Origin of the sequence: Blautia caccae, assembly GCF_040095955.1 — a bacterium.
Taxonomy (GTDB): domain Bacteria; phylum Bacillota; class Clostridia; order Lachnospirales; family Lachnospiraceae; genus Blautia; species Blautia celeris.
Genome location: NZ_JBBMFP010000012.1, coordinates 1 through 115,343, shown reverse-complemented (window position 1 = coordinate 115,343; position 115,343 = coordinate 1). Strand labels below are relative to the sequence as shown.

General features: G+C 48.2%; 94 protein-coding genes and 1 riboswitch (1 of these 95 running past the window's edge). Of the genes, 78 read left to right on the top strand and 16 right to left on the bottom strand.

What is annotated here, in order from left to right; all coding sequences use genetic code 11:
* Nucleotides 1–1,191: the 5' portion of a 6-phosphofructokinase gene (locus WMO65_RS14585; protein WP_181014444.1), read on the bottom strand. It extends 36 nt beyond the left edge of the window; the window shows 1,191 of its 1,227 coding nt (coding positions 1–1,191); it begins with the start codon at nt 1,189–1,191; its stop codon lies beyond the left edge, outside the window.
* Nucleotides 1,192–1,811: 620 nt separating this feature from the next.
* Here WMO65_RS14585 and WMO65_RS14580 point away from each other — a divergent pair.
* From WMO65_RS14580 to nspC, 5 genes are all read left to right on the top strand, one after another.
* Nucleotides 1,812–3,272 carry an aminotransferase class I/II-fold pyridoxal phosphate-dependent enzyme gene (locus WMO65_RS14580; RefSeq protein WP_033142770.1) on the top strand — a complete coding sequence of 487 codons (1,461 nt, stop codon included), beginning with the start codon at nt 1,812–1,814 and terminating at the stop codon, nt 3,270–3,272.
* Nucleotides 3,272–4,123 (top strand): polyamine aminopropyltransferase, encoded by an 852-nt coding sequence (gene speE, locus WMO65_RS14575; RefSeq protein WP_118743534.1) that lies wholly within the window; start codon nt 3,272–3,274, stop codon nt 4,121–4,123. Before WMO65_RS14580 ends, speE begins: the two co-directional genes overlap by 1 nt.
* Nucleotides 4,113–4,964, top strand: coding sequence for an agmatinase (speB, locus tag WMO65_RS14570; protein ID WP_148393471.1), 852 nt, complete (start codon nt 4,113–4,115; stop codon nt 4,962–4,964). Before speE ends, speB begins: the two co-directional genes overlap by 11 nt.
* A gap of 66 nt (nt 4,965–5,030) precedes the next feature.
* Complete coding sequence (locus WMO65_RS14565; protein WP_033142772.1) at nt 5,031–6,233, top strand: saccharopine dehydrogenase family protein; 1,203 nt, start codon at nt 5,031–5,033, stop codon at nt 6,231–6,233.
* A gap of 4 nt (nt 6,234–6,237) precedes the next feature.
* Nucleotides 6,238–7,362 (top strand): carboxynorspermidine decarboxylase, encoded by a 1,125-nt coding sequence (gene nspC, locus WMO65_RS14560; protein ID WP_033142773.1) that lies wholly within the window; start codon nt 6,238–6,240, stop codon nt 7,360–7,362.
* Between the two features lie 83 nt (nt 7,363–7,445).
* On the opposite strand, the gene WMO65_RS14555 is transcribed toward nspC, so the two are convergent.
* Nucleotides 7,446–8,357 carry an ArsR/SmtB family transcription factor gene (locus tag WMO65_RS14555; RefSeq protein WP_033142774.1) on the bottom strand — a complete coding sequence of 304 codons (912 nt, stop codon included), beginning with the start codon at nt 8,355–8,357 and terminating at the stop codon, nt 7,446–7,448.
* A gap of 266 nt (nt 8,358–8,623) precedes the next feature.
* Here WMO65_RS14555 and WMO65_RS14550 point away from each other — a divergent pair, with 266 nt between their 5' ends.
* The 12 genes from WMO65_RS14550 to WMO65_RS14495 all read left to right on the top strand — a co-directional run bounded on the left by WMO65_RS14550 (nt 8,624) and on the right by WMO65_RS14495 (nt 23,572).
* Nucleotides 8,624–10,099, top strand: coding sequence for an alpha-N-arabinofuranosidase (locus tag WMO65_RS14550; protein WP_148393470.1), 1,476 nt, complete (start codon nt 8,624–8,626; stop codon nt 10,097–10,099).
* A 265-nt stretch (nt 10,100–10,364) separates the two neighbouring features.
* A complete protein-coding gene (locus WMO65_RS14545; protein ID WP_207708214.1) occupies nt 10,365–11,501 on the top strand; it encodes an ABC transporter substrate-binding protein in 1,137 nt (378 codons plus the stop codon).
* Nucleotides 11,502–11,582: 81 nt separating this feature from the next.
* A complete protein-coding gene (locus WMO65_RS14540) occupies nt 11,583–12,476 on the top strand; it encodes a carbohydrate ABC transporter permease (protein ID WP_148393469.1) in 894 nt (297 codons plus the stop codon).
* Nucleotides 12,477–13,307: a carbohydrate ABC transporter permease gene (locus WMO65_RS14535; protein ID WP_033142778.1), complete on the top strand. Its 831-nt coding sequence runs from the start codon at nt 12,477–12,479 to the stop codon at nt 13,305–13,307. It abuts the gene before it with no gap.
* A gap of 158 nt (nt 13,308–13,465) precedes the next feature.
* Nucleotides 13,466–14,335, top strand: a complete 870-nt coding sequence (gene fba, locus WMO65_RS14530; RefSeq protein ID WP_033142779.1) for a class II fructose-1,6-bisphosphate aldolase — start codon at nt 13,466–13,468, stop codon at nt 14,333–14,335.
* Between the two features lie 140 nt (nt 14,336–14,475).
* Complete coding sequence (locus tag WMO65_RS14525; protein WP_033142780.1) at nt 14,476–15,864, top strand: alanine/glycine:cation symporter family protein; 1,389 nt, start codon at nt 14,476–14,478, stop codon at nt 15,862–15,864.
* 99 nt (nt 15,865–15,963) lie between these two features.
* On the top strand, nt 15,964–16,884 hold the full coding sequence (locus WMO65_RS14520; RefSeq protein WP_148393468.1) for an ArsR/SmtB family transcription factor: 921 nt from the start codon (nt 15,964–15,966) through the stop codon (nt 16,882–16,884).
* Nucleotides 16,885–17,135: 251 nt separating this feature from the next.
* Nucleotides 17,136–18,002 carry an Rpn family recombination-promoting nuclease/putative transposase gene (locus WMO65_RS14515; protein WP_148393467.1) on the top strand — a complete coding sequence of 289 codons (867 nt, stop codon included), beginning with the start codon at nt 17,136–17,138 and terminating at the stop codon, nt 18,000–18,002.
* 782 nt (nt 18,003–18,784) lie between these two features.
* The gene (locus tag WMO65_RS14510) at nt 18,785–19,912 is read left to right on the top strand and encodes an extracellular solute-binding protein (protein WP_349064338.1); all 1,128 of its coding nucleotides are present in this window, start codon (nt 18,785–18,787) and stop codon (nt 19,910–19,912) included.
* Nucleotides 19,913–20,005: 93 nt separating this feature from the next.
* Nucleotides 20,006–20,905 carry a carbohydrate ABC transporter permease gene (locus WMO65_RS14505; RefSeq protein ID WP_033139775.1) on the top strand — a complete coding sequence of 300 codons (900 nt, stop codon included), beginning with the start codon at nt 20,006–20,008 and terminating at the stop codon, nt 20,903–20,905.
* A complete protein-coding gene (locus tag WMO65_RS14500) occupies nt 20,895–21,728 on the top strand; it encodes a carbohydrate ABC transporter permease (protein WP_033139774.1) in 834 nt (277 codons plus the stop codon). The genes WMO65_RS14505 and WMO65_RS14500 overlap by 11 nt, the downstream gene beginning before the upstream one ends.
* 44 nt (nt 21,729–21,772) lie before the next feature.
* Nucleotides 21,773–23,572, top strand: coding sequence for a glycoside hydrolase family 2 protein (locus tag WMO65_RS14495; RefSeq protein ID WP_033139773.1), 1,800 nt, complete (start codon nt 21,773–21,775; stop codon nt 23,570–23,572).
* Nucleotides 23,573–23,619: 47 nt separating this feature from the next.
* On the opposite strand, the gene WMO65_RS14490 is transcribed toward WMO65_RS14495, so the two are convergent.
* Complete coding sequence (locus WMO65_RS14490; protein ID WP_033139772.1) at nt 23,620–25,260, bottom strand: potassium/proton antiporter; 1,641 nt, start codon at nt 25,258–25,260, stop codon at nt 23,620–23,622.
* 195 nt (nt 25,261–25,455) lie between these two features.
* Between WMO65_RS14490 and udp the strand changes: the two genes are divergently transcribed.
* The 6 genes from udp (at nt 25,456) to WMO65_RS14460 (ending at nt 30,931) form a co-directional block, all read left to right on the top strand.
* A complete protein-coding gene (gene udp, locus WMO65_RS14485) occupies nt 25,456–26,232 on the top strand; it encodes a uridine phosphorylase (RefSeq protein WP_033139771.1) in 777 nt (258 codons plus the stop codon).
* A gap of 41 nt (nt 26,233–26,273) precedes the next feature.
* Nucleotides 26,274–27,482, top strand: coding sequence for a phosphopentomutase (locus WMO65_RS14480; RefSeq protein ID WP_148393465.1), 1,209 nt, complete (start codon nt 26,274–26,276; stop codon nt 27,480–27,482).
* Nucleotides 27,479–28,429 (top strand): adenosine deaminase, encoded by a 951-nt coding sequence (gene add, locus WMO65_RS14475; RefSeq protein ID WP_081960133.1) that lies wholly within the window; start codon nt 27,479–27,481, stop codon nt 28,427–28,429. The genes WMO65_RS14480 and add overlap by 4 nt, the downstream gene beginning before the upstream one ends.
* Before the next feature lie 124 nt (nt 28,430–28,553).
* A complete protein-coding gene (locus tag WMO65_RS14470; RefSeq protein WP_103731284.1) occupies nt 28,554–29,135 on the top strand; it encodes a TetR/AcrR family transcriptional regulator in 582 nt (193 codons plus the stop codon).
* Nucleotides 29,132–30,544: an MATE family efflux transporter gene (locus WMO65_RS14465; protein ID WP_148393464.1), complete on the top strand. Its 1,413-nt coding sequence runs from the start codon at nt 29,132–29,134 to the stop codon at nt 30,542–30,544. The genes WMO65_RS14470 and WMO65_RS14465 overlap by 4 nt, the downstream gene beginning before the upstream one ends.
* A gap of 57 nt (nt 30,545–30,601) precedes the next feature.
* A complete protein-coding gene (locus WMO65_RS14460; protein WP_033139766.1) occupies nt 30,602–30,931 on the top strand; it encodes a hypothetical protein in 330 nt (109 codons plus the stop codon).
* Nucleotides 30,932–31,003: 72 nt separating this feature from the next.
* On the opposite strand, the gene WMO65_RS14455 is transcribed toward WMO65_RS14460, so the two are convergent.
* Entirely contained in the window at nt 31,004–32,383 is a 1,380-nt protein-coding gene (locus tag WMO65_RS14455) for a TrpB-like pyridoxal phosphate-dependent enzyme (protein ID WP_148393463.1), read from the bottom strand.
* 520 nt (nt 32,384–32,903) lie between these two features.
* Between WMO65_RS14455 and truA the strand changes: the two genes are divergently transcribed.
* The 14 genes from truA to WMO65_RS14385 all read left to right on the top strand — a co-directional run bounded on the left by truA (nt 32,904) and on the right by WMO65_RS14385 (nt 53,268).
* Nucleotides 32,904–33,638: a tRNA pseudouridine(38-40) synthase TruA gene (gene truA / locus WMO65_RS14450; protein WP_033139764.1), complete on the top strand. Its 735-nt coding sequence runs from the start codon at nt 32,904–32,906 to the stop codon at nt 33,636–33,638.
* Nucleotides 33,639–33,794: 156 nt separating this feature from the next.
* Nucleotides 33,795–35,873 carry a PTS sugar transporter subunit IIC/EAL domain-containing protein gene (locus WMO65_RS14445; protein WP_148393462.1) on the top strand — a complete coding sequence of 693 codons (2,079 nt, stop codon included), beginning with the start codon at nt 33,795–33,797 and terminating at the stop codon, nt 35,871–35,873.
* An 8-nt stretch (nt 35,874–35,881) separates the two neighbouring features.
* Nucleotides 35,882–36,334 (top strand): PaaI family thioesterase, encoded by a 453-nt coding sequence (locus tag WMO65_RS14440; protein ID WP_033139762.1) that lies wholly within the window; start codon nt 35,882–35,884, stop codon nt 36,332–36,334.
* Nucleotides 36,335–36,549: 215 nt separating this feature from the next.
* A complete protein-coding gene (gene ssnA / locus WMO65_RS14435; protein ID WP_033139761.1) occupies nt 36,550–37,884 on the top strand; it encodes a putative aminohydrolase SsnA in 1,335 nt (444 codons plus the stop codon).
* A gap of 23 nt (nt 37,885–37,907) precedes the next feature.
* Entirely contained in the window at nt 37,908–40,901 is a 2,994-nt protein-coding gene (gene ygfK, locus WMO65_RS14430) for a putative selenate reductase subunit YgfK (RefSeq protein WP_148393461.1), read from the top strand.
* Between the two features lie 214 nt (nt 40,902–41,115).
* Complete coding sequence (locus WMO65_RS14425) at nt 41,116–42,789, top strand: glutamine--tRNA ligase/YqeY domain fusion protein (RefSeq protein WP_033139759.1); 1,674 nt, start codon at nt 41,116–41,118, stop codon at nt 42,787–42,789.
* Nucleotides 42,790–42,838: 49 nt separating this feature from the next.
* A complete protein-coding gene (pdxR, locus tag WMO65_RS14420; RefSeq protein ID WP_033139758.1) occupies nt 42,839–44,323 on the top strand; it encodes a MocR-like pyridoxine biosynthesis transcription factor PdxR in 1,485 nt (494 codons plus the stop codon).
* Between the two features lie 218 nt (nt 44,324–44,541).
* Complete coding sequence (locus WMO65_RS14415; protein ID WP_103732304.1) at nt 44,542–45,939, top strand: GntR family transcriptional regulator; 1,398 nt, start codon at nt 44,542–44,544, stop codon at nt 45,937–45,939.
* 4 nt (nt 45,940–45,943) lie between these two features.
* Nucleotides 45,944–48,862 (top strand): hybrid sensor histidine kinase/response regulator, encoded by a 2,919-nt coding sequence (locus WMO65_RS14410; protein WP_148393460.1) that lies wholly within the window; start codon nt 45,944–45,946, stop codon nt 48,860–48,862.
* The gene (locus WMO65_RS14405; protein WP_225305340.1) at nt 48,846–50,150 is read left to right on the top strand and encodes an ABC transporter substrate-binding protein; all 1,305 of its coding nucleotides are present in this window, start codon (nt 48,846–48,848) and stop codon (nt 50,148–50,150) included. The genes WMO65_RS14410 and WMO65_RS14405 overlap by 17 nt, the downstream gene beginning before the upstream one ends.
* Before the next feature lie 38 nt (nt 50,151–50,188).
* A riboswitch (TPP riboswitch) is annotated at nt 50,189–50,301 on the top strand.
* A gap of 122 nt (nt 50,302–50,423) precedes the next feature.
* The gene (locus tag WMO65_RS14400; protein WP_148393459.1) at nt 50,424–50,720 is read left to right on the top strand and encodes a thiamine-binding protein; all 297 of its coding nucleotides are present in this window, start codon (nt 50,424–50,426) and stop codon (nt 50,718–50,720) included.
* On the top strand, nt 50,689–51,453 hold the full coding sequence (locus WMO65_RS14395) for an ABC transporter permease (protein ID WP_054352884.1): 765 nt from the start codon (nt 50,689–50,691) through the stop codon (nt 51,451–51,453). Before WMO65_RS14400 ends, WMO65_RS14395 begins: the two co-directional genes overlap by 32 nt.
* Nucleotides 51,454–51,478: 25 nt before the next feature.
* The gene (locus WMO65_RS14390; RefSeq protein ID WP_148393458.1) at nt 51,479–52,492 is read left to right on the top strand and encodes an ABC transporter substrate-binding protein; all 1,014 of its coding nucleotides are present in this window, start codon (nt 51,479–51,481) and stop codon (nt 52,490–52,492) included.
* Nucleotides 52,493–52,515: 23 nt separating this feature from the next.
* On the top strand, nt 52,516–53,268 hold the full coding sequence (locus WMO65_RS14385) for an ABC transporter ATP-binding protein (protein ID WP_103732301.1): 753 nt from the start codon (nt 52,516–52,518) through the stop codon (nt 53,266–53,268).
* Nucleotides 53,269–53,324: 56 nt separating this feature from the next.
* Here WMO65_RS14385 and WMO65_RS14380 read toward each other — a convergent pair whose 3' ends face one another.
* Together WMO65_RS14380 and WMO65_RS14375 are read right to left on the bottom strand one after the other, a co-directional pair.
* The gene (locus WMO65_RS14380) at nt 53,325–53,846 is read right to left on the bottom strand and encodes a hypothetical protein (protein ID WP_033139751.1); all 522 of its coding nucleotides are present in this window, start codon (nt 53,844–53,846) and stop codon (nt 53,325–53,327) included.
* A gap of 117 nt (nt 53,847–53,963) precedes the next feature.
* A complete protein-coding gene (locus WMO65_RS14375) occupies nt 53,964–54,767 on the bottom strand; it encodes a Cof-type HAD-IIB family hydrolase (RefSeq protein WP_187370672.1) in 804 nt (267 codons plus the stop codon).
* Nucleotides 54,768–55,017: 250 nt separating this feature from the next.
* On the opposite strand from WMO65_RS14375, the gene WMO65_RS14370 reads away from it, so the two are divergent.
* The 11 genes from WMO65_RS14370 to WMO65_RS14320 all read left to right on the top strand — a co-directional run bounded on the left by WMO65_RS14370 (nt 55,018) and on the right by WMO65_RS14320 (nt 65,319).
* Nucleotides 55,018–55,611 (top strand): Maf family protein, encoded by a 594-nt coding sequence (locus tag WMO65_RS14370; protein WP_033139749.1) that lies wholly within the window; start codon nt 55,018–55,020, stop codon nt 55,609–55,611.
* Nucleotides 55,608–56,291, top strand: a complete 684-nt coding sequence (locus WMO65_RS14365) for an HAD family hydrolase (protein ID WP_033139748.1) — start codon at nt 55,608–55,610, stop codon at nt 56,289–56,291. Before WMO65_RS14370 ends, WMO65_RS14365 begins: the two co-directional genes overlap by 4 nt.
* Complete coding sequence (locus tag WMO65_RS14360) at nt 56,269–57,057, top strand: HAD family hydrolase (protein ID WP_148393456.1); 789 nt, start codon at nt 56,269–56,271, stop codon at nt 57,055–57,057. Before WMO65_RS14365 ends, WMO65_RS14360 begins: the two co-directional genes overlap by 23 nt.
* Complete coding sequence (locus WMO65_RS14355) at nt 57,054–57,317, top strand: hypothetical protein (RefSeq protein WP_033139746.1); 264 nt, start codon at nt 57,054–57,056, stop codon at nt 57,315–57,317. Before WMO65_RS14360 ends, WMO65_RS14355 begins: the two co-directional genes overlap by 4 nt.
* Before the next feature lie 919 nt (nt 57,318–58,236).
* Entirely contained in the window at nt 58,237–59,604 is a 1,368-nt protein-coding gene (locus WMO65_RS14350; RefSeq protein WP_148393455.1) for an aldehyde dehydrogenase, read from the top strand.
* A gap of 53 nt (nt 59,605–59,657) precedes the next feature.
* The gene (locus WMO65_RS14345; protein ID WP_103733168.1) at nt 59,658–60,308 is read left to right on the top strand and encodes a class I SAM-dependent methyltransferase; all 651 of its coding nucleotides are present in this window, start codon (nt 59,658–59,660) and stop codon (nt 60,306–60,308) included.
* A 190-nt stretch (nt 60,309–60,498) separates the two neighbouring features.
* Complete coding sequence (gene htpG, locus WMO65_RS14340; RefSeq protein WP_148393454.1) at nt 60,499–62,580, top strand: molecular chaperone HtpG; 2,082 nt, start codon at nt 60,499–60,501, stop codon at nt 62,578–62,580.
* Between the two features lie 314 nt (nt 62,581–62,894).
* Nucleotides 62,895–63,212, top strand: coding sequence for a DUF6442 family protein (locus tag WMO65_RS14335; RefSeq protein WP_148393453.1), 318 nt, complete (start codon nt 62,895–62,897; stop codon nt 63,210–63,212).
* A 15-nt stretch (nt 63,213–63,227) separates the two neighbouring features.
* Nucleotides 63,228–63,434: a helix-turn-helix transcriptional regulator gene (locus WMO65_RS14330; protein ID WP_054353358.1), complete on the top strand. Its 207-nt coding sequence runs from the start codon at nt 63,228–63,230 to the stop codon at nt 63,432–63,434.
* Nucleotides 63,435–63,449: 15 nt separating this feature from the next.
* Complete coding sequence (locus WMO65_RS14325; RefSeq protein WP_103731680.1) at nt 63,450–64,130, top strand: response regulator transcription factor; 681 nt, start codon at nt 63,450–63,452, stop codon at nt 64,128–64,130.
* Complete coding sequence (locus WMO65_RS14320) at nt 64,123–65,319, top strand: sensor histidine kinase (protein WP_187370671.1); 1,197 nt, start codon at nt 64,123–64,125, stop codon at nt 65,317–65,319. Before WMO65_RS14325 ends, WMO65_RS14320 begins: the two co-directional genes overlap by 8 nt.
* On the opposite strand, the gene WMO65_RS14315 is transcribed toward WMO65_RS14320, so the two are convergent.
* Genes WMO65_RS14315 through WMO65_RS14295 form a run of 5 tightly spaced genes read right to left on the bottom strand, consistent with a single transcriptional unit; the run spans nt 65,316 to nt 71,041 of the window.
* Nucleotides 65,316–67,985, bottom strand: coding sequence for an ABC transporter permease (locus WMO65_RS14315; RefSeq protein ID WP_148393452.1), 2,670 nt, complete (start codon nt 67,983–67,985; stop codon nt 65,316–65,318). The genes WMO65_RS14320 and WMO65_RS14315 overlap by 4 nt on opposite strands.
* Nucleotides 67,982–68,665: an ABC transporter ATP-binding protein gene (locus WMO65_RS14310; protein ID WP_033139736.1), complete on the bottom strand. Its 684-nt coding sequence runs from the start codon at nt 68,663–68,665 to the stop codon at nt 67,982–67,984. The genes WMO65_RS14315 and WMO65_RS14310 overlap by 4 nt, the downstream gene beginning before the upstream one ends.
* A 49-nt stretch (nt 68,666–68,714) precedes the next feature.
* A complete protein-coding gene (gene nudC, locus WMO65_RS14305) occupies nt 68,715–69,566 on the bottom strand; it encodes an NAD(+) diphosphatase (protein ID WP_033139735.1) in 852 nt (283 codons plus the stop codon).
* Nucleotides 69,563–70,498, bottom strand: coding sequence for an acyltransferase domain-containing protein (locus WMO65_RS14300; RefSeq protein ID WP_033139734.1), 936 nt, complete (start codon nt 70,496–70,498; stop codon nt 69,563–69,565). Before WMO65_RS14300 ends, nudC begins: the two co-directional genes overlap by 4 nt.
* A gap of 39 nt (nt 70,499–70,537) precedes the next feature.
* Nucleotides 70,538–71,041: a DUF5721 family protein gene (locus WMO65_RS14295; RefSeq protein WP_148393451.1), complete on the bottom strand. Its 504-nt coding sequence runs from the start codon at nt 71,039–71,041 to the stop codon at nt 70,538–70,540.
* A 155-nt stretch (nt 71,042–71,196) separates the two neighbouring features.
* Here WMO65_RS14295 and WMO65_RS14290 point away from each other — a divergent pair, with 155 nt between their 5' ends.
* The 6 genes from WMO65_RS14290 to WMO65_RS14265 all read left to right on the top strand — a co-directional run bounded on the left by WMO65_RS14290 (nt 71,197) and on the right by WMO65_RS14265 (nt 77,665).
* Nucleotides 71,197–72,036, top strand: a complete 840-nt coding sequence (locus WMO65_RS14290) for a DegV family protein (RefSeq protein ID WP_033139732.1) — start codon at nt 71,197–71,199, stop codon at nt 72,034–72,036.
* Nucleotides 72,037–72,252: 216 nt separating this feature from the next.
* Entirely contained in the window at nt 72,253–73,647 is a 1,395-nt protein-coding gene (locus tag WMO65_RS14285) for an MATE family efflux transporter (RefSeq protein ID WP_148393490.1), read from the top strand.
* Nucleotides 73,648–73,707: 60 nt separating this feature from the next.
* Nucleotides 73,708–73,995, top strand: coding sequence for a GNAT family N-acetyltransferase (locus tag WMO65_RS14280; protein ID WP_033139731.1), 288 nt, complete (start codon nt 73,708–73,710; stop codon nt 73,993–73,995).
* Between the two features lie 27 nt (nt 73,996–74,022).
* Complete coding sequence (locus WMO65_RS14275) at nt 74,023–76,494, top strand: beta-mannosidase (RefSeq protein WP_148393450.1); 2,472 nt, start codon at nt 74,023–74,025, stop codon at nt 76,492–76,494.
* Between the two features lie 14 nt (nt 76,495–76,508).
* Nucleotides 76,509–77,018: an NUDIX hydrolase gene (locus WMO65_RS14270; protein WP_033139729.1), complete on the top strand. Its 510-nt coding sequence runs from the start codon at nt 76,509–76,511 to the stop codon at nt 77,016–77,018.
* A gap of 23 nt (nt 77,019–77,041) precedes the next feature.
* Nucleotides 77,042–77,665: a YdcF family protein gene (locus WMO65_RS14265; protein ID WP_054353371.1), complete on the top strand. Its 624-nt coding sequence runs from the start codon at nt 77,042–77,044 to the stop codon at nt 77,663–77,665.
* A gap of 65 nt (nt 77,666–77,730) precedes the next feature.
* Here the strand turns inward: WMO65_RS14265 and WMO65_RS14260 are convergent, their stop codons facing one another.
* Both WMO65_RS14260 and WMO65_RS14255 read right to left on the bottom strand, forming a co-directional pair.
* Nucleotides 77,731–78,453 (bottom strand): YesL family protein, encoded by a 723-nt coding sequence (locus WMO65_RS14260; protein ID WP_033139727.1) that lies wholly within the window; start codon nt 78,451–78,453, stop codon nt 77,731–77,733.
* A 67-nt stretch (nt 78,454–78,520) separates the two neighbouring features.
* Complete coding sequence (locus tag WMO65_RS14255; protein ID WP_033139726.1) at nt 78,521–79,801, bottom strand: HlyC/CorC family transporter; 1,281 nt, start codon at nt 79,799–79,801, stop codon at nt 78,521–78,523.
* A gap of 278 nt (nt 79,802–80,079) precedes the next feature.
* Here WMO65_RS14255 and WMO65_RS14250 point away from each other — a divergent pair, with 278 nt between their 5' ends.
* The 14 genes from WMO65_RS14250 to WMO65_RS14185 all read left to right on the top strand — a co-directional run bounded on the left by WMO65_RS14250 (nt 80,080) and on the right by WMO65_RS14185 (nt 97,875).
* Nucleotides 80,080–82,041 (top strand): hypothetical protein, encoded by a 1,962-nt coding sequence (locus WMO65_RS14250; protein WP_148393449.1) that lies wholly within the window; start codon nt 80,080–80,082, stop codon nt 82,039–82,041.
* Nucleotides 82,042–82,099: 58 nt separating this feature from the next.
* A complete protein-coding gene (locus WMO65_RS14245; RefSeq protein ID WP_033139724.1) occupies nt 82,100–82,474 on the top strand; it encodes a TIGR04086 family membrane protein in 375 nt (124 codons plus the stop codon).
* A 138-nt stretch (nt 82,475–82,612) separates the two neighbouring features.
* Complete coding sequence (gene scfA / locus WMO65_RS14240; protein WP_015541285.1) at nt 82,613–82,753, top strand: six-cysteine ranthipeptide SCIFF; 141 nt, start codon at nt 82,613–82,615, stop codon at nt 82,751–82,753.
* Between the two features lie 131 nt (nt 82,754–82,884).
* Nucleotides 82,885–84,243: a thioether cross-link-forming SCIFF peptide maturase gene (scfB, locus tag WMO65_RS14235; RefSeq protein ID WP_033139723.1), complete on the top strand. Its 1,359-nt coding sequence runs from the start codon at nt 82,885–82,887 to the stop codon at nt 84,241–84,243.
* 49 nt (nt 84,244–84,292) lie between these two features.
* Nucleotides 84,293–86,527, top strand: a complete 2,235-nt coding sequence (locus WMO65_RS14230; protein WP_033139722.1) for a protein translocase subunit SecDF — start codon at nt 84,293–84,295, stop codon at nt 86,525–86,527.
* A 70-nt stretch (nt 86,528–86,597) separates the two neighbouring features.
* Nucleotides 86,598–88,313: a single-stranded-DNA-specific exonuclease RecJ gene (recJ, locus tag WMO65_RS14225; protein WP_033139721.1), complete on the top strand. Its 1,716-nt coding sequence runs from the start codon at nt 86,598–86,600 to the stop codon at nt 88,311–88,313.
* A 101-nt stretch (nt 88,314–88,414) separates the two neighbouring features.
* Nucleotides 88,415–88,939, top strand: coding sequence for an adenine phosphoribosyltransferase (locus WMO65_RS14220; RefSeq protein WP_033139720.1), 525 nt, complete (start codon nt 88,415–88,417; stop codon nt 88,937–88,939).
* 17 nt (nt 88,940–88,956) lie between these two features.
* Nucleotides 88,957–91,266 carry a RelA/SpoT family protein gene (locus WMO65_RS14215; protein WP_148393448.1) on the top strand — a complete coding sequence of 770 codons (2,310 nt, stop codon included), beginning with the start codon at nt 88,957–88,959 and terminating at the stop codon, nt 91,264–91,266.
* Between the two features lie 11 nt (nt 91,267–91,277).
* Nucleotides 91,278–91,910: an MBL fold metallo-hydrolase gene (locus WMO65_RS14210; RefSeq protein ID WP_148393447.1), complete on the top strand. Its 633-nt coding sequence runs from the start codon at nt 91,278–91,280 to the stop codon at nt 91,908–91,910.
* A 43-nt stretch (nt 91,911–91,953) separates the two neighbouring features.
* Nucleotides 91,954–93,468, top strand: coding sequence for a coproporphyrinogen dehydrogenase HemZ (hemZ, locus tag WMO65_RS14205; protein ID WP_148393489.1), 1,515 nt, complete (start codon nt 91,954–91,956; stop codon nt 93,466–93,468).
* A complete protein-coding gene (locus WMO65_RS14200) occupies nt 93,440–93,982 on the top strand; it encodes an HD-GYP domain-containing protein (protein ID WP_033139717.1) in 543 nt (180 codons plus the stop codon). Before hemZ ends, WMO65_RS14200 begins: the two co-directional genes overlap by 29 nt.
* A gap of 17 nt (nt 93,983–93,999) precedes the next feature.
* Nucleotides 94,000–95,250, top strand: a complete 1,251-nt coding sequence (gene hisS / locus WMO65_RS14195) for a histidine--tRNA ligase (protein WP_033139716.1) — start codon at nt 94,000–94,002, stop codon at nt 95,248–95,250.
* Nucleotides 95,251–95,314: 64 nt separating this feature from the next.
* A complete protein-coding gene (gene aspS / locus WMO65_RS14190; RefSeq protein WP_148393446.1) occupies nt 95,315–97,111 on the top strand; it encodes an aspartate--tRNA ligase in 1,797 nt (598 codons plus the stop codon).
* Nucleotides 97,111–97,875, top strand: coding sequence for a sulfite exporter TauE/SafE family protein (locus WMO65_RS14185; RefSeq protein ID WP_148393445.1), 765 nt, complete (start codon nt 97,111–97,113; stop codon nt 97,873–97,875). Before aspS ends, WMO65_RS14185 begins: the two co-directional genes overlap by 1 nt.
* A gap of 72 nt (nt 97,876–97,947) precedes the next feature.
* On the opposite strand, the gene WMO65_RS14180 is transcribed toward WMO65_RS14185, so the two are convergent.
* Both WMO65_RS14180 and WMO65_RS14175 read right to left on the bottom strand, forming a co-directional pair.
* On the bottom strand, nt 97,948–99,054 hold the full coding sequence (locus WMO65_RS14180; protein ID WP_148393444.1) for a hypothetical protein: 1,107 nt from the start codon (nt 99,052–99,054) through the stop codon (nt 97,948–97,950).
* Between the two features lie 92 nt (nt 99,055–99,146).
* Nucleotides 99,147–101,048 (bottom strand): PfkB family carbohydrate kinase, encoded by a 1,902-nt coding sequence (locus WMO65_RS14175; RefSeq protein WP_148393443.1) that lies wholly within the window; start codon nt 101,046–101,048, stop codon nt 99,147–99,149.
* A gap of 235 nt (nt 101,049–101,283) precedes the next feature.
* On the opposite strand from WMO65_RS14175, the gene rbsK reads away from it, so the two are divergent.
* The 7 genes from rbsK to WMO65_RS14140 all read left to right on the top strand — a co-directional run bounded on the left by rbsK (nt 101,284) and on the right by WMO65_RS14140 (nt 109,744).
* Nucleotides 101,284–102,222, top strand: a complete 939-nt coding sequence (gene rbsK, locus WMO65_RS14170) for a ribokinase (RefSeq protein WP_033139712.1) — start codon at nt 101,284–101,286, stop codon at nt 102,220–102,222.
* 58 nt (nt 102,223–102,280) lie between these two features.
* Nucleotides 102,281–103,669 (top strand): ABC transporter substrate-binding protein, encoded by a 1,389-nt coding sequence (locus WMO65_RS14165; RefSeq protein WP_033139711.1) that lies wholly within the window; start codon nt 102,281–102,283, stop codon nt 103,667–103,669.
* A gap of 114 nt (nt 103,670–103,783) precedes the next feature.
* Nucleotides 103,784–104,698: a carbohydrate ABC transporter permease gene (locus WMO65_RS14160; RefSeq protein ID WP_052098979.1), complete on the top strand. Its 915-nt coding sequence runs from the start codon at nt 103,784–103,786 to the stop codon at nt 104,696–104,698.
* A complete protein-coding gene (locus tag WMO65_RS14155) occupies nt 104,691–105,539 on the top strand; it encodes a carbohydrate ABC transporter permease (RefSeq protein WP_052098977.1) in 849 nt (282 codons plus the stop codon). The genes WMO65_RS14160 and WMO65_RS14155 overlap by 8 nt, the downstream gene beginning before the upstream one ends.
* Before the next feature lie 31 nt (nt 105,540–105,570).
* Entirely contained in the window at nt 105,571–107,709 is a 2,139-nt protein-coding gene (locus WMO65_RS14150; RefSeq protein WP_148393442.1) for an ADP-ribosylglycohydrolase family protein, read from the top strand.
* A gap of 93 nt (nt 107,710–107,802) precedes the next feature.
* Nucleotides 107,803–108,726 (top strand): carbohydrate kinase family protein, encoded by a 924-nt coding sequence (locus WMO65_RS14145; protein WP_148393441.1) that lies wholly within the window; start codon nt 107,803–107,805, stop codon nt 108,724–108,726.
* Between the two features lie 10 nt (nt 108,727–108,736).
* A complete protein-coding gene (locus WMO65_RS14140; protein WP_103732868.1) occupies nt 108,737–109,744 on the top strand; it encodes an ADP-ribosylglycohydrolase family protein in 1,008 nt (335 codons plus the stop codon).
* 63 nt (nt 109,745–109,807) lie between these two features.
* On the opposite strand, the gene WMO65_RS14135 is transcribed toward WMO65_RS14140, so the two are convergent.
* Nucleotides 109,808–110,140 carry a sporulation initiation factor Spo0A C-terminal domain-containing protein gene (locus WMO65_RS14135; RefSeq protein ID WP_033139708.1) on the bottom strand — a complete coding sequence of 111 codons (333 nt, stop codon included), beginning with the start codon at nt 110,138–110,140 and terminating at the stop codon, nt 109,808–109,810.
* Nucleotides 110,141–110,456: 316 nt separating this feature from the next.
* Here WMO65_RS14135 and WMO65_RS14130 point away from each other — a divergent pair, with 316 nt between their 5' ends.
* The 3 genes from WMO65_RS14130 to WMO65_RS14120 are packed head-to-tail and all read left to right on the top strand — an operon-like array spanning nt 110,457 to nt 115,233.
* The gene (locus WMO65_RS14130) at nt 110,457–111,869 is read left to right on the top strand and encodes an efflux RND transporter periplasmic adaptor subunit (protein WP_148393440.1); all 1,413 of its coding nucleotides are present in this window, start codon (nt 110,457–110,459) and stop codon (nt 111,867–111,869) included.
* Between the two features lie 14 nt (nt 111,870–111,883).
* Nucleotides 111,884–113,962, top strand: coding sequence for an efflux RND transporter periplasmic adaptor subunit (locus tag WMO65_RS14125; protein WP_243128850.1), 2,079 nt, complete (start codon nt 111,884–111,886; stop codon nt 113,960–113,962).
* A gap of 17 nt (nt 113,963–113,979) precedes the next feature.
* Nucleotides 113,980–115,233 (top strand): ABC transporter permease, encoded by a 1,254-nt coding sequence (locus tag WMO65_RS14120; RefSeq protein WP_033139706.1) that lies wholly within the window; start codon nt 113,980–113,982, stop codon nt 115,231–115,233.
* The last annotated feature ends 110 nt before the right edge of the window (nt 115,234–115,343 follow it).

The following is a 115,343-nucleotide window of genomic DNA, read 5'->3' as shown; positions in this document are numbered from 1 at the left end:
ACCTGTGGGTACCTCAACCGTTCCCTGAATGAGGGGAAGGGCATAAATGATGAAATCATCGCTTACGTCTGAACCATCCCCGGTGATCCATGCAAGGGGAACGGTTTTTTCCTTGTTGCAGATTTCATTTACATCCTCAAGTCCCAAGGTGATAGCGTAAGGCAGGTTGCATGTCCTTTTGTATGCCACCATTTTCCCTGTATATCCTTTGAGTGCAGCGCGGACGCCGAATTCACCGGCCATGACGGCTTCTTTTTGGTCTGCCTGGGACATCATGGAGGAGGAACAGCGCTGGCTTACATTCAGCTCTACGGAGCGAGCCTTGACACCCAGGCGGTTTCTCACCAGGTTCTCCAGGTATTTGCCGCATCCGGCCAGCATTTTATGGCCAAAGGTGTCGGTGCCTACATGGTTGTCGTATTCACAGATAAAGGTTCCCTTGTCATCATGGATGCCCTCAGAAACGCATACAATGACATTGGGCGTCTTTTCAAAGCATTCTTCCACTTTTTTGAGGAAGGCTTCCTGGTCAAAGGCTGTCTCCGGCAGGTAGATGAGCAGTGGATTGTCCCCTTTATATTTTCTTGCCAGGGCGGAAGCGGCTGTGAGCCAGCCGGCGTGGCGTCCCATGATCTCTATGATGGTCACTGATTTTTTCTCATAAACATTGGCGTCAATGACGATTTCCCGCACAGTGGAGGCCACATATCTGGCAGCGCTTCCAAACCCGGGGGTGTGGTCTGTGAGGACCAGGTCATTGTCCACAGTCTTCGGCTCTCCGATAAAACGGATCTCGCTGCCTGCGGAGGCGGCATAGCGGGAGAGCTTGCTCACAGTATCCATGGAGTCATTGCCTCCGATGTAGAAGACATAGCCTATCTGCAGCTCCTCAAACTTGGCAAACAGCTCAGGATAGACCGGGTCGGACAAATCTTCCGGCAGTTTATAACGGCAGGATCCCAGGTAAGCACCGGGGGTGGTTTTCAGCCCTTCCAATGTGCCGCCGGGAAGTGCGTCCTCAAAGTCCAGGATATGGCCCTCCAAAAACCCCTCAATTCCGTTTACCATTCCATAGACACGTCCGATAAATTCTTTCTGGCGAAGTCCCTCCGATACCACACCGTACAGGCTGCTGTTAATGGCAGCAGTAGGGCCGCCGGACTGGCCGACGATCATATTTTTCATTTCCATAATTCTGTATTCTCTGTATAACTGCAGTATTTGTCACTGTCCAGCAGGTCTGAACAGTCATCAATATTCCGGCAATTATACCCTCCTTTCCTTACGAATCAGAAATTTTGCTACAAATATATCATACCACAGATATCCGGGGGTGAAAACAGAAATTTGCAGGCGTTGTCTAAATTTTTTCTTGCTATTTTGATAAAGCTGTGGTAAAGTATGGCATGTATGGAAGACAGATAAAGGTGAAGATTTCCATGCAAATATTTCCGGCAATTTAATTGCCTTATTGATTGAGTTAGAAGCTCAAATTTTATAAGTTGGTTACTTTATAACTAGTGCGTATACAAAACGTCAAACTTGTGAAACGGTCAATAAGAGTATTAAAAGTATAAATATTTGCTATATAGACTCTAAACCATATCTGTTTTTGTGAAAAAGAATAACAGCCATGTTCACCCGGGTAGGGGCTTATTTGAGACCCGGTGCAGACGGGGGGACGGTGGAGTTCTATAATAATGATGAACAGAAGCAAGCAAAGGACAATGTATACGGTCCTGCTTGCTTTTTTTGTGTATATACATACAGCACACCCGTGTGCAGGCAGGAATCGGAAAAGGAGGTCGAACATGTCAGAATTAAAGCAGGAACGGGCGCCTATTTATGAGGCGTTGGAACGTTTCAGAAAAATGCGGGTCGTGCCCTTTGATGTTCCGGGACATAAGCACGGAAAAGGAAACCCGGAACTTGTGGAGCTTCTGGGAGAAAAATGTGTGGGGATTGATGTTAATTCCATGAAGCCTCTTGATAATCTCTGCCATCCGGTCTCTGTGATCCGTGAGGCGGAGGAGCTGGCGGCGGAGGCTTTCGGCGCGGCCCACGCGTTTCTCATGGTGGGAGGTACCACATCCTCTGTGCAGAGCATGGTTCTGTCCTGCTGCAAGCGGGGAGATAAGATCATCATGCCCAGAAATGTACACAGAAGCGCCATCAATGCCCTGGTCCTCTGCGGCGCGCAGCCGATATACGTGAATCCCGATGTGGACTGCAGGCTGGGAATCTCTCTGGGGATGCGCCTGGAGCAGGTGGAGGCGGCGATTCGGAACAATCCGGATGCAGTGGCAGTGTTTGTAAATAACCCCACGTATTACGGTGTCTGTTCCGACCTGCGTTCCATCGTAAAGCTGGCACATGAGCACGGTATGCTTGTGCTGGCAGATGAAGCCCACGGGACACACTTTTACTTCGGGGAGGGGCTTCCCGTGTCCGCCATGGCTGCCGGGGCTGATATTGCAGCAGTGAGTATGCACAAGTCAGGGGGGAGCCTGACGCAGAGCTCTTTTCTTTTGACAGGGCCGGGAGTCAGTGTGGGGCATGTACGGCAGATCATCAATCTGACCCAGACCACAAGCGGCTCCTACCTGCTGCTCTCAAGCCTGGACATTTCCAGGAGAAATCTGGCTCTTCGCGGGCGCCGGGAGTTTGAAAAGGTTATCGGTCTGGCGGAATACGCCCGGGAGGAGATCAACAATATCGGCGGCTATTATGCTTTTTCCGAAGAACTGGTAAACGGAAACAGTATCTTTGCCTTTGACCGCACCAAGCTCTCTGTGCATACGCTGGAGATTGGGCTGGCCGGGATTGAGGTCTATGACATTCTGCGGGATGAATATGACATCCAGATCGAGTTTGGCGACATCGGCAATATTCTGGCTTACCTGTCTATCGGGGACCGCAGACAGGAGGTGGAACGTTTGGTGAGCGCACTTGCAGAGGTAAAGCGGCGGTATAAAAAGGACCGCGCAGGCATGCTGACCCAGGAGTATATAGACCCAAAAGTAGTGGCAACACCCCAGGAGGCCTTCTATGCGCCGAAAGAATCCCTGCCTTTGGAAGAGACGGCCGGAAGGATATGCAGTGAGTTTGTCATGTGTTACCCGCCGGGAATCCCGATCCTGGCCCCCGGGGAAGAGATCACAGAGGATATTTTAGACTATATCGTCTATGCAAAGGAAAAAGGTTGTTCCATGACAGGGCCTGAGGATGCGGGCATCCGGCGTCTCAATGTGCTGAAAGGAGGGGCTGTATGATGGAAATGTGGTTTTCGGATGTACATACACCCAATGTAAAATTATCCATCCGGGTGGATGAACAGCTCTTTTCCGCCAACAGTGAGCTTCAGCGTCTGGACGTGTTAAGCTCCAGGGAATTCGGGAAGATACTGGTGGTGGACGGGGATCTGGCTCTGACGGAAAAGGATGAATTCATATACCATGAAATGATAAGTCATGTACCCATGGCGGTCCATCCCGATGTGAAGCAGATCCTTGTCATCGGCGGCGGTGACGGCGGCGTTGTCCGGGAGCTGGTCAAATATGAGGATGTAGAGCAGATTGACGTGGTGGAGGCAGACCCGCTTCTGGTGGAAGTCTGCAGAAGGTATTTTCCGCAGATGGCCTGCAGTTTAAATGACAGGAGAGTGAATATCTATCATGAGGACGGACTGAAATTCATCCGCAGCCGTTCAGATGCCTATGATCTGATCATTATTGACTCCCCCAATCCTTTCGGGGCGGCAGAGGGGCTGTTCACAAAAGAGTTTTACGGGAACTGTTTTAACGCACTTCATGAGGATGGGATCATGATCAACCAGCACGAGAGCCCCTTTTACGATGAGGAGGCTTTCTGGTGTCTCAGAATGCACAAGCGGATCGTGGAGTCCTTTCCGGTGAGCAGGGTTTACCAGGCCCATATTCCCTCCTACCCCTCGGGACACTGGCTGTTTGGTTTTGCTTCAAAGAAATATCATCCGGTGGACGACCTGGATGGGGTCAGATGGAAACTTCTGGGGATACACACCAGATATTATCTGCCCAGGCTTCATGCGGGAGTTTTTGCCCTGCCGGCTTATGTGGAGGAGATGCTGAAAGATGTTGAGTAAAAATATTGTGAATTTTATCGGATGCGGCGGGGAATATGAGGAGTCGCGTATTGTCATATTCGGAGCGCCTTTTGACTCCACCACATCCTTCAGGCCGGGAACCCGGTTTGGAAGCCAGGCCATCCGGAATGAATCCTATGGCCTTGAGACATACAGTCCTTATCAGAAAAAAGACCTGACAGATTTTAAAATATTTGACAGCGGGGATCTGGAGCTTCCCATCGGGGATACCGCCCGGGTGCTTTACCAGATTGAGGACCGGGCAGGGGAGATTTTGAGAGACGGCAAGCTGCCCTTTATGATCGGCGGGGAACATTTGGTGACCCTGGGAAGTGTGCGGGCAGCAGCAAAGAAGTATCCTGACCTCTGTATCGTGCATTTTGACGCTCATGCGGATCTGCGGCAGGATTATCTGGGGGTAGAGCTCTCCCATGCCTGTGTGCTGAGGCGCTGCTGGGAATTGGTGGGGGATGACCGCATTTTTCAGTTCGGCATTCGTTCCGGTGACCGGGAAGAATTTCTGTGGGCAGAAAAAGGGCATGTAAACATGCATCCCTTTGATCTGAAGGGAATCTCCCGGGCAGTTGACAGAATTTCGGGAAAGCCGGTGTATTTTACGCTGGACCTGGATGTGCTGGACCCCTCCGTATTTCCGGGAACGGGTACTCCGGAGGCAGGAGGCGTAACCTTTTTGGAACTTCTGCAGGCAGTGCTTTTGGTGTGCGGAAAATGCCGGGTTATAGCATGTGACGTGAATGAGCTGTGTCCGCCTTTTGACCAGAGCGGTGTATCCACAGCTACGGCAGGAAAAATCGTGAGAGAGATGCTGCTTGCTCTGTAAATGCGCAGACATGATTGAACAGCTATCTCACGTTTACAAAAAAATAAATGACAGGAGGAAAAGAATATGGGAAAAGTAATGGTGATCGGCTGCGGCGGTGTGGCAGGCGTTGCGATCCGTAAATGCTGTGCGAACAGCCGGGTATTCGACGAGGTCTGTATTGCAAGCAGGACGCTGTCAAAATGCGATGCCCTGAAGGCGGAACTGGAGGGAAAGACAAAGACTAGGATCACAACCGCGCAGGTGGATGCAGGCAATGTGGCGGAGCTGACAGCTCTGATCGAGAGGGAAAAACCGCAGGTGGTTTTGAATCTGGCGCTTCCCTATCAGGACCTGACGATCATGGAGGCCTGTCTGGCCACCGGGACTCACTATGTGGATACTGCCAATTATGAACCGGAAGATACGGCGAAATTTGAATACAAATGGCAGTGGGCCTACCGGGAAAAGTTTGAGAAGGCCGGCATCACCGCACTGCTGGGGAGCGGATTTGACCCGGGTGTCACGGGAGTATTCTCCGCTTATGCGCTGAAACATTATTTTGATGAGATCAACTATATTGATATTCTGGACTGTAACGGCGGGGACCATGGGTATCCTTTTGCCACCAATTTCAATCCGGAGATCAACATCCGCGAGGTTTCCGCCAAAGGCTCCTATTGGGAGGACGGGCACTGGGTGGAGACAGAACCCATGGAGATCAAGCGGGTATATAATTTCGCGGAAGTGGGGGAAAAGGATATGTATCTGCTCCACCATGAGGAACTGGAATCTCTTGCGCTGAATATTCCGGGGATCAAAAGGATACGTTTCTTCATGACTTTCGGGGAGAGTTATCTTACACATCTGAAATGTCTGGAAAATGTGGGAATGACATCCATTGAACCCATACTGTATGAGGGAAAGGAAATCGTGCCGCTGCAGTTTTTAAAAGCTGTGCTTCCTGACCCGGCGGCCCTGGGGCCCAGGACAAAGGGCAAGACTAATATCGGCTGTATATTTACAGGCAAAAAGAATGGGAAGGAACAGCATCTGTATATTTATAATGTGTGTGACCATCAGGAGTGTTATAAGGAGACCGGTTCCCAGGCAGTGTCCTACACCACCGGAGTGCCGGCCATGATCGGTGCCATGATGCTTATGACCGGTACCTGGAACAAGCCAGGTGTGCACAATATCGAGGAGTTTGATCCGGACCCGTTTATGGAGGCACTGAAGGAGTGGGGGCTGCCGTATCAGATAAATGAGACCCCCTGCCTGGTGGAGTAGGCCTATGAGACGGGAGGAACTGCCCACGCCGTGCTATTTGGTCTCCTTACCGGATCTGGAGAAAAACCTGCGCCTTTTAAAAGGAATCATGGACCGGACCGGGTGCAGGATACTGCTGGCACAGAAGGCGTTTTCCATGTACAGCCTCTATCCGCTGATCGGCAGTTATTTGAGCGGTACGGCTGCCAGCGGACTTTTCGAGGCAAGACTGGGGGCGAAGGAGATGGGAAAGGAAAACCACATCTATTCCCCAGCCTATAAGGAGGAGGAGTTTGAGGAGATCCTTTCTTACTGCGGGCATATTGTATTCAATTCTTTTGCGCAGATAGAAAAATACGGGAAACGGGTGCTGGACGCGGGAAAAAGTATGGGGATACGGATCAATCCCCAGTGTTCCACGCAGGAGGGACATGCCGTCTATGACCCCTGTGCACCCGGTTCCCGACTGGGTGTGACGAGGGAACGGTTTCGGCCGGAGCTTCTGGAAGGTGTGGAGGGAATACATTTTCACACACTCTGCGAGCAGGACGCAGATGACTTGAAAACAACACTGGATGCTGTGGAGGAGAAGTTCGGTGAGTATCTGTACCGGATGAAATGGGTAAATTTCGGCGGCGGACACCATATTACCAGACCGGGTTACAACATCGGGCTTTTGGAGGAATGTATCCGGCACATTCGGGAAAAATACCGGGTCACCGTCTATCTGGAACCCGGTGAGGCGGTGGCATTAAACGCGGGGGTGCTTCTTACAAAGGTGCTGGATACCTTTTCCCAGGACGGCGGCATCGCCATTTTAGATGCCTCTGCTGCCTGCCATATGCCCGATGTACTGGAGATGCCCTACAGACCGCCTCTGGCCGGAAGCAGGGAGGCGGGGGAATACCCATACACGTATCGTCTGGCCGGGCCGACGTGTCTGGCCGGCGATGTGATAGGAACCTATTCCTTTGACCATCCCCTGTCAGTGGGGGAACGCCTGGAATTCGGCGATATGGCCATATATACCATGGTGAAGAATAATACCTTTAACGGTATGTGTCTGCCCGCAATTGCTGTGGAGCGGGAACATGGGGAGTGCGAGGTGGTGAAGGCGTTTGGGTATGAGGATTTTAAGATGCGGTTGTAAATAATAGAGTAAATTATGATATAAAAGCCCTTTGCTGTGTGCTGAGAATGCATATGGCAAAGGGCTTTTTTGTTGTCAGGTTGTCATTCATATAAAAGCTTTGCTTTGATGGATTGATTGTGATTTCCAAAACCTGCACCGAAAATAGTAAATCCTCCGGGATTTCGGGTATCCTCCGGATTAGAAAAACGCAGGGTGATGGGATGGCTGTAATCAATATGCAGGTCATCAATGGTGGTATCTGAGATTTTAGTGCTTCCATCGATGAAGGTTCCGTTTTTATTGACAATGAGCATTTTGAGCAGCCCGTATTGATTGTTGCCGTCCGGATACCAGGAGGGATTAAAACGGCCGCGTTTTGAGCCATAATCTCCAGGACTTACCCAGTAACCAAGTGGGACATCATTGACTGAAAAATAAATATCTGAGGGATAGACATCCTGAAAGCCCGGTGCCTCAGACGAAATTTCAAAAGACAGCTGCAGTTCAACCAGACGTTCCCCCGCTTTTAAATCATTGGGAATATTGTATTCGATATATCCTGAGGAGAACCATAAAACAGAAGCCTCAAATCTCTGAGCAAAATAAAAATATCTGGGATCATCAAATTCACCAATCAGGCCGTTTACAGTGGCCAGACCGCAAGTTGGCTTTACCTGACAGGCAGTATAATGACCAATACGGATGTCCTGATGATAACAGTTCTCCTGGGTGATGGATGGCTGCAATTCAACGATCAGATTATTATGTTTGGGTTTACATATTTTCATGGAACCTCTTGTACCGGATACAGAATGGATTTCAATTAAATCCGCTTCCAGCAATTTGTTGATATGGGTTGAGATTGCACTGTTGGTAAGACTAAGCATCTGAGCAATTTCATTCAGATTTTTTCCTTCGTTTTCTGAAATGATATTCAGGATTTTCAGCCTGACTTCTGATGACAATGCTTTAAAGACAGGCAGAGCCTGTTCTGGGTTTTTAAAATACAGCATAAGGATTTCCTTTCATAGATACGCTTTCTATTACCAGATTATAACATTTAAAAAAAAACATGGCAACGTACAAAAAGACTAAATATTTGTTTGAAAATATACTTAATAATAAGAAATATATTTAATATAAATGTTAAATACATTAAAAAATGTTGAATAATGACTAATAAAAGCGTTGACATGTCGATAAAATAGTGATACTATACAATTAATCAATCAAAACATTAAATATTAAATTAAAAAGTTAAATTAAGGGAGGAAAGTCCATGAGCAGACTGGTCATCAATGGTTATCATCGGAAAAACCGCATTAATAAAAATATATACGGGCATTTTACAGAACATCTGGGGCGCTGCATTTATGAAGGGATTTATGTCGGTGAGAACTCCGGTATACCAAATGAAAAAGGAATGAGAAAAGACGTAGTGTCAGCTCTCAGAGAAATACGCGTTCCTGTTTTGCGCTGGCCGGGAGGGAATTTTGCAGACGAATATCACTGGATGGACGGAATTGGCACACGCAGTGAAAGGCGTAAGACCATAAATACACATTGGGGAGGTGATGTGGAAGATAATAGTTTTGGAACACACGAGTTTTTTGAGCTCTGCAGACAGATTGGCTGTGAACCCTATATAAACGTGAATTTGGGAAGCGGAAGAGTGGAAGAGATGCAGAAATGGATTGAATATATGACATTTGCAGGAGATTCTTCCCTTACTCGTCTCAGAAAAAAAAATGGGCAGGAGAAGCCCTGGAAACTGAAATACCTGGGAATAGGAAATGAAAACTGGCTTTGCGGAGGAAACATGACTGCAGGTTATTATGCGGATGTTTATAATCAGTTTCAAACTTACGTCAGAAGCTATGGTGAGGAATCTGTTTACAAAATTGCCTGCGGACCGCTGGATGATGATTACGAATGGACAGATGTCCTGATGAAAAAGGCAGCGAATAATCTGGATGCGATTTCTCTGCATTACTATACATATCCGGGTGTAAACATAGAAGGACAGAAGGGAGAGTCCATAAAATTCGGAGAGAGTGAATGGTATCACACAATTTCACAGTCTTTGAAAATGGAAAATCTGATTCGTATACATACAGGAATTATGCGCAGGTATGACCCGAAGGGAAGAGTCGATTTCATCATAGACGAGTGGGGAAACTGGTATAATCCGGAACCCGGCACGAATCCGGGACATCTGTTTCAGCAGAATACAGTCCGTGATGCGGTGACTGCAGCTGCGAACCTTAATATTTTTAATCAATACAGTGACAGAATCTCCATGGCTAATATAGCACAAGCTGTTAATGTTCTGCAGTCTGTTCTTATCACGGAGAAAGATAAAGTTGTTAAAACACCTACTTATTATGTATATGATATGTTCAAATATCATCAAAACGCTATACTTTTGGATAGCTATCTGGAAACAGAGGAGATTGGTCCGGAAGCTGACAGAATAGTGAATATGAATCATTCCGTATCTATCGGGGATGATGGGAAGTTAAATATTACAATTGTGAATTTTTCTGCAGATACTTCTTATGATATAGAATGTGAAATTTTAGGTGGTAAGGCAGACGAGGCAGAAGCGTTTATTCTTCACGGGGCGATGAATGCGCACAATACTGTGCAGGCGTCTGACTGTGTGAAAAAAGTACAATTTTATGACTATAAAATGACGGAACGGGGAATAGATTTCGAAATTCCACCGAGAAGTGTTTTATTGATAAGGCTGTAGAAGGAGGGCAGCGGGAAGAAAACAGTAAATTCTAAGTATACGCTAAAGGAGGTATTTATTTATGAAGAGAAAAACAATTGCTTATGCCATTGGGGTAGTTTTGGCGTTTGGTCTGCTTGCAGGATGTGGGAATAACAGCAGCCAGAGTACAGAAAATGAATAAAAGAGTGACACAAATACAGAGGAGGAGACTGCAGGAAATAAAGCCGCGACAGATTTTGAAATATGGCTGACCACGGAACTTCACTGTGATTTTTACGATGAAATGCAGGCACTCTGGAATGAAGAAAATCCGGATAAACAGATAAAACTGACATATTCTGTACTGCCGTATGAGGATATGCACAATAAACTTCTCATTGCCCTGCAGGCAGGGACAGGCGCTCCTGATATGGCTGATATCGAACTCGGAAAATTTGCCAATTTTCTAAAGGGTGAACCGCAGCTGGTATCTTTAAATGATGCCATTGCACAGTATAAAGATAATGTGGTGCAGTCCAGGCTTGATATTTATACCAAAGATGACAACTGTTACGGTTTGGATTTTCATGTAGGTGCATCTATGACATACTACAATGCGGAAATTCTTGAGGAAGCCGGTGTGGATTATACACAGATTAAGACATGGGATGATTTCCATGAAGCCGGCAGGACAGTGCTTGAAAAAACAGGGAAACCTATGTGCACAGTAGATACCGGAAATGATCCGTTTTTTCTCATGCCTTTTCTTGCTCAGCAGGGCGGCGGGCTTTTAAAAGAAGACGGTACCAATAATGTAAATTCTCCTGAGATGATAAAGACACTTACGTTCCTTCAGGAAATGCTGGATGACGGAACTGCTGTTGTCTCTCCGGGCGGCAGCCATCAATGTGAGGAGTATTGGGGCTTTATGAATGAGGGGGGCTCAGCTTCGGCTATGATGCCTATGTGGTATATGGGGCGTTTTACAGATTATATGCCTGATTTGAGCGGGAAAATTATAATCGCGCCTAATCCAGTATGGGAAGAGGGACAGGACCGGTCGGTTGGCCTTGGCGGTACCGGAACAGCAGTCACTGTACAATGTGAAAATCAGGAGCTCGCAGCAGAATTTCTTGCCTTTGCAAAACTTTCTGAGGAAGGAGCTGTAAGAGAATATACAATTTTAGGATTTGATCCCATGCGCAGTGATGTCTGGGATATGGATGAAGTGAAAAAAGCTGATACAAAATACACAAAGTATTTTAAGAATAATCCTTTTGAAGCATTACTGGAAGTAAAAGACGAAATTCCGGCCATAACAGTAGGGGAGAACTTCCCTGATGTAGTGAGTGCCATGAATACAAAAGTGATGTACAGGGCATTTGAAGAGAAAGAGGATCCGGCAGTTGTCTGCAGTGAAGAGGCTGCTTCATTAAAGTAAAAGGTTAACCGGAATAAACGGAATATATTCTGTCAAGGGTATATTCCGTGCCGGATTTCTGATAAAGGAAAAGGGGTTAATATGGTGAAAAGAATCAAACAGTTTGGTTATTCAAAAAAAGCAGCGCCATACTTGTTTATTCTGCCTTTTATGTTGTCTTTTCTGATATTTTTTCTGTACCCTGTTATTTCCATTGTACAGATGAGTTTCCAGTCGGTACTGCCTGGAATGGTGGAATATATCGGTATGGAGAATTATAGAAATCTGTTAAACCCAACATTTTTTAAGGCAGTAAAAAACAGTCTGGCGTATACACTGATTACACTTGCAATTTTAATACCTGTGCCAATGATTTTGGCTTGTATGATCAACAGCAGAAAAATGGTGGGAAAGACATTTTTTAAGTCTGCATTATTTGTGCCCACATTGACATCTGTTGTAGTGGCGGGCATTATTTTTCGGCTTCTGTTTGCCGAATCTGACGGCGCGCTGATGAATCAGATTATTGGTGTCTTCGGGAAAAGTCCGGTAAAATGGTTAAGAAATGGTACCACTGGTTTTATGGTTCTGATCTTTCTGGCATTCTGGAGATGGGTAGGGATAAATCTGCTGTATTTTCTTTCCGGTCTTCAGAGCATTCCAGAAGAAATTTATGAGTCTGCAGATCTGGATGGTGTAAATACATGGCAGAAGTTTAGATATATCACGGTGCCTATGTTGAGGCCAATAACAACGTATGTCCTGACCATTTCTATCTACGGCGGTCTTGCTATGTTCACAGAGAGTTATATGCTGTGGGCAGGGAACAGTTCACCGAATGATATGGGACTTACAATTGTGGGATATCTGTACAGAGCAGGATGGGAACAGAATAATATGGGATTCGGATCTTCCATTGGTGTATTTCTGCTGATCGTGACTTTGGCATTTAATGCAGTGCAGATGTATATTTCAAATAAAAAGGAGAGGGCATAAATGACTAAAAAGAAGATAAACGCAGGTATTATGCTGATTTTTTTGATTCTTTCCGTGATTGTGTTATTTCCCATACTTTGCCTGGTAATTGGAGCACTAAAGCCTTCATCAGAGATTATACGTTCCGGGTTGAATGCCAGGATAGATTTGGATATTATGGGCTTTTTTAATTTTAAGAGCCTGTTTACATCCGGAACAGAGTACTTTATCTGGTTTAAAAATAGTTTTCTGCTGACAATTGTGCAGACACTGTTGTCCTTATTTGTAAGTGCATCTGTGGCCTATGGATTTGCTATGTATGAATTTAAAATGAAAAAATTGTGGTTTTCCTGTATGCTTTTGATAATGATGATACCAATGGAGATTATTATGCTGCCTCTTTATAAAGAGATGATTACTTTTCAGCTCATTGATAGATTTACCGGTGTTCTTCTTCCTTTTATTGCAGCACCTATCCCCATTTTCTTTTTTTACCAGTTCTTAAAAGGTATATCAACAGCCTTTTTGGATGCGGCTCGGGTAGATGGCTGTACAGAGATTGGTATTTTTGTAAAGATCATTCTTCCGCTGATGGCTCCGGCATTTGCTTCCATGGGAATATACCAGGGTATGATCAGCTGGAATAATTTTCTGTGGCCTTTGATCGTATTGAAGAGTAACAGCAAAATGACTCTGCCTATCGGACTTTCAACATTGATGACTCCTTATGGAAATAATTATGATATTCTGCTTGCAGGGTCAGTTATGGCAATCATTCCCGTGTTGATACTTTTCCTGGCTTTTCAGAAATATTTTATAGCGGGTATGACTGCCGGAGGCGTTAAGGGATAACAGCAGGTGCTCAGTATTGGTAAATTTGCGTAAGAAAAGCTTGCCAGAAGGGGGAAATGTGTTATAATAATAACAAATCGTTCTTTCCTTATGAACAGGCCATTCGTCTGAGCAGGGATGGGAAAAGCGAGAATTTTCAATTAGTGGAGGTTATATTTATGTTAGTATCAGCAGCTGAAATGCTTAAAAAAGCAAAAGCAGGACACTATGCAGTAGGACAGTTCAATATCAATAACCTGGAGTGGACAAAAGCAGCTCTGTTAACAGCAGAAGAGTGCAAATCCCCGATCATCCTGGGTGTATCCGAGGGAGCCGGAAAATACATGACCGGTTTCAAGACCGTTGCGGAAATGACAAAGGCTATGATTGAAGAGCTGAACATCACTGTTCCGGTGGCTCTGCATTTGGATCACGGTACTTATGAAGGATGCTACAAATGTATCAAAGCCGGATTCTCATCCATCATGTTTGATGGTTCTCATTACCCCATCGAAGAGAACGTTGAGAAGACAAAAGAGTTAGCAGGTGTCTGCAAAGGCCTCGGCTTATCTCTGGAAGCTGAAGTTGGTTCCATCGGCGGCGAGGAAGACGGCGTTGTGGGAATGGGCGAGTGCGCAGACCCGAAGGAATGCAAGATGATCGCTGATCTGGGTGTGGACATGCTGGCAGCAGGTATTGGAAATATCCATGGAAAATACCCGGAAAACTGGGCTGGCCTTCGTTTTGACGTTCTGGATGACATCCAGAAACTGACAGGCGAGATGCCGTTAGTTCTGCACGGCGGTACAGGTATCCCGGCTGATATGATCAAAAAAGCCATCGACCTTGGCGTATCCAAGATCAACGTAAACACAGAGTGCCAGCTTACTTTCGCTGCTGCTACACGTGAGTACATCGAAGCAGGAAAAGATAACCAGGGCAAAGGCTATGACCCGCGTAAATTATTAAAACCGGGCTTTGACGCTATCTGTGCTACTATCAAAGAGAAAATGGAACTGTTTGGTTCTGTAGGAAAAGCTTTCGAGTAATTCCGCTGTAAAACATATGTATTTAAGGCTGTTTCGGGATGACCGGAGCAGCCTTTTTCTCTTCCCGCTCTTTCCGGCTGTTCATAGTTCGGACAGCACTCTCATATACTGCTATGAATATCTTTTTGGGCAGGTCCTGCATGTCAAACTTTCTGCACACGCTTCACGAATTTGTCTGGAGTCCGGGGATGCTGTTTTTCTTTCTGGCAACAGGCATACGATTTACCATAAAATCAAGATTTTTCCAGATCACCCATGCAAAGGAATGGTTTAGCACCACACTGGGTTCCCTGCTGAAAAAAGAAGAGGTGAGAAAAACAAAAGAGGAGCATTCCATCTCCCAGTTCCAGTCTTTCTGCACTGCGCTGGCGGCAACTTTGGGAACCGGAAATATCACAGGGGTGGCAACTGCGCTCATGGCCGGCGGACCCGGCGCTATATTTTGGATGTGGGTTTCCGCATTCTTTGGAATGATGACCAATTACGCGGAGAACTATCTGGGAATCCGTTACCGCTACAGGGATGAAAACGGCGGCTGGGTGGGGGGAGCCATGGTTTATATGGACAAAGGGCTTCACTGTAGATGGATGGCCGTTATTTTTTCACTCTGCTGCCTGGGCGCTTCTTTTGGCATGGGAAACATGGTACAGGGGAATTCCATGGCAAAAGGCCTGGAGGAGGCCTTTCATATACCGGCCTTTTTCACAGGTGTTGTGACTATGCTGGCAACCGCTTATGTGCTGAACGGAGGATTGAAGCGCGTGGCAGCACTCACAGAGAAACTGGTCCCGGTTATGGCGGCTGCTTACCTTTTGGGGGCGCTGGTGGTTTTGTGGGCCCATAAGGAGATGATACCGGATGCATTCGGTATCATATTCCGGGAGGCGTTCCGTGTGAAGGCAGCAGTGGGCGGTGCAGCGGGATACGGAATCAGCAGGGCGCTGCAGATGGGCGTTGCCCGCGGTATCTTTTCCAATGAGGCAGGTCTTGGTTCCTCGGTGATCGCCCATGCGCAGTCCGATGTCAAAGACCCGGAAACCCAGGGAATGTGGGGAATCGCAGAAATTTTCATAGACACGATTTTAGTCTGCACGGTCACAGCCCTTGTTATTTTGGTCAGCGGCGTCTATCAGCCGGAAATCTGTCTGCAGAACCTGGCCGCAGGCATTGAGAATATTGACGGCACCACACTTACGGGAATGGCATTTTCCACGGCCATACCTTTCGGAAAACAGTTTCTGGCCGCTGCCACCGTACTGTTTGCCTTTGCCACCATTGTGGGATGGTCCTGCTTCGGAGAACGGACCGCTGCTTATCTCTGTAAGGAAAAGGGCGCCGCAGCGTACCGGTTCTGTTATATTCTGCTGACCCTGCCGGGCTGCATGCTTTCCCCGGGTGTTATATGGGAACTGTCCGATACATTGAACGGTATGATGGCAATTCCGAATCTGCTGGCGCTGTTCTTTTTGGGACGGGAAGTGAAATACATAGCCGATAAAAAGAAAAAAGGTAAGAGAATACAGCCATAAACTTTCTTGCTGCTGCCAGGAGAAGATGATATACTAAAAACAAAATCTATGGAGATACCGCATATGGCTGTATCAGAAAAAGAAACGGGTTGGTGAATTATGGCAAAAATAAGAGAGCTGGATATGGAGAATGTGGAGACGCTCTGTGACGTGGGAAAGGCTTTATCTTCCCCTGTGCGTGTGGAAATCCTGAAGCTTCTCTATTCTGACAATATGATCATAGGAGAGATCGCAAAGGCGCTGGACATTCCCCAGTCCAGTGCTGCCTTTCATCTGAAGCTTTTAGAGAAGGCGGATTTGATCCGTATGGAGGAACAGCCGGGCAGCAGGGGAACCATGAAGGTGTGCAGCAGAAAATTTGATTTTGTAAATATGTGTCTGCTCAGGCGGAACCTGGACGTCAATGAGATCGTCAGTGTGGAAATGCCCATCGGCAGTTATACGGGCTGCAAGGTCCATCCCACCTGCGGCCTGTACTCCCCGGAAGGCGTCATCGGTATGGAGGATACTGAGTACAGCTTTTATGATCCGGAGAAAATAAGAGCCGGACTTTTCTGGACATCTGCCGGCTATGTGGAATACAAATTCGCAAACGCAGTGCCAAAGAACCGTTATGCCAAGAGCCTGAGCCTGTCCATGGAAATCTGTTCCGAGGCTCCGGGATACAGGGAGGACTGGAAATCAGATATCACGGTATGGATAAACGGTGTGGACTGCGGAACTTGGACATGCCCAGGCGATTTCGGAAGCAGAAGAGGCAGACTGAATCCCGCCGTATGGCCGGACGGCTCTACCCAGTACGGAATGCTCATGACCTGGGAGATACTTGGAGACGGCTGTTTTATCAATGGAAGCAAGGCAGCGGAAGCCACACTGGAGGACCTCTTCCTCATGGAGAAGCCATACATTGATGTACGGATAGGAAATAAGGAGGACGCCAGGTATATAGGCGGATTTAATCTGTTTGGAAAGTCTTTTGGAAACTATGAGCAGGATATTGTAATGAGTGTGGAGTATTAAATCAAATCTGTTGTACAGGCTGTCGGTGCCATATGGAGCAGAATCTTCCCGATCTGTGCAGCGCCAAGCGTATTGGCCGGCACGGAGGAAACAGTACCTCCTGCCTTATGGGCGTCAGGCTTGCCTGCTTACTGTTTGGGAAGAGCAGTGACTCAAAAGGAAAATCCGAATATATAAAATTAAATATGGCAATTGCAAACCTGATGTGATATAATCAGAACAGAATTCCTCTGCTTATGCGGAGGTTGTTTATGAATCAAAACAGAAAACTGGCACAACTGATGTTCAAAGACAATTTTATGTTTGGTGCAGTTATGGTAAATGAAGAAATCTGCCGTGATTTTCTGGAGATGGCTGTGGGTTTTCCTATTGAAAAGGTAGAAATTAGCAGAGAGAAAAGCATGATTTATCATCCGGAATACCGGGGGATACGACTTGACATCATAGCCAAAGATGAGAACCGAACACATTACAATGTAGAAATGCAGGTGGCAAAAAAGTCTTTTTTGGAGAAAAGGGCCAGATACTATCACAGCCAGATGGACATGGAGCTGCTGCTTACAGGGGAGGATTATGAACGGCTTCCCGCAGCTTATGTGATCTTTATCTGTGATTTTGACCCCTTTGGCCTGAAGAAATACCGCTATACGCTTCAGAATGTCTGTGCAGAGACAAAGAGAACTGTTTCGGACGGGAGAGTTACCATATTTTTAAGCACCTGTGGGGAAAATGAGAAAGAAGTACCTGAAAATCTAGTTAAGTTTCTGAAATTTGTTAAGGCTGATCTGCCTGAGAGCACTCAGGATTACCGGGATGATTTTATAAAAAAGATCCAGGAGTCTATGATAAAAATCAAGAGCAGCCGGGAAATGGAGGAGAAATTCATGCTGCTGGAAGAGTTATTGAGAGATGAGCGCGCGGAAGGAAAAGCGGAAGGCAAAACGGAAGGCAAGTCTGAGTCAGTCCTGTTCTTACTGCAGGATCTGGGGTCTGTTTCCGATGAACTCAGAGATAAAATCCTGGGGGAGAGGAATCGGGACGTCCTTTTAAAGTATTTGAAGCTGGCGGCACATGTCGGCTCCGTTGCCGAATTTATGGATAAAATGGATAAAATTTGATCCGCTGCTTCTGAGACCTGATAACATAACCGAAATTCTGAGAGCGGATGCTGCTTAATCTGACAGCGGCATCCCTGTCTTACAAATCTATACCAGATCTGGTATATGAAAAATCCTATTGTAAATTATATTTTTAAATTATAAGCAGAGGAATTCTGTCTTTGGACCTTTTGGCTTACTGCGGGAGCCTGCAGTTTTGACATCACATGCCAAATAATTATGAGAACAAGAAGCACACCCACTCAGTTATGACAGAAATACTGAAAACAAACAGTAAAAAGATACTTAATAAAACAGTAATACTGCTGTATATAAATAGAAATGCTGTTATAAATGGTCAAAAACACAAAAATTAGCAAAATAAAACTTGACATACTGACGGAATGACGGTATTATAGATACATAAAGAACAATAAAACTGTTTTAAATGAGGCTTTTACAAAGAAATAACCAACAGTAATATTGTTTTTATGACCGGTCACAAAAGGATAAGAAACCAAATTTCAAGGAGGAAGAGAAAGTATGAAACGTAAAGCAATCGCATCGATCCTGGCACTTACATTAACTGCAGCAGCAGTCCTTTCCGGCTGTGGAAGCGAAAATTCAGAAAAAAGCGAGGGGGGGGGGTAAAATCCTCTCAGGAAGAAGGAACCGAAGAGCAGGGTGAAGAGGCCTCAGCGGATGTAAACGACGATGGAACAGTCAACAATCCGGAAGCAGTTGCTGTAGACAAAAATAAATTGGTATTCTGGTCTCTGTTCAGCGGCGGCGACGGGGAATTCATGGATAAGATGATAAGCGAATACAATGAGGGTGGCCCGGAAAAGCAGGTACAGTCCATTATGCTGGTATGGGCAGATTACTATACAAAGCTGCAGACAGCAGTGGCAGCAGGCAAAGGCCCTGATATTGGTGTTTCCCATGCATCATCCCTTCCGGAACTGGTAGAACAGGGTGTGGTTGCCCCTCTGGACGATTATCTGGATGAACTGGGCGTGGACCTGAGCACCATGTATTCCGAGACATCCCTGGAATCTGTAACCTTTGACGGCTCTATTTACGCGGTTCCGCTGGATACCCATGCAGAGATCATGTATTTCAACAAAGATATCCTGGACCAGGCAGGCGTCGCGCTGAATGACGAGGGCCAGCTTGCTATTGCCAGTGAAGACGATTTCTACGCAGTTTGTGATAAGATCAAAGCGGTTATCCCGGAGGGAGGCTCAGTTATCTCTCTGACAAATAATGGTGATGACCCATATCGTGTATGGTGGGCGACTTACTTCCAGATGGGAGGAACCCCTCTTGTGAATGAAGACGGCAGTGAAGTCACCATGGATAAAGACATTGCGGTAAAGGCGGCGGAATTTGTAAAGAGCCTCTATGACAAGGGCTATGTGGCAGAAGGAATTGATGACCACCAGCAGTTTTTCCAGAGCGGAAAAGCCGGCATCTATATTGGTGGTACATGGGGAACCGGAGCCCTGGAGAAAACAGAAAACCTGAATTTCGGTGCCATGCCTTATCCGCAGATGTTTGACAAGAATGCATGCTGGGCAGACTCCCATACACTGATTCTTCCGACTAAGAAAGACAGAAGCGAGGAGGACAGCAAGGCAGCAGTGGAATTTATGGTAAGTGCTTCCGAAAAAGGCGGCCTTACATGGGCAGGCTCAGGTCAGATCCCTGCCAGCAATGCAGTCAGGGAAAGCCAGGAATATCTGGATATGCCCTACAGAAGCAGCTACATGGAAGCTCTGGAGACAGCAGTTCTTCCCTCAAAGGTTTCTACATTTAATGCTATGAAGTCAGGTATGATTGACAGTCTGAATACTCTGTGGTCAGGTGATACTGACGCAGAAGAGGCAGTCGGTATGCTTTACGACGAACTTGATACGAATCTTCCGTAAATAAGCAGGGCAGAGAAGGGGGAGCATAAGGCTCTCCTTTCCCTTGCAGACAGCAAAACTATCGTGAGCGGGAAGCTGTAAGGAGGAAATCAAGTGAGTAAAAAAAGAAAGCGAAAAAACCTGCTGGCAGGACTGGGATTCATACTGCCCTTTTTTATCCTGTATACAGTATTTACCATTTGGCCGGTGATCCAGGGTGTCTATGTCAGCCTTCATAAATGGTCTCTGATGGGAAAAGTAAAGTTCGTGGGACTTGACAATTACATAAAATTCCTGGGGGATAAAAAGTTTCTGGACGCCCTATGGCACACTACGTATTTCGTACTGATCACCACACCCCTTCTGGTGATTATGGCACTGATTCTAGCCTTGTTTGCCAACCGGCCGAACAAATTAAAGAAGGGCCTGCGTATCTGTTATTATCTTCCCAGTGTACTGTCTGTGTCTGTTGCGGCATTTATAGCAAAATATATGTTCACGCCGTACCGGGGATTTATCAACGGATTTCTGCATTTTATTAAGGTCCTTCCCCCGGACAGGGAGCTGCAGTGGCTCAACGAGAGCGGTCTTGCCTGGTCAGCCATCACAGCCATGACGATCTGGTGGACGGTTGGATTTTCCATGCTTCTGTATCTGTCTGCGCTTCAGGATATATCGCCCCAGATATATGAGGCCGCATCCATAGACGGCGCAACCAAGAGACAGCAGCTTTTCTCCATCGTACTGCCGCTTTTGAAGCCGACTACTTATCTGGTGGTTCTTCTGCAGGTCATTGCTTGTTTCAAAGTATTTGGACAGATTTATATGATCACAGTAGGCGGGCCGGCAGGATCTACAAGGCCGCTGATCCAGTACGTATATGAGACAGCCTTCAAGAAAAACAACATGGGGTATGCGGCAGCCATGTCCTATGTACTGTTTCTGATACTTGTAGTATTGACTATTGTGCAGAAGACGATTGAGAGAAAGGGGGCAGAGGCTGATGAATTCTAAGGCAAAGAAAAAACCGGGCAGTATTGTATTATCCATCATATCCGTGATCCTGGCGGCGATCTTTATGACGCCGATTCTGTGGTCTCTGGCAGTTTCCTTCCAGAAAGAGGGAAAGCAGATCAATAGTATACTGGACTGGTTCACACCACCGTATACATTCCAGAATTACCCGGATCTTATTCTGGGTTCGGATGTTACAAAATGGCTGTTCAACAGTGTATTTATCGCTGTGTTGACTACAGTTCTGACCGTGATCCTTTCTGCCATGGCTGCGTATGCTCTGGCAAAGATCAAATTTAAGGGGAGCAATGCGCTATATTTCTATTTTCTTCTGGGATTGATGGTGCCGGGGGAAGCAACCATTGTACCTCTTTTTATCACGGCAAACGGCCTGAATCTCATTGATTCCTACGCAGGCCTTGTATTGCCCACAATTGCGGGTTCCATGAATCTGATCATAATGGTGACCTTTTTTAAAGGACTGCCAAACGAGCTTCTGGAGGCAGTGCAGATTGACGGGGGAGGAGAGCTGACCGCATTCTTCAAAGTGGTGCTGCCCTTGTCAAAGGCGGTTATCTCAACTGTCTGTATTTTCGCCTTTATCGGAAGCTGGAACAATTATCTCTGGCCCCTGCTCTGTTCCATGAGCAGCAGCAAGTTCACCCTTCCCATAGGTATTCCGACCTTTGCGGGAACTTATACGGTGGACTATGTAAAACCAATGACAGCAAATATGATAGCAGCGGTGCCTGTTATTCTTATTTATATCCTGTTTGAGCGTCAGATCGTGGAAGGCATCACCATGTCCGGCGTCAAGGGATGACAGGAAAAGTAATTGACATTTACCTATAAGGAGGACAAACAGAAATGAAATGCTACAAAAAAGACTATCCGAGACCCCAGTTTGTGCGTGACAACTGGATGAATTTAAACGGGACATGGGATTTTGGATTCGATGACGAAAACCGCGGAGAAAAAGAGGCATGGTATGAGAAGTTTAAAGGAGAGAGACAGATTCAGGTTCCCTTTACCTACGAGACCAACTTGAGCGGTATCGGCGAGGAGGAGATCCATGAAAATGTCTGGTACAGACGCAGCTTTGCGGTAAATGGCGAAATGCTTTGCGGCAAAAGGCTTCTCCTGCATTTTGAAGGCAGTGATTTCCTGACAAAAGTGTGGGTAAACGGCAGTTTTGCGGGCAGTCACAGAGGCGGATATTCCCGCTTTTCCTTTGACGTGACAGACCTTGTGCGTGACGGGGAAAATGAGCTTGTAGTGAAGGTGGAGGATTCCACTGACATCCGCCAGCCAAGAGGAAAACAGCGCTGGATTAAAGAAAATTTTGCCTGCTGGTATGTGCAGACAACAGGCATCTGGAAAACCGTATGGATGGAATACGTGCCGGAGATCAGACTGGACCACGTAAAGATAACACCTGTACTCACAGACAATGCGGTGGAGCTGGAGTATGAAATAGCCGCCGCCGCGGAATGCTTCGGCGATGAGCTTTCGGTGGAAGCGGTGGTCAGTTTTGACGGAATGTTTGTGGCAAAAGGAACGGTTTTCATGGCTGCTTCCCACGCAAAAACCGTGCTGGAAGTCTCCGGTTCAGGGGAGAATGCCTTTGTCTGGGGCGTAAGAACCTGGTCACCGGAGGAGCCTGATCTGTATGACATTACTTTCCGCGTTCGGTACAAAGGAGAGGTTTGTGATGAGGTGGGTTCTTATTTCGGCATGCGGGAAATCCGCATTGATGGACCAAACATTCTGCTGAACGGCAAACCACTGTATCAGAGACTCATTCTTGACCAGGGATACTGGAAGGATTCCCATCTGACCCCGCCAAGTGAGGAGGCGCTGATCGAAGATATCGACAAGATCCACGCGCTTGGTTACAACGGCCTGCGCAAACATCAGAAGATCGAGGATGAGCGTTTCCTGTACTGGTGTGATGTTAAAGGCATGTTGGTGTGGAGTGAGGCTGCCGCTGCCTATGGATTTTCAGATTATGCCGTGGAGCTGTTCACAAAGGAATGGATCGACATTGTGCGTCAGAATTACAACCATCCGTCTATTATCACCTGGACTCCGTTTAACGAATCCTGGGGAATCCAGAGGGTGGAAGTGGATAGAAAACAACAGCATTTTACAGAGGCAGTTTACCATCTCACAAAGAGCATGGACGGATACCGCCCGGTGGTAGTCAATGACGGTTGGGAGCATACAGTTTCCGATATCATTACGCTTCATGATTATGAAGAATGCGGCGATATTTTCTATGACCGGTATGCGGGACATAAAGAAGAGATTCTGAGTACAGAGATGTATCACAGCAGCAGCAAATCCGCAATGGCAAACGGATACGAATACAAAGGCCAGCCGGTCCTGATCAGTGAATACGGCGGAATTGCCTTCAACAATGACGACAGCGGCTGGGGATACGGCAATAAAGTGAACAGCAGGGAGGAGTTCATCCGGCGTTTTGATGAGATCACGACTGCTGTGAAGAAGGTACCTTATATCTGCGGCTTCTGCTACACACAGGTGACAGATGTACAGCAGGAGATCAACGGTCTTATGGATATGGAAAGAAACTTCAAGATAGAACCGGAAATTATCAGGGAAATCAATGAAAGACATGTAGGATACTGGAGATCTTATATGTAAAAAAGAGCAGCTCTGCAGAAAATAAAACCGCGGAGCTGCTTTTTGCCTTATCCGGCAGGTAATTCTTTTACGGGCAGATTTTTCCGGTATTCCGGTACGGAATAGATCACAAGCAGGTCATTTTCCATAATGACTGTGTCCCCGTTGGGAACAACCGTTTCCTCCCCGCGCAGAATCATAATGACCAGTTCGCCGGGATAGGGAGAGAAGTCGGAAATCTTAATACCGATCCAGGGACTTTTTGCGGTTATCCGCATTTCCGTCAGCTCCAGATCTTCTTGTTCCTGATATCCGCGGGCGCTTAATACAGCCGTATCCCCGGGGAGAAAAATGGTTTCTCCGCTTGGGATCACGGTCTTGTCCCCCCGCAGAAGCATGAGAAAAAGAGTGTCCGGGGGAAGGGGAATGTCCTTCACAGCCGTATGGCTCCAGGAGTGCGTCTCTGTTATGCGGATGCGGATAAACTGCAGGTCAACTTCCTCAGAGTAATCACTGAAGGTCTTCATGACATCCGCCTCTGTGTCACTCATATTCAGTTTCTTCGCTGCCTGGGAGAGAAAACTTCCCTGGAATAAGATGGAGAGCAGTACAATACAAAATACAATATGATAGACATCAAAGCCGGTATAAGCCTCATCCACAGTGGCCATAATGGCAAAAACAATGGACGCTGCACCTCTGAGCCCTGCAAAGGAGACAAGGGCCTGCTGATTGAGACGGCATTTGAATGGCGTCAGTATGGCCAGGACCGCCAGAGGCCGTGCCGCCAGGGTCAAAAACAGGGCGATTGCCAGTGCCGGAAGGAAAATATGGGGAAGCTTTGAGGGCGTTGCCAGCAGACCAAGGAGAAAGAAGATGAGCATCTGCATAAGTCCTGTGATACCGTCGAAAAAGTTTACCAGTGATTTTTTATTCCTGATCTTGGTATTGCCGAGAATGATTCCTACCATATAGGCACTTAAGTATCCGTTGCCGCCCGCCATGGAAGGCAGTGCATAGGAGAGCAGCGCTGCCGCGATGACAAAAGCCATATCAAATCCCGCAATATCAAAACGGATATGCCGCAGGATAAAACGGGCGGCAAAAGCAATGAGGCATCCAAAGAGAATACCGAAGAAGAGCTGCGCAAATATCATATAAAAGACAGAGCCTGCGCTTGCCGTGCCGCTCATGGCAGAGAGAACCACTGCTGTCAGCATATAGGAACAGGGGTCATTGCTGCCGCTTTCCAGCTCCAGCATGGAGGCTGTGCCGTATTTGAGGCCCATATTTTTAGAACGGAGTATGGAGAAGACAGAGGCCGCGTCCGTGGAGCTGATGACAGAGCCTATGAGCATGCTGTCCAGAAAGCTGAATTTCAGGACAAAATAACAGAAGAAACCTGTGAGGGCGGCGGTGATCACAACTCCCAGAGTGGAGAGGAACACAGATTTGACGGCAACAGGTCTGGCCTCATTCCAGTTGGTGCCGAAACCGCCGTAGAACATAATGAAGATCAGTGCTGTGGAGCAGATATTTTCCGCCAGCGGATAATTGTCGAAAGAGATTTTTACGATACCGTCTGTTCCGAAAGCCATACCGAGAAGGATAAAGGCCAGCAGCATGGGTACACCGATCTTATCGGAAATCCGGTGCAGTACAATACAGAGCAGAATTACAGATGAAATTAATAATAAGTTCCATGTCATTTTTTTACCTCCTGGTGAGTGTCCGCAGTGGAAGCAGAGTTTTCAGAGTGGGCAGGCGTCAGGGAAGTGAAACCTGAGGTTATTTTAACATGAAAACAGGTTTTTGTAAAAAAGAGACACATGACCTTTTTTATTTCCTGTGATTTGTTATAATAAATCTATGAACCACGTAAATTACAGGAAAGGGATGAATATATGATAAATTATTCAGAGGTAGAGGGAAAACAATATCACACACAGGTTGGCAGAGGGGATGTGGGGCGTTATGTCATCATGCCGGGTGACCCAAAGCGCTGTGAAAAGATCGCGAAATATTTTGACCATCCCAGGCTGATCGCGGACAGCAGGGAGTATGTGACCTACACGGGTACCCTGGAGGGGGAGATGGTCAGTGTGACATCCACCGGCATCGGCGGCCCTTCTGCGTCCATCGCCATGGAGGAACTGGTCATGTCAGGCGCTGATACATTTATCCGGATAGGAACCTGCGGAGGCATGGATCTGGATGTAAAAAGCGGCGATATCGTCATTGCCAACGGAGCCATCCGCATGGAGGGGACCAGCAAGGAATACGCGCCCATTGAGTTCCCGGCAGTACCGGATTTTGGTGTGACCAATGCCCTTGTAAATGCAGCAGAAACGCTGAAGAAGCCTTACCATGTGGGAGTGGTGCAGTGTAAGGATTCCTTTTTCGGACAGCATTCCCCGGAGACGAAACCGGTGGGCTATGAACTGCTGAACAAATGGGATGCATGGTTGAAACTGGGCTGTAAAGCATCGGAGATGGAATCCGCAGCTATTTTCATTGTAGCCAGTTATCTGAAAGTCCGGGCAGGCAGCGTTTTTCTGGTGGTGGCTAACCAGGAGCGGGCGAAAAAGGATCTGCCGAATCCTGTCGTACACGATACGGAGGGCGCCATACAGGTGGCAGTGGAAGCAGTCCGGGAACTGATCCGAAAGGAAAAAAAGTGATCCGGAGCGGAAAATATGGCATAACAGAAAAGAGGTAGCAGATGGAATGTAAAGAAAGATTCAGAAGAGTGTTTGTGATCGTTATAGATTCCCTGGGGGTGGGCGGTGCCGTGGATGCGGAGCAGTTTGGTGATGCAGGGGCAGATACTCTTGGGCACATTGCCTCGCATGTGAAGGGATTTTCTATTCACAATATGCAGAAGCTGGGAATTGCCAATCTTCACCCGCTGGAGGGAATAGAACCTGTAAAACATCCTCTGGCATATTACACAAAACTCAATGAGACCAGCAGGGGAAAGGACACCATGACAGGCCACTGGGAGATGATGGGCCTGAAGACAGAAAAGCCTTTTATCACGTTCACTGAGACAGGATTTCCACCTGAACTGATCGCGGAGCTGGAAAGACGAACCGGGCATAAGGTGATCGGCAATAAGAGCGCCAGCGGCACAGAGATTTTGGATGAACTTGGTGAGGAGGAAATTGCCACCGGACATATGATCGTCTACACCTCCGCGGATTCTGTACTGCAGATTTGCGGCAATGAGGAGACTTTCGGCCTGGAGGAGCTGTACCGGTGCTGTGAGATCGCAAGGGAGCTTACCATGAAAGATGAGTGGAAGGTGGGAAGAGTCATTGCGAGACCTTATGTGGGCAGAAAGAAGGGAGAGTTCAGACGGACCAGCAACCGCCATGACTACGCGGTCAAACCCTTTGGGAAAACCGTGCTGAATGCCCTGAAGGATGCGGGGCTGGATGTGATCTCCATTGGCAAGATCAATGATATCTTCGCCGGAGAAGGAATCACAAAAGCGCTGAAATCAAAGAGCTCTGTCCACGGCATGGAACAGACCATCCGGGAGGCAGAGGAGGATGATTTTCACGGGCTGTGTTTTGTGAATCTGGTAGATTTTGATGCCCTTTGGGGGCACAGAAGGGATCCGGAAGGATATGCCGGGGAGCTGGAACGTTTTGATGAAAAGCTGGGAGTTTTTCTGGACGCCATGAGGGAAGACGATATGCTCATCATCACGGCGGACCATGGAAATGACCCTACTTACCAGGGGACAGACCACACAAGAGAGCAGGTGCCGTTTTTGTTGTATTCGCCGTCCATACAGGAAGGAAAAGCGCTGCCCCAGGCGGATTCCTTTGCGGCAGTCGGCGCCTGTGTGGCGGAGAATTTCGGTATACCCATGCCAGAAGGAACGATTCGGATATCCCGGAATTATATGGAGGAATGCAGATGAATGCCATTGAGGAACTGAAAAAATATGACCTGCACTGCCACCTGGACGGCTCCCTATCGGAGGCAGTCATAAGAAAACTGGCATCCGGTGCCGGGGTGGACATTCCTGCAGGGGAAAAGCTTATGGATCTTCTTCAGGTACAGCCGGACTGCAAAAGCCTGAAAGAATATCTGGAAAAGTTCGACCTGCCCCTGTCCTGTCTGGCGGACCGGGATAGTTTCCGCATGGCTGTGTCCCAGCTTTTAGGAGATGGGGCAAAGGAGAATGTGGTATACATGGAGATTCGTTTTGCGCCGCTTCTGTCCGTGCGGGAGGGACTTACATGCAGGGAGATCATTGAAGGAGCTCTGGATGGTCTGCGGGAAGGCCGGGAAAAGTATGGTGTAGGCGGAAATCTGATCCTCTGCGGTATGCGTCATATGCCGGCGGAAAAAAACGTGGAGCTGGTAGAAACAGCCAGAGAGTATCTGGGCCGGGGCGTGGCTGCCGTTGATCTGGCCGGAGATGAAGCTGCATTTCCGGTAAAGACCCAGGCGGAAATGTTCCGGAAAGCAAAGAGACTGGGTATGCCCTTTACGATCCATGCAGGCGAGTGCGGCAGCGCGCAGAGCGTGTGGGACGCCATTGAACTGGGAGCTGACAGGATAGGCCATGGAATCGCGGTCAGGAAGGATAAGAATCTGAAGGCACTGTGTGCACAGCGGAGGATTCCTCTTGAAATGTGTCCCACCAGCAATCTGCAGACAAAAGCTGTGGACAGCCTGAAGGATTACCCGATCCTGGAGTTTATGGAAGCCGGGATTCCCGTTACGGTGAACACGGATAACAGGACCGTGAGCGGCACGACGATAACGAAGGAGCTGGAACTTTTAAAAGAGTATTTTCATATTACCTACAGCGATATGGAACAATTGATGAAAAATGCGGCAGAGGCAGCCTTTGACTAAGTATATTTGACAAAACTAACACCGTTCGTATATAATATAGATTATACGAACGGTGTTAGTTTTTTGCCGCAATGGAAAATACCGCACGCGGCATATCAATTTTGTCCGGAAAAAGGAGACCGTCATGGGAAGAAGAGGATTGAATGCGGAAGTGATCATGGAGGCAGCCATAGAACTGGTGGAAGAGAAGGGATACCGGAATTTTTCCATGCGTGAGCTGGCAGCTCGTCTGGGCGTGCAGCCGGCCTCTCTCTATAATCATGTAAATGGCATTGAGGAGGTCAACACGGCAGTTGGCATGCACGGTATAACAGAATTGGAAAAAGCCCTGAAACAGGCATATACATATTCTGATTTTACAGAGGCGCTGGGTATCATGGCGGATGCTTACCGTAAATTCGCCATGGAAAGCCCGGAACTCTACCAGGCCATCATAGAGATGCGCACCTCCGAAAATGAGGAGCTGAAACATGCCATCCAGCGGATCATCCATCCTTTCCTGGTGCTCATCGGCAGGGAGGTAAAAGACCACGAAAAGACAGTGAACCTTCAGCGGACCATACGGAGTGCCCTTCACGGCTTTGTCTCTTTGGAACAGGAAGGGTATCTTACCTATGAAAATCCGGACAGCAGTACCAGTTTTCGGTATATGGTGGAAAGTCTGGCGGTACTTGTAATGAGAGAGGGGGAGAAAGAAAGATTATGACAGCATCGGAAATCACAGCGGAGGAGCGGGAACGAAAACAATATGAGAAGATGACGCAGACGCCGGTATCCAACCTGATCGTGCGTCTGGGCATTCCTACTATTATAAGTATGCTGATCACCAATATCTATAACACTGCAGACACATATTTTGTCAGCCGTTTAGGAACCAGCGCCAGCGGGGCGGTGGGAGTCGTGTTCAGCCTGATGGCCATTCTGCAGGCTTTTGGGTTTATGTTCGGACACGGGGCAGGCAGTATCATATCCAGAAAGCTTGGAAAAAGAGACCGGGAGAGCGCAAGCAGATTTGCATCCACCAGCTTTTTTCTGTCTATTCTGACGGGAACACTGATCGGCGCGGTGGGGATTACGTTTTTAACTCCGTTTATGCGGGCACTGGGAAGTACCCCGACAATCCTGCCGTTTGCCAAACAGTATGGACTTTTTATTCTGCTGGCAGGTCCTTTTATGACGGGGAGCTGTGTGCTGAACAATATTCTGCGATACGAGGGCATGGCTGCTTATGCCATGATAGGACTGACAACAGGCGGCATTCTGAATATGATAGGTGACCCGATCCTTATGTTCGGCCTGAATATGGGGGTATTGGGCGCCGGGCTTGCCACAGCCCTATCCCAGATGATCAGCTTTTTTATCCTTCTCTATATGTTTGTGGCGAAGAAGACCCAGAGCAGATTGTCCATACGGCTTATGACAAGAGATATCCGCGAGGTGGGGCTGATCGTTGCGACAGGATTTCCAAGTCTGATCCGGCAGGGGCTGGGCAGTGTGTCCACCATGCTCCTCAATCATCAGGCAGCAGTGTATGGAGACGCGGCAGTGGCGGCTATGAGTATTGTGAACAGGATCTGCATGCTGGTATTCTCAGTAGGGCTGGGTCTGGGTCAGGGATTTCAGCCGGTGGCGGCATTTAATTACGGCGCCGGGAAATATTCCCGTGTAAAGAAGGGGTTCTGGTTTACGGCAGGCTCAGGGGAGGTCATGCTTGGAAGCTTTGCGATTATCTGCCTTTTCGTATCCTCCGGCATCATCGGGGTGTTCCGGGATGACCCGCAGGTAATCGCCATCGGTGTCTTTGCCCTTCGATGTCAGTGCATTGCTTTCTTCTTCCAGCCTCTTTCTGTCTGTACCAACATGATGCTGCAGAGTGTGGGCGAGAGCAAAAAAGCATCCCTTCTCTCTGCGCTCAGGAGCGGGATCTGCTTTATTCCCCTCATTCTCATATTGCCGGCAGTGATGGGGCTGAGAGGAGTCCAGATCGCGCAGGCAGTGGCGGATGTCCTGACCTTTGCTATCTCTCTTCCTCTGGTAGCGTCATTTCTGAAAAAACTGCCTGTGGATGAAGGTATGCCTGCTGTGCGGTTGGAAGAGTCAGATGTGAGTGCCTGATAGGCACAGCGTATGGAAGATGATATCTATGACATGTATATGTAGAAAAGGGGTTTCATGATATTCACGTATATAAAGTATTATTTATTAGGAATACTGGTATTATTAATTTTAGAGTATATTTTCCACAGATTATTTATTACAATCCATCCGACTTATGTTTCGGGCAAAAAAGTTGAAAGACCGCCTGAATTTTGGGGCCCTTTTACCACAGGGGAATTTGCTGCATGGCTATTCCGCAGCATAGGGACTCCTACATGGATTCTTCTTGACAATATAATATTCCCCAATGAAATTTCAACTTTACATATGAATATTGTCATTGGCGGATGTATTATTCTGTTTATTGTAATACCGACAATTCTTATCATAAAGATTGATGGCTGACAGGAATACGTCCATAGTAAAAGCCCGCTTTTTCAGACTGAAAATCTGAAAAACGGGCTTTTGTATTTGCTCTTATTCCTGGATTCCAGGTATTTTAGGCAGTCTTGCAAAGCTCTTTTCCAGCTCCGCATCCGTGGGAATATAATCTTTCATTGTTCCGTCCATATAGGACTGATACGCATACATATCGAAATATCCGGTTCCTGTCAGGCCGAAGAGAATCGTTTTGGCTTCCCCGGATTCTTTGCATTTCAGAGCCTCCTGTACGGCACCGTAGATGGCATGTGCGGACTCAGGTGCAGGCAGGATGGTCTCCTGTTTCGCAAACATGGTGGCTGCCTCAAATACTTTTGTCTGTTCTACGGAAATGGCCTCCACATAGCCGTCATGATACAGCTTGGAGAGGATAGGGGACATGCCGTGGTAACGCAGACCGCCTGCATGGTTTGCGGATGGGATGAAGTCACAGCCCAGAGTGTACATTCTGGCAAGCGGCGTCACCTTTCCGGTATCACAGAAATCGTAGGCGTATTTTCCGCGGGTAAGGGACGGACAGGAAGCCGGTTCCACTGCCACGATGCGCGGGTCTGCCTTTCCTGTGAGTTTATCCTGCATAAAGGGTGAGATCAGGCCGCCCAGATTGGAGCCGCCGCCTGCGCATCCCACCACAACATCCGGGTACTCATCCAGCAGTTCCATGGCTGTCTTGGATTCCAGGCCGATGATGGACTGGTGGAGCAGCACCTGGTTCAGCACAGAACCCAGCACGTATTTATAGCCGTCCGTGGAAACCGCTTTTTCCACAGCTTCGGAGATGGCACAGCCCAGGCTGCCTGAAGTGCCGGGATTTTCAGCCAGGATTTTACGGCCGATCTCTGTGGTCTCGCTGGGGCTTGGAACAATCTCCGCGTCAAAGGTGTGGATCACGGACTTGCGGAATGGTTTCTGCTCGTAGGAGCATTTTACCATATAGACGATCAGAGGCAGATGGTAGAAGGAGCACGCTTCTGCCAGGGCGGTTCCCCACTGACCGGCGCCTGTCTCTGTTGTCAGGCCCTTTAATCCCTGTTCTTTTGCGTAATATGCCTGAGCTACAGCGGAGTTTAACTTGTGGCTTCCGGAGGTGTTATTGCCCTCGAATTTATAATAAATCTTAGCTGGTGTGTCCAGATATTTCTCCAGGTTGTAGGCTCGGATGAGAGGGGAGGGGCGGTACATTTTATAAAAGTCCTGGACCTCTTCCGGGATGTCAATGTAACGTGTCGTATTGTCCAGTTCCTGATGTGCCAGTTTTTCACAGAATACGGGATAGAGTTCCTCCTCGGTGATCGGTCTGCCTGTGCCCGGGTTTAAAAGAGGGTCGGGAAGGTCCTTCATGTCTGCCCTCAGGTTATACCACTGCTTAGGCATCTGCTCCTCGGTTAAATATACTCTGTGCGGAATTTTTTTCATAATTGTTTTCTCCTTTCTTATGGCGCGAATCCCGGAGATGAAGTTTGGGGTACAGCGGCAATAAAAAAAGCCCCTGTCTCTGCAATTTCTGCAGGGACAGAAGCTTGTTATACAGTCTTCTGCGGTACCACCCGGCTTGATGAATCAATCATCCACTCTGTTCATGTACTTTCATACACGGTTCCTTGATAACGGGTGAACATCCCGTCGGGCATTACTCAGAAAATTCCTTTCTTCCCGACCTCATAAGTCCATTCAACATCCGTTTTATTATCTTAATCCCACCACTTTAAGACTCTCTGCCGGCAGCATGACCTGCCGTTATCAATAAAACCTGGATATCTACTACTCTTATTCTACGGTTTCGCTGTTACATGATTTATTTTATGTTTATCACTATAGTTGGTGAAAGCGGATTTGTCAATAGGCAAAATCGAAAAATATCTCTTTTCGCCGGATGGGATGTCTGATAGAATAGACAGATACGAAAGGAAACTTTATTCGGAAAGAGGGATGGAAAATGAATTACAGACTGGATATACAGTATGACGGAACGCGCTATGAGGGCTGGCAGAGGCAGAAGACAACGGGCAATACCATTCAGGGGAAAATCGAAGAAGTCCTGTCCAGGATGCTGGATGCACCTGTTCAGATCGACGGCGCGGGAAGAACAGATGCAGGCGTACACGCAAAAGGCCAGGTGGCTAATGTGCATATGGATACAGAGAAAAACTGTGAGGAGATCTGCGCATACCTGAACCGCTATCTTCCGGAGGATATTGAAATTTATAAAGTCACCCAGGTGCAGGAGCGCTTCCACAGCCGCCTTCTGGCAAAGAAAAAAGTCTATCAGTACAGAATAGCAACAGGCCATCACAAAAATGTATTTGAGAGAAAATACCAGTGCCCCCTGCATGAGGAATTTGATGTGGATGCCATAAAAGCAGCGGCAGAGCTGCTGACAGGCACCCATGATTTTAAAAGCTTCTGCTCCAATAAGAAAATGAAAAAGTCCACAGTACGGACTATATACAGTATACGAGTGGAATCTTTGCCGAATGAACTGAGGATCACATACACCGGAGACGGATTTCTCTACAACATGGTGCGGATCCTTACAGGTACCCTGATCGAGGCAGGAAGAGGAACCAGAAAGCCGGAGGAAATGAAAGGGATTTTGTCAGCCTGTGACAGAGGTGCGGCCGGATTTACAGCGCCCGCCCAGGGGCTGACGCTTCTTGAGGTAGAGTATTGATGGTCACAAGGCGGCTGCCGGTATATTTTGGAAGAGGGAAAGTAAGGAAAACAAAGAGATTTTAGATTGCAAAAGACGAGTAAGGCATGTAAAATAAAATGTATGGCAATATTGTTTCGTCCCCGGTTTTATACGGGGTAACAGAGGGGGCCGGTTATGTATGGAAAAGTATTGAGGATAATCTACAGAATAGAGAATAACAGCATCATCTCCTCCGTCCGGAAGGGGTTTACGCTTCTGATCCCCGCCCTGCTGGTGGGGGCTTTTGCCCTGCTTTTCAGAAGTTTTCCGGTGCCTGTGTTTCAGACGTTTATTGAGAAATGGGCAGGGGGTGTCCTGCATCAGATACTGAGTTTTCTCTTTGATGCCACCGTTGGTTTTATGTCCATTTACCTTGTGATGAGTATCAGTTATTATTATGCAGCGACCATGAAAGACAGGGACCAGTTCCTTCAGGTCATGGCAATGGTGGTCTCTGCCATCTGCTTTGCCGTGTCCTTTGGCGCTGCCAGCGGCTCCATGGAATTAAGCGATCTGGGGCCGGTTGGAGTTTTTACGGCCATGTTTGCCGCCATTGCGGCGACCAGGATCTTTTATTTTTTCTGTGAAAAGCTGTCCCCGGCATTCCGGTTTCGTTCTGCCGGGTCAGATGTGGATTACCGCAATTCCCTTTCCGCTATTTATCCGCTTTTGTTCTGCACACTCCTTTTTGTGGCGCTGAATCTGCTGATCAAAACAGTGTTTAAGGCGGATAATCTGAATGACCTGATCACAAATTTTATTGTAAATCTGTTTCACAATGTAAATGACGGTCTGGGGGCGGGTGTACTTTATGTGCTGGTGCTGGACCTGCTGTGGGCCTTTGGGATTCACGGTGGCAATGCCCTGGAACAGGTATCCCAGACATATCTGGTGCCAAATGATACGGTCTCAGGAGCTGTCATATCAAAATCTTTTTTGGACAATTTCGCGCTGATGGGCGGATGTGGTACTTCCATCTGCCTTGTGATAGCGCTGCTGTTGTTTGCCGGAAGCAGGGATAACCGGCAGCTTGCCCGTTCCGCAGCCCCGGCAGTCTTTTTTAACATCAATGAAATTCTCGTGTACGGACTCCCGATCGTATTGAATCCGATCATGGTCATTCCGTTTATATTGACACCCCTGTGTTCCCTGCTGATCGCTTACGGGGCTGCAGTGAGCGGTTTCCTGCCTCTTTTGGGAGAGACTGTGACCTGGACCACACCGGTATTCTTCAGCGGATATCTGTCCTCCGGTTCCTGGCGGGGTGCGGCGGTGCAGGCGGTGATCGTGTTTGTCGGAACAGCCATCTATACGCCTTTTGTAAAAGTCTCCGAACAGGTGCGGAAGCTTCAGGCAGAAATGCTGCAGCAAGAGTTAACGGAGTATCTGAAGGAGCATCAGGAAGCCGGTGCGGCTGTAAGCCTTCTGGAACGCCGGGACAGTATGGGAATCCTGGCAAGAAATATGGCATCCCAGCTCCGCATTGATGTGGAGGAGAAGAATCTGACCATGGGATACCAGCCCCAGTATGACTGCCGAAACAGGATGGCAGGGGCAGAAGCGCTTCTGCGCTGGCGCTATATGGATGAGGCGGTTTACCCTCCTCTGGCTGTGGCGCTTGCACAGGAGGACGGTTTTTTTGACCGGCTGACGGAGTGTGTCATAGAGACTTCCATGAAGGCGTGCAGCAGACTTCTGAATCTTGGCGAACCTGTCACCATTTCAGCCAATATAACGGCAGAACAGCTTAACTCACCGCGGTTTGTGGAGAAGGTCATACGAATGGCAGAGACATACGGCGTGGCGGGACATTACTGTCTGGAGATCACAGAGGAATCTGCTGTGGACAAAATGGAGGAGATTCCCTATCACATCAGCAGGCTGAAGGCAGCAGGTATCCTGGCTGCTGTGGATGACTTCAGCATGGGCCGGACCAGCCTGAAATACCTGCAGCACAACAGTTTTTATGCCATCAAGCTGGACGGCGGTCTGGTCAGAGGCATAGTGGAGAACAAAAGAAATCAGGAAATCGTATCTTCCATCATCTCTCTCGGCAGGAACCTGGATTTTGTGGTGATGGCCGAATATGTGGAGACAGAGGAGATCCGCAGCCTTTTGGAAAGCATGGGGTGCTGTCTGTACCAGGGATATCTGTACAGCCCGGCAGTTCCTCTTGTCAGGCTGGAAGAACTGCTGCTGGAAAAGAAAGGATAAACAGTAATATGACAACAGAAGAAAAGCAGAAGAAAATGGAGACAGAAATTCAGCACGATATAGAAAAAATGTACCCAAAGAATCCGGAACATCTATACTGCCGGATGGGTCTGGAGTTTCATTCCTGCAGTGCGGCCGAGCGTTCCCTGACTCTGCGCTATCCGGTGCAGGAATGGGAGCTGAACCACATGTCCACCATGCACGGAGGGCTCATAGCTGCGGCTGTGGATACCACCAGCGGTGCGCTTACACGTAATTTGACCGGATGTGCAGTGACACCCACCATCAATCTGAATATCAATTATCTGCTTCCCGGAACCAGGGAAGACGCACTTCTGGTGACGGCAAAAGCAGACAGGATCGGAAAACATCTGGCCAATATACATACAGAATGCCGCTCTGAGAAGACAGGAAAACTTCTGGCATCAGCCATGGTAAATTTTATGCTCCAGAGAGACTGATAAAAAGCCATCACGGATATCCGTAAGAGGAGATTCGGGGTGGCTTTTTTGCGGAAAAAATAAGGATTTACAAAGAAATACAAAAAAATTTGTGATACCTCAAAAATTTTTAGAAAAACACTTGCTATTACTTCACGGTGATGATAAACTAGAGTTAATGAATATGGGAAATGCAGAATACTTATCAAGTATGGAATGCGCAAGGAGGTAAAACTATGTTAATGATTGGGAACGGAAGACTTGTGACAAGAGATGACCAGGCGCCTTTTTTTGAACACGGGGCAGTAGTTCTGGACGGCAATGTGGTGAAAAAGGCAGGGGAAGAAGCTGAGCTTAAAAAGGAATTTCCCGATGCTGAATATGTGGATGCAAAGGGCGGTGTGATCATGCCGGCATTTATCAATGCCCATGAGCATATTTACAGCGCGTTTGCCAGGGGCCTGTCCATTGACGGTTATGATCCCCACGGTTTTCTGGATATCCTGGACGGCATGTGGTGGACCATTGACCGCCATCTGACCTTGGAGGGGACAAAATACAGTGCTTATGCCACATATCTGGACAGTATTAAAAATGGTGTGACCACCGTATTTGACCATCATGCCAGTTTCTGTCGGATACCTGACAGTCTGTTTACCATCAGTGAGGCGGCAAAAGACCTGGGAATCCGCACCTGCCTCTGCTATGAGATCTCAGACAGGGACGGGATGGAAAAGGCCCGTGAATCCGTACTGGAAAATGAGAGGTTTGCACGCTATGCTCTGGCAGATGACAGCGATATGATCGCAGGCATGATGGGTATGCACGCATCCTTCACCATCTCCAATGAGACTATGGAGATGGCAGCAGCTCATAAGCCGGACGGGGTCGGTTATCACATCCATGTGGCAGAGGGAATCGAGGACCTGCATCACTGCCTGAAACACTACGGAAAGAGAATCGTGGACCGTCTGATGGACTGCGGCATTCTGGGAGAGAAGACACTTCTCGGGCACTGCATTTATATCAATGAGCATGAGATGGATCTCTTAAAAGAGACGGACACCATGGTCGTACATAACCCGGAATCCAACATGGGAAATGCCTGCGGATGCCCGCCAACCATGAAGATCGTGGAGAAGGGAATCCTGACCGGCCTTGGCACAGACGGCTATACCCATGATATGCTGGAGTCCTATAAGGTGGCAAATGTCCTTCACAAACATCACCTCTGCGACCCCAACGCAGCATGGGGAGAGGTTCCCAAAATGCTCTTTGAAGGCAATGCGCAAATCGCGGGACGCTATTTTAAGAAAGACCTGGGCGTGCTGAAAGAGGGCGCAGCAGCAGATGTGATCGTTATGGATTACGATCCGCTCACCCCTATGCACGCAGGAAATATCAACAGCCATGTACTGTTCGGCATGAGCGGAAGACAGGTAAATACCACAGTCTGCAACGGAAAGATCCTTATGAAAGACAGGGAAGTCTTAGTGGCGGATGAAGCGGAAGTAATGGCAAAATGCAGGGAAGAAGCGAAGAAATTAGCAGATTCTATTAATGGAAGATAAGGGATTTATGGGAGGTTTTTATTATGGGCGATAAGATGACATGTATGCCGTTTTCCCAGATCATGGATTGGGTTCTGGAAGAGAAAAAGGCGGGTAAAACAGTATTCGGAACACATAAAAAGTACGTGGCAGGAGAGGAAAAAGCGGAGATTTTCGGCAGGAATCTGGAGACTCCCATCGGTCCGGCAGCCGGCCCCCACACGCAGCTTGCGCAGAATATCATTGCAGCGTATTATACGGGAAGCCGTTTCTTTGAGCTGAAGACTGTGCAGATCATGGACGGGGCAGAGCTTTCCGCCTGTGTGAACAAACCCTGTATTCTGGCTGAGGATGAAGGCTATAACTGCGAATGGTCCACAGAGCTCACCGTACCGGATGCCATGAGCGAGTATATTAAGGCCTGGTTTGCCCTGCATGTAATGGCAAAAGAGTTCGGCCTGGGTGCCCAGGACGGGTTCCAGTTCAACATCAGTGTGGGCTATGACCTGGCAGGCATCAAATCCGAAAAGATCAACCATTTCATTGATACCATGATGCATGCAGGACAGGATGCCACATTTGCGGAGTGCAGGAACTGGCTGCTGGAAAACATAGAAAAATTTGAACATTACACGAAAGAGGACGTGGAGTCCATACCGGAGGATATCTGCAATTCCGCCACCATTTCCACCCTTCACGGATGTCCGCCTCATGAGATCGAGAGCATAGCCAACTATCTGCTCACGGAAAAACATATCAATACCTTTGTAAAATGTAATCCAACCCTTCTGGGATACGAATTTGCCAGAAAGACTATGGATGAGATGGGATATGACTATATGATGTTCGGGGACTTCCACTTTAAGGATGACCTGCAGTACGCGGATGCTGTGCCCATGTTCACAAGGCTTATGAAGCTGTCCGAAGATCTGGGACTGTCCTTTGGCGTGAAGATAACCAACACCTTCCCGGTGGATGTGACAAGAGAGGAGCTGCCAAGCGAGGAGATGTATATGTCCGGCAAGGCACTGTTCCCCCTGTCTATTTCCCTGGCTGCAAAGCTTGCGAAGGAATTTGACGGACGTCTGCGGATCGCTTATTCCGGCGGCGCGGATTACTACAATATATCCAGAATCGTAGGAGCCGGCATCTGGCCTGTGACAGTGGCTACCACCCTCTTAAAACCGGGCGGATACAACCGCAGTGCGCAGATGGCAAAACTGCTGGCAGAAGAAGGCCTGAAGCCGTTTGCGGGAATTGATGTGGAGGCAGTCACAAAGCTTGCCGAGGATGCAAAACGTGATGTGCACCATGTAAAACCCATTAAGCCCCTTCCAAACCGCAAGGTAAAAGACAGTGTTCCCCTTATGGACTGCTTTATGGCACCCTGCGAGGCGGGATGTCCCATCCATCAGGATGTGAGCAATTATATGGAACTGGCTTCTGCAGGTAAGTATGAGGAGGCTCTGGAGGTGATCCTCGACAAGAATCCGCTTCCTTTCATCACAGGAACTATCTGTGCCCACAACTGCATGAGCAAATGTACCAGGAACTTCTATGAGGATCCGGTTCATATCAGAAATGTGAAGTTGGAGGCAGCCGAAAAAGCATACGATGCAGTGATGGAGAAGCTGGCTGTGCCCGGGAAGACAGACGGCAGAAAAGCGGCAGTCATCGGCGGCGGCCCCTCCGGTATGGCGGCAGCGTATTTCCTGGCAAGAGGCGGCGCGGATGTGACCATATTTGAAAAAGAAAAGGCTCTGGGCGGCGTGGTTGCACACGTGATTCCTGATTTCAGGATTACAAAAGAGGCCATAGAAAAAGACGCTGCCATCATCCGCAAAATGGGTGTAAAGGTGGAGTTTGGAAAAGAGATAACTTCTGTCAAAGAGTTGAAAGACCAGGGCTTTGACGCTGTATTTTTCGCGGCAGGAGCAGGAAAACCCGGACTATTAGAACTGGAGAACAAAACACCGTTGGATGCCGCTGAATTCCTGAAAGAATTCAAGGCAAAAGACGGCAATGTGGACCTTGGAAAGCATGTGGTGGTCATCGGCGGAGGCAACACAGCCATGGACACAGCCAGAGCCGCAAAGCGCACCAAAGGCGTGGAGCATGTATATCTGGTATACAGAAGAACAAGACGCTATATGCCTGCAGACGCGGAGGAACTGACACTTGTGCAGGAGGAAGGCATTGAATTTCGTGAACTGCTGTCCCCTGTATCCGTGGAGGATGGAAAACTGCTGTGCAGGAAGATGAAGCTTGGCGCTATGGACGCTTCCGGAAGGGCCTCTGTGGAGGAGACCGGTGAGACGGAAACAGTACCTGCGGATACCGTCATAGCAGCCGTAGGAGAGCGTGTGGACACGGAGCTCTATCAGGCAAACGGACTTCCTCTTGACAACAGGGGAAAGGTTGTGGCTGACAGCAGGACACTGGAAGCCTCAAGCGGTGTCTACGTGATCGGCGACGGACTTGGCGGTCCTGCAACCGTAGTGGAGGGAATCCGGGATGCCCAGAAGGCAGCAGCGGCATTTCTTCAAAAAGCAGTTGTCTCTGAGCTTAAAAAGGACGGCTGTGAGGAATCCTGTTACAGCAAAAAGGGTATACTGGACAGTGAGAGGGAACCGGCAGAAGAAAGCGGCAGATGCCTGAACTGCGCGGCAGTCTGCGAAAACTGTACAGATGTATGTCCAAACAGGGCCAATGTGGCGGTGAAAGTGCCGGGAATGGCTATGCGCCAGATCGTCCATGTGGATTACATGTGTAACGAGTGCGGCAACTGTAAGACATTCTGTCCGTACGCAAGCGCTCCGTATAAGGATAAATTTACCCTGTTTGCCAATGAAGCGGATATGCAAGACAGTGAGAATAATGGTTTTACAGTTCTGGACAGGGAAGAGAAACGTGTAAAAGTACGCCTCTTCGGCGGACCGGTGGAAATCCTTCTGGATGATGAGAATCCCGCGGTTCCGGCTGGGCTTAGAAAAATCATGGATGCAGTCATAACCGATTACGGGTACATGATTCCGTAATACGGAAAATAAAGGTCCGGTTTCAGGCCGGTGCTGCGGTTTAGGCCGGGCACCGGCCTGAAAACACCTTGCGGGACAGTGACGTGTGAACAGTATCCCAACACTTGCCTTTCTAAATTTTTTAATAGAAAGCCTTTGAAAAATGCCATTTTTATGGTAGTATATTTCTTAGACAAAAAATTACCATAAATGATAGATGATGGAGGAACTGTAAGTGGAAAAGGAAACAGCAAAAGAAACCGTTTCTAAAAACTTTATTGAACAGATTATTGACAAGGATCTGGAGGAAGGAAAATACGAGGAGATCTGTACCCGTTTCCCGCCGGAACCCAACGGTTATCTGCATATCGGCCATGCAAAATCAATCCTGCTCAACTATGGCCTGGCACAGAAATACCATGGAAAGTTCAACATGCGTTTTGACGATACCAACCCCACAAAAGAAAAGGTGGAGTTTGTGGAATCCATCAAGGCGGATATCAAATGGCTGGGCGCAGACTGGGAGGACCGTCTGTATTTTGCCTCCGATTATTTTGAACAGATGTATGAGGCAGCGGTAAAGCTGATCAAAAAAGGAAAAGCGTTTGTCTGTGATCTGACTGCAGAGCAGATCCGTGAATACCGCGGAACCCTCACAGAGCCGGGAAAGGAAAGCCCATACAGAGACAGAAGTGTGGAGGAGAACCTGGACCTGTTTGAGCGCATGAAAAACGGGGAGTTTGAGGACGGAAGCAAAGTGCTCCGGGCTAAGATTGATATGGCTTCCCCGAACATCAATATGAGAGACCCGGTCATCTACCGTGTGGCCCACATGACACATCACAATACAGGCGACAAATGGTGCATTTATCCCATGTATGACTTTGCTCATCCCATTGAGGATGCCATTGAGGGCGTGACACATTCCATCTGTACCCTGGAATTTGAGGACCACCGCCCCCTGTATGACTGGGTGGTAAGGGAGCTTGAATATCCCCATCCGCCGAAACAGATTGAATTTGCAAAGCTGTACCTGACCAATGTGGTGACAGGCAAGCGTTATATTAAAAAACTGGTTGAGGACGGCATTGTGGACGGATGGGATGACCCCCGTCTGGTGTCCATTGCGGCGTTGAGAAGACGCGGATTTACCCCGGAATCCATCAAAATGTTTGTGGATCTCTGCGGAGTGTCAAAGGCAAACAGCTCTGTAGATTACGCGATGCTGGAGTACTGCATCCGCGAGGATTTGAAGATGAAAAAGCCCCGTATGATGGCAGTGTTGGACCCGCTGAAGCTGGTCATTGACAATTATCCGGAAGACCAGATCGAGTATCTGGATGTTGCCAACAACATGGAAAATCCTGAGCTTGGCAGCAGAAAAGTGCCTTTCGGAAGAGAACTGTATATTGAGCGTGAGGACTTCATGGAAGTGCCGCCGAAGAAATACAAACGTCTCTATCCGGACAATGAAGTGCGCCTGATGAACGCTTATTTTGTAAAATGCACCGGTTTTGAAAAAGACGAGAACGGCAATATCACAGTGGTACACTGTACCTATGACCCTGAGTCTAAGGGCGGAAATTCCCCGGACGGAAGAAAAGTTAAGGGAACCATTCACTGGGTAGCGCAGAAAACTGCAGTGAATGTGGAGTGCCGTCTCTATGAGAACATTGTGGATGAGGAGAAAGGTGTGTACAACAAAGAGGACGGAAGCCTGAATCTGAACCCCAATTCCCTGGTTGTGCTGAAAGACTGCTATGTGGAACCGGCACTTGCCCAGGCGGAGGCATATGACAGCTTCCAGTTTGTGAGAAACGGTTTCTTCTGCGCAGACTGCCACGATTCCAAACCGGGAGAACCGGTATTTAACAGGATCGTGTCTTTGAAGAGCTCCTTTAAATTATAGAAATTATGTCCGTCATATTTTCTATGGGCCATGAGTGTGAGAGAAAAGAATGAACGATTTGATCATTTCACTGGATACAAAGGCTGATGCGCCTTTGTACGAACAGATATGTGAATATTTTAAACAGGAAATCCAGGAAGGACGGCTGGCCGCAGGTGTGCGGCTGCCGTCCTCCCGTGCACTTGCGGGAAATTTGGCAGTGAGTAGGAGTACAGTGGATCTGGCCTATGATCAGCTTGTGTCGGAAGGATATATTGAAGCGGTTCCGTGCAAGGGGTATTATGTATGCGACATTGAAGGGCTTTATTACGGCACTGGCAGAAGACAGGAGCAGACGGACGCGGGAAGCGGTGCATCACAGGAAGGTGCGTTAGAAGGCAGACTGCACGAAACGAAAAGGCAGGCGGACCGGGAATCTTTCAAAGACAGGGATGGGTTTGTATATGATTTTGCTCTGAACGGAATCGCCCCCGGCAGCTTTCCTCACAATGCCTGGCGCAGATTGTCACGGCAGGTACTGACAGATGCGCAGGATTCACTCTTTGCGCTGGGCGATCCCTGCGGGGAACTGTCCCTTCGGGAAGCCATCGCAGAGTATCTTTACCGGGCGAGAGGTGTCCACTGCGAACCGGAGCAGATCCTTGTGGGGGCGGGGAACGATTATCTGCTGATGCTTCTGTGCACGATCCTTGGACGTGACAGAAGGATCGCCATGGAAAATCCTACATACAGAAGTGCCTGGCATGATTTTGGGCATATGGGATTTGAACGGTGTGTCGTAAATCAGGATGAACAGGGAATTGATGTGAAAGATCTGGAGCAAACCGGGGCGGACATGGTATATGTCATGCCCTCCCATCAGTTCCCCATGGGCACGGTCATGCCCCTGAAACGCCGCCTCTCTCTGCTCAAATGGGCAGGGAGGGGGGAGCGCTATATCATAGAGGATGACTATGACAGTGAGTTCCGTTATAAGGGAAAACCCATACCTGCTTTACAGGGATTTGACAAGGAGGAGCGTGTCATTTATCTTGGAACCTTCTCAAAATCCATAGCTCCCTCCATCCGAATCAGTTATATGGTACTTCCAAAAAAGCTTATGAGGCGGTATCTGAGCGGAGAAAATCCTTTCTCTGTCACCGTATCCAGGGCGGACCAGAAAATACTGGAGCGTTTTCTCAGAGAAGGCCATTATGAGCGGCATTTGAACAGAATGCGCAGCCTTTACAAAGGAAAACATGACCTGCTTCTGCGCTGGCTGAAGGACAGCATGGGAAATGTGTGCACGTATTTCGGCGAACACGCTGGCGTACATCTTCTGGTACAGTTAAAAAACGGCTTGTCTGAACAGGAGGCCGTGGAAAAAGCGGCCCGTTTGGGTGTCAGGGTCTACGGCCTGTCTGAATTTCTGGTCAGCGGGCAGACGCCGCCCATGCAGTCCACTGTCCTTCTGGGGTATGCCACCATGCCGGAGGAAGACCTGGAGGAGGGGATAAAAAGGCTTACAGCCGCCTGGAGCGGCACGGAAATTTGAATAGGGCAGTCATTCGGCGGGCAGCAGCCGGATGGCTGCCCTATTTTTGCCGGTGAACTTAACAGATAAATAATTCGTATATCTGTGTCCATGCAGATACATAAAGCTTCTTGTCTGACATTGCATAATAATGTCAGTTATGGTAAGATTATGATATTGACCAACATGAACAGGGTTGTTTTCGCCGAATCTGAGATGATTTCTTTTAGGAGAAAAATATGAAAAAAGACAAAGGGCTTTACGAGTTGATTTATGAGTATTATGAATCCCGTATTCTGTTCGGATATTATAAATACGGAGATTCCCTATCATCGGTTTCCGTGATTTGTTCTACATTTCAGGTGGGGCGGAATACAGTCCGGGCGGCGCTTGCCAAGCTGGAGGAAAAAGGTTATATCGTAACCGAGGAGCGCAGGGCCGCAGAGGTGGTATACAGAGGAACGAGTGAGGAGTTTGAAAAAAATGCCGCGGATTATTTTGTGCCCCGCAGGGATGGAATCCGGGATATTGCCCGGGCGGGAAAGATTTTATTTCTGCCTCTTTGGGAGGCCGGTCTGCGCAGACTGGACAGGAAAGCGGCAGAGGAGGAAAACAGCAGACATAACGCTGTCGTGTCCGGCGCCATACCCATACCGGTAAAGCTCTGTATTGATACCCTTCGTGTTTTTGACAATGCCCTCATGCTGAATCTTTACTGGCAGTGTCTGCGCTATGTGAATTTTCTTTACCCGCAGAACCGGTCAAATCCCAGAAACTGTGCGGAGGAAATATTAGCGGAACAAACAGCAGGCAGTCAGGATTCCCAATCCGGGTACCGGTATGTCAATGCTGAAGAAGAAGTACTGGATTTTATTGAACGTGCGCGTGAAAAGTATCATCTGGAAAATATCGGTCAGATTCCGTTTCATTGGGATATCTACCGCCAGCGCCCTCAGGTGAGGTATACGCTGGCTTCTGTTATTATCCGTGAGATTTTTTCCGGGCGTTATTCCATGGGCAGTTATCTGCCTTCACAGCCTAAGATGGCAGAACTGTATCATGTGTCACTGAGCACAGTGCGCCGCACATTGGTTTTGCTGGAATCCCTGGGAGTGACAAAGTCACATATGGGGATCGGCACAGAGGTATGCCTTGGAAATACGGATTTTAACTGGAATGCAGCGGAGATCCGGGAAAGTCTGCGTCTGCATGGCGAGAGCCTTCAGATCCTGGCCCTGACGGTCAGGGGTATCTTGCTGTTTACCCTGGAGTCATCGCCGCAGCAAAGAGGTGAAGAATTTCTGCGGGAACTGGGTAAGGTCAGGGGGACAAAGAGCAGCATTCTCTGTATGGATGTGTTACTGAGCTTTATCATCCGGGAGTGCCCGTCACCCATGATCCGGGAATGCTGCAGAAAATTAAGGGAACTGATCACATGGGGATATATTCTGTCTGCAGTGATGATGAAATCAGGTCAGCTTCCCCCAAGTCCTGAGGCAGTGCTGGAACTGTCGGAAAAATATCTGCGCGCCGGCCGTCTGTATGACTTTGCAGATGCATGGCAGATTTTTATAGAAAGCAGAATGGAATTTTTCAACGCACATTTTGGAATTCCGGCCTGCCATAATTTGAGGTGAGGGTATGAAGAAATATAAGAAACGGTCTGTTGCGATCCTGATCAGTGTCATCCTTCTGCTTGCGTTTACTGTTGTCTTTATGCTCTCCTTTCTGGACCGTATCAATGCCAAGATGAACCAGGGATCCAATGAGACGCTGATGAATTCCACACGTATGATCCAAAGCAGTATCAACAGTGAATTGGACAATGATGAGCAGCAGGTCATATCCAATGCCAATCTGTTTGCTTTAAGCGGTGGGGATGCGGCGTCTTTTGAGACACTTGCCAACTACGCGGAGTCTTCGGATTTCTACCGGTTTTATTATGTGGGGCTGGATGGAACCGGTATTGACAGCAGCGCGGAACCGGTGGATACTGCGTCTTTTCCCTTTGAGGAAACAGCGCTGTCCCGGGGAAAATCCGGGTATTCGGATGCCTACGTGGGGAGCAGCGGACGGCCTCAGATCACCTTCCAGGCCCCTGTCTGTGCGGGTGGCAGACAGGTGGGAGCTCTTTACGCTGACAAGACACTTTCCAAATACAATGACCCTGCCCTTTTTACTTTCAGCGGGGGATCCGGGTACGCTTATGTGGTGGATGGCGACAGCGGTTCCTGGGTGATTGAAAGCACAGGTTCAAAGACAGATGACATCTACGGTTTTCTGGCGCAGCACAACAACGGGGAAAAGATGCTGAGTACCCTGCAGGACCTTATGAGGAAGAAAGAGGCGGGAACCATCAGCCTGGAATTTCAGGGGGAGAGCGGCATTTTATGCTTTCTGCCCATGAGGGATTCTTATAACTGGTATCTCATTTCCATCCTGCCCAAACGCGTTCTGCAGCAAGAGTCATCTGAGATCATCAAGATGGTGGCCGTCACATTTACAGAGCTGGCAGTGGCGCTGATCCTGATCACAGGACTGCTGCTCAGCCGCGAATCCATGAAGGGGCGTGAACAGGGAAGGATTTACCGGGAACGGCTTTTCCAGAACATTTCTTCCAACATAGATTTTGCTTTCCTTGTCTACAACCCTGCGGACAGAAGCGTGGAAATGGTTTCCGACAATGTCAGGATGCTGTTTGATGTGGAACCGGGGCAGGTCATGTCCAGGCCGGAAATCCTCTTTGACCACTGTGGGATGCCGGGGGATGACAGGGACCGCATTTCCTTCTTTAACGGCAGTCTGGTGAAGAAGATGCGAAAGGAGTATAAGACAGGCACAGACAATGAACTGCAGCGCTGGACAGAGGTGCATCTTCTTCCCGCGGATAACGGGCAGTACCTGGCTGTCCTGCATGATACCACAGGCGAGCACCATATGCGGGATGACCTTGCGGATGCCCTGCGGCAGGCACAGGAGAACAACCGGGCCAGAAACGCCTTTTTTTCCTCCATGTCACATGATATCCGTACGCCAATGAACGGCATCATCGGCATGACAGCCATTGCGCGGGCCAATCTGAATAACCCGGATAAGGTTAAGGACAGCCTGGAAAAAATATCCACGGCATCTGATCATCTGCTTGCCCTCATCAATGAGGTGCTGGATATGTCGCGTATCGAGAGCGGTAAATTCAGCCTGAAAAAGGAGCCTGTGAACCTGCCGGAGCTGATCTCCAATGTTCTGCTCCTCATTAAGCCGGAAATGACAAAAAAAGGCCACACCATGCATGTAAAATCGTCTGTCCTGGACTATGATACCGTGATCGGGGATGCTTTGCATATTCAGAAGATCCTTCTGAACCTCTTATCAAACGCTGTGAAATACACGCCGCAGGGCGGAGAGATCACGATCCGGCTCCAGGAAAAAAAGCGGGATGACCGGATGATCGATATTGTATTCCAGGTGGAAGACAACGGCATCGGAATGGAACCTGACTTTGTAAAACGTATCTTCAATCCTTTTGAGCGGGCAGAGGATAACCGTCTGAGCAAGGTGACAGGCACCGGCCTGGGAATGGCCATCACAAAAAACATTGTGGATGTGATGAGCGGTACGATCCATGTGGAAAGTACGCTCGGTGCAGGGTCAAAGTTTACGGTGGTTCTGCCCATGGTGCTTATGGAACCTGACAAACAGGAGACCGGCGTGCTGGCGGGACATACAGTGCTTGTGGTGGATGACAGCCCGGATACCTGCGAGGGCATTCAGCTCATGCTTGAGGAAGCCGGGGTGCATGTGGATTGGGCACTGAGCGGCGGGGAGGCTGTAAAAGCCGCCAACAGGGCCCGCCGGATGGGCCGGGATTACTTTGCGGTGATTTTGGACTGGAAGATGCCGGAGATGGACGGGGTGGAGACTGCCCGCCGTATCCGGGCGGATCTCGGCAGTGATATCCCGATCATTCTGTTGTCTGCCTACAATTGGGAGGAAGTGGAGCAGGAAGCCCTGGAAGCGGGAATCAATGGATTTTTGACAAAGCCTGTTTTCCGCTCTGAACTGGTGCAGAAGCTGCGTTATTATATCATGGGGTCTTCCGCAAAAGTACAGGAGATCATGGACAGTGAAACCCGCGGACGGTTTGAAGGCCTGCATGTTCTGATGGCTGAGGATAATGAACTGAACCGGGAAATTGTGGAGGAACTGCTGCGGGACAGCGGTATTTTGGTGGACAGCGTGGAGGACGGTCTGCAGGCTGTCAGGAAAGTGGAGCAGACCGGGCCGGGATATTATGATATGATCTTTATGGATATCCATATGCCTGTGATGGACGGCTTTACAGCCACGGGAGAGATCCGGGCGCTCCAGAAGAACAGTGCGGAACATATTCCCATTATAGCCATGACTGCCGATGCCTTTGAGGAGGATGTTTTAAAATGTAAAAATGCCGGAATGGATGCCCATATATCCAAACCGATCGATATAGCAAGGCTTTTTGAAGTCATCCGGATATATGCGGATAAGGAAAGCGGGGATGGAAAAAATGAAGAGAAGATATAGAAGGTTAACGGCAGCGGCACTTGCATGTATGCTTTTATGCAGCGGCTGTTCCGGAGAGAAGGAAGAGCCGGAAGTATACATTGATAAAAATGAGCCGGATGTTGTGATCACCCTCTTTACCCAGGGGGAAAACATATCAGAGATTATAAATAAGTGCTGTTCTGATGTGATCAATCCAAAAACAAAGGGCAATATTATCCTGTACAGTGATTTCGCGGATTTCTATGCAGAGGAAGGGCTTTCTTACCGGGAACTTCTGCTGAAGCGCATGGAAAGCGGACAGGCGGATGACCTGTATATCATACCGGCGGAGGATGTGCTGGAGTTTGACCAGAAAGGTTTTATCTATGATTTATCCGGTCTTGACTGTATCAGCAGCCTTTCTGAGGATGCCCTCCGGCAGAGTACATATAAGGGGAAGGTGTTTTCTGTCCCTCTGTCCTATACCGGTTTTGGCCTGATCTGGAATGTGGATATGCTCCATCAGTATCAGCTGGAGATTCCGGAGACACTGGACGAGTTCTGGAACGTCTGTGATGTATTAAAGCAGAACGGCATCCTTCCCTACGGGGCCAATAAGGATTTTGGACTGAGTGTTCCTGCCATGTGTGCGGGACTGGGGCCGCTGTATCAGAATCCTGAGAGTGAGGCGCTTACTGCCGCTCTTGCAAAGGGGGAAACGCCTGTCAGTACCTATATGCGGGACGGCTTTGCTTTTCTGCAGACCATGATCGACAGGGAATATCTGGATGTGGAACGCTCCTTGGAGACACTGCCGGGCAGTGACGAGGAGGCCGCCTTTTTCGCTGAGGGAAAATGCGCGTTTATCAGTTCTCTCTGCCGCGCGGCAGCGTTTGCCAGGGACTACCCGTTTGCAGCCGAGATGACCGCGCTGCCGGTGCTGAAGGAAGGTCCCGTCTGTGTTGTGGGTGCGGACCAGAGGCTGGCTGTCAATCCCAATACAGAGCATCTTGGCGAGGCGCTTGCCATCCTGGAAAACCTGTGTACCACAGATACGCTCAATGCATTTGCAGGGGAGCTGGGGAAGGTATCCTCAGCACGCGGAAATGAGGCCACCACGCTGCCCCAGGCTGAGAAGTTTGTATCCTGTCTGGCATCCGGAGGCCAGATTCCCAATCAGGATTTCACGCTCCCGTTTAATACCTGGAATACCATCAAGGAACTCTGCGTAGAGCTCTGTGAGGGGGCGGACGTAGAGACCGTGTGCAGGGAGTATGATGAGAGACAGAAAGAGGAAATTGCGCTGTACGGCGATAAAGATATATGAGATTGACTTGACAATCAATTTACAATGAAGTAAACTTGAGAAGACAACAGGGGAGCTGGAGAGAAGTCCGGCTGAGAGTAAAACCGTAATCGTTTTTCACCCTTAACCTGATCCGGGTAATGCCGGCGTAGGGAGCATAAGAGAGGCACCATAGACCGGTGCGCATTTGTTCTGAAAAACAGCTCCTGTTCGGGTAAAACCTGTCGGGGGCTTTTTCTTTTGCACAGATTCCCCGGCAGAAAACGATGATAAATTTCTAAGGAGGAAAAGAAAATGAACGCAAGCGTAGCAATCCAGACACTGCCGGAGACAGCAAATGACGAGGAACTGATCCGTATAGTCGATGAGGTCATTGACTATATTAAGAGTACGGGGCTGAACTATTATGTAGGGCCTTTTGAGACAGCCATTGAGGGTGACTATGATGAACTTATGGATATTGTAAAAGAATGCCAGCACATCGCTGTCCGTGCAGGCGCACCTTCTGTTGCGGCCTATATTAAAGTGTCCTATAAGCCAGAAGGAGATGTGCTGACCATTGAGAAAAAAGTTACAAAGCACCACCAGTAAGCTATGGGCATCTGCAGCCCTGGCCGCCATTCTGGTCATCTGGCAGGCTGTCTCCATGGCAGGCCTGGTCCCGGGGTATATGCTGCCCTCGCCGGTACAGGTGGTGAGGGCGTTTATCAGTGAATTTCCCCTGCTCATGGAGAATTCTAGGGTGACGCTTTTGGAGGCGGCTGCAGGGCTTTTCTGCGGTGTGGTTTTCGGGTTTGTCATGGCAGTTCTTATGGACCGCTTTGACAAGCTTTACAAGGCGTTTTATCCGCTGATCGTTATTACACAGACCGTGCCTACCGTAGCCATCGCGCCTCTTTTGGTGCTGTGGTTCGGATATGAGATGCTGCCAAAGGTCATTCTGATCGTGATCGTGACCTTTTTCCCTATCACCATTGGGCTTTTGGAAGGATTCCGCTCCGCAGACAAGGATATGATGAACCTTTTACGAAGCATGGGGGCCGGCAGGCTTCAGATCTTCCGATATATCAAGATGCCGGGGGCCATGGGCCGGTTTTATGCAAGCCTGCGCATATCTGCCTCCTACTCCGTGGTGGGAGCGGTTATCTCTGAGTGGCTGGGCGGTTTTTCCGGCCTCGGTGTGTATATGACACGTGTGAAAAAGGCGTTTGCCTTTGACAAAATGTTTGCAGTTATTTTTCTCATATCCATTATCAGCCTTCTTCTCATGAAGCTGGTGGATATTCTGCAGAAAAAAAGCATGCCCTGGGAACGGGCAAAATAAGACAGAACAGAGAGGACAATGGAGGATGAAAAAGAAGATTCTGGCGGCTGTCCTGACAGCCTGTATGCTCACATCTGTGGCGGCGTGCGGCAGCAGCAGTGACGGCGGGAAGAAGGACAGCGGGTCCGAAGATTTGGAGAAGATCACTTTCGTGCTGGACTGGACCCCCAATACAAACCATACAGGTCTTTACGTGGCGAAAGAGAAGGGATATTTTGAGAAGGAGGGACTGGATGTAGAGATTGTACAGCCACCGGAGGACGGCGCGGACGCTCTTGTGGCATCGGGAAAAGCCCAGTTTGGTGTCTCTTTCCAGGACAGCATGGCACCGGGTGTGGCAGGTGACAACGCACTGCCAAATACAGCGGTAGCAGCCCTGATCCAGCACAATACATCCGGCATTATCTCCAGAAAAGGGGAGGGGATGGAGCGCCCCAAAGGTCTGGAAGGAAAGAAATACGCCACCTGGGATGCCCCCATTGAGAAAGCCATGATGCAGAATGTGGTGGAAAAAGACGGCGGGGATTTCTCTAAAGTGGAACTGATCCCAAGTACGGTCACAGACGAGGTCTCCGCGCTGAAATCAAAATCCGTGGATGCCATCTGGATTTTCTATGCGTGGGCAGGAGTTGCCACAGAGGTAGCAGATCTGGAGACGGATTACTTTGCCTTTAAGGATATCAATCCTGTATTTGATTACTATACACCGGTTGTGATAGCAAACAATGATTTTCTGGAAGAGAAGCCAGATACGGCAAAGGCTTTTCTCCAGGCTTTGAAGCAGGGTTATGAGGATGCCATTGCAGACCCGGACGAAGCAGCATCTATTCTTCTGGAAGCTTCCCCGGAGCTGGATGAGGAACTGGTAAAAGCCAGTCAGGAGTATTTAAAGGACCAGTATAAAGCGGATGTAAAGCAGTGGGGATATATTGACCCTGCCAGATGGAATGCCTTTTACGGCTGGCTGAATGAAAACGGTTTGTCAGAGGCAGAGCTTCCGGAAAATGCCGGATTTTCCAATGACTATCTGCCGGAATAAAGGCAGTTTTCGGAGGAGGAGATATGGCGGAATTAAAGGTTTCAAATGTGAGCAAATCCTTTGACGGAGTGAAGATCCTGGAGGATATCAGCATAGAACTCCATGACCAGGAGCTGGTCAGCCTTTTAGGTGTCAGCGGCGGCGGCAAGACAACACTTTTCAATGTGATATCCGGTCTGGAAAAGCCGGAGACCGGGCATGTATATCTGGATGGCCGGGAGATCACGGGTTGTCCCGGAAATGTCAGCTATATGCTGCAGAAGGACATGCTTCTCCCGTACCGCACCATAGAGGACAATGTGGCTCTTCCCCTTCTCATAAAAGGGGAGAAGAAAAAGGCTGCTAGGGAAAAAGTACAGCCTTATTTTCAGGAATTCGGACTGGAAGGGACCCAGAAAAAGTATCCGGCCCAGCTCTCAGGGGGGATGCGCCAGAGGGCTGCCCTTTTAAGGACGTACCTGTTTTCACGGAAACTGGCCCTTTTGGATGAGCCCTTTTCAGCTCTTGATACATTGACCAAGAGTGCCATGCACAGGTGGTATCTGCAGGTGATGGAGCAGATCCATCTGTCCACGATCTTTATCACCCATGACATGGATGAGGCTATTTTATTGTCGGACAGGATTTATCTGCTCACAGGAAGACCGGGACGGATCACAGAGGAGATATGCATACAGGAACCGCGCCCAAGGCGCAGTGATTTCAATCTGACAGATGAATTTCTGAGTTATAAAAGGCAGATACTGGAGAAGCTGAATGGCAGCCAGGAGTCATAAAGGATATAAAAAAAGACCCGGGATACGGCTTGTACAGCCGCCCCGGGTTCTGTATATTATTCTGTTTTGTCTGAAGATTCAGCGGTGGTGTTCTCCATGGCTTTTTTTGCGTTTTCCATTCTTGCCTTCAGGTCCTCAGATACCTGTTCCACACTTTTTTCCACGGCTTCCTTCACGTTTTCGGCTGTTTCCGCAGCGCATTCCTTGGCAGTTCCGGCAGCGTCTTCTAAATCTTCCTTAACATCCTTGGCCGCCTCTTTGACATCCTCTTTGATATCATCCAGATCCATGTCGTCATCCTCGAAGATGTCCTCATCATCCAGATCATCCAGAATATCATCTGTGTGTTCTTTTACTTTATTTACCGTTTCCTCAACCGTTTTTTCCACTTTTTCTTTGAGCTTGCTCGCCACATTTTTGGCAGATGCAGCCGTTTCTTTTACATTGTCCTGAAAGTCGGCGAAATCTTCTTCCAGATCAGGATCTTCTTCTTTTTGTTTTTTCAAATAATAAAAAGCTGCACCGGCAGCCGCACCGATTACACTGAACCCCAATAATTTTTTTCCAAAGCTACCCATATTAATCCCTTTCCTTTCAAATGACTATTTTTAGTATTACCATTATAATACTTTTTAACAGAATATTGGAAGACCTAATTCATAAATTTTACATGAAATTTGCTAAAAAGTGTTGTTTTACATGAATTTTTCAATGATTTCCGCCACACCGCCCTGGTTGTTGTCACGCCGGGTAATATAATCCGCGTGTTTTTTTGCCTCCGGGGTGCCGTTTTTCATGCACACGGCAAAGCCTGCGGCATCCAGCATGGACAGGTCGTTTTCCGCGTCCCCTGCGCCTATGGTCTGCTCTATGGGCACATGCAGATACCGGCAGAGCCAGCGGATGGCAGCGCCTTTTGAAACACCCTCCATCACATGTTCCAGATAATATTCACTGGAGAAAAAGATGGAAACCTTTCCTTTGGCCCACGGAAGCATAGCGTCACGGTATGCCTCATGCTTTTTTCTGTCGTCCAGACAGGAGGTCAGCACCTTCACAGGCTCCTCCTTCAGATGCTCCAGAAGGTCCGGGTCCACCCGTACCTCCATCTGGGAAGACCAGTGGTACTGAGCCGCTTCCGGCCGGTCCTCAGGGGTGACCACATAATCTCCCTCATAGGTCTGGCAGTAGAGGTCAAAGCGGGCGGCCTGGTCAAAAATGTATTTTACATAGGACAGAGGCATGGTGTTCTGATAGAGAATCTCCCCGCTGCAGCAGTCGTAAATCATGCCTCCGTTGTAGAGAATGGCATAGCATCCTTCCCGGTTCAGTCCAAGTCTGTCCACAAACTTTTTGGCGGAAAAATAGGAGCGGCCCGTGCAGAGCACCACAGCATTTCCGTTCTGAAGAGTACGCTTTACAGCAATGGAATTTTCTTCTGGAATCTGTTTTTCGTCGTTGAGCAGTGTGCCGTCCAGATCAGTAAAAAGTATTTTCATAGAGCACTCCTTTATTCTTTGTTGAGGGGTTACCTGGTGTTTATTATATCCCATATTTTCTGTTTTTCCAAGGGAACATAAGTTCCTGCGCGGGACGGGAAATATCCGGCTGAATATTCCAACGGGATTCTGGTAAAATAATATCAGATTTTGTAAAACACAGATGAAAAATTTGGCAAAAAATTATATTGCATGGAAGAGTGAGAGACGCTATACTTAAAAAAGCATGAATAGGAGGCAGGGAGCATAAATGAGAAAAATAATATTAGCCAGTGCTTCTCCCAGACGCAGGGAACTGCTGGAGCAGATTGGGGCTGTCTTTGAAGTCTGCCCGAGCAATGCGGAGGAAATTATGACGTCCAGTGTTCCCCGGGAAGTAGTACAGGAACTGTCCCGCTGTAAGGGAAGTGAAGTTTTTGAGAGGACATCCGGGGATGTGCTGGTGATCGGAGCAGACACTGTGGTGGCATTTCAGGATTCCATTCTGGGAAAACCGGCGGACGCAGCCATGGCCCGGGATATGCTTTTACGTCTCCAGGGCAATACCCATCAGGTATACACAGGCGTGACCCTTCTGTTACGGCAGGGCGGCACGGTAACGCAGAAGAGCTTTTATGAGAAGACAGAGGTTGTCTTTTATCCCATGACCGGGGAGGAGATTGACGCCTATGTGAGGACCGGGGAGCCTATGGACAAGGCGGGCGCCTATGGGATTCAGGGAAAATCCGCAGTCTTTGTGGAGAAGATAGATGGTGATTACAGCAATGTGGTCGGACTTCCCCTGGCAAGGCTCTATCAGGAATTAAAACAGATGGGAATAGACATAAAGGAGTGGCATTCATGATTCGGGCATGTATATTTGATTTGGACGGAACGATCGCGGACACAGTGGAATCCATCGGTGTTGTGGGAAACAGGCTTCTTCGCCATTATGGGCTTCCCGAACAGCCGATTCAGGAGTATAATTATTATGCAGGGGACGGAGCCGATGAACTGGTAAAACGGATCTTAAAAGCCTCCAAAGGCACTGACAAGGTGGATTATGAGGAGGCGAGAGTGCTTTACAGGAAATGGTTCGAGGAGGACCCCTTTTACCATGTAAAGCCCTTTGAGGGTATTCCGGAACTGCTTCGGGGACTGAAGGAGGAGGGAATACGGATCGCTGTATTTTCCAATAAGCCTCATCACGCAGCAGTGGATGTTGTGAAGAAGATTTTCGGAGAGGGCCTGTTCGATGAAGTGCAGGGCCAGACCGCCCAAGTGCCGAGAAAGCCTTCGCCTGTGGGGGCGCTGGCCATTGCAGACAGGCTTGGCGTCACTCCGGAGGAATGTCTGTATCTGGGGGATACCAACACGGATATGGATACCGGAAAGGCAGCGGGTATGTTTACCGTAGGCGTTACATGGGGATTTCGCCCGAGAAGAGAGCTTGAGGAGCATGAGGCGAAAAAAATAGTGGACAGACCGGACGAGGTACTGGCATTTGCAAAGGAGAGAAACCATGCTGAAACTCATTGCCAGTGATTTGGACGGGACGCTTCTGCAGGGAACAAGGGAAATCTCCCGGGAAGCGGTTGCAATGATCAAAAAATTATCCGAAATGGGCATTTTATTTGCGGCAGCCAGCGGCAGGCAGTACCCCAATCTGCGAAGACTGTTTGAACCTGTGAAGGATGATATTGCATATATTTGTGAAAATGGCGCACTTGTGGTCTATCAGGGCAGAGTCCTACATAAAGATGTGTTTGACAGGACATTAGGAGATGAGATACTGGAAAGCATACTGGAGAAGGAAAGCGCGGAGGCACTGGTCTCCGGTGAGAGTACATGCTACATCCAGCCAAAGAAGCCCTCTTTTTATGACCATATCGCCAATTTTGTAAAAAATGATGTGACTCTGATGGATGATATTTTTCGTATAGAGGAGCCATACCTGAAGATATCGGTGTATGAGGAGGCGGGCGTGGAGAATATCTACCCCTACTGGAAAGAAAAATTCGGGGAGCGGGCCACAGTTGTCACCTCCGGATTCGCCTGGCTGGATATGATGCCGAAAGGCGCGGATAAAGGAAACGCCATGCAGATTCTGCAGCAGAGCCTGCAGATAAAGCCGGAGGAGTGCGCAGCCTTTGGCGACAACTATAACGACCTGGAGATGCTGTCAAAGGTAAAGTACAGTTATGCAGCAGGCGACGCGAAGGATGCAGTGAAAAAGGCGTGTAGAGCAGAAACAAAACGGGTGGAAACCGTTTTAAATAAAATAATTATTAAAGGAGGATATGCAGAATGAACGAATTCAGCGATGAATGCTTACTCACATTTTTACAGAATCAGGGGCAGCTTTTTGCCGAGCCGGTGGCGGAGACTGTGGAGGAGGCGGAAGCCTTCCTGGAGGACTGCATGGCAGTTGTAGTGGACTCTATTGAGGAAGTCCGGGATTATTTTGAGGAAAACGGGATGGATGTGGATGGAATGTCACTGGACGAGATTGAGGAGGCAAGTGAGGTTTTTGTGCTTCCGAACGGTCAGTATTTGATCGTGGAAGGCTGATAGAATCGGGGCAGAAAATTGAGGACTGCGTGCCGGCGAAAGTGATTAAATGAATGCCGGCTGAAGTGGCATAGAAATGTAATGCAGATGGGTGTGGCCGAAAAAAGGTATGATGGGATATTGTGCCTTTTTTCGGCCTCTTCTGCTGCAAAAGAAAAAATCCTATTCAACTGGCTGGTAAAATATAAGAAAGACCACCTTCTTTTCCTACACGATTTTTCCGTGCCATTTGAGAAAGTGCAAAAAATCCAGAAAGTCCCGACATTTCCAGTGAGTCTGGCTTGGCCTATGAAAGATTATCTGCTATTCCGTTCCAATATCTTAGAATTATAGGTATTTCTGGAGATTCTGATCAGATTCTTTTCCTGCTTTACCTACTATACAACTCTAACCTTTTAGAATTATAGGTATTTCTTAAGTTTCTGACCAATTTTTCTTCCTGCTTTACCTATATTTCAATCCAAGATTTTAAAATTATAGGTATTTCTTAAGTTCCTGACCAATTTTTCTTCCTGCTTTACCTATATTTCAATCCGAGATTTTAAAATTATTGGTATTTCTTAAGTTCCTGACCAATTTTTCTTCCTGCTTTACCTATATTTCAATCCGAGATTTTAAAATTATAGGTATTTCTTAAGTTTCTGACCAATTTTTCTCCCTGCTTTACCTATATTTCAATCCAAGATTTTAAAATTATAGGTATCTCTTAAGTTCCTGGCTAAATTTTCTTTCTGCTTTACCTATTATTTCAATTTAACATCTTAAATTATAGGCATTCCTTAATGTTCCGTAACAGTAAAGACAAGCCGAACCGTTGCTTTTGCTGCTATGAAACCGAAAGGCTGTAACGCCGGCATACCTTGTTCTTTTCGAAAAAATGTATTACAATAAGGAAAAAGTGCAGAAAAGAGGAATGAATATGGAAATAGATAAACTGGTGCAGTGTCAGAGAAAATTTTTCGATAAGGGATGTACCCTGACTTTGGCTTTCAGAATCCGGGCACTTGAACGGCTGGAGAAGAGTATAAAGAAGCATGAAGGGGAAATCCGGCATGCGCTGTATCAGGATCTGCATAAGTCTTCTTTTGAGTCTTATATGACAGAGGTGGGGATGGTTTTAAGTGAGCTGTCTTTTGTGAAGCGACACCTGAAATCGTGGATGAAGGATAAGACTGTCCACACACCACTGGCACAGTTTCCGGCAAGGAGTTTTGTGACGCATGAGCCTTATGGTGTGGTACTGGTCATGGCACCGTGGAATTATCCTTTTATGCTCTGTCTGGATCCTCTGATCGGGGCCATTGCTGCCGGGAACTGCTGCATTTTGAAACCTTCTGCTTACTCGGGGCATGTATCGGCTGTGATCGCGAAGATGATCCGCCAGGCATTTCCGCCGGAGTTTGTGTGTGTGGTGGAAGGCGGACGGGCGGAGAACCAGGAGCTTTTGGAGCAGCGGTTTGATTATATTTTTTTCACCGGAGGCGTGACAGTGGGCAGGCTGGTGATGGAAAAGGCGGCCCGTTATCTGACACCGGTGACCTTGGAACTGGGCGGCAAAAGCCCCTGTATTGTGGACAGGACAGCTAATCTGAAGATGGCGGCGAAAAGACTGGTTTTCGGTAAATATTTGAACAGCGGACAGACCTGTGTGGCACCGGATTATCTGCTCGTGCAGGAAGGGGCCAAAGAAGAATTTCTGGTATATGTCAGACATTATATCAGGGAGATGTTCGGTGAGGCGCCTTTGAAAAACCCGGATTATCCCCGTATGATTAATGAGAAACATTACCATAGGGTCATGGGGCTTCTGAGAGATGAAAAGGCTGAGATCGGCGGTTATGGGGATGAAAAACGACTGCAGATCGCGCCTACGGTACTGACAGGCATCACGGAAAAATCGCCGGTCATGCAGGAAGAGATCTTCGGTCCTGTGCTTCCTGTACTGACGTTTAAAGAGATACAGGAAGCGCTTCAGTTTGTAAAAGAGAGGGAAAAGCCATTGGCCCTCTACCTTTTTACCAGAGATAAGAAGACCGAACGGAAGGTTCTTGGGAATCTCTCCTTTGGCGGAGGCTGTATCAATGATACCATCATTCATCTGGCTACTCCGCATATGGGCTTCGGCGGTGTGGGCGGCAGCGGCATGGGAAGCTATCACGGAAGAGAAAGCTTTGATACTTTCAGCCATAAAAAAAGCGTGGTGAAGAAGTCAGACCGTATCGATCTGCCCATCCGTTATCAGCCTTACACGGAGGGGAAAGAGTGGCTGCTCCGCAGATTTTTATAAGGTTTCATACAGCGGCAGCAGTCCGCAGTAATTTCAGAAAGGGGAAACATAAGATGTCAAAAAGACCATCAGACAATGAATATTTCTGGAACAGGAGGTCCAGAGTTTACGATGACCAGGTATGGAAGGTCTATAAAAAAGCATATAAAAAGACAGTGAAACGTACACTGCCGTATCTGAATGAGGAGGCAAAGGTCCTGGATTTCGGATGCGGCACGGGCAACACCACCATTCCCATCTCGCAGAAGGTGAAGGAGATCGTGGCGATTGATACCTCAGAGGAGATGATGGAAAAAGCAGTGCAGAAGGCAGCACAGGAAGAGTGCCGGAACATTACCTTTTGTCATACGGACCTGATGAATTTCAGCGGTGAACCGGAAAGCTTTGATGTGGTCACCGCGTTCAATGTGCTGTTATACCTCTCAGACAGGGATGAAGTCCTGGAAAAAATATGGTCTCTTCTCAAGCCGGGCGGCGTGTTTATCTCTGCCACAGACTGCCTGGGCAGGAATTTTTCAAAGGATTCCGTGAAAAAATTTTTGAAAAGCAAGCTGCATCTGATGCCCTATGTGGCTTTTGACACACCGATCGGTCTTATGAGAAAAATACAGAAAAAGGGATTCCTTGTGCTGGAAATCGTAAACCTGCACAGAAATCCGCCGAATATATTTATTGTGGCACAGAAAATAGATAACAGGGATTAAAGAATCTGAATTTATAATTTGTTTATAATCTTAATAAAAATTTGTTAGCACTCAATTAGATTGAGTGCTAATTTTCTCTTGACTTTTCTTCCCCCTGGTATTAATATTATTTTTAGCAGCAGAAAACCGGAGTAAGGTTTTTTGCAATAAAAAATAAAATCACACAGAAAAGGCAAAGGAGATGCATATCATGGCTAACAAGCGTGGTACCTTATCAATTAATAGCGACAATATTTTTCCGATTATCAAGAAATGGTTGTATTCTGACCATGACATTTTTTTCCGTGAGATGATTTCCAACGGATGTGATGCCATCACCAAACTGAAAAAACTAGAGGTTATGGGTGAGTATACATTCCCGGAAGGACATAAGAACAAGATTGAAGTGATCGTGAATCCGGAAGAGAAGACACTGAAGTTCATTGATACCGGTCTTGGTATGACTGCTGACGAGGTGGAAGAATACATCACTCAGATCGCATTTTCCGGTGCAACAGAGTTCCTGGAGAAATATAAGGACAAGACAAACGAAGACCAGATCATCGGACATTTCGGTCTGGGATTCTACTCCGCTTTCATGGTAGCGGACGAGGTTCATATCGATACACTTTCCTACAAGGAAGATGCCGTACCGGTACACTGGGAATGTGACGGCGGCACGGAATATGAGATCGGTGAGGGAAACCGTACCAAAGTCGGTACAGAGATCACCCTGTTCCTCAATGAGGACGCTCTGGAGTTTGCCAATGAATACCGTGCAAGGGAAATCATTGAAAAATACTGTTCCTTCATGCCTGTTGAAATTTTCCTGTCAAAAGCCAACGCAGAGCAGGAATATGAGACCATCGACGAGGCTGATTTGAGAGATGACGATGTGGTGGTAGAGCACATCCACGAGGAAGCCAAGACAGAGGAGAAGGAAAACGAGAACGGCGAGAAACAGATCGTTGAGATATCTCCTGCCCGGGATAAAGTTAAGATCAATAAGCGCCCGGTATCTCTCAGTGATACCCATCCGCTTTGGACAAAACATCCCAATGAGTGCACCGATGAGGAGTATAAGGACTTCTACAGGAAAGTATTCATGGATTACAAGGAGCCGCTGTTCTGGATCCACCTGAATATGGATTACCCCTTCAATCTGAAAGGTATCCTGTACTTCCCGAAGATCAATATGGAGTACGAATCCATTGAGGGAACCATCAAACTGTACAACAACCAGGTATTCATTGCGGATAATATCAAAGAAGTCATTCCTGAGTTTCTGATGCTGTTAAAGGGTGTCATCGACTGCCCGGATCTGCCTCTGAACGTATCCAGAAGTGCGCTGCAGAATGACGGATTTGTAAAGAAAATCTCTGATTATATCAGCAAAAAAGTGGCTGACAAACTGTCCGGCATGTGCAAGACAGACAGAGAAAACTATGAGAAATACTGGGATGATATCAGCCCCTTCATCAAATTCGGCTGTTTAAAAGACACCAAGTTCTCTGAAAGAATGATGGACTACATCCTGTACAAGAATATTGACGGCAAATATCTGACTCTGGAAGACTGCATCAAAGAGAATGAAAAACCGGAAGATGCAAAAGAGGCAGAAGAGACCACGGTTGAGGAGACAAAAGAAGAAGGCGCTGAGGGAGACAAGAAAGACGAAGAGGAAAAAGAGCCTGAGAAGACCAATGTTTACTATGTGACCGACGAGGTACAGCAGAGCCAGTATATTAATATGTTCAGGGAACAGGGTCAGGATGCTGTTATCATGAAGCACAATATTGACTCTCCGTTTATCTCCCATGTAGAGCAGCTTAAGGAGAATGTAAGATTCCTGCGCATTGATGCGGATATAAATGAATCCGTAAAAGAGGAGGACGCGGCAGCACTTGAGGAGGAGACAAAGACACTCTCCGAGCTGTTCAAGAAAGTGCTGAATAAAGAGAACCTGACAGTCAAGGTGGAGAAACTGAAAAATGAGAACGTTTCTTCCATGATGACCGTTTCAGAGGAAAGCCGCCGTATGCAGGAAATGATGAAGATGTATAATATGTACGGCATGGACCCGTCCATGTTCGGCGGACAGGAGACACTGATACTGAATGCCAACAACAAGCTGGTACAGTATGTTCTGGAGAACGGGGACACAGACAATACAAAAGTCATCTGCGAGCAGCTCTATGACCTGGCTGTGCTGAGCCACAGACAGCTCACTCCGGAGGAGATGACAAAATTTGTGGCACGCAGCAATGAGATCATGATGATGCTTGCCAAATAAAAGAATCGCAGCAATTTAACAGACAGTGCAGACGGAAGAGAGAGTATTCTTTTCCGTCTGTATTTTTTTGCACTGGAAAAGGGCCGCAAACGGCCGTGCTTCGGCGCGAGAGTCCGGCAAGCCAGACTCTTTGTTCCATTGGAAGAGGGCCGCAGATGACTGCACTTTTATGCGGGAATCAGAAACTCTCGGCAGGCAGCCTCGCGATACCTGAAAGGATGCAAAGAAAACTTGGCAAAAAGTATTGACAAGAAAACTTGGCATGATATACTGAGAGTGACAAGAAAACTTGGCAGAGAGAGGAAGGTATCCTTATGGAGAAAGAAGAAGTTCTGGAGAGAGTACAGAAGAGCAGAAAAGGGTCTATGGATGAGTGGGAGCTGCAGGTCTCCCAGAAAGGGTTTACTTTGGCACTCATGGTCATTCTTCTGGTATCACTGGCGCTGATGATCACAAAGATCGTGGCAGGACAGCCATGGAGTGACGTGTACTGCATCTTTTTTGCGGGTATGGGGATCTCCCGTCTGTATAATGGGGTGAAGCTGCATAAAAAAGGAGAGTTGTTTTTAGGTATTCTTTCCCTGCTCACCGGGGCGGCACTGTTTATCGGCTATATCAGTGAAATTATATAGAAAACAGGTGTGCGGATGGAAGAGAATCTGATTTTAAGAAACCGTTTAAAGGAAGCCAGGACAGAGAAAAAGCTGTCCCAGAACCAACTGGCAGAGATGGTGGGGGTATCCAGAAACACCATCAGCTCCATTGAGACGGGACAGTTTAACCCAACAGCAAAGCTAGCGCTGATATTATGTATTGCACTTGATAAGAAATTCGAGGATTTGTTTTATTTTTGATAAAGGAGAAAAACCATGCCCCATATATTACTGCTTGAGGATGATGAGACCATTGCCTTCGGAATCCGGTGCGCAATGGAGAAGGAGGGAAGCACCACGGTCTGGTGCAGGACATTAAAGGAGGCAGAAGCCTGTCTGGACGGAAGAGTGGAGTTAGTGCTTCTGGACCTGAACCTGCCGGATGGCAGCGGATTTGCTTTCTGCAGTCAGGTTAAGGCCTTTGATGAAACTCTTCCTGTGATCTTCCTGACTGTGCGCGATGACGAGAAGGATATTGTGAAAGGGCTGGATATGGGAGCGGATGACTATATTGTGAAGCCGTTTCTGCTGTCTGTTCTCTTATCCAGAGTTCGGGCTGTCTTAAGAAGGAGCACCAGGGCAGCGGAGAAGGGAAAACTTACCTGTGGTGATATTTCCATGGATACGGAGAAGATGAAAGCTTATCTGGGGACAGAGGAAGTGGTTCTCACAGCCGGTGAGCTGCGCCTGCTGCGTGTGCTTATGGAAAATAAAAACCAGGCGATCACCAGGAACCGTCTGCTGGAACTTCTGTGGGATGCGGATGGAAATTTTGTCAATGACAATACCCTTACGGTCACCATGAAACGCCTTCGGGAGAAAATGAATAACCCAAAACAGATTCAGACCCTTCGGGGGATTGGCTATCGGATGGAGGAGACAGGGGAGAATGGATAGAAGAGAAAAAAAGAGAACCGTACCGGCAGTGCTGGCCGCGGCAGTCTGCCTGGGACTGCTTCTTGGAACGGTCTTCGCGGCGGTTTCCTCCGGTATGCAGAGAAAGACTGTGGAACAGATCATGTCCTGCACTATAAAGGAGGAGCCGGAGCTTGCCGGCAAAGTGACGGCTATATTAAAGGAAAGCAGTACCGCCTCCGTATCCCGGGAGGGCAGGGAGTGGCTGGACAGATACGGATACACGGCTGCTTATTACAGAAGAGGTCTGCTTCCGGTGTATCTGGGGATTTCCTGTCTGTGCTTTCTGGGAATCTTCGCAGTCTGGTTATGCTGGTATAAAAGGTCGGAGAAGGGGAAAGGGCAGCGTATTGAGGAGCTCACCGCATATCTGGAGGATGTAAACCAGGGCCGTGAGACCGTGTTGTCCCGCAGGGAAGATGAATTTTCCATACTGGAGGATGAGATATATAAGACTGTCCGGGAACTTCGCAGGACTAAGGAAGAGGCCTGTCAGGAGCGGCAGAACCTGGCGGATAATCTGGCGGATATTGCCCACCAGTTAAAGATACCTATTACCTCCATGTCCCTGATGGTACAGCTTCTGCAGCAGGAAGGGGAGATACAGGGGACAAAGGTGTATCTGGACCGGCTGGAGGATCAGATTTTTCGGATGGAGTATCTGGTTGCCAGCCTTCTCACCCTGTCCAGACTGGATGCGGGAACACTGGAACTGGAGCAGGAAAACCTGGATGCTGCGTCCGTCATCATTGAAGCCTGTGAGCCGCTGGAGCCGAAGATCAGAGCGCGGGAACAGACGCTCAGCATTCCACAGCAGATACAGGCCTGTTTTAAGGGGGACAGACACTGGACAGCCGAAGCTCTGTCCAATCTGATTAAGAACTGCAGTGAGCACGCAAGAGAGGGCGGGAGCATCACAATAAAATACCACCAGAACCCCCTCTATACAGAGATTCTGGTGGCAGATAACGGCCCGGGATTTGATGAGGAGGATATCCCCCATCTTTTCCAGCGGTTCTACCGGGGGAAAAACGCCGGCAGGGACAGCATCGGCATTGGCCTTGCGCTGTCAAAATCCCTGATCGAGCGCCAGAACGGGACTTTGCGGGCGGACAACGGGCAGGACGGAGGCGCCTGCTTTACTGTGCGGTTCTATACAGATTCCCGTTAGAACGTCTCATCCTTCAGCGCGTCGATGATATTTTCCTTCAGTAATTTTCTGCTGCCCAGAGCGTATGTGCCCAGCATGACAGCCAGCAGCAGGACCGTGTAAGCAAGAATCTTTAAAAACGGCGCGTGCGCCAGATAGATGCTGACAGGAAGCCCGGATACGTTCAGGAAGAAGGCTACAAAGAGCACCTGCACGGGAAGGCTTACAAGAATCGGTGTCAGACCGAAAAGCAAAGCCTCCAGTGACAGGATACGGGACAGGGCCCGCGGGGAAAGCCCTACGGAGCGCAGGGTGGAAAGCTCCCTTCTGCGGCTTTTTAAGGTCCCGGATACCGTTGCCCACACATTGGACAGGCCAATGACAGCCATCAGGCCGGAAATGAAGAAGATAACAGCACTGTACATCTTATTGGCATCCCGGTCAAGCTTCTCTTCCTCCAGAATGTCGGAGATATAATAGTCACCGGAACCATAATACTTGTCACTGAACTCTTCCATATTCTTACGGATTCCCTCAATATGTTTTTTGCTGTCAGCGTAGAAAAGGCCAATGGCGTGATAGGAACCAAGCCGCCGTTTTTCCCTGCAGTTTTCAGCCAGGGCATCCATGGAGCTCATGGGCACAAACTGGATCAGGGTATATCCCGGAAATTCTACGCCGGGAAGGGGCGTTTTGTCTGTAATATGTCCGGCTTTTATACGGAAAGTGGATTCGCCCTCCTCCTCATCCAGGATCTTATCGGATAAGGTCAGGGTATCTCCTTCCTGAAGTTTCAGAAAATCTATGTCCTCTGTGTGGGAGGGCTTTCCGTTTATCTTGTCAGCAGTCCGGTTGTACACAATAGCACGTGGGTCCGCAGTGTCAAGATAAGGTGCCGAGTCAATGCCAAGCAGAGAGCAGTATGCACGGAAAGACGCATCATCCAGTCCCATAATGTAACTTTGGATCCGGTACTGCCCGTCTCTTTTGATGGGATAATATTTTCCTGCATCTGTTACAGCTTCCATGCCTCCTGCGCGCTTTAGTTCCTCGGACTCCATGTCTGCGGTCATCCACAGGGCGGATTTTAAGGAAGAATAAAAGACAGCGTCCTTTACATGGGGAAGCTTTTTTAAGTCATAGAGTATCTCCTGTTCCGGAGCCTGCCCGTTATCCAGGTAATATTCAATATGGGCTTTTGAAGCCTCATCCTTTTGGACGGCTGCGTCCGTTTGGGCGCTCCTTAAGGCATTCAGATGCCAGAAGCAGGCCAGCAGAAGGAAAGACAGAGTCAGGGAAATCGTGGCTGTCCGGTAGGATCTCTTCCGGGCGGAAAGCGCACTGGATGCCATCTCCCCCTCAATACCGAAGAACCGGGACAGAAGATGCCTGGAACGTGTCTTTTTTATATTTCCCATACCACCCTGCCGTATAGCTTCTATAGGCGTGAGGCGTGCGATCCGTTTGGCGGGTATTCCGGCTGAAAACCAGACCGTCAGGAAGGTGAGGAGCACAGCGGGCAGTATGCTCAAAAGCCCGTAGGAGAAAATTACCTTCATCCCCTCCTGGCGTGCGGAGTTGTTAATGGAGTTAATATACCGGATCAGCCGGCTGTCCAGAAACCATCCGGTAGCAAGGCCGGCCGGCAGAGGCAGAAGCATGAGGAGCAGGCCCTCCCAGATGACCGACCGCCGAATCTGACGGGGCGAGGCGCCGATGCTTGCCAGAACTCCCAACTGGGTGATCCGGGAATTGGCGGACAGGGAAAAGGCGTTGTGTATGATGAGGATAAAAAGGCCCACAACCAGTGCTGCCAGAAACAGATACATCAGGGGATAGGCCAGCATCTGCATGGCACTGTCAAAACTAAGCTGTCCTTTGGGAAACACAAAGTGCTGTGACAGATAGTCGGCATTGTATTTCAGGTTATAATTTCCGTATTCATCTGTTTCCCATCCGATCAGTTCCGCTATCTTGGGAAGGTCCCTGTAGGTGTCGTGTATGGAATGAAAGCGCAGATAGACTGTGACGGACTCCTCCGGTTTTATCTCTTCCTCCTCCATATAACCCATAGCATAATACATAGGGACCGTGGACGCTGTTGTGACATCCAGTATGCCCACGATCGTAAAGGTGCGTTCCCCTTTTTGGAAAAAACTCTCCCCGCTGCGAAGCGGCTCTGTGGCTTCCAGAACCGTACCGTCCTTTACCCGATTCCCGATGGGAAGCGTTATTCTATCCCCGACTTTGAGCTGGGGATTGTTCTCAAAATACTGTTTTGAGATGACAATCTCATCGGACGCTCTGGGAATGCGGCCTTCGGTCAGCTCATTTTTATCAGACATATGCTCCCAGTATGGGGCATTGGCACAGCGGAAGGACAGATATTCTCTTCTGGGGTCCTCGATCTTCGCCGTGATAAATTCGCCTTTTATCAACAGGGATTCCACCGTGGAGTAATCCCTGATCAGAGGCAGATCCCGGCCGAAGGTCTCCCCGAACAGTTCCCCGTGCCAGTCACCGGATTTGTACACGGTGAGGGTGATGGTGTCCTTCCACATGGTCTCCAAAAAGCCGCAGAGGGAGGCCAGGAAGGTGCTGGTCAGATAAAGGGCAATCATAATGGCACAGCTTGTGCGCTTGTTCTGACGGATAAAATCCAGGGTATATTCTCTCAGAATCTTCATGATGGGTTCACCTGGTCTTTGATTACCCTGCCGTCCTCCATGGTCAGGATTCGGTCAGCCTCCAGTGCCAGCTTTTCATCGTGTGTGATCAGAAGAACGGTCTGTCCGAACCTGCGGTGTGACAGCTTCAGAAGATCCATGGTCTCCCGGGAATTTTTCCGGTCTAAGTTGCCGGTGGGTTCATCTGCCAGCAAAATGGCAGGGCGGCAGATCAGGCTTCTGGCAATGGCAGCCCGCTGCTGCTGTCCCCCGGAGAGTTCCCCGGGAAGGTGTTCCAGCCGGTCGGTAAGACCCAGAGTCGTGACGATCTGGTCAAATCTTTCCCGGTCAGGCCTGCGTCCGTCCAGAAGAACAGGCAGAAGTATATTTTTCCGGATGGTGAGAGTGGGAATCAGATTATAAAACTGATAGATCAGACCGACTTTCCGGCGCCTGAAGGCGGCGAGTGCCTCCTCATTCAGGGTGGAAATGTCTGTGTCCTCAATACGGATCTCGCCTTTTGTAGGGCGGTCCACGCCTCCCAGAAGATGCAGAAGCGTGGATTTTCCGGAACCGGAAGCGCCTACAATGGCTACGAATTCTCCGCTTTCCACGGAGAGAGTGACATGATCCAGGGCAGTGACCGCGTTTGGCCCTGCGCCGTAAATTTTCGTAAGATTTTTACAAGACAGTATTTCCATAGTTGTGTATCCTCCTTATGGAAACACAGTATAGCAGGGGAAAATGACATTACAGTGACAATTTGTCATCAAGTCCGTTTTTAAACAGCGTCATCATCTCCCTGGTGAGACTGATTTCATATGCGTCATCAGGTATCTGGGAACGCTCGTGCCATTCTGCCAGGGCCAGCTCCTCCTCGTCCAGCCGGATGGTGTCGTCACCGTCTAGATCACAGAAGAAGCCGAAGAGCAGAGTATCACTGAAAGACCATGGCTGGCTTTTGTAAAAGCGGATATTTTTGACCTTTAAGCCTACCTCCTCCATGACTTCTCGTCTCACCGTGTCTTCTATAGGCTCTCCGATCTCTGCAAATCCGGCAATAAGGGCATAGTTGGTAAATTCACGTCCCGCGTATTTGGAGAGCAGCAGCTTATCCCCGTTTCTCACGGCAACAATGACCGCGGGGGAGAGCTTTGGATACTCCATAGTTTGGCAGTGGGGGCAGTACATCATACGTTCTTTTTTATCCGGCTTCATCTTACGGCCGCAGGATCCGCAGAAGCGGCGCCCTTTATACCATTTGTAGAGCTGGTGTCCGGTAATACCTGCAAAGATAAGATGACGGGGGCTTAAGGTGCGCAGGCTGTCGGTCTTTTCAAAGGCATAGTCCGGCATCTCCTCAAAGGGGAGCCGGGATATAAGGTAATATGCAGTCTCATCTATGGTGAAAAGATATGTCCACATGTCTCTGACAGCCGGATATACGGCTTCCGCCTCTGCATAAGTGGGGAATGTGATTTCTCCGTCTGTGACATTCATGAATATCCGATCTTTATCGTAACAGAGCAGCACACTGTCCTTTTGAGGATGGTGGGGCAGATATTCGTTGTGGTAAATATGCGGTGCAATATCCTGTATCATAATTCTTCTCCTGTCACTCTTTTATCATATATAAAAACGCCGAATCCCATTCCGGCCATGTGTCCTTCCATTAACCAGGAGCGGTAAGCTCTCTGGAGTCCTGTGTTACCAGGAAGCTTGTCAGCCGGTTTTTCGTAGTCCTCATAAAAGATTCTCCACAGATCCCCGTTGTTATACTCCTCTCTGAAAATGTCATAATCCTGCATAAATCCCAGAATATTGGAAGTCTTCGGAAGGAACAGCCTGTGTTCCGGAAAGAGCATCCAGGATTCGCACAGGAACACAATGGGCCTGTCCTTGAAGGAATCACGGAAGAAGTCTGCGGCCATGGCGTAGGACTTCATGTATTCTTCCCTTTTTAAGGGGCCGCAGGACGGGATGTGCACGTTGATGACAAGGTCACCGGGATGCAGGGATACGCCGTCTTTTTCGTAGGTTTCCCGAAAGGGCACCAGCTCATACTGGAAACGCCCAAGCGCAAAACGTCTGACCTCAAACCACCAGATCTGCCACTGCGCTACGCTGGTGCCCCATATGCCGAACATTTTTCTGCATTCCAGAAGCTTCCAGTGCAGGTCCATCATGGAGGCACGGAAGATTTCCGGCGCAATGCCGCGTTCTTCGTAGATTTTCCTGGTTTTGCGTGACAGGATAATATAGAAGAGCATGTGGAGGGTATATGTGTGGATGCCGCAGCGCGGGGAGACATCCTTTAATTCCTCCAGGATTTTTTCGTAGTCCATATGGATGTTTTCACTGTATGTCCGGTCAGCAGCAGTGAGTATATGGAGAACTTCTCTATTTTTAAAGACCTGCTCCAGAGACTGCGCAAGAGAGGCGGCAGCTTCCCGGGGGTAATCCATCTCGCGGGCAAACAGGGACAGATTTTCCATCCATTCCTGTTTGAAGTCATTTTTTTCATAATTTTGCATACTTTTCCTTCTTTCACATAAACTATTATCAATATAAAATCAGACAAGCAGCACAGGAATCTGCTGCTGCCTGAAAAATTTGGTCACCATTTCATCCCACACCCGGTCCAGGGACTTGTCCATGGTAAAGGTTCTCAGGGATGTACCTGTTGTGCAGGTCACATGACTGCCGTCGTACTGCAGGTTCAGATACAGGCCGAAGACATCTGCCGGTGTCTGGGAAAGTCCGCTTCCCACAAGCAGTTTTTCCACATTCTGCCGGGAGAGCTGAAATACAATTTTAAAGTGCAGCGGGGTATGTTTTCCTTTCATGATGGAGAAGCAGAAGGGTTTTATTTCCTTCCACGTTGAGAAGGTGCGCTCTGTCCGGGCGAGCATTTCCGCCTGTTCTGAATCAAAGAACTCCTTGTGGAGGGAACCGTCAATATGGTAAGTGACAAAGGTGGTCACATTGGCCTCACACAGCCAGAAGGCATCGAAGTCGGTTCCGATAAGCAGACGGGACATAAAGTCTTTTACATCCTGTACCTGTAAAGCTATCATGATATTATTTCCTCTTCCTGTCATTAGTCTAATGAATAGTATATACGAAAAACGGGAAAAATCAAAGTACTTTCATGAAAAAAGCCCTTTTCAACAGCATGGTTTTGTGTTATCATAAAACATAGTATTAAAAACTACATATAAGAGGTTGCAAGATGAGATATAAAATAGTAATAGACAGCTGCGGAGAATTAATAGAACGTTGGAAAGAAGACCCGGCCATTGAACGGGCATCCCTGACCCTTACTGTCGACGAAGAAGATATTGTGGATGATGAGAGCTTTGATCAGGCATATTTCTTAAAAAGAGTGGCAGAATCACCGAACTGTCCCAAATCCTCATGTCCCTCCCCGGAGAGATATATGGAAGCCTATGACTGTGAGGCAGACCATGTGTATGCAGTGACGCTTTCCTCAGAACTGAGCGGCTCCTATAACAGTGCCGTACTCGGCAGAAATCTGCTTTTGGAGAGCAGTCCTGAGAAAAAAATCCATGTATTCAATTCCCGCTCAGCTTCTGTGGGCGAGACCCTGATCGCTCTGAAGATTGAAGAGTGTGAGAGTAAAAATATGGAATTTGAGGATATTGTCCGGGAGGTAGAGGCTTATATTGAGAGCCAGAACACCTATTTTGTGCTGGAGAGCCTTGAAACTCTGCGAAAGAACGGACGATTAAGTAATCTGAAGGCATTTGTGGCCACGGCCCTGAAGATCAAGCCTGTCATGGGAGCGACCCCGGAGGGCACAATCATACAGCTTGACCAGGCAAGAGGCATCAACAAGGCCCTTATGAAAATGGTGGATTATATTGTGGAACGCTCAGAGAACAGTGCGGACAGAATACTGGGCATCTCACACTGCAACTGCCGGGAGCGGGCGGAGATCGTGAAGGACGCCATTGTAAAACGGATTCCGGTAAAGGATGTAGTTCTTTTAGATACCGCAGGCGTCAGCAGTATGTATGCCAATGACGGCGGAATCATTGTGGTGATTTAACCCCAAGGGGATAGGCGGAAACGGAAGGAGATGAGCCGTTTCCGCCTTTCTATTTGCTCTTTTTGCCGCAGCACCTGCGGACAGCGGAAAAAAACACCCGGTCAAAGAAAAATACATTTTGACCGGGCTGTCTTTTTATAGTAGGATAAGTATATATCGTATTCAGCGGAGCTGAATATGTATGAGAAAAATGTGACAGAAGAAGGTAAACGTATTATGGGAGGACAACTGAAGAAATTATTCGCCCCTGTGGATATGACAGAGGGCAGACCGTGGGAGAAGATCGTGGCTTTTACTGTGCCGCTTGTCATCGGCAATATCGCGCAGCAGCTCTACAACACGGTGGACAGTATTATTGTGGGACGGTATGTGGGAGACAATGCCCTGGCAGCGGTGGGCAGTGCCGGACCGATCTTAAACCTGCTGCTTGTTTTATTTATCGGTATTTCCGTGGGAAGCAGTGTTATGGTTTCCCAGTATTTCGGGGCAAAGGAGAGGGAGGAACTCTCCGGCACCATAGGAAGCTGTATCACCCTGACCGCCATTTCCTCAGTCATTATCATGGCGCTGGCACCCTTTGTGATCATGCCTATGCTGGAGCTTCTGCATACGCCGGATACGATTATTGACTGGTGTAATTCCTATCTGAGAATTTTGTTTATCGGCATTGCAGGTGTGGCTTACTACAATATTCTGAGCGGAATCCTCAGGGGTCTGGGAGATTCCGTATCGGCCCTTATATATCTGCTTGTGGCGACGGTGCTGAATATTATCCTGGATCTGTGGTTTGTAGCCGGCCTGGGCCTGGGCGTGCCGGGGGTTGCCCTTGCCACAGCCATTGCGCAGGCAGTATCGGCAGTCCTCTGCATGTGGAAACTGACCCGCATGAAGGATGTCTTTGATTTCAGACTCCACTATCTGAAGATGAAAAAGAACCATGCCGTGAATATTATCCGTCTGGGACTTCCCTCCGGGCTTACCCAGGCTATTTTTTCCATGGCCATGGTCATTGTGCAGTCCCTTACCAACAGCTTCGGGGAAATGCTCATAGCAGCCAATGTGATCGTTATGCGTGTGGACGGCTTTGCCATGATGCCGAACTTTTCCTTCGGCACCACCATGACCACTTATGCGGGTCAGAATGTGGGGGCAAACAGCTACGACCGGGTGGAACAGGGAGCCAGACAGGGCACCATGATCGCGGCAGGCACATCCGCTGTGATCACGGTCCTCATCCTGCTGTTCGGCAGGAATCTGATGGGTATCTTTACCGGCACCTCTGAGCTTGTGGATCTGAGTATGCGCATGATGTGCATACTGGCAGTGGGATACATAGCCATGGCTGTGACCCAGAGTCTTTCCGGAGTCATGAGGGGAGCAGGTGATACCATGACGCCTATGTGGATCTCCATCATTACCACAGTCCTGATTCGTGTGCCTCTGGCTTACGGGATATCCTGGGCCACCAGAACACCGGAACTTCCAAACGGCCGCAGTGAGTGTATCTTTATCTCTCTCTTGGTATCCTGGGTACTGGGTGCCATTGTCACCTGGTTTTTCTACAGGAGAGGAAAGTGGAAAACAAAAGCGCTTGCAGCAGCAGAAAAGTAGGAATATAAAAGCCGGTTATGCCGGCTTTTATGAAATAAAAAAGTGAAGAGGAGAATGATTATGGAATTTACGAAGGAAAAATCAAAAATCGCCTATTACAATGAAGAGGGGAAAATGCTGGCAGAAGTCACATTTCCCGCTGTAAACAAAAACACGGTGAATATCAACCATACCTTTGTAGATGAATCTCTGCGCGGACAGGGGATTGCGGGAAAGCTTATGCAGGCAGCGGCACAGTATCTGGATGAGAGCGGAAAAAAAGTGCTTCCCACATGTTCTTATGCTGTGGGCTGGTTTGCAAAACATCCGGAATATAGTCATCTTCTGCTTGACGGCAGTGAAGAATAAGAAGTCTGAAAAGGGGAAAGCAGCAAAATGATAAAACAGAATCTTCATGAAAACTGGGAAATGCATACCGCGGGGTGGGACGACTGGCAGCCGGCACAGGTACCCGGAACCGTATACACGGATCTTTTGAGAAACGGCAATATGGAGGATCCATTTTGGAAGGACAATGAGAATAAAGCTCTGGCACTGATGGAAAACGACTATGAATATGAGACCATATTCGCCTGTGGGACGGACCTTCTCTCCTGTGACAGCGTTTTGCTGCGCTTTGAGGGGCTGGATACCATTGCGGACATCTATGTGAATCATGAATATATAGGCAGAACAGACAATATGCACCGGACCTGGGAATTTTCCGTGCGGCATCTTCTCCATGAAAAGGGAAACTCCCTGCGGATACTTTTCCACTCACCGCTTGCGTACATCAGGGAAAAATTCGCGGAGGCGCCCACAAGAGGGTCTGAGGACGCCATGGACGGTTTTGTGCACATTCGGAAAGCGCACTGTATGTTCGGCTGGGACTGGGGTGCTCACCTGCCGGATGCAGGTATCTTCCGCCCGGTATCCCTTCTGGGGATACAGAAAGCCTGCCTTGACAGTGTGTATCTGCGCCAGGAGCACCGGGCAGGATATGTCAGACTGAAGCCTCAGGTGCACGTGAGGATCGTGAAAGACCGGGTGGCAGGAGACCCCATGGAACTCCACGGACAGGATTCCTGCTGTTCCTACCGAATCACCATAGAGGACCCCGATAAGTCAAAACGTGTCTTTGAGGGCTCCCCGGAGGAGATCGTTATTGAAGATCCCAGACTCTGGTGGCCCAACGGCCTTGGGGAACAGCCCTTGTATACCGTCAAGACAGAGCTTATTTGCGGGGATACGGCAGTGGATGAAAAGATACAGCGCATCGGTCTTCGCACCATGACCATGCATGTGGAGAAGGACGCATATGGGGAGAGCTTTGCCCATGAGGTTAACGGGGTACAGGTATTTGCCATGGGCGCTGACTATATCCCCGAGGACCACCTGCTGGGCAGGACTACCCCGGCAAAGACCAGAAAACTGCTTAAGGACTGCAGGGCAGCCAATTTCAACGCCGTTCGTGTGTGGGGCGGCGGGTATTATCCCGAGGACTGGTTCTACGATATCTGCGATGAACTGGGTCTTATGGTATGGCAGGACTTTATGTTCGCCTGTGCGGTCTATGATCTGACGCCTGCCTTTGAGGAGAATATGAGAAAAGAGCTGGCTGACAACATAAAACGTATCCGCCATCACGCTTCCTTAGGTCTGTGGTGCGGCAACAATGAGATGGAGATGTTTGTAAAGGAGGGCAACTGGGTATCAAAGCACTCTGAGGTGAGGGATTATCTGCTTATGTATGAGAGAGTGATCCCGGAGGTGCTGAAGGAGTATGACCCTGTGACCTTTTACTGGCCGGCAAGCCCTTCCTCAGGCGGTTCCTTTGACGAACCGAATGACCCGAACAGAGGTGATGTGCATTACTGGGATGTGTGGCACGGAAACAAGCCTTTCTCGGATTACAGAAATTATTTCTTCCGCTATGCGTCAGAATTCGGATTCCAGTCTTTCCCCTGTCTGAGCACGGTCAAGACATTTACTGATGATCCGGATGACTTTAATATTTTTTCCTATGTGATGGAAAAGCACCAGAGAAATGCAGGTGCCAACGGAAAGATCATGAATTACATGCAGCAGACATTCCGCTATCCCTCCTCTTTTGAAATCGTGCTCTATGCTTCACAGCTTCTCCAGGCGGAGGCCATCCGCTACGGCGTGGAACATTTCAGGAGAAACAGGGGAAGATGCATGGGAGCCATCTACTGGCAGCTAAATGACTGCTGGCCTGTGGCTTCCTGGTCCTCCATTGACTACACCGGACGGTGGAAGGCGCTGCATTATTATGCAAAACGTTTCTTCGCCCCCATTATGGTGTCCTGTCAGGAGGAGGGCTGGCTGACACAGAAGCCGGATATGAACCGGGAGCATTTTGAGTTTGAAAAGTCCATCCGTCTGAATGTGACCAATGAGACCAGAAAAGAACAGCAGGTCCTGGTCAGATGGGCGGTGCGGAACCAGAAGGCAGAGATTTTTTCCTCCCATGAGGAACTTGTCTGCGTTCCGGCTATGTCCAGTGTCTGGCTGGATAAAGTGGAATTCCCGCATATCCAGATTTTTGACAGGTATGTAAGTTATGAGATTCTGCAGAACGGTGAAATTCTGTCCGAGGGGACCGTCATCTTCTCCCTTCCCAAGTATTTTGCCTATGCAGACCCCGGGCTTTCCTGCAGAGTGGAAGGGGATGAGATCGTCGTTCGGGCACAGGCTTATGCAAAGAGCGTGGAGATACAAAATAAAGCGGAAGACCTGCTTCTGTCAGATAATTACTTTGACATGAACGCAGGGGAGAAGCGTGTCAGGATCCTGAGCGGAGAACCAAAAGGCCTGCGCTTGAGAAGTGTATATGATATTCGGTAAATGGAGGACAAAGGATGGAGCTCTGGGATATATGCGACAGCAAAGGGATTCCTACAGGGAGAGTCATGGAAAAGGGAAAAGACCTGGGTGATGGTGAATATCACGTGGCGGTGGAGGCCTGGATCATGAACACAAAGGGAGAATTTCTGATCCAGAAGAGAAGCAGCAGATGTGTCCACTATCCCAATGTCTGGTCCCTGACTGCCGGCAGGATACAGGCCGGCGAGGACGCCAAAGAAGGGTGTATCAGAGAAGTGCAGGAGGAGATAGGGCTTGCCCTGGAGAGGGAAGAACTGATCCATCTGGCACATATTAACCGGGAAGACGGAAGTCATATGATCTGGGAGGTTTTCCTTGTCCGCCGGGATATCCCTGTCTCAAAGCTTACCCTGGACCCGGAGGAAGTGGCAGAAGTCAGGTGGGTGACCGGGGAGGAGCTGGAGCGCATGATACGGACAGAGGAGATTTTTACCTACCCGGAGATTCTGGACTTCCTTCACCTGATCACCGAAAAGTACCTGTAAGAAACGAAGAGAGGACAGGAATCATGTGGAACAAAAGATTTTTAGACCAGATGACAGAATTTATTTTTGTGGAGCAGGAGCCAAAGCCGGCGGATATTATCTTTGTCCCCGGCAGCGGATTTCCCCAGATCGCGGAGAAGGCGGCCAGTCTCTACAGAGAAGGATTTTCTGAGCTTGTGCTGCCGTCTGGAAAATACAGTATACTGCGCGGCAGATTCGGAGGTGTTCAGGCAAAGGAAGAGGAATACAGGGGAACGTACAGGACAGAGTGGGAATTTTTAAAGGCTGTCCTTGTAAAGCATGGTGTGAAGGAATGCCACATATGGAGGGAGGAAAAGGCCACCTACACATATGAGAACGCCATCCGTTCCAGGGAGGTGACAGACGCGGCAGGACTGCAGGTGAAGCGGGGAATCATCTGCTGTAAACCGGCACATGCCAGGCGGGCGCTTCTGTATTACCAGCTTCTGTATCCGGAAGCGGAACTTCTGGTCTGCCCTGCAGATGATTGTGAGATCACCAGGGACAATTGGTATCTGAGTGAAAAAGGCTGTGATACCGTTCTCGGTGAGATCGCCCGCTGCGGGGAGCAGTTCCATGAGATCATGAAAGATATGAGAGAAAACCAAAAGAAGCCGGACGCGTAATGCGTAACGGCTTCTTTTGGTTTAAAACGTGCCGGAAAGTTCATTCCGGCACGCTTTGGAGGATTTTATTTCTTTTCTTCTATCTCTTCTATAACATCCTGTTTGTCAGGAGTTATTTCTTCCGGTACGGTATAATCGTCAGGATTTCCCTGCTCTTCCTCCTCCTGAGGCTCATACTTTGCAAAGACCTTGCGGAATATGTAGGAGTTGCAGAAGGCGATAAAGGAAAGTCCGATCAGGAACCAGAACAGGCTTCCGTAAACCAGTGTGGTGGAGTTGAACATGGTGATGAACACGATTCCCACCGGAATACAGACAACCAGAACCGTATGGGGCAGGTTCAGAATACTGATCAGCAGCGCGTTCTTGAGCGTGTTTTTTACGTTGTTCTCAAATCTTGCCACATAGGGGAAAACGTAGGTCATCAGCAGCAGGTAGAAAGTTATCACAACGCCTACCAGGATGCGGAATATGTTCTTCATATTGTCGGGCAGAAACTGTGTTGCCTTGTAATCTGCGAAGATCAGCAGGCCCAGTACCGCCAGTAGCAGCCAGATAATCGTGGATATTTTGAAGTTCTCCTTGAAAGCCTTTAAGAAGCCTTTGAAGATATAAGATTCTTCCCCCCTTACCATTTTCAGGGTAACAGAGTACAGCGCAGTGACAGATGCTCCTATGGTTACAATAGGAATGCAGCATATCAGGCACATAAAATTTAAGATCATCAGGTCACATACGCGGGACAGAAACCGCATAACCGGGCTGTCCATGTTAAAAAAACCGCTCATAATTCTTTGTTGTCCTTTCCATTTGTTGTTCTTATGGCAGATGTCCGGGATTTCCTCCCGCTGCCGGTCATTCTTCTTCGGGCTGTTCCTGTATCTCAGGCAGGAAAATGTGTACAGCCTCGATTCTGTTTTTTTCTACCTTGTCCACAACCAGGCGCACATGGTCCGGGGTTGTGATACTTTCCCCGGGCTCCGGGAAGCGGTCAAGCTGTTCGATGATATACCCGCCGATGGAATCATAGTCCTCAGATTCGATCTGCACGGGAAGCACTTCATTTAAATCATCCAGTCTCGCGGCCCCAAGTGCCACGTATTCCCTTCCGGGAATGATCTCCGTTAAGTCATCCTCCTCGGTGTCATCGTATTCATCGTGGATATCCCCCACAATCTCCTCCAACAGGTCCTCCAGGGTGATGATTCCGGCAGTGGCGCCGTACTCGTCCAGAACGACAGCGAAAGAAACGCTCTCTTCCTTCATTTCCACCAGCAGTTCAGAGGTCTTCTTGTACTCAAAAGTAAAGTAAGGCTCCCGCATGATCTCTTTTAAAGAGAAATTATCCCTGGACCCCATAAGCAGCAGGTCTTTGACATTGACGATGCCTACCACATTGTCGGTGGTATCTTCGTAGACCGGGAACCGTGTATGCTTTTCCTCCCGGAACATGGAGATCAGGTCATCATAGGAACTTCCGATATCCGCGAAAGCCACATCAATGCGGGGAACCATAACATCCTTGGCCTGGGAATCCCCAAAGTCGAACACATTATATATCATCTGGCGTTCCTCGCTCTCAATGACGCCCTCCTCGTGGCTGACATTGACGATGGTACGCAGCTCGTGCTCTGTGATCCGGTTGCCCTTTCCGCTTTGGTCCACGCGCAGCAGAGACAGCACGCCGTCGGAAAGCTTATTTACAATATAGATGACCGGTGTGAGAAGCACCATCAGTCCGTGGATGGGGCCGGCGTAGGAAAGTGCAAGCCGTTCCGCGTTGAGGGTTGCCATGGTCTTCGGCGTGATCTCACCGAAGATTAGGATCAGCAGTGTCAGTACACCGGTGCATATACCCACTGCGGCATTGCCGAACATGCGGATAGCCATGGATGTGGCAAGGGAAGAAGCCCCAATATTGACCAGGTTGTTGCCGATCAGAATCGTGCTGAGCATCTTTCCGGAATTGCCTGTTACCTTCAGAAGGGTTTTGGCCTTCTTATTTCCCTGTTCGGCCAGGGTCTGGATACGAATTTTGTTTGCGGTTGTCATAGAAGTTTCTGCGGATGAAAAGAATGCCGAGAGGCATATAAGTACAATCAAGACGAGAAACTGTATGGCGTCACTGGAATCCAATTAAATTTCAACTCCTTTGTAATATAAAATTATATTAAGAAATGATACATGATTTTGGGAAGGATTGCAAGTATCGCAGAAAAAATAAAAAAATTGAATTTTAGGGGTGTCGAAACAAACAGAAATATGCTATAATGTCTCCGATAGAGGCATGATGAATATGCCTAAAGAAAGAGTACCGAAATTGTCTAATTTGCACAATGTGCAGAAATACAATTTTTACATATAAAAGATACATAGCAGACCACGACGAGATAGATTTTAAAAAGGGGCAGATTATGAAGAAAAATTACAGCGGAAATAACAGCAGATCATATAAGAACAGAATCCTGAAGACAACTCTCGGCATTACACTGGCAGCCATGCTGGTGGTACAGGGAGCGGGCACCGGCATGCACATGGGATTATCCCAGGTGGCAGCAGCGGAGCAGACGGACAATGCGGCAAAGCTAAAAACTGTCTATGTAAGCGGCAGCGGTAAGAAGAGCGGGGACGGCACCTCCAAGGATACGGCGGTTTCCAGCTTTGAGAAAGCCAAATCCCTGGCAGCCGACAGCGCGACCATCCTGGTATGCGGAACCATCACCATTTCCGGTGAGACAAAGCTCACCATGCCCTCCGGGATCACAGTCAAGCGTGCGGACGGTTTCAGCGGACCGATCATAAAGGTGGAGGGAAGCGGTAAGCTTACCTTGTCTTACGGTTGGCTGAGCGCCTCCGATGTGGATACCAAGAGCGCCAATCTGGGCGCCGATGCCTTTGTAGTGGGTGAAAAGGCAAAAGAGGAGAACAAAGAAAATCAGGAACAAAAAAAAGAGGATAACACCTCAGAGGATAACAGCGCAGATAAAGATGCGGTAAAAGAGGATACAAAAGAAGAGTCTAAAGAAGAGGCAAAAGAGGAACAAAAGGAAGAACCCAAGGAGGAGGCACCGGTTAAAAAGCAGGAAGCACCTGCGGTGACGGTACCGGACAGCATGACCATGAAGGAGCCGGCCACACTGGAGTCCATGTTCATGGGAGACGGTTTCAACGGTGACGGTACCTTCCGTTTCGCGGAGCCTGAGAAAGTGCCGGATACCTATGAGAGCACCCATCAGATCATCTTTACGCCCAATGACACGGAGACATATGACTATTCCGGAGTCCCGGGCTGGAGCGCGGAGGGGCAGCAGGTGGTTCGAAGTGTGACCGTATATGTGGAGTCTCTGAAAGCGCCGGAGCCTTCTGCGGAAGAAAAAGAGGAGCCGAAGAAGGAAGAGGCCGAAACAGAGGAACCCAAGCAGGATACGGACAGCGGCAAGACTGACCAGGCTGAGAAGCCTGCAGATGACAAGGATACGGATGCCGATAAGAAAGACACAGACAAGACGGAAAAGCCCGTAGAAGATAAAAAGGATGCAAAGGACAAGAAAGAGGACGCATCCAAGAAGGAAGAGACCAAAAAAGAAGAGTCAGCCAAAAAGGATGACGCATCCAAAAAAGAAGAATCCTCCAAAAAGGAAAACACAGATAAAAAAGAGAATATATCATCGAAAAAGGAGTCTTCCGAAAAGGCAGAAAAAGAACCGGTGGGCAGCCTTTGGGACAAGGCCACAGATGTGAAAGTATCCGGTGATTTTATTCCCTCTTATGTAGAAGTCAGGGTATCCCTGAATACAGATGTGGACAGTCTGCCGGCAGCGGATATTGAGCAGATTCTCCAGGCATATGAGATTGAACTCTGGGATCTGAAAGCAGATAAAGAGTACAAGATTCCGGATGGCAAAAAGGTGACGGTATCCATTCCGGTGCCAAAGGACGCAGATCTCTACAAAAAGCTGGTGATCGGACATTATATGGAAGAGACCGGCAGTTATGAATATTTCACACTGGGAAGCAATATGAATGTTTCGGGCGGATACCTGGTATTTGAAACCGGCTCCCTGAGTCCTTTCAATGTAGGCGGCAGCCAGCTTGTGGGAATCGGCACACAGAGCCCCAACCATAAGCCTACAGTACCGTCAGCCGGCACAACAGGGAACGGCGGCAGTTCTTCCATCAACAAGAACGGCGGAAACAATGGTTCCTCCACAGTGAAAAAGCCAACCAACACCTCCATTAAGAAAAACAACGGAGCAGTGGTGGTAAACCCCAGAACAGGCGATGAGTCACCGATTCTTACCTATGTGCTGGTGGCAGCTGCGGCAGTCATTGTTGTGGTGGTCCTTTTAGTCCTGGGTAAAAGAAAAAAGAAATGATTACATAGTAATACATCAGAATGCCCTCCCATATATATACATATGGGAGGGTTTCTTTATGGAGCAGACAGTTGCAAAACAATCAAAACCTCTACTGATGATGAAGGCGCTGCTGGCAGCTTACCTGGCAACCGGCCTTATGCTGCTTCTTCTGGCGCTTCTTCTGTACAAGATGGGACTGGGAGAAAACCAGGTGAACCTGGGTATCCTGATTATTTACATAGTGTCCTGTTTTCTGGGAGGCTTCTATCTTGGAAAAAAGGTAGGAAACCAGAGATACCTGTGGGGAATGGCGCTGGGGATTGGCTATGCAGTGCTTCTGACCGCAGTCACATTTTTGACGGAGCATCAGATATCCGCTGATTTTAAGGAGATGGCAGTCACCTATTTTCTCTGTTTTCTGGGAGGCGCCCTGGGCGGTATGTTGTCGTGACAGTTTCGCTTGCAGGAACCGGGATAGGTTCACTTGAATTACGAAAGAAATACTTGCCTTGCCGGTTATAGATATGCTATAATAGCCACAAGCGTGCAGACGCATAGAATTACATTTAAGCACAGGGAGGAATATGTCATGGAACATATCAAAACATTAAATACAAAAAACTTACAGAATACAGTAAAAAAAGGCGGTTGCGGTGAGTGCCAGACATCCTGCCAGTCAGCCTGTAAAACATCCTGCACAGTAGGAAATCAGAGCTGCGAGAATAAATAACAGGAACTGCGCTTCGCGGACTTCCTGTTATCAAGAATAATTTGCTGTCATAGGAAGACATCAGAAGCAGCGGTATAAAAGCCGCTGCTTATTCATTGTACGGCATACTAAGAGAAGAAAGGAAAAATACTGTGATTCATCGTTATAAAAATAATGGATACAACATTGTACTCGATGTAAACAGCGGTTCCGTGCATGTGGTGGATGAGATTGTCTACGACATGGTCGGTCTGCTGGATGAGGGAAAAAGTGAGGAGGAGATACTCACTGCCCTGAAAGACAGGTATCAGGAGGAAGATATTAAAACTGCTCTTGAGGAATGCGCGGTGCTCAAAAAAGAGCAGATGCTGTTTACTGAGGATGTGTACGAAAAAGCAATCGACAGTTTTAAGGACAGGCCCACAGTGGTGAAGGCTCTCTGCCTGCATATTGCCCACGACTGCAACCTGGCCTGCCGTTACTGTTTTGCGGAGGAAGGGGAGTATCATGGACGCAGGGCCATGATGTCCTATGAAGTGGGAAAACAGGCGCTGGATTTTCTGATCGCCAATTCCGGCAACAGGAAGAACCTGGAGGTGGATTTCTTCGGCGGGGAGCCGCTTATGAACTGGAAGGTGGTCAAAGACCTTGTGGCCTACGGCCGTTCCCAGGAAAAGATCCACAACAAGCATTTTCGCTTTACACTCACAACAAACGGCGTCCTGCTCAATGATGAGATTATGGAATTTGCCAACAAAGAGATGGACAACGTAGTGCTCAGTATTGACGGCCGCAGGGAAGTCCATGATTTTATGCGTCCCTTCCGAAAAGGAGCGGGCAGCTATGACCTGGTGGTACCGAAATTCCAGAAATTTGCCGACAGCAGAGGGCAGAAGAAATATTATGCCAGAGGTACCTTTACCCGTCATAACCTGGATTTTTCCAAAGATGTGCTCCATCTGGCGGACCTGGGATTTGAACAGATTTCCGTGGAGCCTGTGGTGGCGGATGAAAAAGAAGAATATGCGCTTCAGTGGGAGGATGTCCCGAAAATCTGTGAGGAGTATGACAAGCTGGCAAAAGAGATCATCAAGAGGGAAAAAGAGGGAAGAGGCTTTAACTTTTTCCACTTTATGATAGACCTGACGGGAGGTCCCTGTGTGTATAAGCGGCTTTCCGGCTGCGGTTCCGGAACCGAATATCTGGCTGTGACACCATGGGGTGACCTGTATCCCTGCCATCAGTTTGTCGGTGAGGAAAAATTCCTCATGGGCAATGTGTGGGACGGTGTACAGAAACCGGAGATCCGCGATGCGTTCAAAGAGTGTAATGTATATGCAAAGGAAAAATGCCGGGAGTGCTTCGCCAGATTTTACTGCAGCGGCGGATGTGCGGCAAATTCCTATAATTTCCACGGCTCCATCAATGATGTCTATGACCTTGGCTGTGAACTGCAGCGCAAGCGAGTGGAATGTGCCATTATGATAAAAGCTGCTTTGGCGGAACAATAGCATACATCATGACACACATAAAGACTAAAAGTAAAGAAGGGAAAGAACAATGAAGAAAAGCAGAGGTATTCTCGTACTTGTGCTGACGGTTCTGATTACCGGTTTCCTGGTATTCACCTCCGCAGTCGGACTGGGTCCCACCGGAACAGGTGCCGCAAAACACATTAAGACCGGCCTTGATCTGGCAGGCGGTGTCAGCATTACATACGAGGCGTCAAAGAAGAACCCCACAGACGATGAGATGGCGGACACTATCTACAAATTACAAAAACGAGTGGAGCAGTACAGCTCCGAGGCCCAGGTTTACAAAGAGGGTACAAACAGGATCAACGTAGAAATCCCGGGTGTTACGGATGCCAACCAGATTCTGGAAGAGCTGGGAAAACCGGGATCCCTGTATTTTATTGCACACAAGGGTTCTGACGGTTCTGAGAACTACACCTTTAACGGCACAGAGTATGTTCTGAACAAGACTATTGAGGAACTGCAGGAGGATGGTTCCATTGTCCTGACAGGTACAGAGGTTAAGACAGCAAAGGCTGCTATCATCGAAAACGATTTAAAGAACAAAGAAAATGTGGTGGACCTGACTCTGACAGAGGAGGGAACCACAAAATTTGCGGAGGCGACAAAAGCTGCTTTTGAGGACAGCCATGACAGCATTGGTATCTACTATGACGGCAAATTCGTCAGTGTACCGAATGTAAACGCAGAGATCAAGGACGGCAATGCCCAGATTTCCGGTATGAAGGATTCTGCTGAGGCTGAGAACCTGGCTTCCACCATCCGTATCGGTGGTCTGAAGCTGGAGCTGAGCGAGCTGCGTTCCAACGTAGTTGCCGCACAGTTAGGTGAGGAAGCCATTGCCAGCAGTGTGAAGGCAGCAGGGATCGGACTTGCACTTGTTATCCTGTTCATGATCTTCGTATACAGGATTCCCGGTCTTGTTTCCGGCATTGCTCTGGTCATCTACACATGCCTGGATCTCATATGCCTGAACGCGTTTGACCTGACACTGACTCTGCCGGGTATTGCAGGTATTATCCTGTCCATCGGTATGGCGGTGGATGCAAACGTCATCATATACGCCCGTATCCAGGAGGAGATCGCCCTTGGAAGAAACGTGCGGACTGCCATCCAGAACGGATTTCAGAAAGCGTTCTCTGCAATCTTTGACGGCAATATCACTACGCTGATTGCGGCGTTTGTGCTGAACTGGCTTGGCTCCGGTACAGTAAAAGGTTTTGCACAGACACTGGCACTTGGTATTGTTCTGTCCATGTTCACCGCGCTGGTAGTTTCCCGCTTCATTGCCTATGCCATGTTCGCTGTGGGAATCCGCGACGAAAAGTTCTACGGCAGAAAGAAAGAGAGACAGCCGGTCCGCTTTTTACAGAAGAGAAAAATCTTCTTTGCGGTCTCCATCATTCTGGTTCTCTGCGCGCCCATTGCCATGGGTGTGTTCAAAGCCAGCACAGGGGATGCGCTGAAATACAGCCTGGAGTTCAAAGGCGGTACATCCACTAATGTGACATTTAATGAAAATATGGACATCAAAGAGATTGACGCAAAGGTAGTTCCCATTGTGGAAGAGGTTACCGGTGACAACAATGTGCAGGCCACAAAGGTGGTGGGCACCAACCAGGTTATCATCAAGACCATCACACTGGATGTTAAGACAAGAGAAGCTCTTAATAAGGCCCTGGTGGACGAGTTTGATGTGGAAGAAGATCTGATCGCAACCGAGAGCATTTCCTCCACTGTCAGCAATGAGATGCGTGCTGACGCGGTGAAGGCAGTGGTGATCGCCACGATCCTGATGCTGCTGTACATCTGGCTGCGTTTCAAGGATATCCGGTTCGCCAGCAGTGCAGTCGTAGCTCTGCTTCACGATGTGCTGGTAGTTCTGGCCTTCTATGCAGTGGCCAGGGTATCTGTGGGCAATACCTTTATCGCATGTATGCTGACCATTGTAGGTTACTCCATCAATGCCACGATCGTTATCTTTGACCGTATCCGTGAGAACATGGCAGTGTCCAGAAAGAAAGCCGATCTGGAAGAGCTGGTCAACAACAGTATCACACAGACTCTGACAAGAAGTATCTATACTTCACTGACAACCTTTATCATGGTGTTCCTGCTGTTCGTGCTGGGCGTTTCCTCTGTAAGAGAGTTTGCTCTGCCGCTGATGGTTGGTATTGTGTGCGGCGGATATTCCTCCGTATGCATCACAGGCGCTCTGTGGTATGTCATGAAGACAAAAATCAAAAAGAAAATGGCTTAAAATGGGGAAGGGGTGCTGCTGCAGCAGCACTCCTTTCTTTTAAAATAGAAGAAGACGGAGAGTACAGCAGATGGAAAAATGGGTGATTTCCGCCAAGAAAGCGGATTTTTATGAAATAAGCAGGAAGTTCGGCGTGGACCCGGTCATAGCAAGACTGATACGGAACAGGGAACAGATAACAGATGAGGAGATCGACAGATATCTGCATGGAAAGCTTACGGGCCTTCACTCCTGGAAGCTGTTAAAGGGAATGGACACAGCTCTTGACATTCTGATACATAAGATCAGGGAAGGAAAAAAGATCAGGATCATCGGGGATTACGATATTGACGGCATCTGTTCCACCTATATTCTGCTCATTGGCCTTCGCCGCGCAGGGGCCTGTGTGGATGTGGATATTCCGGACAGGATGAAAGACGGATACGGCATCAGCAAAGAACTGATCGACCTGGCTTTGGCGGCTAATACAGACACCATTGTGACCTGCGACAACGGCATCAGCGCCCTGGAGCAGATCGCTTACGCCAAAAGCCTCGGCATGACCGTGGTGGTGACAGACCATCATGAGATTCCCTATGAGGAACAGGAGGACGGCAGTGTGCGGACCTTTGTCCCGGACGCGGATGCCATTGTAAATCCAAAACAGCAGGACTGCCCTTATCCTTACAAGGGGATCTGCGGGGCCATGGTAGCCTACAAGGTCATCTGCGGCCTTTATGAGCGGATGGAAATTCCAGCTTCAGAGACGGAGGAACTCATTGAATTTGCAGCCATCGCCACCGTGGGGGATGTGATGGACCTGCAGGATGAGAACAGGATCATGGTAAAAGAAGGGCTGAAAAGAATCATGCACACGCAGAATCTGGGATTAAAAGCTCTGATTCATGTCAATAATCTGGATGACAGGCCTCTTACCGCTTACCATATCGGCTTTGTTATCGGTCCCTGTATGAATGCCAGCGGGCGCCTGAGCACAGCCAAAAGAGCGCTGAACCTGCTTCTGTGCCGTGACCGGGAGGAAGCGGCAGCTCTGGCGGCGGATTTGAAAGCACTCAACGACAGCAGAAAGGATATGACAGCAAAAGGTGTGGAGGAAGCGGCAGAGATGGTGGAGAACACATCTCTTCATGAGGACAGGGTACTTGTCATCTACCTTCCCAAGTGTCATGAGAGTCTGGCAGGCATTATCGCCGGCCGTATCCGGGAGCGGTACAGCAAACCGGTATTTGTCCTTACAAAAGCGGAGGAGGGGGTCAAGGGCTCCGGCCGCTCCATAGAGACCTACCACATGTTCAGGGAACTTACAAAATGCAGGGAGCTGCTGTCAAAGTTTGGCGGACATCCCATGGCAGCGGGGCTTTCCCTTCCTGAGGAAAATGTGGAGCCTTTCCGGCAGATGCTTAATGAAAATTGTACTCTTACAGAGGAGGACATGGCACAGAAGGTGCTGATCGACGTGCCCATGCCCATTTCTTATGTGAACATGCCTCTGATACGCCAGCTTTCCCTGCTGGAGCCGTTCGGCAAGGGAAACACCAAGCCTCTGTTTGCACAGAAAAACGTCCGCATTGAGAACTGCCGCGTCTTCGGAAAGAACAGGAATGTGGTGAAGATGAAGCTCTTTGACGAGAACGGATGTGAGGCACAGGGCGTGTGGTTCGGTGAAGGGGATGCCTTTGTGGAGCGGATAAAAGAGAAGCCCAGATGGTCTGTTGCATACTATCCATCCATAAATGCCTATAATGGCAGGGAAAGTATTGAAATTATCGTTCAAAATTACATTTGATTATGTTAAAAAAAGATGATATACTAAAGACTACACCCAAAATCTGAGTATAGTTGACATATAGTGAGATAATTTGATGAAACTAAAGGCAGGAGAGAGTTATGAAGAAGATTGAGGAATATGTGCGCAGTATCCCGGATTTTCCTGAGCCGGGAATCATTTTCAGAGATGTGACCAGCATATTGCAGGATGCAGATGGATTTGCACTGGCGGTGGATTCCATGCAGGCCCTTTTGGACGGCGTGGAGGTGGATGTGATTGCCGGCGCGGAGTCCAGGGGCTTTATATTCGGGGCACCTATTGCCTACAATTTACATAAGCCCTTTGTACTGATACGAAAGAAGGGGAAACTGCCCTGCGAGACCATTGAGAGCAGTTATGAGCTGGAATACGGAAGTGCGACCATAGAGATGCATAAGGATTCCATCACACCGGGACAGAACGTGGTGCTGGTGGATGATCTGATCGCCACAGGCGGTACCATTGAAGCGACAGCCAGAATGGTGGAGGAGCTTGGAGGGAAAGTGGTGAAGATCATAACCCTCATGGAACTGGCCGGACTCAATGGCAGAGAGCGTTTAAAAGATTACGATGTGGCTTCCGTTATATGTTATGAAGGTAAATAGAAATCAGGTGATGGCAGATGGAGAAAAGTAAAGAGGCAACACTTCTGGATGATGAATTAGCGAGAATTAAAAAGGCAGATGCAAGTGTGAAGACAATGGAAGATTTTACAAGCCCTTCTGTTTTGTATGAAGAGCTTATTTCCAGTGTGCAGAAGTACCATCCCTCCACCGATATATCTATGATTGAGAAGGCTTACCGGATTGCAAGAGATGCCCATGAAGGGCAGGTGCGCAAGTCCGGCGAGCCTTATATCATTCATCCCCTCTGTGTGGGGATCATCCTGGCGGATCTGGAGCTTGATAAGGAGACGATCGTGGCCGGCCTGCTCCATGATGTGGTGGAAGATACGGTCATGACCACGGAGGAGATCACCCAGGAGTTCGGCGCAGAGGTGGCCCTTTTGGTGGACGGCGTCACCAAGCTGGGCCAGTTGAACTACTCCGCCGACAAGGTGGAGGTCCAGGCAGAGAACTTAAGAAAAATGTTCCTTGCCATGGCGAAAGATATCCGAGTCATCCTGATAAAGCTGGCCGACAGGCTGCACAATATGAGGACACTGAAATACATGCCGCCCCACAAGCAGAAGGAGAAGGCAAGGGAGACCATGGACATCTATGCTCCCATAGCCCAGAGACTCGGTATTTCCAAGGTGAAGATCGAGCTGGACGATTTGTCCTTAAAATATCTGGAGCCGGAAGTCTACTACGACCTGGTGGAAAAGATCAACCTGCGCAGAAGTGAGCGGGAAGCCTTTGTAAGCGAAATCGTGAACGGCGTCCGGGACCAGATCGAGAATGCAGGCATTCACGCCCAGATCGACGGGCGTGTAAAGCATTTTTTCAGTATATATAAGAAGATGGTCAACCAGGATAAGACCCTGGACCAGATCTATGATTTATTTGCGGTCCGCATCATTGTGGATACAGTGAAGGACTGCTACGCATCTCTGGGAATCATCCATGAGATGTACAAGCCCATTCCGGGCCGGTTTAAGGACTACATTGCTATGCCAAAGCCCAATATGTACCAGTCACTGCACACCACATTGATCGGACCAAACGGACAGCCTTTTGAGATCCAGATCCGTACCTTTGAGATGCACCGCACCGCGGAATACGGTATTGCGGCCCACTGGAAATACAAGGAGGCATCAAACAGCAGCAAGGCAAATGTGACCCAGCAGGAAGAGGAGAAGATGAGCTGGCTGCGCCAGATCCTGGAGTGGCAGCGGGATATGTCCGACAACAAGGAATTTTTAAGCCTCTTAAAAAGCGATCTGGACCTGTTTTCCGAGAGTGTGTACTGCTTTACTCCGGCAGGAGATGTGAAGACACTGCCGAACGGCTCCACTCCCATTGACTTTGCCTATAATGTACATAGTGCGGTGGGCAACAAGATGGTGGGTGCCAGAGTGAACGGAAAGCTGGTTCCCATTGACTATGTGATCAAGAACGGAGACCGGATCGAGATCATCACCTCTCAGAACTCCAAAGGACCAAGCCGCGACTGGCTCAAGGTGGTGAAGAGCACCCAGGCCAAGAACAAGATCAACCAGTGGTTCAAACAGGAGTTAAAAGAGGACAACATTTTAAAGGGCAAGGATATGCTCACCCAATATGCCAAGCTAAAAGGCATCGGACTGGGAAATCTGACAAAGCCCAAATACCTGGAATCCGTTATGAAAAAATACGGTTTCCGTGACTGGGATTCCGTACTGGCGGCTGTAGGACACGGCGGTCTGAAGGAAGGCCAGGTCATCAACAAGCTCCTGGAGATTTACACGAAGGACCACAAGAGCGAACTGACAGACGAGAAGGTGCTGGAAGCCGCGGAGGAGAGTAAAGATAAACTGCACATCCGCAAAAGCAAGAGCGGCATTGTGGTGAAGGGGATCCATGATGTCTCCGTCCGGTTTTCCAGATGCTGCAACCCTATTCCCGGCGACGAGATCGTAGGCTATGTGACAAGGGGACGCGGCGTTACCATCCACCGCACAGACTGTATCAATATCATCAATATGTCCCTGGAGGACAGGGAGCGCCTGATCGATGCTGAATGGCAGGCAGAGAGCGTAGGCGACGGGGAGCAGTACACGGCGGAGATCAATGTGTATGCCAATAACCGCACCGGTCTTCTGGTTGACATTTCCAAGATCTTTACAGAGAGGAAAATTGATATCACGTCCATGAATACCAGAACCAGCAAGCAGGGACGTGCCACCATTAACATTGCCTTTGACATTAAGAGCAAGGAAGAACTGGGCAGCCTGGTGGAAAAAATCAGACAGGTAGAGAGCGTCCTGGATATCGGGCGTACTACCGGCTAAGGAGTCGAGATATGAAGAATCTGAACCTGAGAGGAATTGTGGTTGGTCCGGTCATGACCAACTGCTATTTCCTGAAAAATACACAGAGCGGGGAGACCCTTGTGGTTGACCCCGCAGCTGAGGCGGAGCGTATCTGCCGTACGATTGACCGGATCGGGGGAAAACCGGCAGGGATACTCCTGACCCACGGACACTATGACCATATTATGGCAGTAAGTGAGCTGCAGAAAAAGTGGCAGGTGCCTGTCTATGCGGCGAGAGCGGAGGAAGAAATGCTCACAGACCCCCGGTTAAATCTGTCCGCATCCTGGGAGGGCACCAATTGCACTGTGAAGGCGGACTGCTTTCTGGAGGATGGGGATGTTTTTGAACTTGCGGGTTTTCAGATAAAAATGTACCTGACTCCCGGACACACGGAGGGGTCCTGCTGTTATTATATCGAAGACGAAGGTGTGCTCATGAGCGGGGACACCATTTTCTGTGAAAACTGCGGCAGATGTGATCTGCCCGGCGGCAATTTTGCGAAGATGCAGGAGAGTTTGAATAAGATCATCAACCATTTACCTGAGGATGTGAAGATTTACCCCGGACACGGGGAGGAGACCAGCATCCATCATGAGCGATCATATAATCCCTATCTATAAAATACGAAAGAAAGAGGCAACCGTTCAGGAAAGAGGAACCTATATGATTGGCATTTCATTTAATAAAAGAGATTTTGAATATGATGCCTATACCCTGGTCAAGGCCTTCTATCCCCAGGAGGAAGTGGAGAACTTCTATACAGAAGAGGGGCAGGAGGACAAAGCCTGGGACCTGCTGGTGAGAATCACCTACGGGGAGGAGGAGACGCACCTCTCCCTGGAGAGGGATGGAGAAATTATATTCGGAGAAGCGGCCCGCTTTGAAAAAGGGCAGGACAGAAAAGAGAGAAAGAACATACTGAAACAGATTTTATACAGAGGTCTTGTACAGGAGACGGGAATCACCCTTCCCTGGGGCAACCTGACGGGTATCCGTCCCACCAAGATCGCCATGGGGCTGATCGAGTCGGGGATGAGCAATGCGGAGACTGCGGACTATATGCGCCGCACGTATTTCACCAGTAATGCCAAGACCGCGCTGGCAGTTACCATAGCCAACCGGGAACGGGACCTGTTAAAAGATATTGACTACCGGAACGGGTACAGCCTCTATGTGGGAATTCCCTTCTGTCCGAGTATCTGCCTGTACTGTTCTTTCAGCTCATCTCCTTTAGCGAGATGGAGAGATAAAGTGGATGAATATCTGGATGCGCTCTGCAGGGAACTGACTTACATTGGAGAGACGATGAAGGTGCGCACCCTTGACACCATATATATCGGCGGCGGGACTCCCACCACCTTGGAACCGGAACAACTGGAGCGGCTGCTTGGCCATATTGAGGCATGTTTTCCGGTGGAACAGGTGAAGGAATATACCGTGGAGGCAGGAAGGCCGGACAGTATCACCAGAGAGAAGCTTATGGCGATCAAAAGGCATCCGGTCACAAGGATTTCCGTGAATCCCCAGACCATGAACCAGAAGACACTGGATCTCATAGGACGGAAGCACACGGTGGAGGACACGCGGCACGCCTTCGCTCTGGCGAGGGAATGCGGATTTGATAATATCAATATGGATTTGATCGTAGGCCTGCCCGGAGAATGTGCAGAGGATGTAAGGCACACACTGGAGGAGGTAAAGGCCCTGGACCCGGACAGCCTGACCGTACATTCACTGGCAGTCAAGAGGGCCACCAGGCTTCATCTGTTCAGGGAGCAGTACGAAGAGATGACCTTTGAAAACAACCAGGAGATCATGGATATGTGTATGGATTATGCCCGGGAGAGCGGCATGGGTCCCTACTATCTGTACAGACAGAAGAATATGTCAGGTAACCTGGAGAATGTGGGATATGCAAAACCGGGAAAAGCCGGCATCTACAATATCCTGATCATGGAAGAGAAGCAGTCCATTCTGGCGGCAGGGGCGGGAGCCTCCACCAAGTTTGTGTTCCAAAACGGGGAGCGCATAGAACGGGCTGAGAATGTAAAAGACGTGACAAATTATATCACCAGAATTGATGAAATGATGGACAGAAAACGGATTGGGCTGGAAACGTATCTGAATATAAAGAGCGGGGATGGCGGAAATGGCAAATACACAGAAGCATCTGATTAGTTTCAATCTGGAAAAAGAAATCGAGCATGGCATTCAGGTGAGTAACCTGGCTTTCCGTGTGGGAAAGCAGATGGGCCTTTCCGAGGAAACCTGTCATGAACTGGCAGTGGCCGGAGTGCTTCACGATATCGGGAAGCTGCGGCTTTACAACTACATTGCCGGGGAGGAGAATCCCATGGTAGTGGAGGAGATGAAATATGTCAGGCGCCATCCGGAGCTGGGATATGAGAGTCTGAAGGACAGGGGCTATTCCCGGTTTGTTCTGGACAGCATTTACTATCATCATGAGAATTATGACGGAAGCGGATACCCGGAAAATCTGGCGGGGGAAAAGATACCCATGGGAGCCAGAATCCTGAGAATCTGTGACGTATACGCAGCGCTCACCTCAAAACGGACGTACCGTGACGCCTTTTCCAGCGAGACGGCCATGAAGATGGTGATTGATGAAGTTAAGAATTTTGACATGCAGGTCTTTCTTGCATTTCAGAGAGCAATACATGAAAATGAATGAGAAGAGGAGAGAACATTATGCAGTTAAAGAAAAAACCAGTTACAGGAATGAAAGATATTCTGCCGAGAGAAATGGAAATCCGTGATTATGTGATCGGACTGATCAAGGAAACCTACAAAGAGTTTGGATTCACATCCATGGAAACACCATGTGTGGAGCACATTGAAAACCTGACCAGCAAACAGGGCGGCGACAATGAGAAACTGATCTTCCGTATTCTGAAAAGAGGAGAGAAACTGAGAATCGACGAGGCAAAAGAGGAGAATGACCTGGTTGACAGCGGTCTGCGCTATGACCTGACAGTTCCGCTCAGCCGTTTTTATTCCAACAACGCCAATGAGCTTCCGTCCCCCTTCAAAGCTCTGCAGATGGGAAATGTATTCCGTGCGGACAGGCCCCAGAGAGGACGTTTCCGTCAGTTTATGCAGTGTGATATTGACATTTTGGGTGATCCCACCAATCTGGCTGAGATCGATGTTATCCTGGCAACTTCCACACTGGTGGGCAGGCTGGAATTCGAGAGCTTTGCCATCCGTATCAATGACCGCCGTTTCTTAAAAGCCATGGCTGCCTACAGCGGATTCCCGGAGGAGTCTTATGACCAGGTGTTCATCATTCTGGATAAAATGGATAAGATTGGCAAGGAAGGCGTTGCAGCAGAGCTGGAAGAGGCCGGATTCCCAAAAGAGGGTATTGAAAAATACATCGCTCTGTTCGACGCCATCGGAGAGGGCATTGACGGTGTAAACTACTGCAAAGAAAAACTGGAAGGCTTCCTGGACCCGGATGTGGCTGACAATATGTCCACGATCATTGAGAGTGTGACAGAGGCAAAGACTGCCAACTTCAGGATCGTCTTTGACCCCACACTGGTGCGCGGTATGTCTTACTATACAGGACCCATCTTTGAGATCTGCATCGACGGTTTCGCAGGCAGCGTGGGCGGCGGCGGACGCTACGATGAGATGATCGGCAAATTTACGGGAACCCCCACACCGGCAACCGGATTTTCCATTGGATTTGAGCGTATTGTAATGCTGCTCATGGAGAGAGGATTCCAGGTACCGGGCAGCATGGATAAGAAAGCATACCTGCTGGATAAGAAGCTGAGTTCCGAAAAACTGGTGGAGATAGTGAAAAAGGCCGGGGAAGAGAGAAAATCCGGCAAAAATGTGAATATTGTATACATGAAGAAGAACAAAAAATTCCAGAAAGAACAACTTATGGCAGAGGGATATGAAACCATCGAAGAGGTATACAACGACTGACAGGTTTTGGGTACCGGGCTTACATTGTAATAACATAAATGAGGAATTAAGGAGAGCTGACACAATGGCAGAATCAATGAACGGGTTAAAAAGAACCCATAGATGTACGGAAGTGACAAAAGCAGAGATCGGAAACACAGTAACCCTTATGGGCTGGGTGCAGAAGAGCCGCAACAAAGGCGGAATCGTCTTCGTGGATTTGCGTGACCGTTCCGGTATCATGCAGATCATCTTTGAAAACGGCGATATTGATGAGGAAGGCTTTGAAAAAGCAGGAAGACTGAGAAGCGAATTTGTGATCGCTGTGACAGGACGCGTGGAGGCGCGATCCGGCGCTGTGAATGAAAATCTGAAGACAGGCGAGATAGAAGTGCGGGCAGGTGCCCTGCGTATCCTGTCCGAGTCTGAGACACCTCCGTTCCCCATTGAGGAGAACAGCAAGACAAGAGAGGAAGTGCGCTTAAAATACCGTTATCTTGATCTTAGAAGACCGGACCTGCAGAGAAACCTGATCATGCGGTCCCGGGTAGCTGTGCTGGTACGCCAGTTCCTGGCAAATGAAGGTTTTCTGGAGATTGAGACGCCAATCCTGAATAAGAGCACTCCGGAGGGGGCAAGGGATTACCTGGTTCCCAGCCGTGTGCATCCGGGCAGCTTTTATGCACTGCCTCAGTCTCCCCAGATTTTTAAACAGCTTCTGATGTGCTCCGGGTATGACAGGTATTTCCAGATTGCCAAGTGCTTCCGCGATGAGGACCTTCGCGCTGACCGCCAGCCGGAATTTACACAGATTGATATGGAGCTCTCCTTTGTGGATGTGGATGATGTCATTGATGTCAATGAGCGTATGCTGGCATTCCTCTTTAAAGAGGTTCTGGGCGTGGAAGTGCAGCTTCCCATTCAGAGAATGACCTGGACAGAGGCTATGAACCGCTTTGGCTCCGACAAACCGGACCTGCGTTTCGGCATGGAGCTTACGGATGTGTCTGAGGTGGTAAAAGGCTGTGAATTTGCTGTGTTCAAGAATGCCCTTGAGGCAGGCGGCAGTGTCCGCGGCATCAATGCCAAGGGACAGGGCAGCATGCCGAGAAAGAAGATCGACAAGCTGGTGGAATTTGCCAAAGGATACGGCGCCAAAGGTCTGGCTTATATTGCCATCCAGGAGGACGGCAGTGTAAAATCCTCCTTCGCCAAATTCATGAAAGAGGAGGAGATGAAGGCCCTCATAGAAGCCATGCAGGGTGAGGCAGGCGACCTGCTTCTCTTTGCCGCTGACAAGACGAAGCTTGTATGGGATGTATTGGGTGCCCTGCGTCTTGAACTGGCGCGTCAGATGGAGTTGTTTGATAAAGAGGAATACCGTTTTGTGTGGATCACAGAGTTCCCTCTTCTGGAGTGGTCAGAGGAAGAGAACCGTTTTACAGCCATGCATCATCCGTTCACCATGCCTTTTGAGGAGGATATTCCGCTTCTGGATACGGATCCGGGTGCAGTGCGTGCAAAAGCCTATGATATTGTACTCAACGGCAATGAGATTGGCGGAGGCAGCGTGCGTATCCATCAGAACGATGTGCAGGAAAAAATGTTTGAAGCGCTGGGATTTGAAAAAGAGCAGGCTTATAAACAGTTCGGTTTCCTTTTAGATGCCTTCAAATACGGAGTTCCGCCGCACGCAGGACTGGCTTACGGCCTTGACCGTATGGTCATGCTCATGGCTAAGGAGGAATCCATCCGTGAAGTTATCGCATTCCCGAAGGTGAAGGATGCCTCCTGCCTGATGTCCGAGGCACCGAACACGGTAGATGAAAAACAGCTTGATGAACTGGGGATCGCGCTGAAAGTTCAGGAGGATGAGCAGTAATGGAGCCAGGTGCTGTCTCCTTTCTGATCGTATGTCCGCTGGTGTTTTTAGCCAGTTTTGTAGATGCCATAGCAGGCGGGGGAGGATTGATCTCCCTGCCTGCTTATCTTTTTGCAGGAGTTCCCATTCATAATGCCATTGCCACCAATAAGCTGTCCTCAGCCTCCGGTACGGTCATCTCCACGGCCCGCTACTGTAAAAACGGATATGCGGATATACCGCTGGCGGTACCGTCTGTTCTGGCAGCGCTTTTGGGCTCCTTTACGGGAGCAAATCTGGCGCTGACTGCCAGTGACAGGGTGCTGAAGCTCATGCTGATCGTGGTGCTCCCTGTAGTGGCATTTTATGTGCTGAAAAATAAAAGCATGGAGCCAAAACAGAAGAGGCAGCTTGCAAAAGGACAGAAATATGCCATTGTTATCACTGCCTCTTTGGTCATAGGGACATATGACGGCTTCTACGGGCCGGGGACAGGTACTTTTCTGCTGCTTGTCTACACGGGTCTTGCGGGCATGGGTATCCGCACAGCCTCAGGCAATACGAAGCTTGTCAATCTGGCTTCCAATCTGGCAGCCCTTGCTGCCTTTTTCTCCAGCGGCAAGATCGTGATCTCTCTGGGACTTGCGGCAGCCGTGTTCAGCATCGCAGGGCACTACATCGGTTCCGGTATGGTGATAAAAAACGGGACGAAGATTGTTCGCCCCATTGTGGTCACGGTTCTTATTTTGCTGCTTATAAAAATTATATCTGGATTTTTTGTATAAAAAATGCCCGGCTTTGGATTTGCTAAAGCCCGGGCATTTATCGTGTTCTGTTTTTCGTCTGTACAAGTGCGTCTATTCCACATCCTCCGACACATCTGCCAGGGCGCTGTCCACGCCTCCGAGAATGGCCTGTGCCACATTTTCATCCATCTGCATCTTCCAGCTTGTCCCGTCATTGACCAGAGTAATGTCCACGTCCCGTGTGGTGGAGGCATTGTTCTTCTCTATACTTTCCAGAAGAAGCTGTCTTTCCTTCTCACGGCGCCCCTCGGCTCCTCCTGCCATGGCCTGGGAAGTCTGCAGCCATCCGGAAAGCTGTTCCTGGTAAGAAGCCACAATACTTTTGAAATCACTGCTGGTGATCTGAACTTTCACCTGGGCGTTGCGCTCATCCTTTTTTGCGTCCAGGATCTTAAAATCAAAACAGGCACGGATCTGTTCCGCCATGGCATGCGCAATGGAGCTGCTGTATGTGTCATCCGTATCCAGAAGGCTGTCCAGGGACAGATAGATGTTAAGCTGTTCCGTGTCAAAATCTTTGATGGTGCCAAAGTGTATTTTGACTACTTCCTCAGGGGGCAGAAGATTGGAATCAGCCATGTAGGAGAGAAAACCGCCGGTGATCTGATTGTCCAGGTTCTCGTCATAAACAACATGCCACGTCTCTTCTTTTTGCCTGAGGGTCAGGTCAAAGGTGGTATCCACCAGTTTATAATCGTTCTTTTTCAGCGTCTCTCCGAGCAGCAGGTAAGAATCCTTCAGTGAAAATTCCACCTGACTGGGATTGGCGTCGCAGGTAATCCGTTTTTTCAGCGCAGCGGCAGTGTAATCCTCTGCCAGTGCATGGGCATCCAGGTTGGTGATGGTGACAGTGGCGCCCGCCTTTTTATTTTTGAGTTTGACATTGTCTATGGTGTAAGAGAAATCTTTAAAATACCGTGAAAAGATTTTGACAATGTCAGGGTCCACATTTTCCTCCCCGTTGTCTGTGTCAGGGAAAAGCTCATGGACGGAGAGATATTTTTCAATGGTCTTTTTATCCGGGCTTTTCAGCTGGTCAAGTTCCGCGGAAACTGCCTCCTTGACCGCGCGCTCCTCCTTGCTCTCGCATCCTGCAAGCAGCAGGGCAGAAGTCAGGAAAACCGCGGCATACAGCCATTTCTTATGTCGAATCTTCATGTGTCATCTCCTGTTTGCGGAAGTTACCGTATTCGTTTAGTTTACCAGAAATGACGAAAAAGTCAACTTTTTAAGAAAAGTGCCTGTATTTTCTATTTGAGAAGTTCCGGTTCCAGTTTTTTGATATGGGTTTCCAGGGTGTTGTGGTCCACAAGGGCAGGAACAACGCCCTGCCTGGATACACAGAAACCTGCAGCATACGTGGCGATCCGGATGGACTTTTCCAGAGAATACCCCTCGATCAGGAAAGAGGCCAGAGCTGAGATAAAAGCATCCGCACCGCCGGTGGTATCAATGGAAATGAAATCCGCAGCCGGAAAATACTTTGCGTTATCCTCGGTTTTCAGATAACAGCCTTCATGTCCAAGCGTAATGATCACTGTCTTGATCCCTTTCTGGTAAAAGTATTCGGCCTGTTCCTCCACTGTATTGTACTTGGGACACAGGGCGGCCGCTTCCTTACGGTTGGGGATAAAGATATCTGTATTCTGCAGAAGCTGTTCCGGTATGGATTTCAGGGCAGCGGGCTTTACAATATTTTTTGCCCCGTATTTCCTGGCAGTTTTCGCTGCCTCCAGAACGGTCTGAATGGGAATCTCAGTGGAGAGCAGACAGAAGCCGGCATTTTCAAAGAGATGCTGCCGTTTCTGTATGTCTGCCGGGCTCAGATTGCCGTTTGCTCCGGACATGATCGTGATGGTTCCCTCGCCGTCCCGTTCAATATAGATATATGCCTTCCCGGTCTGCGCCTTCATATCCCTGTGCACACCCTGGGTTGCCACCTGTTCTTTCTCCAGGATATCGAAAATAAAGGTGGAATCCGTGTCATTGCCGATCTCCCCTATGAGAGAAACTTCCCTTCCAAGCTTGGCAGCGCCAACAGACTGGTTGGCTCCTTTGCCTCCCAGTGTGGTGGTGGAACTCAAGATCGTGGTGGTCTTTCCCGCCTGGGGAAGCCAGTCAACATTGAAGGTGATATCCGTGTTGATACTGCCAACCACTACGATCTTCTTCCCGCGGAAGAAGGAAGGAATGTCAAGGCTGTCCTCGTTGTCGAAATCGCACTGTGAGACAAAAGTATATTCCGGTTCTGCCGTCTCTTTTTTCTCACATTTCTGGATCAGATTCCTGCACACATAGTAACCGAACTCCCGGTAAGGGATTTTGATACTGGATATATGAGGGAAAGAGATTGCTTCCCGCACATCATCCTTTAAGCTCACCAGGGACAGGTCCGAGGGCACGTAATAGTGCAGTTTATCCATCTGCTCGTACAGGATCAGGGAGGAGGCAAAATGCGAGCTGACTATGCCTGAAAAACCATGGCTCAGTATCCTGGAGCAGCAGGCCGGGTCAGAGATGTAAAGCTTCATCTTTTTATGATAGGGGATCTGATTGTCAAAGAGACATTTCTTGAATCCCTCAAACACCATGCCGGAACGCCTGCTTTTTTCCTTCACGAGACAAGCGATCTTGCTGTGTTTATACTCCAGCAGTTTCTGCGTCAGGACGTATCCCATTTTTTCAAAATCTATATTGTAGGCAGGCAGGGTATAAGGAGCGTTGATATAGCTGACAGATATATTCTGTTCGGCAAAGTAATGCTCATGCTGGGGACTGTTCTCATCCACCGGCTCCCAGATCACACCGTCCACATTGTTTTTGCACAGAGATGTAATGTGCTTTAACTCTGTATCCGCGCTGTTCAGACTGTCCAGGAGCAGTACATTATATCCTTGTTCCTGGGCGGCCTGCAGGATGCCGTTCAGCATCAGGTTGGTCTGTGAGGCAGTGCGCAGCAGAACGCCCAGCAGAAAGCGCTTCGCATTGGATATATTTTTTACCATGCCGTAAGGTGTGTAGTTGTATTCTTTTACAATTTTCAGTACCCGGCTGCGGGTCTCAGGGTTGATATTCTGGTCTTTGTTGTTAACGATTTTGGAAACCGTTGAAATAGAGACACCGGCCAGGCTGGCGATTTCTTTGATTGTCATATGAGATCCCTCTTTTACCATTATTTTCTCTAATTATGAAGGATAGAGAGGGATTTGTCAATGGAAAATGCATCACATATATGTGCAATATGCATAAGAAAACTTTTTCCTAAATAGTTTTATTTCACAAAAAATAGAAAAACTATTGACAGTGCACAGAGAGGGCTGTACAATACATGCATAGGAAAACAATTTAAGAAATGGTTTTCTTAATAAATTTGATGGAGGTAATAGCTTGGATAAACGGATTCTGATTATCGGAAGTTTGAATATGGACATCGTTATAGAAATGAAACGTATGCCGTTGATAGGGGAGACCGTTCTTGGAAAAAACCTTACATATGTACCCGGAGGAAAAGGAGCGAATCAAGCATATGCAGCAGGTAAACTTGGCGGAAAAGTAACCATGCTCGGATGCGTCGGAGATGACAGCCTGGGACAGAAACTAAAAGACAATCTTGCGAATAGCGGAACGGATGCATCATATATCAGAAATATAGAAGGCAAGCCAACGGGTACGGCAATTATCTATGTAAATGACGATGGTGATAACAGCATAGTGGTTATCTCCGGTGCAAATGAAGCCTGTGATGTTGAGTATTTAAAACAAAATGAAGCTTTATTTGCAGAATGTGACTATGTCATGTTTCAGATGGAAATTCCCTATGAAACCATTTTTTATGGTATCAGAAGGGCAAAAGAGCTGGGAAAGACCGTGGTCTTAAATCCGGCACCGGCACCGGATGGCCTGCCCGAAGATATTTGGGGGAAAATTGATTACCTGACCCCCAATGAGACAGAATTGTTAAAACTGACAGGACAGCAGGAAATGACCATGGACAACATCAGAAACGGTGCACATGCTCTGCTTGAAAAAGGTGTGAAAAATATCCTGGTTACCCTGGGAGACAAAGGCGTATTATTTGTCAATGACAGGAAAGAAAAATTATTTCCGGCCAGAAAAGTGACCGCTGTGGATACAACAGCGGCGGGGGACTGCTTTAATGGCGCATTTGTCACCGGTCTGGCAGAGGAAATGAGCTTTGATGAGGCGATCGTATTCGCAAATATGGCATCCTCTCTGGCAGTTACCAGAAAGGGGGCACAGAGTTCCATTCCGGGCAGGGAAGAACTGGAGGAACTCAGTAAAAGGAAGAGTAACGCGGGTCTCTGATTTTGCGGGAAGCAAAATTAAAATAGAGAAAATATAATGTATTCTAAGGAGGAAAGTTATGAAAAACATGAAGAAATTTTTAGCGTTATGTTTGACGGGGGCAATGGCAGTATCCATGGCAGCGTGCGGTTCGTCGGGGGATGACAAAGCAGCCGGAGAGGATGATAAACAGACAGAGAGCACAGCAAAGACCGATGATGACAAGGACGCCAAGGACAGCAAAGACAAAGAAAAGCTGGTGATATCCTGTTATCTGGCAGATGACAACCAGGTTGCAGTACGTGAGAAATACATTGATGAACCTTTAAAAGAAGCATTTCCTGACGTGGATATCGAGATAAAAATGTACAGCGACAGGCAGAGCCTTCAGGTAGAGGTTGCCGGCGGCGGCGGACCGGATATCCTGGATTTGGACGGTCCTACCGATGTTGCGGAATTTGCAAAGGCTGACAGAGTGCTTGATTTAGGCAAATATGCAGATCAATACGGCTGGAAGGATATGTTTTATGACTGGGCTTACAACAGCTGTTTCTATAATGAAAAGCTGTATTCACTTCCTACTTCTTTTGAAGGTATGGTAATGTACTATAACATGGATGTTATGAAAGAGAATGGCTGGGAAGTACCGAAGACACAGGACGAACTGGTAGAGCTGATGAAGAAAATACAGGAAAAAGGTATTATTCCCATCGCCTTTGGCAACTCCAACTATCAGGGTGCTGTAGACTGGCTGTATTCAACATTCACAAGCTGTTACGGTGGTCCGAAAGCTGTGAAAGCTGCTATGGAAGGAACCGGAAAATATACAGACGAACCGATCAAAGAATCTATCCAGACTATGGTTGACTGGTGGCAGGAAGGATGGCTCGGTGATAAAGCATCTCAGTCTATCACAAATGAAGATATGGTCGCTTTCTTTGCAGAAGGACGCGCAGCTATGATGATTGACGGAACATGGGCTTCTAACCAGCTTATAGCTACATATCCGGATTGTAACTGGGATTCCGAAATGATGCCTCAGAAAGAAGACATTGGCGAGATTCTTCCATTTGCTACAGGCGGTGGTTATTCCATCAATGCAAACTCCAAAAACCCGGATCTGGCTGCAGAAGTGTTGAATTATCTGTTTACCTCCCTTGACAGACATTATCAGTCCATCAATGAGGCAGGATATCAGCCATACCCGCTGAAAGAGTTTGATATTGCCAAACTGGAAGGAATGGATGAGAAACTGTTAGATCAGTATAAACTACTTATGGATGCACAGAAAAACAACCAGATCGGTTATTGTTCCTGGACGTTCTACCCATCTGAGATGAGGGTTTATATGAATGAGAATACGGATGCATTATTCCTTGGTTCACTTACCGTGGATGATTATCTGGCCCAGGCGCAGACGTATATAGATACCGCAATTGCTGACAATACGATTCCGGTATTACCGTAATAGCAGTGGAACAGTAACCATAAAAGTGATTAAGTAACTTGGAAATACCGTGCAGCCAATCTTCATGTAAGGAGGTACGCACTGCATGGAGGTGTTGGCTGTACGGTATTTTTTATGAAAGAAGACTTTACAGGTGGTGGAGAGATGAATACAGTTAAAAAAAGACATATGGTACCATACCTATTTATACTTCCCGCATTTATTATCCATGCATGCATTGTTACAGGACCAGCTTTAAGTACACTGGTGATGTCTTTGTTTGACTGGAATGGAATGGGAAACGCAAAATTCATAGGATTTAAAAACTTTTCGGAAATTTTTAAAGATCCGTTAGTAAAACTATCCGTAGTACATAACATTCAGTGGCTGCTTATTTTCATTACAGTTCCCTTGATCCTGGGATTTATCGTTGCAATCATAGTGAGTCAGCTCCGCAGATCCCAGATGTTTTTCAGAACGATTTACTTTATTCCTTATGTTATATCCGCTGCAGTGGCAGGTAAAATCTGGACTGCTTATATGAATCCATATTATGGATTTAATCAGGTGTTTGCCAAAGCCGGCTGGACAGAGCTGTCAAAGGTACTTTGGCTTGGAAATCCTAAAATTGCATTGTTTGCTGTGGCATTTGTGGACAACTGGCATTGGTGGGGATTCATAATGGTTCTCTTCTTAGGCGCATTACAGCAGGTAGACCCTACTTTATATGAGGCAGCCAGAGTTGACGGAGCAAACCGTTTCCAGGAATTGATTCATGTTTCGATTCCGGGAATCAAACAGACAATAGCATTTGTATTGATTATGACAATAATGTGGTCATTCTTGACCTTTGATTACGTATATATTATGACAAACGGCGGACCTGCTAATGCCACAGAAATCATGTCCACCTATATTTACAAAAACGCCTTTGTGAAATACAGGGCAGGTTATGCCAATGCTCTTTGTGTAATACAGAGTGGTATATGTGTGATTTTGTACTTCCTTCAGAAATACATCAGTAAAAAAGGAGGGATGGAAGATGAATAGTGGAGTGAAAATCGGGGCAAAATATAAGATTTCATCTTTTATCAAATATGTATTTTTAATTATCATGGCATTGTTTGCAGCAGTTCCGCTATTTCAGGTTTTCATAAATGCATTCCGTACAGACCGGGAATGTAAATCAATGCCGCTGGGTCTGCCGAAAGAATGGGTTTTTAACAACTTTCAGGAGACGTGGCAGATAGGCGGATATGCCACTGCTTATTTCAACAGTCTGCTCACAGCCTTTGTAGTAATTGTTGTGGTGCTTGTTGTGGTTGGTCTGGGAGCGTATTCGATCAGTAAACTGGAGTTTAAGATGAGAGGCTTTTTTACAGCATACTTTTTCGTGGCAATCTCTCTTCCTGGATTTTTGTATATTGTCCCGGATTACTTTGTTATGAATAAACTGGGCCTGGTAGATACCAGATGGAGTTTGATGATCGTGTATACTGCAATGCAGATTCCGTTTAATATGCTGCTGCTGAGGACCTTTCTTGCCGGTATTCCCCGTGAACTGGAGGAGGCAGCCAAGATTGACGGATGTAATGAGTTGAACAGCTTTTTGAGAGTGACACTGCCCATTGCTAAGCCCATGTTTCTCACAATTGCGATTTTAGTTTTTGTTAATGTGTGGAATGAATTTTTGTGGTCTAACACATTTATCACATCAGAAGAGCTGAAACTTGTAGCAACACGTTTTGTTAAATTTACGGGAGAATATGGTTCCAATATGGCACGAATTTATACAGCCAGCGTTATAACCATTGCACCGGTTATTATTCTGTATCTGTTCTTCAGCCGTAAATTTATAGAAGGTATGACCAGCGGAAGTGTAAAAGGTTAATATTAACAGACTGCTCTATGGGAGGTTGAGTATGAAAACAGAGTTTATTGAAGGTATTTATGCAGGATGGCTTGCCAAGATCATCGGTATCCGCCTGGGTGCCCCGGTAGAGGGATGGACCTATGAAAAGATTAAAAACATCTACGGTGAATTAGACCATTATCCTGTAGATTACCACGAATTTGCTGCGGATGATGACAGCAACGGCCCGCTGTTTTTCCTGAGGGCACTGGAAGACGGACATCATGATTACGAACTGCAGGCACAGGATGTGGCAGAGGCCCTTCTGAATTATGCGCCGTTTGAACACGGATTTTTCTGGTGGGGCGGTTATGGGATATCTACTGAGCATACAGCGTATCTGAATCTGAGAAACGGGATTCCGGCTCCGCGAAGCGGAAGTATCGAACAAAACGGAAGTACAACGGCAGAACAGATAGGCGGACAGATTTTCATTGATACCTGGGGACTTGTGACACCGGGAAATCCGGATCTGGCAGCAAAATATGCGAAAGAGGCCGCCAGTGTGACACATGACGGAAATGGTATTTACGGCGGTATTTTTGTTGCTGTATGTATAAGCTATGCTTTTGTGGAGAAGGACATCAGGAAAATCATTGAAAAAGGTCTCTCTTATATTCCGAGAGAATGCGAGTATGCAAAAGTAGTGCGGGCAGTCATGGTATACTATGATGAAAACCCCGGCGACTGGAGGGCCTGCTTCCGGTACATATTTGACAATTACGGCTATGATAAATATCCCGGAAACTGCCATATCATCCCCAATATCGCAGTGATGATTCTGGCACTGTTATACGGGGAAGGTGACTTTACAGACACACTGAATATCTGCAATATGTGCGGCTGGGATACAGACTGCAACGTTGGCAACGTAGCGACGATCATGGGCGTGAGAAACGGACTGGACGGTATTAACTACGAAAAATGGAGAAAACCGATCAATGATTTCCTGGCCTGCTCAAGTGTTATGGGTTCCATGAATATTATGGATATCCCATATGGTGCCTCTTATATAGCGAAACTGGCATATGCTGTGGCGGGAGAAAAGATGCCGGAACCCTGGAATACGATTACGCAGAAGAGAATTGACAGCTGCCACTTTGAATATCCGGGATCTACCCACGCAATGCGTGTCCGGGTGGATGGACTGGATAAACGGGCAAGAAAAGACAGGGAATGTACGGTGATCAATACGGATGAATCTGCATATACAGGATCACGTTCCCTGAAATTTGTGGCAAAACACGTTGAGCCGGGAGAAAACGTATTTGTTTATAAAAAGACACACTACAGACCTGCAGATTTTCATGACAGCAGATACGATCCGTGTTTCTCTCCGCTTGTATATCCGGGACAGATCATCCATGGAAGTGCAATGATCCCCGAATATGGTGAGGATGCACTGGTGAGTCTCTACGTAAGAGACAGCAGGGCAGATAAAATCTATGAGGGAAACAGAGAAAATCTCTGCAAAGGCCAGTGGAAAGAACTGGAGTTTACCATTCCAAGCCTGGAAGGCGCCCTGATCGATGAGATTGGCTTATGTTTCCATGTGCAGGGTACCCATACACAGGTGTTTGATTTTGTGGGGCTTATAGATGACCTGTACGCGGATGGAAAAGCTGACTATTCCATTGATTTTGCCAATGAAACGGAAGAGCAGTGGACCGTTCTGCATAAAGAGATCAGCCAGTTTACAAAATTAAAAGGCCTGATGTATCTGAATGACGGGGAAATGCATTTGTCCTGTTCAGATTTTGCAGAAGCATATACCGGCAGACATGACTGGGGAGATTACAGGGCAAAATTCTTCTTTACACCGCTGACAGGAAAGCATCATATGGTAAATGTGAGAGTGCAGGGAGCCATTCGTTCTTATGCGGTGGGACTTCTTCCTGACGGCAAAGCGGCAATCCTGAAAAATGATAACGGATACCGTATTCTGGCAGAAACTCCATTTGACTGGGGCTGCGGGAAAGAATACTGCATCGATGTTCAGGTCATCGGCAACAAGATAAGCGCAGAAATAGAGGGCTGCTGTCTGGAGGCTGTAGACGAAGAGAAACCTTATCTTTTTGGAGCAGTAGGTGTATCCATGCAGAACGGAACACATGATAAATATAGAAAAATTGTAATATCAGATTGTTAACAGGGGGCAGATCAGGCAGAACATTTTGTTCTGCCTGATTTTTAAAGAAGATAATGGTTCTGTTGGCGAAATAGTTACAAAAGGAGAAGGCGTATGGAAGTATATGGTTTAGGTACATTGGCTATGGATGTTTTGATGAAGGTTGATAACCTTCCTTCAGAGGATGGATTCTGTATTGTGAAAAGTAATGACAGGCAGCCCGGAGGAAGCGGCACAAACGTGATCGTACAGCTTGCGAGGCTCTCAGCAAAATGTGGCTATATGGGGGCTGTGGGAGATGATGCGCTGGGAAAAGATGTTCTGAAAAGTCTCCGGGATGAGAACGTAGATACCAAGAGTATGATCGTTAAACCGGGAAAGATAACCTTGCATACAGATATTGTCATTGATGATGAGGGCAGAAAATTTATTATGCTCAATATGGGGGATGCCTTTGAAAGCCTGACAAGTGATGAATTGGATTATTCGGCCGTCTCTTCAGCAAAGGTTTTCTACACAGATTTACTGCCCAAAGAGCCTGCCATTACAGGACTTAAAAAAGCAAGGAAAGCCGGGGTGAAGACCGTCTTTAACATGCAGGTAGGCCTTGGCACCATGCAGGGACTGCATGTATCAAAAGAGGAGATATTATCAGCACTTAAGTTCACTGATATTTTTGCACCGTGCCGCGGCGGCCTGTACGAGCTGACAGGAACGACGGACTTAGATGCGTGCGTGAGATACCTCCGTGATTACTGTAAGGGTACTTTACTGTTCACCCTCGGAAAAGAAGGATCTGTTGCATATGATGAGCAGGACAGGAAGTATACGGTCAAGAGCTGTGATCTGGAAGTTGTGGATTCCACCGGGGCCGGGGATTCGTATATGGGTTCGTTTATCTATCAGCATTGTCTGAATGGCATGTCCATAGAGGAATCCATGAAATTTGCGACCATGTGCGCAGGGTATACGTGTACCGGAATAGGGGCCCGTTTTTCACCGGATCTGAAAACTGCTGAAACGTTTGTCTGGAAATGAGGTGCTGTGGATGAGGGAAAAATTTGACCAGGTAAAGGGAGGCTTCATCGGGATCGCTTACGGAGATGCTTTCGGAATGCCGGCAGAAATGTGGAGCCGGGAATTGATACAGAAAAAGCTCGGGTATATCAAAACCTTTCTTCCCGGACATCCGGATAACAGGATATCCGCCGGATTTGCAAAAGGTGAGGTGACGGATGACACGATCAACAGTATTTTGGTCACAGAGATGCTCAGTGAGAACGGGGGCAGGGTCGACGCGCAGGTTTTTATTAAAAAATTGAGGTATTGGATGAAACACTCGGATAAAAGTTCGGCAGTTGTAGGCCCCAGTACCGCAAAGGCTCTGGAACTGATTGAGGCCGGAACGCCGATGGAGGAAGCAGGAAGTACAGGGACCACCAACGGCGCAGCCATGAAAATCGTACCAATAGGTCTTCTTGCCGGGTATAACTGCAAAGAAGAGGTGGATTCCTGCCACTTGCTCCACCAGGTCATTGAATTGTGCAGACCCACACATTTTACTTCCTGCGCCATAAGCGCAGCATGTGCGATCGCGGCAGGAGCAGCGGCGGCTGTCCACGGAGAAAAAGATTTATCAAAAATTTATGAATATATGACGGAAATGGCAGAAAAGGGCAGTGCATATGGAAATTCCATTGGTTCACCGTCTGTAGCCTGCCGCATGAAAATGGCAAGACATTTTACAGAGCAGGAACCCCAAAAGGCACTTAAAGATATTTATGACTATGTGGGGACGGGAATTTCATCTGCCGAGAGTATACCGGCAGCAGCAGCTTTATTTTACTTGTCTGAAGGTGACCCTGCAGTGTGTGCCGAATACGCGGCCAATATAGGCGGTGATACAGATACCATTGCTGCTATGGCGTGTGGTATCTGCGGTGCCTATAAGGGAGCAGAAAGCTTTAAAACGGAGGATATTGAACTTTTAGAAAGAACGAATGCAATTTCGTTTACAGAACTGACTGAAAAACTGCTGGGAAATACCCCCTGCTGACAGGATACGGAAAGGGCACCTACATATACGTTGTAGATGCCCTTTCAGCGTAAAGAGAAATGATTACTCCTCGTCTTTATGGTTTCTCACATAATAAGCAAGCATAGAAATAAATTCTCCCGTGGTAGGCTTTCGCTGCAGCTCATACCCTGCGATATGATTCAGCAGCGCTCGGTTTCCTTCGTTCCAGCATGTGGTGATGACCGTACGAAGTGACCGTTCGATTCTTGTGCTGGTGGAATGGAAATGTTTCGCCACATCCGGATACAATTCTTTTGTTATGTAGAGCAGATATTCTTCATTTCTGACTGACAGTTCAACTGCGTAGATAAGGAAAGAATAGCCCCGATATATGGAGCAGATACCAAGACGGTGAACAAGACTTTCCACGTTCATAAAATACCCCCTTCGTTATATATTATTTTATTAATAATAAGAATAACTTAAAAAGTCATAAAAATATCTGATTAGATAAAAATAGACATAATCCGTTAAATAAAGCAATAATTCGACGAATTACGACAAAAAGACGACTGTTATATTATATACGAAATCAGAACACAAAAGATTACATAAAGATTTCAAAAGGTTATAAAAAGTTAAAAGACAGAATCTTTAAAATCTGTTATACTTTGTGTAAAGTTGTTTTCTTCAAAGTGCCTTCTTAAACAAATAGTATGTGAATTTTAAATTTAAAAACAGGGGGAAATATATGAATAAAAGAAATAAGATTTTAATCGGAGCAGGCATTGTGCTGCTGGCAGGCGTGATCGGTACGGGAATTTATATGCAGCAGCGGGGAAAAGGTGAGGACAAGAGCACAGAGCTGGCTTATGTGACCAGTGTCTCCTCCATGGATCCATCTTCCCAGGTTCAGAGACTGGCCGGTGTTGTGGAACCACAGAAGACATGGGAGATTCAGAAAAATGCAGAGCGGGAAGTAAAAGAGATCCTGGTGGAAGTGGGAAGCGAAGTGGAGGTGGGAACCGCCCTTTTTGTCTATGACACGGAGACACTGGAAGCAGATCTGCAGCAGGCCCAGCTGGATCTGGAGCGGGCGGACACCGATATGGAGAACCTGCGCAGTCAGATCGCACAGTTGGAAAAAGAAAAGAAATCCGCCTCAGAGGATGACCAGTTTTCCTACACGACCCAGATCCAGACAGCACAGATGGACCTGAAGAAAAGCGAATATGAACGGAAAAGCAAAGAAGTGGAAATATCACAGATACATGAAAAGATTGCCAATTCTTCTGTCACCAGTGAGATGCAGGGAGTTGTAAAAAGCATTAATGAGGGCAATGAGACAGATCCTTACAGCGGCAGTTCACAGGCATTTATGACTATTCTTGCAACCGGTGTTTACAGGGTAAAAGGAAAAGTAAATGAACAGAATATCGGCGCTGTTCAGGAAGGTGCAAAGGCAATCATCCGTTCCAGAGTTGATGAAAGCAAGACATGGACAGGTACGTTCACAGCGGTGGATACGGAAAACAGAGAGGGAAACAACAATAATATGATGTACGGAGGCGGCAGCGACAGCGGTGAAATGATGTCCTCCTCCTATCCTTTTTATATTAACCTGGACACCTCTGACGGCCTGATGCTGGGTCAGCATGTGTATATTGAAAATGACACGGGAATGGAAGAAAAAGAGGGTATATGGCTGGACGAAGGCTTTATCATGGACGCGGACAAGCAGCCCTGTGTATGGGTGGAAAACAAGGATGGAAAGCTTGAAAAACGTGATGTGACCCTCGGTGAACACGATGAAAATCTCTTCCAGTATCAGATAAAAAGCGGCCTGAAGGTAAGTGATTACATTGCTTTTCCGCAGGAGTTCTTAAAAGAGGGAATGAAGACAACACATGAAGAGATTCCCATGAGTAATCCGGAATCAATGCCTGCGGACGGTGAAATGCCGGAAGGTATGGATGGCCTGCCTGCAGACGGAGCAGATACACTTCCTGTTGAAGGGGAAGAAGGTGCTGCCGAAATGGAAGGCAATGCTTCGGAAGGTGAAGCCGGCAGTGCGGAAATGGAAGGAAATGCCCCGGAAGGTGAAGCCGGTGCGAAAGGCGCAGACGGGGCAGCAGTCCCAAGTCCGGAAGGTGAGGCGCAGTAGAGGGGAGGATGCAAATGAAGGCGAGAAATAAAAAAATCATCATTGCCGTCATCTGTGTCGGAGCTGCAGCGTTGGCCGGCACAGGAATCTGGTATGGTGTGAAGAAGATGGACCAGACGAAAGTAGATGTCTATCCCGTAGCTGATCTGAAGCAGCAGATCTGGGGTATGAGCACCAGTATAGACGGAACCATAACCTCCAGTGTGACACAGGAGGTTCATCTGATGGAAAAGCAGATGGTGGACCAGATTTATGTACAGGAAGGACAGGAAGTGGTTGAAGGAACGCCGCTTCTCTCGTATGACATGACACTGGTCAACATTGACCTGGAGATGGAAAAAATCAATAAAGAGCAGCTTCTGGTCAAGAAAAAGGGCCTGGAAAAAGAACTGGAAAAACTGAAAAATGCCGATATCATTCCTGACAGCCAGAAATCAGAGGATGACGATGAAGAAGGTTCCACCGGAAACATCATGGGAGCAGGCAGCAAAGCAGGCATCCTGCCTCTGGGAATGAAAGATGCAGGCTCAGGTATGGGCGGACGATGGGATGCAGCATTCAGTAAAATGGCAGTTTCCCAAAATACAAGAGCTGCCGCCGAATCCGGTGACCCGGATAACGCAGGTAATCCGGATAACCCGGACAACCCAGACAACCCGGACAACCCGGACAACCCAGATAACCCGGATAATCCAGATAACCCGGACAACCCAGATAACCCGGACAACCCAGATAACCCGGACAACCCAGATAACCCGGACAACCCAGATAACCCGGACAAACCAGATAACCCGGATAAACCGGAGAATCCAGATAACCCGGAGAATCCAGATAACCCGGATGATCCAGATAATCCGGATAAACCGGACAACCCGGATAAACCGGAGAAGCCGGTACCGTCCATGGTTTATGATAAACTTTACGGAGACATTACCCTTGAGACTATACCGGGCCAGAAAATAGAAAACGCCATTCCTTACAAGGGAACGGGCACAAAGGAAGACCCATACTACTATCTCTGCAAAAAAGATGTGAAGATCCAGGGTGCCTTTCTAAACCAAATCGCAGGATACGGAAATGCAGACACCAAAGAAAAAGAACCGGTATACTGTGTCCTGGAAGTCAGAGACAAGGGCGAAAAAGACGGATTTCTCATCGCAGCCCTGTACCTTGACGGAAGTAAAATAACAGAGAAAGTGGAACCGCAGAAATGGTACCTCACCCACCTTGGAACGTATACGGAGGAGGAACCGAAAACACCGGATGAAGAGATGCCGGACGGTGATCCGGATGGGGAAGAGTTCCCGGATGACTGGGATTTTATGGAAGAGGTTCCCCAGGATGATATCATAAACGGCTATACAAAAGATGAACTGGACAAAGCGATCACAGAGAAGAAAAAAGAGATAAAAACCGCAGAATTGGACATTCGCGGCAGCAATCTGAAAATCCAGAATGTTGAGAAAAAGCTGGAGAACCAGACCGTAGAATCCATTCTGAACGGCGTTGTGAAGAAGGTCGGAGACCCGAGCAAAGGGGAAGTGGACGGCGAGGCATTTCTTGTTGTGGAAAGCGCAGAGGGCAGCTATGTGAAAGGTCTGGCAGATGAGTATCAGCTTCAGCAGCTTCAGCCGGGTTCTGTCCTGACAGGATTCACATACGAATCAGGACTTCCCGTGGAGGCGGAAGTAAAAGAGATATCCAATTTCCCGTCCTCCAACAATATGTACGGTTACGGCAGAGAGGTATCATATTACCCCTTTACTGCCTATATCAAAAACAGCGACGGCCTTAAAAATATGGAGGGTGTCAGCCTGGAACTTCCCGCAGAGTCGGAGAATCCCGCAGGTCTTTACATCAGCAAGCAATTTGTGCGGAATAAAGACGGCAAGGATTTTGTCTACGTGGAGAACAAGGATCATCAGCTTGAAAAGCGGACGGTGCAGGTGGGAAAAAATTTCTACGGCAGTATGCTGGAAATTAAAAGCGGTCTCACAGAGGAGGACAACATTGCTTTCCCATATGGCAAGAAGGTAAAAGAAGGCGTCAAAGTAAGACATGCAACCATAGAAGAACTATATGGCATGTACTAGAGGAGGGAGGATAAAACATGGTAGAAAATATTAGATTGTCCTTCCAGGGACTCTGGGCACACAAGATGCGTTCTTTTCTCACAATGCTGGGCATAATCATCGGAATCGCATCCCTGATTTCCATTGTCTCTACGATCAAGGGAACCAGTGAGCAGATAAAAAAGAACCTGATCGGTGAGGGCGACAATGTTGTTGACATCACCTTAAACGAGGGCAGCAACATATATCAAATGGAGTATCAGGGGATTCCCCAGGGAGTGCCGGTTGCCACAGAGGAGCAGAAACAGCAGATCCTGGATCTGGACAATGTGGAGAATGCGTCACTCTACAGGCTGCGCCAGTATGCAGACAGCGTTTACTATCAGAATCAAAGCATGGAAGGCGGCAAAGTGCTGGGAGTGGATAAAGATTATCTGGACACCTGCGGATATCAGATCGTCCGGGGGCGCGGATTTTCCAAAAAGGATTTTGACAATTTCCGTAAAGTGATCCTGCTGGATGAAACTGCCTCCAACAACTTCTTTGAAAAGGGAAAGGAGATCGGCAAAACCGTCGAGATAAAAGGAGAGCCTTTTACGGTTGTGGGAATCATTAAAAAATCAGATGAGTACGAACCGGTCATTAACAGTATGGAGGATTACTATACATACTACAGCGATGACAGCGGCATGATCCTTATGCCGGATTCCACCTGGCCCATTGTCTATCAGTATGACGAGCCGCAGCAGGCGGTCATCCGGGCTGCCAGTCCGGAGGCCATGAGCAAAGCGGGCAAGAAGACAGCGGAAATACTCAACGCGTCCATAACATCCACCTCCGATTCCATCAAATACAAGGCAGAGGATATTATGGAGAAGGCAAAGGGCCTTCAGCAGATCAGTGAGAACACGAACCGGCAGCTTATCTGGATCGCCAGCATCTCACTTCTGGTAGGCGGTATCGGTGTTATGAATATTATGCTGGTGTCTGTCACGGAACGAACCGGTGAGATCGGCCTGAAAAAAGCCATAGGCGCCAACAAGCGCAGAATCCTGGGCCAGTTTTTGACCGAAGCGGCAGTGCTTACCAGTGTAGGCGGTGTCCTGGGTGTGGCGGCAGGTTTTATACTGTCAAAGGTTATCTCGAAGATTTCCCAGACGCCTATGGTCATCAGCATTCCCGCTGCAGCGGCGGCAGTAGTATTTTCTATGATCATCGGTCTGGTATTCGGACTGCTGCCATCTATAAAGGCAGCGAATCTAAGTCCGATCGAAGCTCTGCGGAGAATGTAAAAAGAATGTATAAAATAAAAAAACGGCAGCTTTTGATATGATACCTCTTAAGTAGACAATGGAAATAACCAAAAGCTACTTAGGAGGTATTTTTATGTCCAAATCACCAC

Bases quoted from the DNA above. Each gene is read 5' to 3' on its own strand.
- WMO65_RS14580 (WP_033142770.1), top strand. From the start codon at position 1,812: ATGTCAGAATTAAAGCAGGAACGGGCGCCTATTTATGAGGCGTTGGAA.
- speE (WP_118743534.1), top strand. From the start codon at position 3,272: ATGGAAATGTGGTTTTCGGATGTACATACACCCAATGTAAAATTATCC.
- speB (WP_148393471.1), top strand. From the start codon at position 4,113: ATGTTGAGTAAAAATATTGTGAATTTTATCGGATGCGGCGGGGAATAT.
- WMO65_RS14565 (WP_033142772.1), top strand. From the start codon at position 5,031: ATGGGAAAAGTAATGGTGATCGGCTGCGGCGGTGTGGCAGGCGTTGCG.
- nspC (WP_033142773.1), top strand. From the start codon at position 6,238: ATGAGACGGGAGGAACTGCCCACGCCGTGCTATTTGGTCTCCTTACCG.
- WMO65_RS14555 (WP_033142774.1), bottom strand. From the start codon at position 8,357: ATGCTGTATTTTAAAAACCCAGAACAGGCTCTGCCTGTCTTTAAAGCA.
- WMO65_RS14550 (WP_148393470.1), top strand. From the start codon at position 8,624: ATGAGCAGACTGGTCATCAATGGTTATCATCGGAAAAACCGCATTAAT.
- WMO65_RS14545 (WP_207708214.1), top strand. From the start codon at position 10,365: ATGCAGGCACTCTGGAATGAAGAAAATCCGGATAAACAGATAAAACTG.
- WMO65_RS14540 (WP_148393469.1), top strand. From the start codon at position 11,583: ATGGTGAAAAGAATCAAACAGTTTGGTTATTCAAAAAAAGCAGCGCCA.
- WMO65_RS14535 (WP_033142778.1), top strand. From the start codon at position 12,477: ATGACTAAAAAGAAGATAAACGCAGGTATTATGCTGATTTTTTTGATT.
- fba (WP_033142779.1), top strand. From the start codon at position 13,466: ATGTTAGTATCAGCAGCTGAAATGCTTAAAAAAGCAAAAGCAGGACAC.
- WMO65_RS14525 (WP_033142780.1), top strand. From the start codon at position 14,476: ATGTCAAACTTTCTGCACACGCTTCACGAATTTGTCTGGAGTCCGGGG.
- WMO65_RS14520 (WP_148393468.1), top strand. From the start codon at position 15,964: ATGGCAAAAATAAGAGAGCTGGATATGGAGAATGTGGAGACGCTCTGT.
- WMO65_RS14515 (WP_148393467.1), top strand. From the start codon at position 17,136: ATGAATCAAAACAGAAAACTGGCACAACTGATGTTCAAAGACAATTTT.
- WMO65_RS14510 (WP_349064338.1), top strand. From the start codon at position 18,785: ATGGATAAGATGATAAGCGAATACAATGAGGGTGGCCCGGAAAAGCAG.
- WMO65_RS14500 (WP_033139774.1), top strand. From the start codon at position 20,895: ATGAATTCTAAGGCAAAGAAAAAACCGGGCAGTATTGTATTATCCATC.
- WMO65_RS14495 (WP_033139773.1), top strand. From the start codon at position 21,773: ATGAAATGCTACAAAAAAGACTATCCGAGACCCCAGTTTGTGCGTGAC.
- WMO65_RS14490 (WP_033139772.1), bottom strand. From the start codon at position 25,260: ATGACATGGAACTTATTATTAATTTCATCTGTAATTCTGCTCTGTATT.
- udp (WP_033139771.1), top strand. From the start codon at position 25,456: ATGATAAATTATTCAGAGGTAGAGGGAAAACAATATCACACACAGGTT.
- WMO65_RS14480 (WP_148393465.1), top strand. From the start codon at position 26,274: ATGGAATGTAAAGAAAGATTCAGAAGAGTGTTTGTGATCGTTATAGAT.
- add (WP_081960133.1), top strand. From the start codon at position 27,479: ATGAATGCCATTGAGGAACTGAAAAAATATGACCTGCACTGCCACCTG.
- WMO65_RS14470 (WP_103731284.1), top strand. From the start codon at position 28,554: ATGGGAAGAAGAGGATTGAATGCGGAAGTGATCATGGAGGCAGCCATA.
- WMO65_RS14465 (WP_148393464.1), top strand. From the start codon at position 29,132: ATGACAGCATCGGAAATCACAGCGGAGGAGCGGGAACGAAAACAATAT.
- WMO65_RS14460 (WP_033139766.1), top strand. From the start codon at position 30,602: ATGATATTCACGTATATAAAGTATTATTTATTAGGAATACTGGTATTA.
- WMO65_RS14455 (WP_148393463.1), bottom strand. From the start codon at position 32,383: ATGAAAAAAATTCCGCACAGAGTATATTTAACCGAGGAGCAGATGCCT.
- truA (WP_033139764.1), top strand. From the start codon at position 32,904: ATGAATTACAGACTGGATATACAGTATGACGGAACGCGCTATGAGGGC.
- WMO65_RS14445 (WP_148393462.1), top strand. From the start codon at position 33,795: ATGTATGGAAAAGTATTGAGGATAATCTACAGAATAGAGAATAACAGC.
- WMO65_RS14440 (WP_033139762.1), top strand. From the start codon at position 35,882: ATGACAACAGAAGAAAAGCAGAAGAAAATGGAGACAGAAATTCAGCAC.
- ssnA (WP_033139761.1), top strand. From the start codon at position 36,550: ATGTTAATGATTGGGAACGGAAGACTTGTGACAAGAGATGACCAGGCG.
- ygfK (WP_148393461.1), top strand. From the start codon at position 37,908: ATGGGCGATAAGATGACATGTATGCCGTTTTCCCAGATCATGGATTGG.
- pdxR (WP_033139758.1), top strand. From the start codon at position 42,839: ATGAACGATTTGATCATTTCACTGGATACAAAGGCTGATGCGCCTTTG.
- WMO65_RS14415 (WP_103732304.1), top strand. From the start codon at position 44,542: ATGAAAAAAGACAAAGGGCTTTACGAGTTGATTTATGAGTATTATGAA.
- WMO65_RS14410 (WP_148393460.1), top strand. From the start codon at position 45,944: ATGAAGAAATATAAGAAACGGTCTGTTGCGATCCTGATCAGTGTCATC.
- WMO65_RS14405 (WP_225305340.1), top strand. From the start codon at position 48,846: ATGAAGAGAAGATATAGAAGGTTAACGGCAGCGGCACTTGCATGTATG.
- WMO65_RS14400 (WP_148393459.1), top strand. From the start codon at position 50,424: ATGAACGCAAGCGTAGCAATCCAGACACTGCCGGAGACAGCAAATGAC.
- WMO65_RS14390 (WP_148393458.1), top strand. From the start codon at position 51,479: ATGAAAAAGAAGATTCTGGCGGCTGTCCTGACAGCCTGTATGCTCACA.
- WMO65_RS14385 (WP_103732301.1), top strand. From the start codon at position 52,516: ATGGCGGAATTAAAGGTTTCAAATGTGAGCAAATCCTTTGACGGAGTG.
- WMO65_RS14380 (WP_033139751.1), bottom strand. From the start codon at position 53,846: ATGGGTAGCTTTGGAAAAAAATTATTGGGGTTCAGTGTAATCGGTGCG.
- WMO65_RS14375 (WP_187370672.1), bottom strand. From the start codon at position 54,767: ATGAAAATACTTTTTACTGATCTGGACGGCACACTGCTCAACGACGAA.
- WMO65_RS14370 (WP_033139749.1), top strand. From the start codon at position 55,018: ATGAGAAAAATAATATTAGCCAGTGCTTCTCCCAGACGCAGGGAACTG.
- WMO65_RS14365 (WP_033139748.1), top strand. From the start codon at position 55,608: ATGATTCGGGCATGTATATTTGATTTGGACGGAACGATCGCGGACACA.
- WMO65_RS14360 (WP_148393456.1), top strand. From the start codon at position 56,269: ATGCTGAAACTCATTGCCAGTGATTTGGACGGGACGCTTCTGCAGGGA.
- WMO65_RS14355 (WP_033139746.1), top strand. From the start codon at position 57,054: ATGAACGAATTCAGCGATGAATGCTTACTCACATTTTTACAGAATCAG.
- WMO65_RS14350 (WP_148393455.1), top strand. From the start codon at position 58,237: ATGGAAATAGATAAACTGGTGCAGTGTCAGAGAAAATTTTTCGATAAG.
- WMO65_RS14345 (WP_103733168.1), top strand. From the start codon at position 59,658: ATGTCAAAAAGACCATCAGACAATGAATATTTCTGGAACAGGAGGTCC.
- htpG (WP_148393454.1), top strand. From the start codon at position 60,499: ATGGCTAACAAGCGTGGTACCTTATCAATTAATAGCGACAATATTTTT.
- WMO65_RS14335 (WP_148393453.1), top strand. From the start codon at position 62,895: ATGGAGAAAGAAGAAGTTCTGGAGAGAGTACAGAAGAGCAGAAAAGGG.
- WMO65_RS14330 (WP_054353358.1), top strand. From the start codon at position 63,228: ATGGAAGAGAATCTGATTTTAAGAAACCGTTTAAAGGAAGCCAGGACA.
- WMO65_RS14325 (WP_103731680.1), top strand. From the start codon at position 63,450: ATGCCCCATATATTACTGCTTGAGGATGATGAGACCATTGCCTTCGGA.
- WMO65_RS14320 (WP_187370671.1), top strand. From the start codon at position 64,123: ATGGATAGAAGAGAAAAAAAGAGAACCGTACCGGCAGTGCTGGCCGCG.
- WMO65_RS14315 (WP_148393452.1), bottom strand. From the start codon at position 67,985: ATGAAGATTCTGAGAGAATATACCCTGGATTTTATCCGTCAGAACAAG.
- WMO65_RS14310 (WP_033139736.1), bottom strand. From the start codon at position 68,665: ATGGAAATACTGTCTTGTAAAAATCTTACGAAAATTTACGGCGCAGGG.
- nudC (WP_033139735.1), bottom strand. From the start codon at position 69,566: ATGATACAGGATATTGCACCGCATATTTACCACAACGAATATCTGCCC.
- WMO65_RS14300 (WP_033139734.1), bottom strand. From the start codon at position 70,498: ATGCAAAATTATGAAAAAAATGACTTCAAACAGGAATGGATGGAAAAT.
- WMO65_RS14295 (WP_148393451.1), bottom strand. From the start codon at position 71,041: ATGATAGCTTTACAGGTACAGGATGTAAAAGACTTTATGTCCCGTCTG.
- WMO65_RS14290 (WP_033139732.1), top strand. From the start codon at position 71,197: ATGAGATATAAAATAGTAATAGACAGCTGCGGAGAATTAATAGAACGT.
- WMO65_RS14285 (WP_148393490.1), top strand. From the start codon at position 72,253: ATGGGAGGACAACTGAAGAAATTATTCGCCCCTGTGGATATGACAGAG.
- WMO65_RS14280 (WP_033139731.1), top strand. From the start codon at position 73,708: ATGGAATTTACGAAGGAAAAATCAAAAATCGCCTATTACAATGAAGAG.
- WMO65_RS14275 (WP_148393450.1), top strand. From the start codon at position 74,023: ATGATAAAACAGAATCTTCATGAAAACTGGGAAATGCATACCGCGGGG.
- WMO65_RS14270 (WP_033139729.1), top strand. From the start codon at position 76,509: ATGGAGCTCTGGGATATATGCGACAGCAAAGGGATTCCTACAGGGAGA.
- WMO65_RS14265 (WP_054353371.1), top strand. From the start codon at position 77,042: ATGTGGAACAAAAGATTTTTAGACCAGATGACAGAATTTATTTTTGTG.
- WMO65_RS14260 (WP_033139727.1), bottom strand. From the start codon at position 78,453: ATGAGCGGTTTTTTTAACATGGACAGCCCGGTTATGCGGTTTCTGTCC.
- WMO65_RS14250 (WP_148393449.1), top strand. From the start codon at position 80,080: ATGAAGAAAAATTACAGCGGAAATAACAGCAGATCATATAAGAACAGA.
- WMO65_RS14245 (WP_033139724.1), top strand. From the start codon at position 82,100: ATGGAGCAGACAGTTGCAAAACAATCAAAACCTCTACTGATGATGAAG.
- scfA (WP_015541285.1), top strand. From the start codon at position 82,613: ATGGAACATATCAAAACATTAAATACAAAAAACTTACAGAATACAGTA.
- WMO65_RS14230 (WP_033139722.1), top strand. From the start codon at position 84,293: ATGAAGAAAAGCAGAGGTATTCTCGTACTTGTGCTGACGGTTCTGATT.
- recJ (WP_033139721.1), top strand. From the start codon at position 86,598: ATGGAAAAATGGGTGATTTCCGCCAAGAAAGCGGATTTTTATGAAATA.
- WMO65_RS14220 (WP_033139720.1), top strand. From the start codon at position 88,415: ATGAAGAAGATTGAGGAATATGTGCGCAGTATCCCGGATTTTCCTGAG.
- WMO65_RS14215 (WP_148393448.1), top strand. From the start codon at position 88,957: ATGGAGAAAAGTAAAGAGGCAACACTTCTGGATGATGAATTAGCGAGA.
- WMO65_RS14210 (WP_148393447.1), top strand. From the start codon at position 91,278: ATGAAGAATCTGAACCTGAGAGGAATTGTGGTTGGTCCGGTCATGACC.
- hemZ (WP_148393489.1), top strand. From the start codon at position 91,954: ATGATTGGCATTTCATTTAATAAAAGAGATTTTGAATATGATGCCTAT.
- WMO65_RS14200 (WP_033139717.1), top strand. From the start codon at position 93,440: ATGGCAAATACACAGAAGCATCTGATTAGTTTCAATCTGGAAAAAGAA.
- hisS (WP_033139716.1), top strand. From the start codon at position 94,000: ATGCAGTTAAAGAAAAAACCAGTTACAGGAATGAAAGATATTCTGCCG.
- aspS (WP_148393446.1), top strand. From the start codon at position 95,315: ATGGCAGAATCAATGAACGGGTTAAAAAGAACCCATAGATGTACGGAA.
- WMO65_RS14185 (WP_148393445.1), top strand. From the start codon at position 97,111: ATGGAGCCAGGTGCTGTCTCCTTTCTGATCGTATGTCCGCTGGTGTTT.
- WMO65_RS14180 (WP_148393444.1), bottom strand. From the start codon at position 99,054: ATGAAGATTCGACATAAGAAATGGCTGTATGCCGCGGTTTTCCTGACT.
- WMO65_RS14175 (WP_148393443.1), bottom strand. From the start codon at position 101,048: ATGACAATCAAAGAAATCGCCAGCCTGGCCGGTGTCTCTATTTCAACG.
- WMO65_RS14165 (WP_033139711.1), top strand. From the start codon at position 102,281: ATGAAAAACATGAAGAAATTTTTAGCGTTATGTTTGACGGGGGCAATG.
- WMO65_RS14160 (WP_052098979.1), top strand. From the start codon at position 103,784: ATGAAAGAAGACTTTACAGGTGGTGGAGAGATGAATACAGTTAAAAAA.
- WMO65_RS14155 (WP_052098977.1), top strand. From the start codon at position 104,691: ATGAATAGTGGAGTGAAAATCGGGGCAAAATATAAGATTTCATCTTTT.
- WMO65_RS14150 (WP_148393442.1), top strand. From the start codon at position 105,571: ATGAAAACAGAGTTTATTGAAGGTATTTATGCAGGATGGCTTGCCAAG.
- WMO65_RS14145 (WP_148393441.1), top strand. From the start codon at position 107,803: ATGGAAGTATATGGTTTAGGTACATTGGCTATGGATGTTTTGATGAAG.
- WMO65_RS14140 (WP_103732868.1), top strand. From the start codon at position 108,737: ATGAGGGAAAAATTTGACCAGGTAAAGGGAGGCTTCATCGGGATCGCT.
- WMO65_RS14135 (WP_033139708.1), bottom strand. From the start codon at position 110,140: ATGAACGTGGAAAGTCTTGTTCACCGTCTTGGTATCTGCTCCATATAT.
- WMO65_RS14130 (WP_148393440.1), top strand. From the start codon at position 110,457: ATGAATAAAAGAAATAAGATTTTAATCGGAGCAGGCATTGTGCTGCTG.
- WMO65_RS14125 (WP_243128850.1), top strand. From the start codon at position 111,884: ATGAAGGCGAGAAATAAAAAAATCATCATTGCCGTCATCTGTGTCGGA.
- WMO65_RS14120 (WP_033139706.1), top strand. From the start codon at position 113,980: ATGGTAGAAAATATTAGATTGTCCTTCCAGGGACTCTGGGCACACAAG.